This window comes from Paraburkholderia sp. RL18-101-BIB-B (assembly GCF_046026985.1).
Taxonomy (GTDB): Bacteria; Pseudomonadota; Gammaproteobacteria; order Burkholderiales; family Burkholderiaceae; genus Paraburkholderia.
Genome location: NZ_JARESV010000023.1, coordinates 1 through 115343, shown reverse-complemented (window position 1 = coordinate 115343; position 115343 = coordinate 1). Strand labels below are relative to the sequence as shown.

The window sequence follows — 115343 nt, the reverse complement described above, 5'->3', positions numbered from 1 at the left end:
CAGTTGGGCTCAAAGAAATAATACGCGAGTCACTCCAACAGCAGCTAACTGCTGATCTCGTTGGATTGCTTGATAGGGCTGTTGATGAGCGGCGCATTATCTTGCTAGTCGATGGGCTGGACGAATGGGCGAACGAGCAGGCCGCACGGACGACGTTGCAGCACCTTCTTACCTTGTCGATCGCGCATGAAATCCCAACGGTCGTTACCGCTCGACCACGTGGGCTAGCTCGAATCGGAACCATTCCGAAAGATTGGGCTACCAGTTCCATTGCACCGTTGTCCTCAATTCAGCAGCGGGGGATTGTCTCGGCTTGGTTTGGCCGCAGTGCCAATGTCGACGAGGACAAGGCCGCCTCAGAGAGCACAGTCGGATGGAGGACTGAACGCTTCTTCCGTGAACTAAGAAAGGGACGTGGGCTCGAAACACTCGCTGAAACCCCATTGATGTTGTTAGCGTTGATCGCGCTCGCGATTCGTCGACAGGTGCTGCCACTTAACAAGGTCCAGGCGCTGGGGCAACTCACAGACGTCCTCCTCGACATCCATCCGCAAACACGAGCGACTGCAGCGGGCGATATCGAGTCCCGGTTTTCCGCAGCCGCAACGAGCGAAGTTCGGAAGGATTCACTCGGTGCCCTCGCATTCGCGATCCGAAGCGAGGGCGCCGACGCAGGATACTCATTAAAGGCGGCTCGTCAACAGATTAAGAAATTCCTCAGCGATCCAGATGGATATGCATTTTCGGTTGAGCAAGCGCTCTCCGTAACCAATGAGATTCTTGCAGTGAATGCAGAAACCGTCGGCCTCCTTGTAGAGAAAGGTCCCGAAGAAATCGGTTTCGTTCATGCAAGTATTGAAGAGTATCTTGCTTCAGTGCACATTCACTCATGGCCATTGGACTCTATCTTGATTTTTGTGGGGCGAAATGCGGGCTCCATCAGGTGGCGCAGTGTGCTTACTGACTTAATCGTTTCAACGAAACGACGCACGGAAACTGAAGCAATAATTTCGGCCATAGAGGCCGCCACGACAGATACGCTAGGAAGTATCCAGCGCCGTATTCTGCTTTCGGAGGTTGCTTTTGGGCCAGCTGAGATTCATCGAACTACAGCGCAGCGGTTGGCCGACAAGAGCATAGCGATCATCGAGTCTTCAGGGTGGGAAACCGAGAGGCGCGCTCACTTGTCCGCTTTCCTCGAAGGCATACACAATCCCACTTTGAGTCAAGATATCGTCTATAGGATGCAAGAGTGGGGAATGCGGTCTGAAGATTACCTGTCGAGCTTTTACAGGGTAGCCATCCGTTGGCCGAATGAGAGCTACCGGCTGAAGGTCATTCAAAAAGGCTTTGTAGACGAACGGTACCACAATAGGCGCGCAGCAAAAGAAGCCCTTGTCGAGATTTACGCAGGAAGCAAAGAGGTTGAAAATTGGCTGGTTTCGCTGCTTCAAAGCGCAATGGATCTGTCAGTAGTGGCCTTCGCTCTTGAGGCCTTGGTCGAGGGATGGCCGGACAATAGCGAAATCCCTGTCTTCATTGAGCAGGCTATGTCGTGCGCGCACAACGAAGTGCAATTGAGCGCGATGTTCGCCAAGGTCAAGCGCGCGACGGCTGACGACGAAGACTTGTCCAGGATGCTCGCCCTTGCACATTCACACTCAGATCTGGATTACGAATGTAGAGGGATGGCGGCGCACGTTCTGTTGTTGGGTTGGAAGGACCATCCAACTGTGGTCGACAAATGCGTCCGCAGTGCTGACGATCGTCATAATAGACGAGAGGAAGAAATTCAGAACAGTATCGCGTGGTCATATCTTTTGGGTTGCTCGGAAACGAATGAGCGGATAACCGCATTGATACTGAGAAACTTCGAAGAAAAGCGTCCGTTCACATTGGGCCTCCCTGGTGACTGGTCGCCCCTTATGCGCTTCGTCCGAGCAAATTCCGATGTTCGAGAAGGAGTGGTTACTAGCATTCTCCGAGGTGGGGCGGAGCACCAAGAATACAAGATATATCCAATCTTGGTGTCATTGCTCGATGATCGCCTGAAGGCTTACTGTCTGGACAATGCACGGACAGCGCATGACTTCGGTATCTTCTGGTACGTTGCTCCTCTCCTGAACGGTTGGCCCTCGGACGACCCAGATATCTGTTCTCTGAAGCTAGAGATCGACACGTGGACGGCGGAAAGAAAAAATCAACTTATCTCATTGTTCCCGAAGCTTATGTCGTCGGAAAGCTGCCGAGCTGAGCTAATTCGGATAACTCGCGAAGACGGCAAAGCAAGACTTGATTTGTTGGTTAAAGCATTTGCAACGCTGGGACTAACAGATGACGAAGAAGTCGCGGAGTTGTTGCTGACGCGCATAGAACAGTCGAGTGACGGTGTTTTTTCCGCCGCAGGGGAGTTCATTGCCTCTTTTCAGAAGCATCCTAAAGTCCGACAATTTGCGTTGACGATGCTGCGGTCAAAGCGTGAAATTCCCGTCGCGGCGATAGCACATATACAGGACACGAACATACAGCAAGAATTGTGCAGACGGCTTATGCCTCTCGGCCCGTTATCAAGGCAAATGATTCTTGACGCGTCGACCAATGAATTCGACAGGAACGAACAATTGCGCGACCTTCTCTCAAGGTACGATTGGGAGGAAGACTGTGATCTCAAGGTGCAGTACGCTGTACACTATTTTGAAGCGATACGATCTTCGGGAGAAGATATTCGCCCGCATGTGGAGCGGCTTCTAGATGATTCGATTGCCACCGGGCCCGATCATGATAAGCGCCGAGCAGCCGCGTTCGCAGGACTGCTTTCTTTGGGGGCGATTGAGCGATTTGTGCCGCTACAATGGGCAAATAAGCCGCTTGGCGTTGCCTTGGGAGCCTACGGATCAGAGAGCCAAACTCTATTAAAATTAATTGCCAAAAATTGGTCCTATCTAACAGAGGTGTTCGAGGGTAAGCTCATTGACAGAATTGCTGCCGATGGTGTTGGGCGAGATTTTTGGGCAGCGATTTCTGCTTATCTCCCAGACGATGATTTGTTGAGATCAACTTTTGTTCAGCACTGCACCAATGAAGCCGTAGCAGTCGACGCCGGGTTGTTAAGGGCGATTTCAAAGGAAGTGCCAAGAAGTGATCTTTTGCGAGAATATTGCATGCGCGCGATTATGGGAGAGGGGGGAGTCCGTCCAAACCGGAACTGGCATGAGATGCAGCTGTATTTCGAAGCTTCGCAAATTCTGAGAGATCACTTTAAGGGAGATCTGACTATAACTGCTGAGTTGGAGGCACTCGTAAAACGATCCGGTCGCACCTCGGGTGTTGTCCCCCTCGTCTTATTTGATCCTAAGAGTGAGGTTTTGCGCGATCTCGTGGCCTACTTGGAGAAGGCAGGCGACGATTTGGACGCGCACTACTCATCGGTGGTTATCGCTGCAGAATTGTGCGATACCGCGACTTTCATAAGAATAGTACGTGCCATGGTCAATCGCGATTTTCATTCGATGTGGGACTTCCAAGAATGGTGCAATCAAGCGGTGCGTAGCAGACTACTACGCGACGAGGCTGCGGTACAGGAGTTCCGGAAGATCGTATGCGATGGGGCAACGGAAAATGAGCTTGCAACGCTACCGCGTTATCTGGCAGATACCGGAAACCTCGACGAGGAGACTGTTACCGTCTGCCGAAATATTGTGAATGAGCGCATGCGAGGAAAGGGTGTTGCGCCTTCTGGTTACGACGGCGTTGCCGACAGTATTCGCCCAACGATTTACTCGCTACTCGACGTGCTTACGGGACCGGTCGGTTGATCGAATAAAGCTCATGTTCCGTCACGGCTTTGGATCTTTGCTGGAATTCAAAGTACCTTCCGATTGTCGACAATCTCGGTGCAACTGTCGACTGTCTCTTTGTGGCCGGTCGCCGTCTCATGCGATGGGCATATGGGGCACATGATTCGAACTATGGCGAGCGCCGGCACGTGATCGCTCTCAGCCCTTAGGTTCCCCCGGCTCATCGTTGAGCATGCTTTTTTCGAATTCATCGAAACGGCTCGCACCGGTATGCGCGCACCTTTCGGTGCGCAACAGGTTGCGCTACTCCACCGCTGCCTTCCGCTGCCCTGGCCTGTTTCGTTGCGCGGTAGTGATCTGCCGGCTGGCCGCGCGGATCAGCGACGTCTTCACGCTCACGACGTGCTGCCGCATCAGCGCTTCGGCTTCACGCGGCTCGCGCGCGAGGATCGCGTCATAAATACGATGGTGAAAGCGGTGACGTTCGCGAATGTCGTCGATTTCGAACGCGAGAATGTTGTGCGTCGAAGTCTGAGGAATCTGTTGGCACAGACGCAACACATCGGACACCAGCCGCGAACTCGCCGCGTCATGAATGACGGAATGGAAAATCTCATTGATTTCCGCGTATTCCGCGCGCTGGGCATTCGGTTCGATGCCGCTGGCAAGAATCTGATCACCGCGCGTCAGCGCGTTTTCGAGCTCAATGCAGGCATCGGCGGAAAGGCCGCGCTCGGCGGCAAGGCGGGCGGCGAGACCTTCGGCGAGCGCCCGCATTTCATACGCATCGACAATCTCCGATAGCGGAAACGCGCGCACAGTGAAGCCGCGGTTCGGTGTGTAAGTCAACAATCCTTCACCCGCGAGCATCTGCAGCGCGGCCCGTAATGGCGTGCGCGAGACGGCGAGGCCGCGGCTTAGAGAGACTTCGTTGATGCGCGATCCGGATGCAATCACCCCATCGAGCAGATCCTGGCGGATACGTTCGGCGAGTTCGCCGGACAGCGTCGCCGCCCCGGTTTTTTCCATCATTGGCGTCCTTCGACTTAGAGACGTGCCTGATTATAAATCAGAGCTGAGCACAATTATGGCTCGCATGCGGTGAATCGTATGCATCTGGTAAGTGCATGTCACCATCCGTGTGCAGGGGAAGTCCCAATATGCACGGCCAGAAACACTAAATGCATTGATTCTGCGCGCATGCAATCAACGGTTTTTCAATGCGCAAACTGAATACACTTTTGCATTGACATTGCATTATTGTATACACATGATCATTGCAACCCGTCTTCACTGTCCGGAGAATCAAGCTTGACCGTCGATCAGTCTTCTTATGCCGTTGCATTGGCTACACCCGTCCTGTCCGTTGCCGGCAGCGCTTCCCGCTTCCCCGTTCGCCGGGTGTACTGCGTTGGCCGCAACTATGTCGAACACATCCGCGAAATGAAGGAAGGTGACGAACGCGATCCGCCTTTCTTCTTCCAGAAACCGTCGGACTCGATCGTCGCGAACGGCGCCGAACTGAGCTTTCCGCCGTACACCGAAGACTTCCAGCACGAGATCGAACTGGTCGCCGCGATCGGTAAGTGCGGCATGAATATTTCAGTTGAAGACGCGCTCAGCCATGTGTTCGGGTACGCGGTCGGTATCGATATGACGCGCCGCGACCGTCAGCGCGAAGCGCGCGAACGGATGCTACCGTGGGAGATCGGCAAGTCGTTCGACGAATCGGCGCCGTGCGGCCCGCTGCATCCGGTCGAACGCGTCGGCCATATCGGACGCGGCTCGATTTCGCTTTCCGTGAACGGCGAGGCGCGCCAGAAGGGCGACCTCGGCCAGATGATCTGGAATGTGCCGGAGATCATTGCGAACCTGTCGACGCAATACGAACTGAAGGCCGGCGACCTGATCTTCACCGGCACGCCTGCGGGCGTCGGTCCGGTCGTGCCCGGTGACCGCATCGAAGGCGTGATCGAAGGGCTCGACACTATCCACTTCACCATTGGCTCCAGGAAACAATGACTATGCTACCGAACGAACGTCTTGCTTATTCGCCGATCGTCGATCGGCCGAAACTCGCGTTGCCGGGCGACGCGAAACTTGCTGTCTGGGTAATCGTCAATATCGAAGAATGGAATCCGCGCGAAACGATGCCACGCACCGTGCTGACGCCGCCGGCCGGCGGCTCGCCGACACCAGACATCCCGAACTGGGCGTGGCACGAGTACGGCAATCGTGTCGCGTACTGGCGGATGCTCGATGTGCTGGATACGCTCGGCATTCGCGCGGCGCTGGCGATCAACGGTTCCGCGATCCGCGCCTATGAACCGATCTCGCGGGCGGCGCTCGAGCGGGGCTGGGAGTTCATGGGTCACGGCTACAGCCAGAAGAACATGCAGAAGGTGGACGACGAGCGCGCCGACATCCTGAAGACCACCACTGCAATCCGCGATTTCACCGGCCGCGCGCCGCGCGGCTGGCTCGGACCTGGCCTGACGGAGACGTGGGAGACGCCGGATATCCTCGCCGAAGAAGGCTACGACTATGTGTGCGACTGGGTGCTAGACGACCAGCCGCTGTACCTGAAGACGCGCGGCAAACCGATTGTCAGCGTTCCCTATACGCAGGAATGCAACGACGTCGCGATGATGCTGATTCAGCATCATGCGGCCGTCGAATACCGCACCCGCGCGATCGACCAGTTCGAACAGCTGTACGCCGATGCACAGAACGAGCCGCGCGTGATGGCGCTCGTCGTCCATCCGTACATCATGGGCGTGCCGCACCGGCTGCGTTATTTCCGCGAGGCGCTGGCGCATATCCGTGCGCGTCCTGGCGTCGTGTTCACGACCGGCAGCGAGATTTGCGACGCGTTCGTGGCTTCCACTCCGATGTCGGACTGACCCGCAGACGGATACGCGCGTTGGCCGCCAACGGCTGCGCAATTCCAGCAGTAAGCGGCGGCCCGGCGGTCGTCGCCTTCTTCGAGACGCTCATGAAAAGCACCGTTTCGCAGGCCGGGGTCCGGCCTGCAGGTCCCGTTGTTGCCGCCGTCGGCATGTTTGTCGTTTTGCTGGCGTCCTATTCGATCAACGCGATGGACCGGCAGATCTTCCCGCTGCTCGCGGCCGACGTGCGCCACGAGTTAGGCTTTGGCCTTGCGGAAACCGGACTGCTGTCGACCATTTTCACGCTCGGCATGGCGATCGCCGGCGTGCCGACCGGCTTCCTGCTTGCCCGGCTCTCGCGCAAAAGCGCGACCCTCATAGGCATTGCGATCTTTTCGCTCGGCACGGTGCTGACTGCCTGCGCGCACGGCTTTGTCGACATGCTGCTGTATCGCGCCGCGACCGGCATCGGCGAGGCAATGCAACTGACGGTGATCATCGCAATCGGCACCAGCTACTTCACCCGCTTCCGGTCGACTGCGGTGGGCGCGGTGAACTTCTCGTTCGGCGTCGGCGCGATCGTCGGCCCTATCGCAGGCAGCGGCTTGCTGGCGATGCGGCATACGTGGCGGTTTCCGATGGTCGTATTCGGCCTCCTCGGGGTGGTCGCGATCGTACTGCTCGCTGTCGCGGTGCGCCCATGGTTCAGCGAAGTCCGGGCCGCGGAAGCGAGCCGCAATAGCGCGCAGATTTCCGCGGCGCCGACGCTGCTCAACCGCAACACCGTTCTGTTGACGGTGCTCAGCCTGATCGGCGGCCTGATCATCTATGGGTATCTCGGCATGTACCCAACGTTCCTGCGCGAGCATCTGGCCTTCACGCCGGCCGTGACCGGACACGTGATGAGCGCCTACGGAATCGGTGTGTTCGCATCGATTGCGGGCGGCTGGATCGGCGACTGCCTGTCGGCTCGCAAAGTGCTCTCGGTGAGCTTTCTGATTGCCGCCGTGCTCGGCTACGGGTTGTTCTACTCCGCCACCAGCGTGGCTGCACAGGAAGCGTTGTCGTTCGTGTGGGGGCTCGTCGTCAGCGGAACCATTTATGTGAACCTCGCCGGCTATCACATTCGTTCGGTCAGCGGCCATTTGAACAACAAGGCGTCGGGCGTGTTCGTGTCAAGCCTGTACGGTTCGGCATCGATTGCCGGCTACACGATCGGATGGCTTGCCACGTCCGCCGGATGGTCGGCGGCCGGCCTCGAACAGATTTCTTTGCTGGCTTGCGTCGGCGCACTCATTTCGCTCGGATTGCAGCCGTCGAAGATGGCATTGCCGGTAAGCCGAATGATGACGGCAGACGCGAAGTAGATCGTCTGCGGTTTTTTTTAAATATGTTGCATCCTACATTTAGGATTGTTAAGTGAACACACCGATAAAGAAATCATTGGCAAGACTGACGGCTGCGGCATTCATCGCGTGCGCGGTGTCGGCTCTCCCGGTTACGGCGGCACAAGCGCAGCCCGCGCCCAGCTTGGGCGACCTCACCGTCAACGTGTTCCCCGGCGGGTTCAACTGGCCGAGCTATGTCGCCGAGGACAAAGGTTTCTTCCAGCAGCACGGCATCGACGTGATCCTGCAAGCGACGACCGGTTCCGTCGCGCAGATGACCGATCTGTCTCAGGGACACTTTGATATCGCGATGACGGCGATCGACAACATCGTCGCCTATGTCGAAGGCGAAGGCGAAGCGCCGATCGGTCCGCAGCCGGACTTCGTCGCCGTGATGGGGAGCGACAGCAGCTTCCTGAGTCTCGTCGCGGCGCCGGACATCAAAACCTACGACGAACTGCGCGGCAAGACGCTGTCGGTCGATGCGCGCACCACCGGCTACGCATTCGTGCTGTACGACATGCTGGCGCGCAAGGGCCTGAAGCCTGGCGACTACACGGTCGAGACGGCGGGCGGCATGACCCAGCGCTGGACGGCACTGCAGCACCACATGCAGGTCGCCACGCTGCTGTCGACGCCGTTCAACATTCTCGCTCGCAACGAAGGCTTCAATCAGATCGTGGCCGCGACCGACGTCATCGGTCCGTATCAGGGCAACGTCGCGGCGACACGCCGGTCGTGGGCGCGCCAGAACAAGCCGAAGCTGGTGGCGTTCATTCAGGCGTACGTCGAGGCGATCGACTGGCTCTACGACCCGAAAAATCATGACGAGGCGATCCGCATCCTGTTGAAAAACGTGCCGCAGATGTCGCCTGAACTGGCCTCCACGACGTACGGCGAACTGCTCGATCCGAAAGCGGGATTCTTCCGCAAGGGCCGAATCAGCGTGCCGGGCATCAAGACGGTGCTGGCGCTGCGCACCCGCTATGCGATGCCGCACAAAGCGCTGAAAGACCCGATGAAGTACTACGACCCGACCTATTACCGCACCGCCATGCACTGATTCGTTGCGCCCGGCAGGACCGAAATCAGAACCAGAATCAGAGGCGTAAGCTACGGAGAACCAAATATGAACAGGAAATTGCGTCGCGCGCTGCCTGCGGTGGCGTTCGCCGCGATGTGCGGGAGCGGCGTGGCCGCGGCCCAGTCGAGTGTGACTTTGTACGGCGACGTCGATGCGTTCGTCGGAGCGAAAAAGGCGTTGGGTGGGAAGACCGCATTTATGGTCGGCAACGGCGGCGCAACCGCGTCGTTCTGGGGAATTAAAGGCTCTGAAGATTTGGGTGGCGGCTATCAGGCCATATTCGAGCTGGAAAGCTACTTCTCGGTGCAGAACGGTACGTTCGGCCGGTTCGCGGGCGACGGCTTTTTCTCGCGCAATGCGTGGGTCGGCGTGAACGCGCCATGGGGCAAGCTGGTCGCCGGCCAGATCGGACCGCTCTACTGGAATTCGACGATCTTCTTCAATCCGTTCTTCAACTCGTTCGTGTTCTCGCCGGCGGTGATCCATACCTATGTGCCGGTCAACGGCCAGGGCGTGGGCGGCGGCGGTGGCGAGTGGAGCAACGCGGTCACGTATTCGACCGTGCCGTATGGCGGCTGGCAACTCAACGCCCAATACGCGTTTGGCAATGCAGCCGGCGAGCCCGGGCAGAACAAATGGGCTGGACAGGTGATCTACCGTAGCGGCGCGTTGGCGGCCAACGTGGTCTACCAGCAGATCAAGTTCAATACGGTGGCGGGCGACCTCGCGGCGAGCGTACCGGGCCTGTCGACGCAGTCGGCGGTGCAGGCAGGCACCACTTACGATTTCGGCACCGTCAAGCTGTACGGCCAGTATCAGTACGTGTCGAACGCGATCTCCGGCGGCGGGTACCACGTCAATTTCGGCGAGCTTGGGGCATCCATCAAGGTCGGCACGGGCAGCATTCTGATGTCCGACGGGATGTCGAAGAGCGGCGGGCAACGGGACGATTTCCGCAACACGTGGTCGGTCGGCTATGACTATCCGTTGTCCGGCCGCACGATCGTGTACGCTGCGGTCCTCGGCGATCATGCGACGAACTTCTCGTACGGATACACCGTAGGGGGCGGTATCCGGACAATGTTCTGATCGACGTAAAGTCGTCACCCGGCGGTGCCGAGGCGTGAAAGCGCAATGAATCTGTCACCACCCGCGGTACGGCGCGATGCGGTTCAGCGGCGTTGCGGTGACACATTTGCTTCCACGCTCGGACAAATAGAAGTGACAACTCGCCTCAGTCCGAATTAGATCTGTCACTTCGCGTCGCAAGCCCTGGAATTAGCATCCAAGCTCTTGATTAGGCTAGCGAAGTCTCGGCGTTGATGCGGGCCACAGTTGGAGTCCGCATCGGTGCGTGCGGTTTGAATCGCATCGGCGCTGTTACGCGTGGAAAAGGCTTGCGATAAGAAGGGTCTGGTGTCTCCATTTAACCGGAATTGAACGGTTTCAACCCGCTCACGTAGCCGAGTGAGGCTGTTCTACCGGGTCCTGGAGCTTGCTGTCGCCCATGAACCGGTCCGTTTCGGGACCTTGTTATGAACCAGCGCCCAAAGGCTGTTCCTCCAAAGCCGCCGCGGCAACGCGGACGTCCGCCGAGCTTGGCGTAGGCATCTGGGGTCATACGCCGGCCGCAGCGATCACCCGTATAAGCTAGTGTTTTGATACGTCGCTATCTTTCGTCTTTGACGTGCGAACGCGGCCCCGTGCAATATCGGTCTCTCCCAGCGAAGCGCAGTCGGCATCTCCTGCCTTACGCTAACCATGCACCGTTCCTTCCACGTGATTACGAGCAGTCTCGACTACGGCCGAGGGGTCGGTCGCGAGGCGCTCACGAGGCCGTTTGCCGTGAAGCATGCCGTTTGTCGATTCGAACCACGAGGCGATCCTGAATGGCGTGTAATCAGCAAAGAGCTTCAGAATCTCTGCCACCTCGGGGATAGGGTTGCCGAGTTCGTCAAAAATGTATGCCGGGTACAAGGTCTCTCGGGCCAGATCAATGGAAAAAATCTTACCCTCCTGCTTCCAACGGATCGCTACTGCTCGGGGAATTGCGGCGCCAGAATTGTGCTGCTTGCCGACCGCTAGGGCAGTCAACCATGAGGTTCCGTCAAGCACGGCTGCAATCGACTCTGTCTCCATGTCGGCGCGCAAAGATCCTGGTTGCCGGATCGAATCGGCAAGCCGGTCAGCCCCGAGCCATCGACGATCGCTTTCCTGCCGCGAACCGCTCAGCTGCAAAACCGGCCTGGCCACGGCCGCGCGCATGCGATCGAGGATTGATTCAGCAGCCTGCTCGCCTTCTTCGGGCGTCCACCGTACGCAGGCACCGGTGTCGGACCAGCCAAATCCACGATCACTTATGTAGTGCACTTCCCGAAGTTCTCTCCAGATTTCCCCGACCTCGTGATACTCAATCAGCCGGTAATCCCAATGCGATTTAGGTTCGCGGGAAGTCCGGTCTGCATCTGATGATGGATCACCGACCATGGGAGGAGCGACGCCATCGTCGATTGCAGCGTTCACCGCTTCAACAGACACGGCCTCATCAGCGTGCCGGATGCAACCTCGCAGGGCGCTCAAAGGAAATGAGTCTGAAGACGGATTGATGTTGTCGTCGTTGCCTGATTCGACCTTCAACCACGGACCCAGAGTGTCCCATAGGCAGTGCTGACACAAGTCGATGCGGATCGCCTGGCCGTCACCGAAAATCGAATGATCCGCCGCGATACTCGATAGACAGCCGTTCATGCCACTCCGAGTCGGGGTCATCCGGCGTCATGCGCCGTCCGCAGCGATCGCACGTGCACGCGGAGACCTCAGGTACCAATCTCTCCCGGAATTCGAGCATGCCCTACTCCTTCGATCGCGGCCGATCCCTCGTCCACCCATGCGGCACCAGCCCCAGTTGCCGTGCCGTATCCGTCGGCAGACGCAGCACGACAGTGCCAGGGGGACGCCCCCAAACACTGTTGATCATGGTCACATCGGCCTGCACACCTTCGATCTCCAGATAGACAGCGTCGTCCTTCTCGAACATTTCGGTGTAGAGCTCCCAGCCGGGCTGATCGCCAGCCTTTTCCTGAAACCGGATAGTGTCTTTGGTGCCCATGGTTTTCCTTCAAGAAAGTCAGTCGATATGATCGACGGGACATTGCCCCGGTGAGAAGATGATCACGCCACCAGGACGTCACGCCACAAATGTTCCGCGGAACCGGCGCGCGGCTTCAAGGACCCCGAGGCGGTTGTCGAGCGCATTCTTTGGCGCGATCGGACCGGCACCACCATCCTCGACGATCCAGCCGTTGGGAAAGTGAAACCACAGGCGGCAATCTTCCACGGGTCTGTAACGGGGCCGAGTTCCGCGAATCTCTTTGATGACCGGCCGCGGCTGATTGCGCTCATCGAACTGGTATCGGGCAAAGTCAACTGGCTCGCCGCTTCCACGCCAAAGATCCAGCCAAGTTGCTGCCATCCGGCTACGCCCTCGGGAGCAGCGCGTGCGCTGATCCACTCTTCCTCGGCCAGCATCTCGAAAATCGTCTCCGCTCGCTCGGTCGGCGGGTCGAGGTGAGTTGTCACGATCTCCATTCCAGTTCCCTCAAGGCAAACTTCGGGTACAGATGCTTCCGGGAACCCTCGAGTCTCCTCGGGTCGGTTCAGCGTGATGAGCATTCGCAATCCCAGTTCGACAACGTCCCGGAATGTCTCCAGTCCAGTGGCGGCGAGCGCATCCGCCAGTAACACCTCGTCAACTTCGATGTCTGTCTGCATGACTTACGTCCCCTCCCAACGCTGCGCACGCATCGCCCTGTGGCGTATCCGGGCAACGGCTCGAGTTCCATCGCATACAGTCGTTGCGCATGCCGTCGCCCGATTTTCTGATTGTCCATGCGGAGCATGCGTTGGGCTGTCCCGCGCGTCAGACAGCGAGGCATGCTGGGCACGGTCGCTAGCAAAAACCCGCTCTGGGTCAGTCACCCTTATTCATCGGGTCGTCGGCGGGTACGCGATTGTGCCGCGGATCGCCGCACATGCGGGTCTCGCGTCGCTCACGCCTCGGGCTCATCCGTGTCCTGTTCACATGAAGCGACGGGCGCGTCCGACGTCGCGGGCTTTGGGCGCACGCGTCGTCGTAGAGGCCCGGCCAGCACTGTGATGCGGTCGTCTGGGAACGGTATCCTGGCTACCTCGATGAACCACTCGCGGGTGCGAAGCGCGAAGGCCTTCATGCGTGCCTCAATCTGCTCGCTGCTTTCATACGGCGGCATGGACTGTCGCCGTCGCTTGCGGCGGTTTCCTTGGTCATGCGACCTCCTTCGAAGTTGCTTCCCTATATCCGTAGTCTTCTTGCTCAACCAGAACCGTTTCCGGTAGCCCTTCTGGCGACTCATCCTATAAACGTAGTCTTTTGCACACGTATGGTCGGTAGCAACCGGGCGGCATCTCCAGCGGGACCCCGAGCCGCAGAGAATCTATGCGGCCGGCTTGCCTGGAAACACGGACAGCATTTCGCTCAACGCCCGTTGCACGGCCCTGTCACTCGGACCACGCGCAGCAGTACACGCGATAATGTGCGCGCAATCAGAGTTCAAGCAGCAGCGCCGGATCAAACGCTGGGTTTTCCCATTCCAGGTCGACGGGGGCGCCCGCCATCAGACGGTTCGTCGCATAGCCGCGCGGGTTGGCAATCACCCGCGACTGACCGACGCGATAATCGAACGAGTCATGCACGTGCCCGTGGATCCACACGTCGGCCAGCTCGAGCACAGGTCGCAGGTCACTTACGAACGCCGCGTTGACCGGGTCGTTCGCATAGCGCGGATGCACCGACGGCGGCGCAACGCCGTGATGGGTGACCACGACCGTGCGCCCGTCAAAGGGCTTCGCCAGTTCGTTTCGCAGCCAGTTCAGTGACCTTTCGTGCTCGGCGAGCGCATGCTCCGGCCGAAAACGCTTCCCGTCGCCGACGCGGATCACGCGATGGTCATGCAGTATCCGCCCCGCCAGCGCCATGCTCCGGTCGCGCGTGCCATTGAGTGCATAGTCCGTCCACAGGCAACAGCCGAGAAACCGCACATCATCCACGACCAACGCGTCGCGCTCGAGGTAATGCACCGCCGTGCCGCCCGCGCGCGTGCGGATCGTATCGGCGAGCAGCCCGTAATCCGCGCCATACGCTTCATGGTTGCCGTGCACGTAGACAACCGGCACCGGCCAGCGCGCAAAATGCTCGACCGCATCGGCGCCCTTCGCAATGTCGCCCGCGAGCACCAGCATATCCGCATCGGAAGGCGCGACCGGGTTATAGCCCGGAAAACTCTGGTGCACGATCTCCAGATGCAGATCCGAGGCGATCTGGATACGCATTCCGTCAGCTCATCCCTGCGCCATCAACCGTGGATTTCCGGCGGCCAGCCTTTGACGAACGCGCCGGTGTGGACGGGTAGATGCGTTTTCCGGGAGAGTGTTTCTCTGCGACACTGATCGGCATCGAGAATTCCTCGCCCGCTGCTGTCGTGAATCGAGCAAACGACACCAGCGGATGGTTCTCATCATAGGCTGCGGTTGCGCCGACGTGAATCTCGCTCAGCGGCTGGAGGCTCCATTGCGCCGAGTCCTTGTGCGGCTTCGCGCTCAGCACAGCCGCGCCCCGCACGATCTGGCCGTCTGCCGTCAGTTGCAGTAGCGTCTTCGCAGCACCCGACGCGAATTCCACCATGGCAACCCGGGGGAGGTCGCGTTTGCTGGCGGCAAATTGCAGGATGAGCACATCACCACAACCCGCCATCTCGGTAACGGCCGACAACGTCACTCCGGGCCATGCCGGCAAACAGTTCTGGTCAGAAGTCAAAAACATAAATCTAGATTCCTATCTTTACAGGTCACCCACCGTCCTCTACGCAACAGCGCCACGCCTGTGGATTTGCAGAATGCCGCTTTCAATTTCGCCGCTGAGTCGCCGCCTAAGCTGATACCGGCGCCCAAAAAGAGGGCGACCAAGACACGTTAATTCATACTCCAGTATGAAGACAAATTATAGCGGTAAAAGGACAGTGCTCCCATTTCAAGGGAGCAAATTTGGAAGCAGCGGAAGCCTTCGGAACTGTATTGCGTGCACGTCGCCTTGAGGCGAATTTGACCCAGGAGCAACTGGCATTTGAGGCTGAAATTCAACGCGTGTATGTGAGCAAGCTGGAATTGGGACGGGCTCAACCGACGCTTGCAATGCTGCTTACTCTGGCCAGGGCGCTTGAATGCACCGCCAGCGAACTGGTTGCGGCAGTCGAGCAATGTATGGCGAACGCCCCCATGAAAAAGAAATCGGGCTCTGAGCCCGGACGCCTGCGCGCCCGGCCAGGCGCGAAGCGTCCAAAATAGACGTGCGTATGCAATGAGGCGTCCCGGCAAACGGGACACGTAAGCAGCGCGCTACCTCGTTGCGCTTCCAATGATGCGCGGAACTCCCTGTCGGACGCTTGCACGTCGCGATCCTCGCTGTCCGCGCTTTCCAGTTTGACGACGAACAGTTGAGCGTGCATTGCGCAACCCGGTGACGCCCGGCCTTTCCTCATAGCCGGCTGTGGTGTTGCACCCAAGATTGGCCCAACTTCTGGCGCTATGTTTTCCGGCGATAAGGGCGTTTATCACCGGAACCGTCTCCATTCCTATGCTAAAAACGCCCGCCTAACGTTCGGCGCGTGCGTGAACTAGACTCAAGCTGTTGCCGATTCACTGCCGCGCCCCCATCCCGCCGGGGCGCCGGAGTTCCGCCATGGCCCGCCCCGCCGCCATTACCCCCGACCAGATCCGCACCACCGTGCTGGCGATGCTCGCCGAAGCCGGCGACGCGGGAGCCACCGCGTCGGCCTCAGCGCCTTCGCCGCTCTCAGCCGACGCGCCCGTCACCGTTGAACGCTTCCGCCGCGCGGTGTCGGTGCGGCGCCTGCGCGCGCGCTTGGGCGCCGGCGACCCGGCCGTGCTGTCGCGCGCGCTGAACGAGCTCGAGGCCGAACTGGTGCAGGCGGGTATCGCGCACCTCGCGCTGCCCGGCCTGCCGGACGCGATTGCCGAACAGATGCGCGCCCTGTGGGCCGCGGCCGTCGGCGTGCAGCTCGACGACCTCGTCCGGCTGCGCCAGCACGCGCGACAGGCGGCGGCCGAGGCCGACACCGCGCGACACGACGCTGATGTACGCAGCGAAATGCTGCGCCTCGAACTGGGTGAACTGCGTGAGCGGCTCGCCGCCCGCGACACCGAATTGACGGAATTACGCGCCAGCAGCCGCCACGCCGCCGAGCGCGCGCAGACCCTCGCCGCGGACGCGGCGGCGCTGCAGGCGCTGCTCGATACCGCGCGGGACACGCTCGAGGCGCTGCGACATTCCCACACGACGGAACTGGCCGAGGCGCGGAGCCGCTACGACGGCCTGTCGAAGCGCCTGCTGCAGGAGACCGAGCACCAGCGGCATGCGCTCGCCGCCGAACGCGAGCGGCTCACGACGCAGCTCGCCGACGCGCAGACCCGGATCACCGCGCTCGAGGGATTACGCGAGCGGCTGCTCGAAGACGTGGCCAGCGGGCGTGACGCCCACCGGCAGGCGGCGACCGAGGCGGCGGCACTCGCAACCGTCGTGGCCGAACAGCGCCATGCGCTCCAGGCACTGCAGGCCCTTCAGGCACAGCCCGCTCCGCAGGCAACGCAGTGCGCCGCACCAAAACGACCGGCCCGGCACAAGCCCGCGCGAAACGCGAGCCCCGGCCACGCCGGCACGCTCGCCGCCGCACCGGGCCCAAGGTCCCGCTCATCCCGTTCGCGTAAAGGCCCGTCATCATGAACCCCGCCGACTGGGTCGACGGGGGCGTCCTGCCACCGCAGCGGCTGCCGCCCGGCGTCGATGCCGCGCTCGCGTATCTCGAGCAGGCACTCGGTCACGTTCTGTATCGCCGCTGGACCCTCGCCGACCTGAAGCGCGCCGCACCGTCGCTCGCCGATGCGAAGCACGCGCATCCGGCCGTATTCGCGCTGCTGCTCGAGCACGATGCCGCGATCGAGTACTGGGCGCACGGCCGCCTGCATCTCGCGGCTGCCGCCGCAGCGCCCTCACCCGATACCGTGCTCGCCCGCGCGCTGCACGCGCACCGCCGCCGATTCCACTGTCTGCCAGACGGCACCGCGAACAACATAGACGAGACCGGCGTCACTGCGGGCAGTGAGTGTGACGGGGTCTCCCCGTCCGCCGAGGCGCCGGCCCGACCCGCCCCCGTACCTCGGGCGCCGACATGGTGGCACTGGCCGCGCTGGTCCCAACGCCCGGCGGCGATCCGGTAGCGCTGCGCGTTTGGCTGACGCGCGCCGGCCGCTTCATGAACGCGACCACCACCAATTCCCTCGGTGTGACCGACGACGCCCGGGCCCTCGCGCTGTTCCTGCGCGACCGCGCGCAACGCTCACCGCATACCCTGCGTGCGTACCGCACCGAGGTGCGCCGCCTGATCGCCTGGTGCGAGGCGCACCGGCGCGGCCCGTTATCCGACCTGACGCGCGACGACCTGCTCGCCTTCCGGCACACGCTTGGCCCCGCGGGCAGCAGCGGGGGCGCCACATTCGTGGTCCCGTCCCGACCCAACGCCGCGCGTAGTAGCAAACCGTCCCGCAGTGACGCGAGCCGCCGCCGCGCGCTCGCGGTTATCTCGAGCCTGTACCGTTACTGGCAGAAGACGGGCTACCTCGTGATCAACCTGGCCGCCGAGCTGTCGGGTGGTGGAGGCGCCCGCATGACGTGGACGCCGGCGCGGATCCTGCCCGCCCGGGTACTGGCACTGTGCGACACGGTGACGGCCGGCGCACGGCCCCCGGCGCTATCGGTCCTCGTCTGGGCGCGCCGCTGTGCGATCTGGTCGCTGTACCGTTTCGCCGGCGTGCGGCTGGCCGAACTTGAGTGGTCGGCGGAACACGGTCTGCCGCGCCTGAGCGTCGAGCCGGGCGCGACCCCGGCGGTCGGCCCGGCACGCGGATCATCCGGCACGACGGGTGGTCAGTGGACGCTGCACGTGCGCGGCAAGGGCGGCAGGCTCCGCGCGATCCCGTTGCCGTTTCGCTGCGCGCCCGTGCTGCGTGACTATCGCGTCCTGCGCGGTCTGCCTGCCGAGCCCGCGCCATTCGAGTCGGTCCCGCTGGTGCACAGCGAGAAACGCGACGCGCTCGGCCACAGTGGTCTCTACGATGAAGTGAAGGCGGTGTTGCAGGCCGCGGAAGAAACGGTTCCGTCCGGTGACGCGTCGACCCGCGCGCTGCTCCACGCGGCGTCCACGCACTGGTTAAGGCACGGCTACGCGCGCACGCTGGTGGTCGATCACGCGGTGCCGCTCCCCGTTGCGCAGACGTTACTGGGGCACGCGTCGGTGCAGACCACGGCCGCGTATGCGCGCACCGATCTCACGCAGTTGCGCGATTTTGTGGAGGGGAGTTTTCCAGACGTCTGCTCCTCTCGTTCAATGCTACCTGGTGGCTCGAGCGCCTCGTAGATGTCGCTTAACATATTTGCTCGGACCGCTCCGCAACGAGCGAAAAGGTCTGCTCATCGAACTCAACGTTGATTCCACGATAACGGACCGCGTCTCGTGAAATCCTCCGGGCCGGTTTTGGCATAAAGAAGCGGGAGCGCCATCGGGGTATTCGCCACAGCCTTTTAACTCCCACCCAGCGATGTCCCCGAGCGCTTTGCTCACTGTAGATCAGATGCGATTCACCGCGCGTCACGACCTTTGGCAGAACGGCCTCCTGCCGTAAAGCCGCGGGCGGAATTATCTGCCAGTGGGCCTCCACCGTGCGTGCATCAAGAGACTTCGCAAGGCGCGCGCGATCATATCCATGAAGATCTGTCACCTTGACGCGCGAATGCCAAAGGCGCACGAAGCGGACAAACATCACCCAAAAATCACGCATCGTGAGCGTTACGACATCGTCCCCTTGAGGCTTTTGGCTCTCACGTGCATGGAAAATCATCGCGTCGTAGGCGATACCGTACGTCACCAGATCACCTTTCGCCTGCGCGCGCGCGAGGCAAAAAGCCGTGAGGTTTGCCGCTGCCCAGGCTGTAGATGTGCAATGAAAACCAGGCTGGCAAAGCGAAAAATAGAAGCAGGAGGCACTGTATTCATCCGTTGGATCAGCAGGTATTTCGACATCCATTGATTCAACCGTATTCCGCACCGCCTCCAGTTCCCGAAGCGGCCAACAGTCCCGGCTTACGATCTCCCAGATCGGTGCATCAAACAGCGTAGCGACAAGGCTGGTGTGTCGTGAGAGATGTTCAAGGCATATCGAAACGATGCCGTTTTTGCGTTTTTCGGAGCTATCGAAAGATGAGGCATAGTCCCGCAGGCGAGCGTATCGCTTCCTGACGGTCCCAACATCTTCCTCGCCGCAGAATCTGCGCGCGATCCCGGTCGGGCTTGGGCCACCCGCCAGATGGGCGGCCAGACGATACAGGAGCCGCGCCTTGATCTGGTCAAGATGGACAATTCTGCTCTTCTGCCCTAACAGGGGGCCGAGCAACTCAAACAACAGGTAATGACCTTCCTGCGTCGCATCCAAGGCGACCGGCTCGAAGTAAAACGCCATCACGTACTCTCCGGAAGCGGACAAATCCGGAGCCGAATTTGTCCGTGCAGTTTTGCCTCCGCCCTACTAGGCTGACTGAATGGTACTTCAGGCGACAGGCATCGACTTCAATCGCGGAGAGACTGCATCATGGATTCAAGCGAATGCGGAGACCACGATGGTGAACAATTCCTGCGAGCGCACGGCCCTTTAATGAGTGGACGCAGTTTATGGCTCGCCCTCGGTTACCCGACCTCGCAGGCCTTCCGCAAAGCGGTTGAGCGAAATACCGTACCCATCGCGACGTTCCAAATCCCTCACCGCCGTGGCCGTTTCGCGCTGACCCACGCCGTCTTGCACTGGCTGCGCGTCATAACACCAAGCGCTGCAAATGATGACTGACCGTACCACGCGAAGCGACCCACTTACTGAAAGGAGGGGAAAGCCATGCGCTGATCCAGTCGTTGGCTGTGCCTGAAACGAAGGCGCCCGGATGCTTTGCGGACATCCGGGCGCGATCACACTACGTAGTCAGGTTCTTGCGGAACGACTGACTTTAGTGTGGTCCACCTGCCCCCCGGAAGTCAACCGGGTTCTCTGCTCGCGCGCCAGCGCGACCGCGAGGAAGGTGTCTCCCCTGCCTTTCAGGGGAGCGTTCGCGCACGCCTACTCTCCTATTTCCGCAAAGCAACGCGCCTGCATGCTCGCGTCGGTCCGGTTGCCAATGCCGGAAGGGGCACGATACCGCCGCAGCATGCACGGTCCTCTGTGCGTCACCACCGGTGGCCAAGGAGCGAGGCAATGAAAGCAGCCAACAGGCCCTCAGAACGGCAATCATCACGTCCGCCCACGGGCCAATCCAGTCCGGATCGGAAGCGCATCCGGCAAGGTGCCGACCGGCCTGACGACATGACAATCCGGAGCCGTCCACTGCATCTGGTGTCGGTAACGCAACCGATTATGGACACCCCGGACCGTGGCTGGCTCATGAACCGGATCGAGCAGCGTAAGGGCACCGTAGATCCTGCCGGGCCTGTATCAGCAGTGGAGGACGCATACCGCGATTCGACCCGCATCTGCGCCAGGAGGACGAGGTTAATTGATGGCTCCTGCGAGCCCTGCAGGTTCCGTCCCAAACCGCATCAGCGCGCCATGTCCCCAATCCAATGGATCGGAGCGCTGCGTGTACCTCAAAACCTTGCACATTTCCTCGGGCACGCGTCGGTGCAGACCACAGCCGTCTACGCGAAGACCGATCTGGCACAAACGCGTGCGCCCGTCGAGGGACGGTTTCCACCGCGTCTCCCCTTGAGTAATCCGGGAAATCTCGAAAGCCCTGTTGCACCGGATCGGAAGCAGTCCGACATAAAGGGATGGACGCCATGAGCCCTGTACAACGCACGACGCTAGCGTGGGTACCGGTCCTGACTCCTCCTGGCTCGTCGATCCCGCTTCTGTTCTTTCCTCAGGGAAACATCTGCTACGAATTCTATGCATTTCTCACCCGCCCGTCATTTCGAGGGAAATCCGGAGCGTGGCAACGCCTTCATGCGCAGGCAGTGGCACTTCTTTACGAATTCTATGCCACAAACGGCAGTCCACAATCGCTCGCGTCCCAGACTGACGCAGATTCACTGATTGCCGACTTCGTCCAAGCTCTCCTCTTTGGCACCGTACAAGCTGACGGAACGGATCCCAAGGGAATGTACTGGCGAGCAAACAGTGCCGACCATGCAAAACAGATTCTCGATGCGGCGCGAAGGTTTGGCGCATTCCTCGAAGAGGAAGGGTCACTGGTCACGCTTCATCCGACGGTAGCCTATAGAGCCGACTGGTTGAAGCACCAATTCGCCTTCGCGATGCGACGCAACACGTCAATGCTGGCCCACCTGAAAAACGAGCGTGATTATCTCGCCGCGCCTGAATCGACACCGTTCGAACGACAAATCAGACAGGGACGTGGGAAAGGTCGCCCCATAGCCTTCCCCAAGCCGTTGGAAGCCGAATTTTTCTCAACGGGACTATTTGCCCGTCGGCCGCGCAACCGGCTTCAGAGCGTCTGCCCCCACACAGTGCGCGACACGCTCTACTTCCTGTTGCTCATGTACGGAGGACTTCGCAAATCCGAACCTTTACACCTTTTCCTGCAGGATGTCGTAGCCGATCCCGATCAGCAGGGATGCGCACTGGTTTTTCTGTTTCACCCGGAGACCGGCTCCGTACCCGGAGAACGCGCTCGCCGGAATGAGTATCTCCGTGTGCGGTACCAGCGCGTTCCGCGCAACCTACTGGCCATTACGGACCCTCTATTTGCAGGGTGGAAGTCAATGCTGCTTGATGAAACGACGCGGATCACGGGTCCGCGGACCCGTGTCTACTGGCGCAATCTGGAAGCGGGTCGCCTCTTCTGGCAGCTACATAAAGTTTATATAAGCATCGTCCGCCCGAAACGGACGAATCACCCTTACTACTTTGTCAGCCTCTCAGGGACGAGCATAGGACGCCCGATGACGATCGACACAGTCGACGACGCGTTCGAGCGCGCGCTAGCGCGCATGGACCTCTCACCCGATGCCAGCGCCGGTCTGAATCCGCACGGCATGCGACACCTCTACGCACAGGAATTGGTAGACGCCGGCCTCGACCCCGCAGTCATTCAGATATGCCTGCACCACACGAGCGTCGCGTCCCAAATTACATACATACGGCCTACCCCAGGGCGGCTCGTGGACATCCTGAAAAAAGCGGCCGACAAGATTGATCGGGGGCACCTTGATTTCGATCCGTCATCGCTAGGCATCAGGTGGAAGAGCGACCCTCTTGGCATCTTCGCTCCCAAAAAACGTGGAGAAACATAAGACATGAAAGACAGGAAAAGGTTTGGTGTTGGCCCGGGCGTCAACCCTCGAAAGAGAAGCATGGCGAACAAAGCGCGTCTCCGCACGTTTCTTGAGCAATGCGCCCGCGGGGAGGCGGAGTTGCCGACGCGTGGTCTGAAAGTTAACTACGTTGCACTGTCCCACCTACTCTTTTCGACGGCAGGCTCCATCAAGGCAGAAAATCGCCCGCTGCGAGAAATGGTCGAAGAATATGTCGCGAAACATCCCATCACCTATGCTGGCGACAACCGGGAAATTCGGGCAAACGCAGCCGTACTGGGACTGCTCGACACCACAAATCCTCAGCGTCCCTCGGCTTCCAAAGATCCGTGTTCGGACAACGAAGTATTGGAACGGCTGAATCGCTATCTTGATCAATGTCGCAATGGCGAGGTTACTCTCCCACGCACTCGTACCAGGCCCAATTACGCCCTTATCGCGAAAACTCTTTATGACGACCATCCACACCGCCCTCGCCTAGGAATGTCAACGACCTATAAGCCGCTGATCGATGCCTGTTTCGACGACGTTTATGGGGCCAACATCTCGCATGTTACGAGATCAATTTCAGTAATGTTCGAAGGATTGCTGCGCACGGGACCCGTGTTGATCAATCCATCGGCAACGCAGATTGCGATAGTTGACTGGGATATCGCTTCTTTCCAAGCCGAAATGGCCGCCGTCGAAATCTCTGTGGCTGCCGAATTCACCTGCCCCGCTGCATTCAAAAGTACATATGAAAGCTGGCGAGAAATAGCCACACAACAGCAGTTTGCCGACTGGCTCAACCGTATACTCGCAGCCAACATTTTCCGTGGTACGAGCCTCGGCGCACTACCCTGCTTCGTCCTCGCTGAAATGCGAAACCACGGACTCGTTCTCTCTACCATTGGCTACGCGGCTCGAGTCGTCTCCCCTCCGTTCTTGATAGATTCCGCGAAACGTGTCAGCAGCAGGTTCACGCCGTTCGAATTGAAGCTGGTCGAAAGAGAGGGCCACAACAAGATGGCACTACTGGCAATGTTGCTTTGCATGGAGCCGCTTCACAAAATCTCCGATTTTCCCCTTCGCGAATTCAACCAGACACTGCGCGCAATGATGGAGCAGTTTCCGATGATTGACAGAGAGCAAGTCCGATTTCTCGCGTCTCTACGTCGGCTAGCGCGCGCACTTGACCTTATGGCGCTCGAAGACCGCAATTCATTTCAGCCTTTGGCTCGCGTACAGATCGAACAGGTTTCGCTTGACGGGGGATGGCGCAAAAAGGGGGCGACGGCAGATCCGTTGATGCTGTCGGTCAACCCGGTTGTACGCGAATGGGGATGCGCGTTCCGCAAGTACATTGACGCACAGCATTGGAAAACGCCAGGCGCGCGAACCGACAGGTTCCATGCGGTATTGACCTTTCTCGAATGCGAGCCGGCCCCATCCTCATTGCATGCAGAAGATTTGCGCTGCAGGATGTTCGGAGCCGAGCATCGCCTTTATGACTGGCTTTGCGAACATGGCACATTGTCTGGCGCAGGGCAGGCACTACGGGACCTTTTCCATTTTTTCGTCTGGCTCGACGAGCAGGATCCGAACTTCGTCATACCTCTGAAAAGATCGGACCTTATCCCAGGGCGGCGTGGTCCGTCGAAGACGACCAAGGCACTTATTCCACGCACTATCCTCGACGAAGCCAAAAGCATCTGTCGAGAACTCATTGAGGCAGCATTTTCCGGGCAGACGGAGCTGCCAGACACCATTCACTGCGCCAAGGGATTTACGAACGCCTTGGGTTGCACGTTTGCAGAGCCTGGCACTGGATTCGTTGCCAAATTCGTGCCTGTGCTGCCAGTGCTTCTTTACTTGGTATTGACTCTTCCGATCAGGAGTGTCCAGGCACGTCTTCTCGATAGCGGAGAAGCCGACAATGAGTTTCCGATTGCCTCGCCGGGCGACACTCCTATCGGCGAGCGGATCAAGTGGATATCCAATCCCGGCCCGCTCGCAAAAATGGGGCGCGCCGAAGGATGGCTTCGGCGCATCCGCGACACGTCGGTGTGGAAAGAGTACCTCGGTTTCTGGATCAACACGAACAAGACAACGGCCATAGGGCGTGGTGATGCTCAGGATTTCGGGTACGAAATTCCGTGGCAGCACGACGAACTCATTGGCACGCTTATGCGGCTTCGTGACTGGCAGATTGCCAACAACCCGATCGAGAAGCTCAGTTCCCGTGCAGATCTGTTCGAAAGACACCTGCGCCCAACGGCCGCCCTCGCGAAACTGATGCCGGCATACGCCTACCTGTTCCGCCATCCAAAGGAGACTGATCTGACCTGCTGGCACGAACCTGTGCGCTATGAGTCGGTGAATCAATTTTTCCTGACGTTGATGGATGAAATCGAGGCACGCCGCTACAACACACCCAATGAGATCAAACTTGTCCTGACACGCGACAGTGCCGGCCGCCCTGCGTCATCGATTTTCACAGTTCATGGCCTGCGCGTGGCAGGCATTACCGCATTCGCCGAGGCTGGTGTACCCGCGCCGATCATCGCCGAGTTCCTTGCAGGTCACATGACTGTGCTGATGACTGTCTACTACGAGAGGTTCGGGCCGGCCACCGTTACAAGGATGCTTAACGACGCCTTGCAGGCACTCGACAGGGAACGGATTTCGAATTCGCTGTCAGGTGCAAGCGACATTGAGCACCTCAAAAGTAAGTTTGTCTCAGAACGGATCGATGCGTTCAACACTGCAGCAGACATAACCCCTTCTCTTTGGGCGCTCAAGATCGACGGCATCTGTCCCAACGGGCAGACTAGGTGCGCCGAAGGCGGTGCAAAGGAACGCGGTTCAGTGTATGGCCCCGTTCCCGGTGGAGCCCGCAATTGCCCTCTATGCAGATTCTGGCTAACAGGCCCCGCGTTCATGGCGGGACAAGCGATCACGCTCAATGCACAACTTTACCGGCTGCGGGAAAAGAGTGAAGTGCTGGTCAGCCTGCATGCGCGCCTGAGAACACTGGACGCGAGCGATGGCAAGCGCGACGCGATGGAGCATTCCATCGACGCTATCGAAGCCGAGATCGATCTGATGATTGGTACCCTGCAAGCCCGCTATAGGCTTGCAATGGCCTCTCTCCAACTATCCGAACGGGACAGGACCACAGGCGAGAACCCGACCTTCTCCATGGTCTCGCGAGGCGGTCGAGACGATGCAGAGAGGTCACTAACCGAAGTTACCGATTTCAGGATGCTCGATTTCCTTAGTCGCAGCATCGAGATATTCCCTGAGATTGACTGCGGGTCCGCAGTCTTCAAACGCAATCTGTTTCTGGACAACCTCCTCGAGAAGGAAGGATTCGACGCGATGCTGTTCCGACTCCCTACGGAAGCGGCACACCGGGCCGGCAATGCACTTGGCAAGTTTCTTGGGGATCTAGCTGGCGACGAGATACTCGATGACATCGCCGACGGAACACGCACCCTCCAAAGCTTCGGGATTGAGCGCATACAGGAAGGGATGGAAAAGATAATGGGTCACCCTGTACGGTTTGTGTCACACACTTCGCCAGACGCTCCCCGTCCCAGACGTCGCCTTTCTTCCAAGTGACTGAAAGGAAACAGATGGAACGTATGGGAACCAAATTGTGACCACATATCAGAAGCCTGACCTGTCAAAGATTGCCTTTCGCGACGACCCTCGCTGGACTGCAGTTGCTGCATTGTTTGAGCAGCTTTGTGCCGACAAACATACCCCTCAGGCGCAAGCTACGCTAGCGCGTATTGGCTGGGCGATTGTGACCCTTGATGGCGCTAGCGCTACCATCACGGCTGCAGCAGTTGGCAAGCTATGCGTCGATACCTGGGGCGGGCCACGAGCGCAGTCCATCGCAAACGACCAAGCCGGGTATGCGAAGCTCGTAGCTTTTGCCAAAGCAGCACAAGCGGTTCGCACCGAACGCAAACGCCCACCGTCCCGCAAGGACGATCTACTGTCTCGCATTAACGACCCGATGGCGCGTGCGGAGGTGCAGCTACTCGTTGCTGAGTTACAGACGTCGAGAAGTCAGGTCGCAACCTTGCGAGCTGGGTTACGGCGAGTCGAAGCGTTAGGCCCGATCACCGCGGCTCTCGCTCAGTACAGAATTGAAAGCCTAGAGCAACTGGCCGACTTGCTAAGAGAGAGCAAGCGCCCGACCGGGCACACGTTCACTAGCGACGAAAAAGACTCGGTCCACAGGTTTCTTGCGGCGCTTGACGCCGAGGGGTTCACTGTCAATGAGTCGACCGGCGAACTATTCGGTCGTACTGGCCGACGACTGGCGCGCAATGGCTTTGTTCATGTATTGCGGCGGATAGCCGAATCCCTGGACACGAACTCCTGATCAAACGATACTGGTAGGATACTCTTGTATCCCATTGTTTTCATTGACTTAGTACCGGCTTCACCCCCCGTAGTGGGGAATGTCTGAAAACGATCCGCGACTTTGCCGAGGCGGAACAGCCTGACGTGCTCTACATGCCGAGCGTCGGCATGTTCGCGCTCACGGTGTTCATGTCGAATCTGCGTATTGCGCCGCTGCAGATCGTCGGCCTCGGTCACCCCGCCACGACTCACTCCGACAAGATCGACTACGTCAGCGTCGAGGAAGATTATGTCGGCGATCCCGCCTGCTTCAGCGAACGTTTGATGAAGCTGCCGAAAGACGGTCAACCGTACCGGCCCTCGGTAGCGCTGCCGGACATCGTCGCGCAGATTCCGCCGTCACGCGAAACGCTGAAGATCGTCATCACGGCCAGCGCGATGAAGCTCAATCCCGGCTTTCTCGAAGCGTGCCGTGAGATCGGCGCGCGCGCGGCGACGCCGGTCCAGTTTCACTTCATGAGCGGCGTGCCCTTCGGCTTGCCGCTCGAGCGCATGCGCGATGTGATCCGCCAGACACTGCCGAGCGCCGTCGTGCACGGCTTTCACGAATACGCGGGCTATCTGGCGCGCGTCAATCGCTCCGATCTGTTTCTAAGCCCGTTTCCGTTCGGCAATACCAACGGTATCGTCGACGCGCTCACGCTGGGTTTGCCCGGCATCTGCAAACGCGGGCCGGAAGTGTTCGAGCGGATCGACGGCGCGCTGTTCGAGCGTGTGGGCATGCCGTCGTGGACCACGGCGGAGAGCGTCGAGGATTACATCGCCGCCGCCGTGCGGATGATCGACGCGCATAACGAGCGCGCAGCCTTGCGGCAGCGTCTGATCGATACGCGGGCCGTGGAACGTTGCTTTGAAGGGCGGCCGCAGGCGTTCGGTGAATGCGTGCTGGAACGGGTGCGGGGGAAGCAACGCCGGTGCAAGGAAGAAGCGATGGCTTGAGATTCGGCGCCGCTCAGTGCGCTACCCGGTCGCCACCCGGTCGCATGATGCCCGGGGTCACGAGATTATTCGGCGCCGGGCCGCCGTACCCGTGCGCCGATACGCTACTCGGTCGCGTTAGGGCTCGCCGTTACAAGATCAGCCGGCGCCAGCCAGTTGAACACGTCCAGCGTCGGCCCGTGGAAGGTGCACTCCGCGGCTGCTGGCGTGGCGGTCTTCTTAGGTTTGGCGGGCTTGAGCGAAAGCGCTGTTGCCGATGCATCTGAGGCGCCCGCTGCACCTGCTCCACCAGCAGTCACAGCGGAAGCCGCCGGCGCACCCGAAGCTGCAAGCGGCGCACTGGCTGCACCCGCCTCCGCAGTCTCGGACGCCGGAACCGCCACACGTTCGATCGATCCCTCAACCACCACTCGCGAGCCATAGATGCCTGCGCCCGCATGAGTGATCTTCAGCGGATCCGCCGACGTTGCCGCCAGCTTGCTTCGCATCAACTGCTCGCACGCGTCCGTGTTCTTATAGACGGCCGTGCACGCCGCCAGCAGCGCGGCAGCGGTCGTGACGCAGGCGATAGAGAGAATCCGAATCTTCATTGGTGTTCCGTTTTTCAAGCCGTCGGCAATTGTAGCTTACGGCCTGCTTGAGCGGCGCCGGCTTCGAGCGCCGGCAGCGCGCGAGCCGCGTAAGGCGATCGACACTTTCACCGCGCATCCAGCGCGCCCGAAACCCAGTGACTGCTTGACCGCGGCGGCTCGCATCGGCATCGTGTTGACCGGCCGCCATTCGATCGGCGCGCTGCCGACGTTGCGACGGGGCCCTCGCGATGCGCATCGCTTCGCCTTGTCACGCTTTCTCACTGTGTACCGACCGGCTTTCCCGCATGTTCAGCCTTGCCCTGCTCGCCATCGCGGGTTACACCGCTACCAACGTCGACAACCTGTTCGTGCTGCTCGCCTTCCTGGCGGAAGCCGGCGACGAGCGGCGTCGCGTGATCGCCGGGCAGTATGCCGGCTCGCTAATCCTGATCGCGGGGTCGGCGCTGCTCGCCGCATTGCTCAAGCACTTGCCGGCTGGTTACGTCGGTTTGCTCGGCATTTTGCCGATCGGCGTGGGGCTCGGCAAAGCGTGGGAGCGCTTTGGTCCCGGCAGCCCGCAGCAGGAGGAAGCGGCGCGAATCGAAACGGCGCCACCCGCATCATCCGGGCCGGCCGGGTCGGGGTATCCGGCTAGTGCAGAGAATCAGGCAAGCTCGCCCGCTTCAACCATCCCATCCCACGCAAACCGCGCCTCATCCTGGTGGACTGTAGCGTGCGTGGCCGTCGCCAACGGTTCCGACAATCTCGCCGTCTATGTGCCTCTGTACGCCAGTCATTCGCACAACGCGGGCGCATTCATCTCGCTGATCTTTATCGTGATGATCGGGTTCTGGTGCGCCGGCGCGGTGTGGCTGGTGGAGCATCCGTTGCTGGGCGCACCGATCCGGCGCTATGGCACCGCGCTGCTGCCGCTGATCCTGGTGATCATCGGCGTCTCGGTGATCGTGCAGAACGATACGCTGCGGATCATGTTCGGACTCTGACCAGTGCCCGCATGTGGGGAACGCACGGCCCATTACCCGAAAAAGCCCAATTGAACAACACGGTCCGTGCAGGGATGCGCTGCAGTCCAACGCGCGATGCGGCACGACCGTCGTCCACGCGAGCGCTCAATTCGACGGCATTTGCGGTTGCACGTAAGTGCGCACGCCGGCGAGCGGCGAACCGTAACCGCCGGAATTGGTGTGATTCGGCAAGCCGTTGACCAGCTGCGCACGCGGGTCGGTCGGGTTCAGGTTCAATTCGCCTGCCTGCTGGTTGCCGTGCGTCGGATATTCGCTGCCGCGCGCCGCGTTCGGCATCAAACGCGTGCTGTTTTGCGGCGCGTTCATGTCGTCCTGCGGGCTCAAACCTTGCGCTCCCGCCTGCGCCGCAATCGCGCACGCGGCCGCGCACAGCAAAACCCGCCCTACCCGCGACATCGTCGATGTTCGTTTCATACCTGCCTCCGGCAAAATGAAATGAAGGAAATCAAGTCGCGTCCGGCACACAACAAGCCCGCTCGCGACGCCAAACGCTGATCACACCATTTATACGCGCCATGCCGCGCTTCGGATTCGGCGACGTAAGCGCGAGTCGCGGTAAACAGAGAAACTGGCGGGTATGGCCTTTTATTCCGGGCCGCGGCGGCAGACACGCAAATCCAGCGAGCGCCTATCCTTATGCCGATTACCGATTTCCTTCCCGCGCGATCGCGCCCGATAATGGACGTCATGAACCTTCGACCCAATCTCCAGTCTCGTGCGCTGCGCGCCACACTCGCGGCACTGACCGCAACGCTGTTGCTGGCGGCCTGCGCCGGCCCATCGGCCTCGACTTCCGCGTCCGCGTCGTCCAGTCCGGCGCTGCTCGACGCGGCGATTGCCGGACCACAACGCGGCGACAAGGCCCGCGCCCGCGACGTCTACCGTCATCCGCGGGAAACGCTGCAATTCTTCGAACTTACGCCGTCGCAAAGCGTGCTGGAGATCGAGCCGGGCGGCGGCTGGTACACGGAGATCCTGGCGCCGTATCTGCACGACCACGGCAAGCTCTACGAGGCGCAGTACGACGGCCCACAGGGGACGCCGTCGGCGGAAGCGCAGGCCAATCGGGCAGCATTTGCGCGCAAACTGGCGGCCACGCCCGCCGTCTACGGCAACGTCGTGGTCGGCACGCTGCACGCCGGCCAGTTCAGCGGTTTTCCGGCCGATGCCAGCTTCGACGAGGTACTGACCTTCCGCAACATCCATAACTGGATCAAGGACGGCCAGATCGACGCCAACCTGCGCGCCTTCTACGCGGCGCTCAAGCCGGGCGGCGTGCTCGGCGTCGAGGAACACCGCGCGGCGCCGAGCACTTCGCTGCAACAAACCATCGACACCGGCTATGTGACCGAAGACTACGTGATCGAACATGCGCGCGCGGCCGGCTTCGAACTGGCCGGCAAGAGCGAAGTAAACGCCAACCCGCGCGACAGCAAAAATTACCCCAACGGCGTCTGGTCGCTGCCGCCGACCTTCGAGGGCGGCGACGTCGACCGGGCGAAATATGCGGCCATCGGCGAATCGGACCGCATGACCTTGCGCTTCGTGAAGCCGGCGCACTGATCTCGCGCCGCACGGGGGCGGCGCTTGACGCCGTCCCAATAATATGTTCCTATTGCGCACTATGTACCGCGCCCAGACCATCCTATCGCTACTACTAGCCCCCTCTACCGGGCTAGGTCTGCTGCTGCGCGCTTCCATCTGAACCACACGAAGCACCGCTCAATTCCCCAGTAACTGACCCAGCCCCGGTTTCCGACCGGCGGCCCAGTTGTGTCTTTTCGTCGTCCGGTCGACTCCCAGCTACCTGGTCTCACCCACGGATGATGAAAATGTTGAAGAACCCTGCTACCAAATACCGCTCGTTCAAACCGGTCAACTTGACGGATCGCCAGTGGCCGTCGCGCACCATCACGCACCCGCCGATCTGGATGAGCACCGACCTGCGCGACGGCAATCAGTCGCTCTTCGAGCCGATGGACGCGCAGCGGAAGATGCGCATGTTCAAGACGCTGGTGCAGATCGGCTTCAAGGAAATCGAAGTCGCGTTTCCGTCCGCTTCGCAGACCGACTTCAATTTCGTGCGTGAGTTGATCGAAGGCGGCCATATTCCCGACGACGTCACCATCGAAGTCTTGACGCAAGCGCGCGACGACCTGATCGAGCGCACCTTCGAATCCTTGCGTGGCGTGCCGCGCGCCATCGTCCACTTGTACAACGCGACCGCGCCGGAATTCCGCAAGATCGTCTTCAATCTGGACAAGAGCGGCGTGAAGGAACTGGCGCAAAACGCTGCCCGCACGATGAAGCGGATCGCCGAGACCATGCCGGAAACGCACTTCACGTTCCAGTACAGCCCGGAAGTGTTCAGCGGCACCGAAATCGAATTCGCCAAGGAAGTCTGCGACGCCGTGTTCGACATCTGGCAACCGACGCCGCAACACAAGGCCATCGTCAACTTGCCGGCCACCGTCGAAATGTCCACGCCGAACATCTACGCGGACCAGATCGAGTGGATGCACCGCAATCTCAAGCGCCGCGATTCGCTGTTCATCTCCGTGCATCCGCATAACGATCGCGGCACCGCGGTGGCGGCCGCTGAACTCGCCGTGATGGCCGGGGCGGATCGTATCGAAGGCTGCCTGTTCGGCAACGGCGAGCGCACCGGTAACGTGGACCTCGTCACGCTCGCGTTGAACCTCTACACGCAGGGCGTCGATCCGGGGCTCGACTTCTCGAACATCAACGAAGTCGCGCGCACCGCGGAAGAATGCACGCAATTGCCGATCCATCCGCGTCATCCGTATGTCGGCGATCTGGTATTCACGGCCTTCTCGGGCTCGCATCAGGATGCGATCAAGAAGGGCTTCGCGGTGCAGAAACCGGACGCCGTCTGGGAAGTGCCCTACATGCCGATCGATCCGGCCGATCTCGGCCGCACCTACGACTCGGTGATTCGCGTGAACAGCCAGTCGGGCAAAGGCGGCATCGCCTATCTGCTCGAGCAGGGCTACGGCGTCGTGTTGCCGCGCCGCCTGCAAGTGGACTTCAGCTCGGCCGTGCAGCGCTTCACCGACGACAGCGGCCAGGAAGTCACGTCCGCGCAGATCTGGGAATTGTTCCAGCAGGAATATGTGCAGAACACGGCGCCGATCCACTACGTCGGTCACAGCCTGTCCGAGCGTGAAGGACGCGAGCACATCAAACTCACGGTCGACATTAATGGCACGCGGCGCGTGTTGACCGGTGAAGGCAATGGTCCGCTCGACGCGTTGATGCACGCGATCGGCGTGCCGGTGCGGATTCAGCACTATGAAGAACGCGCGTTGACGCAGGGTGCGGATGCCCGCGCGGTGGCAGTCGCCGAAATGGCCGGCGCCGATGTGACCGGCAGCGCGTTCGGCGTCGGCATCGATGCCAATCTGGTGACGGCGTCGATTCGCGCGGTGATCAGCGGCGTGAATCGCGCTTACGCACGGGTCAATGCGCAGGCGAAGGAGAGCTTCTTCGACGCCGCGATGAACGATGCCACGGAGAGCGTGGGGGTCTAAGGTTCTCTGCCGTTGGTGGTCAATTTGTAGCGGTTATATGCGCAGGGGGCGTCTCGACGACGCCCCCTTTTTTTATCCAACCGCATCGCGGGCGTGACTGCCTTTCAGGTCCGGCGTCATTGAGTCCATTCATCCGGCAGACTGTGCGTCAACGTCGACACGAAACGCTCGGTTTCCGGCGCGCGCGGCTGCATGAAGATCTCGCGCGACGGCCCGGCCTCCACCACCACGCCGTTGTTCAGAAACACCACGTCACGCGCGATCGTCGCGGCGAGCCGCAAATCGTGCGTGGCCATCAGCATGGTCATGCCTTCGGTGGCGAGTTGCTTGAGCACCTCCACCACTTCCGCGGCGAGACCGGGGTCGAGCGCCGAGGTCGGCTCGTCGCACAACAACACTTCCGGCGACGGCGCCAACGCCCGCGCAATCGCCACACGCTGTTGTTGCCCGCCGGAGAGCGTCGAAGGCCATGCATCCGCCTTCTGCGCGATGCCGACCTTCTCCAGCAGTTCGTCGGCGCGAGCCCGCGCCTTGTCCTTGTCCCACTTCAGAACGGTCACCAAGCCTTCCATCACGTTCTGCCGCACGGTGAGATGCGGAAAGAGCTGGAAATTCTGAAACACCATGCCGGTGCGGCGGCGAATCGTCAGCACCGCGTCGCGCGAGGGCCGGTGGTCGCGACTGAATTCCAGCCGCTGATCGCCGAGTTCGAGCGAACCGGACTCGGGAATCTCGAGCAGATTCACGCAACGCAAAAGCGTGCTCTTGCCGCTGCCCGATGGACCGATCAACGCGGTGACATTCCCCGAGGCGAGTTGCAGATCGACCGAGTTGAGCACCCGTTGACCACCGAAGTACTTGTCGATTTTTTCCAGTCGGATCATCAGTTGCCTGCCTGGAAAAGTGCGTGACGGCCGAACTTGCGCTCGAGCCTGACTTGCGCCGACGACAACACCGAGCTGAACACCAGATAGACCAGTGCGGCTTCCGTGTACAGAATCAGCGGCTCGTAAGTCACCGACGCGATCCGCTGCGCCGCCTGAAATACCTCGGGCACGGTCAGCACCGCGGCGAGCGAGGTGTCCTTCACCAGCGCGATAAACGAATTGGACAACGGCGGCAACGCGACGCGCGCCGCTTGAGGCAGGATCGCACGACGCAGAGCCTGCTCGCGCGTCATCCCCATCGAATACGCCGCCTCCCACTGCCCTTTTGGAATCGACTCGATCACGCCGCGTATCACTTCGGAGTTGTACGCGCCGACATTCAGCGAAAAGCCGATGATCGCCGCCGTCAACGGATCGAGCACGATGCCCACGTTCGGCAAGCCGTAGAAGATCACGAACAGTTGCACGAGCAACGGCGAGCCGCGAAACAGCCACACGTAGAAGCGCACGATCGCCACGGCCCACTTCGGCCCGAACAGGCGGACCAGCGCGACGAGGAACGCCAGCGCAAGTCCGATCGCAAACGATATCAGCGTAAGCGGCACGGTAAACACGAGCCCCGCATACAGCAGGGGCCACAGCGACTGCGCCATCAGATGCAACCATGCCGGCATGATTCAGACTCGCGGAAGGCGTTTACTGGGAGACGTCTTTGCCGAAATACTTCTGCGAGATCTTCGCGTAGGTGCCGTCTTTCTTCATGTCGGCGAGCGCCTTGTTGATTGCGGCCTGCAATTCGGGGCTGCCTTTGCGGATCAGCACGGCGGACTTGTCGCTGCTGTCGGCCGAGGTATCGAGCGCGGCGATCTTCACCTTCGCGTCCGGCTTGTGCTTCTTGAAGTCGAGGAACGACAGCGAGTCGTTGACGGTGGCGTCGACGCGACCCGAGGTCAGCAGATCGATCGATTCATTGAAGCCCTGCACGGGGATCACTTCCGCGCCGTGCGCCGCCGCGATCTTGCCGAAGTTGCTGGTCAGCGTGTTAGCCGACTTCTTGCCCTTCAGGTCGTCGAAGTTCTTGATCGTGGTGTTGTTCGACTGCACGATCAGCGCCGCGTGCGACGTGATGTACGGGTCGGAGAAGTCGTATTTGACCTTGCGCGCGTCGGTGACGGCCACTTCGTTGATCACCGCGTCGTAGCGGTTCACGTCGAGACCGGCGATCAGACCGTCCCATTTGCCCTCGACGAATTGCGGCTTGACGCCGAGACGCTGCGCGATCGCCGTGCCGATTTCGACGTCGAAACCGGTCAGCTTGCCGGATTCGTCGTGGTACGTGAACGGCGCGTAGGTGCCTTCGGTGCCGATCCTGAACACGCCGGCGGATTTGATCTGCGCGAGTTCGTCGGCGGCGAATGCGGAATTCACGGCCACCGCCTGGAACAACGCGATCAGCAGAATGGAACGAATCGATTTCATCAGGCGGCTCCGTCAAATGTGCCACGTCGGTGGCTGAGTCTTGTGTTGGACAGTCCCCGCCGGCGCTTGCGCCCGCAGAGTGGGCGGACTGTAGCAAACGGCCTGCGTTTTTACAAAGGATCAGGTTTCCGATCGATATGCGCTTGCGTGCTAAGCGAACAGCCGTAGCCTCTGGTGTGACGTGGATTTCAACTCTACAGCAGATAGACAGACGCGGCATGCATCGCAACACGGAACCTATGTTGCGCGCCATCGGGGAAAACGCGAGAGGTCTCGCCGCGGTGAGCGCGCGGCAGGAAAAAACGAGCGGCGCCGCGTTTGAATGCGGCGCCGCCCGTCGTCGGATTGCGAATAGCTTACCGCTCCACCGGATGCGGCTCCTTGCGCTTGTTGGCGACGCGGATCGCGTCGAAGTAAGCGCCGTTCGGCGGACGCTTCAGATAGCGGCCCGCACCGCGCACCGCCCGCAGCTCGCCGTCGGTCCAGGCGAGCGCGCCGCGCGTGAGCGTGTGCATCGCCACGCCTTGCACCGTCATGCCTTCGAACACGTTGAAGTCGACCTTCTGATGATGCGTCTTCACCGAAATCGTTTTGCTCGCGTTCGGGTCCCACACCACGAGGTCGGCATCCGCGCCGACCCGCACCGCGCCTTTGCGCGGATACAGGTTGAAGATCTGCGCGGCATTCGTCGACGTAATCCGCACGAACTCGTTCGGCGTGAGCCGCCCCGAATTCACCCCGTGATGCCAGAGCACCGCCATGCGGTCTTCCACGCCGCCGCAACCATTCGGGATCTTCGTGAAGTCCTCGCGGCCCATCGCCTTCTGCGACGCGCAGAACACGCAGTGGTCGGTGGCCGTAGTGTGCAACTGGCCAGCTTGCAAACCGCGCCATAGCGCCTCGCGATGCTCGGCCGAGCGGAACGGCGGGCTCATCACGTGGGCCGCCGCGCGCGTCCAGTCGGGATCGCGATACACCGCTTCGTCGATCACCAGATGGCCGGGCAACACTTCGCCGAACACGCGCAGACCTTCGCTGCGCGCGCGGGCAATCGCATCGACCGCGTCCTTTGAGGACACGTGCACGATATACACCGGCACGCCCAGCACCTGCGCGATCCGGATCGCGCGATTGGCGGCCTCGCCCTCCACTTCCGGCGGCCGCGACAACGGATGCGCCTCCGGACCGGTAAAGCCTTTCGCCAGCAACTGACGCTGCAACTGGAACACCAGTTCACCGTTTTCCGCATGCACGGTGGGCAGCGCACCGAGTTCGAGCGAACGCGAGAAGCTGTTCACCAGCACTTCGTCGTCGGCCATGATCGCGTTCTTGTAGGCCATGAAGTGCTTGAAGCTCGACACGCCGTGCTCCTGCACCAGCGTGCCCATGTCGCGATAGACCGAATCGTCCCACCACGTCACCGCGACGTGAAAGCCGTAGTCCGCCGACGCCTTCTCGGCCCAGCCGCGCCATTCCTTGAAGGCGTCCATGAGCGGTTGCTTCGGGCTCGGAATCACGAAGTCGATGATGCTCGTGGTGCCGCCCGACAAACCTGCTGCCGTGCCCGTGTAGAAGTCGTCGCTCGCCGTGGTGCCCATGAACGGCAATTCCATATGCGTGTGCGGATCGATGCCGCCGGGCATCACATACTGCCCGCCCGCATCGACGATCGTGGCGCCGGCGGGCGCCTCCAGGTCCGCTCCGATCTGCAGGATCGTGCCGCCGTCCTGCGGGTCCGCACACAACACGTCCGCACGATACGTGTTCTCCGCGTCGATAATCGTGCCGCCGCGAATCAGGGTCGTCATGTTGCCGCCTCCTTATGAACTGCTGGTTTCGGTGCTACGTACTTCGTTTCGTTGATGCTCACGCGCTCGCCACGCGCGCACTCGGTCCCTTGCTCAGTTTCATCCACGCGCTGTATACGATCGACGCCAACGCGAGCCCGACAAACCACGCATACGTATAGAGTGTATTGAAGATCGCCGGTACGTTCGGGAACGAGGCCGGAAACGCGGTGTGCAAAAAGCCGGGCAGATTCGGCAGCACGCCGATCACGAGCGCGACCACCGCGCCGATATTCCAGCCGCCGGTATAGCTGTATTCGCCGTGCTCGTCGAAGAGTTCACGCGTGTCGAGACGCGTGCCGCGAATCAGGAAATAGTCGACCATCAGAATGCCCGCGACCGGACCAAGCAGCGCCGAGTAGCCGACCAGCCACGTAAAGATATAGCCCTGCGTGGTGGCGAGAATCTTCCACGGCATCATCACGATCGCGATGGTCGCGGTAATCATGCCGCCCACGCGATACGAAATGCCCTTCGGCCACAGGCTCGAAAAATCGTACGCCGGGCCGACGAGATTCGCCGCGAGATTGCAGCACATGGTGTCGAGCGTCAGGATGATCAGCGCGACGCCCACGCCGATGCCGGTCATGCGGCTCGTCAGGTCGATCGGATCCCAGATCGCCTTGCCGTAGATCACCACCGTCGCCGACGTGACGACCACCGAGATCACCGAGAGCAAGGCCATCGGCACCGGCAAGCCGACCGACTGGCCGATGATCTGATCGCGCTGCGTTCTGGCAAAGCGCGTGAAGTCGGGGATATTCAGCGCGAGCGTGGCCCAGAAGCCGACCATGGCCGTGAGGCCGGGCCAGAACGTGACCCAGAAGAGGCCTTCTTTCTTGCCGCCCGGCACGAATTGCGACGGCGCCGACAGCATCGAGCCCAGGCCGCCCGCTTTTGAAGTCGCCCACCACACGAGCGCAATGCACATCACGATCTTGATCGGCGCGGACCAGCTTTCGAGCCAGCGGATCGAATCGGTGCCATGCACGATGAAGTAGATCTGCAGTGCCCAGAACACCAGGAAACACGCGAGCTGAGCGAGCGAGATGTCGAGAAACGGCAAAGCCGCGCCGTGCAGCGCGTTGCCGGTGAGAATGTTGAGCAGCGTATAGATCGCGCTGCCGCCGAGCCACGTCTGAATCCCGTACCAGCCGCAGGCGACGATGGCGCGCAGCATCGCCGGCAATTTGGCGCCCTGCGTGCCGAACGACGAGCGCACCAGCACCGCGTACGGAATGCCGTGCTTCGCGCCCGCGTGGCCGATCAGCAGCATCGGCACCAGCACGATCAGGTTGCCGAGCAGCACGGTGATCACGGCTTGCCACGGTGACATGCCTTCTTCCGTCAAACCGGCGGCGAGCATGTACGACGCGATATTCATCACCATGCCCACCCACAGCGCGGCGAAGTGATACCACTTCCAGGTGCGCTGCGCGACGCCGGTCGGCGCAAGATCGTCGTTGTAAAGACTGCTGCCCTGCACGCCGGCCGCGAACTGCGGGTCGGCGGGTTGCGCTGTCTGCTTCATCTAAAGATCTCCACTCGATCGTTGAGGCCCGCGCGGCTTCTGTCGGCGCGTCGGGACCTTTGGGGAATGACAGGTTCAGTGCTAGCGCTGCTTTCTTTCTAACCACATCGTGTTTCAGGCCGCTTTTGCCGCGTGCGCATGCGCGTGCTCCGCGGTTTCGGCCGCGTCCGCCGCTGCGCCCTCCTGTGCGCCCACGCGCGCCGGGTTGTTCGGATGCGTGGTCCAGTTCGCGTACTCGCCGTTGTCCACGCGTTCCATCGTGATGCACTGTTCGACCGGACACACGTGCATGCACAGATTACAGCCGACACATTCGGAGTCCATCACTTCAAAATGACGGACGCCATCTTTTTCTTTCATGATCGCCTGGTGAGCCGTGTCCTCGCAGGCGATATGGCACAGGCCGCACTGAATGCACTTGTCCTGATCGATGCGCGCCTTGATGTCGTATTTGAGGTTCAGGTACTTCCAGTCGGTGACGTTCGGGACGGCGCGACCGCGAATGTCGTCGAGCGTCGCGTAGCCTTTTTCGTCCATCCAGTTGGAGAGGCCATCCGCGAGGTCGGAAACGATACGGAATCCGTAGTGCATCGCCGCCGTGCAGACCTGCACGCTGCCCGCGCCGAGCACCATGAATTCGGCGGCGTCGCGCCATGTGGAAATCCCGCCGATGCCGGAGATCGGCAGATTCGGCGTTTCCACGTCACGCGCGATTTCCGCGACCATGTTCAGCGCGATCGGCTTCACAGCTGGTCCGCAGTAGCCGCCGTGCGTGCCTTTGCCATCGACCATCGGCAACGGCGACATCGCATCGAGATCGACCGCCACGATCGAGTTGATCGTGTTGATCAGCGACACGCCATCCGCGCCGCCCTTGTAGGCCGCACGCGAACCGAGGCGAATGTCGCTGATATTCGGCGTCAGTTTGACAAGGCACGGCAGCTTGGTGCCTTCTTTCACCCAGCGCGTGACCATCTCGACATACTCGGGCACCTGGCCGACCGCCGCGCCCATGCCGCGCTCGCTCATGCCATGCGGACAGCCGAAATTCAATTCGACCGCATCCGCGCCGGTGTCTTCGACGAGCGGTAGAATCCACTTCCAGTCGCGTTCGTTGCACGGCACCATCAGCGAGACGATCATCGCGCGGTCCGGCCAGTCGCGTTTGACTTGCGCGATTTCCTTGAGATTGACGTCGAGCGGACGGTCGGTGATCAGTTCGATGTTGTTCAGGCCCGCCATGCGCTGGCCGTTCCATTGCACCGCGCCGTAGCGCGAGCTGACGTTCACCACATGCGGGTCGAGGCCGAGCGTCTTCCACACCACGCCGCCCCAGCCCGCCTCGAAGGCGCGGTTCACGTTATAGGCTTTGTCGGTCGGCGGCGCGGAGGCGAGCCAGAAAGGATTCGGCGAAGTGATGCCGGCAATCGTACAGCGCAGATCGGCCATGTTCGGCTCCTTGGGGACTGCTGTTCTTTGTCTGAGGTGCTGCTTCGCTTGGTTTGGCTTGGGTCGCTCTAGGCGGCTTTCGCCGCCGTGCGGGCGAACTGCGCGTCGATCGCGGCAGCCGCGATCTTGCCGTCCTGCACCGCTTGCACCGTGAGGTCGATGCCGCCGGTGGCCGCGCAATCGCCGCCGGCCCATACACCCGCCAGCGAGGTCTGGCCGTTCGCATCGACAGCGATACGGCTGTCGTCCAGCGTCAGCAATTCACGCTCGATGCCGACCGGCACCAGCGTTTGACCGATCGCCTTGAGCACCATGTCGGCTTCGACCATGAAGCGCTCCTCTCCACCTTCACGCGATGTGCGCGCGAATTCGACACCCGTGACCACGCCGCCGTCGCCGATCAAATGCATCGGCGTGGCGTGCGTGACGAGCGTGACACCGTTGGTCTGCGCGAAGTCGCGCTCGGCCCAAGTGGCGCTCATTGCTTCGACGCCGCGCCGGTAAACCATCGTCACCGATGTTGCGCCGAGCTTGCGGCTTTGCACGGCCGCGTCGACCGCCGTATTGCCGCCGCCGATCACCACCACGCGCCGGCCCACCGGCACCGTGCCGAAGTCGCTCGCGCTGCGCACCTGTTCGATGAAGTCCACCGCGTTCATCACGCCGCCGAGATCCTCGCCTTCCATGGCAAGCGAGCGCACGCCCGTGAGGCCGATCGCGAGGAACACCGCATCGTGTTGCTTGCGCAGCGTGTCGAGGTCGACATCGCGACCAAGCGCGACGCCGTGTTTGATCTCAATGCCGCCGACGGAGCACAGCCACTCCACTTCACGCTGAGCAAAATCGTCGACGGTTTTATAGGCGGCGATGCCGTATTCATTCAGACCGCCGGCCTTTTCATGCGCGTCGTAGATCGTCACGTCATGACCGGCCAGCGCGAGCCGGTGTGCACAGGCGAGTCCCGCCGGACCCGCGCCGACCACCGCGACGCGTCGTCCGGTTTCAGCCGCGCGCTTGAACAGCACTTCGCCGCGCGCCATCGCCCAATCGGTGGCATGACGTTGCAGCGCGCCGATCGCCACCGGCTTCGCGTCCTGATGGTTACGCACGCATGCGCCTTCGCAAAGAATCTCCGTCGGGCAGACGCGCGAGCACATGCCACCCAACGGGTTGGCCGACAGAATATCCACGGCCGCGCCCTTCAGATTGCCGTTGCTGATCTTGCGGATGAAGCTGGGAATGTCGATCTGCGTCGGGCAGGCGTTCACGCACGGCGCGTCGTAACAGTAGTGGCAGCGGCTCGCCGCCGCGGCCGCGGCGTTTGCGTCGAGCAAGGGCGCGATGTCGGAGAACTCGCACGAGAGCTGCTCGGGCGATAGCCGCTGAGCGGCAATGTCGCCGGTTTGCTTGATGGCCATACTCGTTCCTTCTTCGATGTGAGGACGTAGCCGCTCCTGCCGGCCACGCTTAAAGCGGAGCCGGGACGGCATGTTTTATGGGCACTACGGTGAAGCGGGTAAAGCGACCGCAACCGCCAAAGAGTTATGACAGCGTCATGAAACCGGCTCGCACGCACGCTCCAGCATGGCGTGCAGCAACACGTTGGCGCCGGCCTCGATCCATTCGAAAGTGGCGTCCTCAATCTCGTTGTGACTGATGCCGTCCACGCACGGCACGAACACCATCGAGGTCGGCGCGACTTGCGACAGATAGCAGGCATCGTGTCCCGCACCGGACACCATGTTGCGATGCGGATAACCGAAGCGTTCGGCCGCCGCGCGCACCGACTTCACGCAGGCTTCGTCGAATGCGACTGGCGCGTAGTAAAAGATCTGTTCGAGTTCGGTTTCAAGACCAATGCCGTTGGCGATGTCGGCCACGCCCTTGCGCAAGGCCGCATCCATTTTCGCGAGCACCGCATCGTCCGGATGACGGAAATCGACCGTGAAGAACACGCGGCCCGGAATCACGTTGCGCGAGTTCGGATAGACCTGCATCATGCCGACCGTCGCACAGCCGAATGGCGCATTGTCGAGACCGATGCGATTGACCAGATCGACCACGCGCGCGGCACCGAGCAAGGCATCGCGACGGCGCGGCATGGGCGTCGGACCCGCGTGCGCCTCCTGCCCTGTCAGCGTGATTTCGTACCAGCGCTGACCTTGCGCGTCGGTCACGACGCCGATGGTTTTCTGTTCGGCTTCGAGAATGGGCCCCTGTTCGATATGCAACTCGAACGCCGCGTGCAGCGGCCGTCCGCCGCACGGAATATCGCCCGCATAGCCGATGCGCTTGAGTTCCTCGCCGATGGTCTTGCCGTCCACGTCCTTGCGCGACAGGCCATAGTCGAGCGTGAACACGCCGGCGAACACGCCCGACGCCACCATCGCGGGCGCGAAGCGCGAGCCTTCCTCGTTGGTCCAGATCACCACTTCAACCGGATGCTCCGTCTCGATGCCGTGATCGTTCAAGCTCCGAATCACTTCGAGACCGCCCAGCACGCCGTAGATGCCGTCGAAGCGGCCGCCGGTCGGCTGCGAGTCGGCGTGCGAACCGGTCATGACCGGCAACGCATCGGGATTGCGCCCGGCGCGGCGCATGAATACATTGCCCATCTGGTCGACACTGACCGCGCAGCCGGCTTCCTTCGCCCAACTGACGATCAGGTCGCGTCCTTGCTTGTCGAGGTCGGTGAGCGCCAGGCGGCAGACGCCGCCTTTGGGCGTCGCGCCGATCTTCGCCATCGTCATCAGGCTGTCCCACAGCCGCTTGCCGTCGACCTTGATCGACGTGGTGGGTTCAGCGTGCTTCAGCGCTTCGGATACCGCGTTCATTCGTCTCGCTCCTTTCGGTGAACCGACTTGAAACTGGTGCATTGGTGGCGGGTTTTGGGGCGTGCTCGCACGGGGGCAGTGCACATTCGACACCTTCGATCGCCTCTTATACAGAGGGCAAACCCTGGGGCATCGGCCGCTCTTCCAATCCTGTCCAGTTGGACAGGTTGTAGACGATTAAGCTCGCCAAATCAACACCTTTCGTGCGGTGAGAAACATAGCGAGAAGTGTGCCATTGCACCGCAGCATGACTTCGGCGCGTGCGACGAATGCGCGTGTGGGCAGCGCGCCAAACGACTAGAATGAAGCGCGACGCGGCACCCATGCCGCCGAAGGCGAACATGAGAGACGACGACGTGGCGGCCGACATCACGGAAAACGAGGAAACACGCGCACCTTTGCGGCGGCGCAAGGCGCACATTCGCGAGTCGAATGAAGCCCATCTTCTGGCGTGCGCCGAGGCGGTTTTCGCCGAGCGCGGACTCGACGGCACCAGCACCGCGATGATCGCGGAGCGTGCGGGCTTACCGAAAGCCAACGTGCATTACTACTTCCCGACAAAGCTCGCGCTCTACCGGCGTGTGCTGGAAGACCTGTTCGAAGACTGGCATCGCGCGGCCGATACGTTCGAATGCAGCGACGACCCGGTCGAAGCGATTGGTGGGTACGTGCGCGCGAAAATGGAGTTGTCGCGCCGCCGTCCGCTCGGTTCGAAAGTGTGGGCAAGCGAGATCATTCACGGCGCGGAACACATGGAGGACATACTCACCGAACGCGTGAAGCCGTGGCTCGACAGCCGCGTGAAAGTGATCGACGACTGGATCGCGCGCGGGTTGCTCGCACCGGTGAACGCGCAAACGTTGATGTATATGATCTGGGCGACGACTCAGCATTACGCCGACTTTGATGCGCAGATTCGCGCGCTTAAAGGCAAGCGTGCGTTGACGCAAAAGGCGTTCGATGCGACGACGGAGGAAGTGGTGCAGTTGGTGATTCGGGCGTGCGGGGCGGTGTCACCCGCACAGCATGAGGATGGCGCCGACCCGGCGAGATAGAAGTAACTGAAAGGGCCCCGCTGTCGATGATGAACAGCGGAGCCTTAGAAGGCACGGCACCTTAATACGTCTCCAGGTGCAACCTCCCCTCCTTCTTCAACTTGCCCCACAGCGCTTCCCAGTCCAGCTGATGCTGCTCACCGATCTCCTTGAGCGCCTGCAACACACCATCTTCCATGCCCTTCAACCCGCATACGTAGATATGCGTGTTGTCGTCCTTGAGCATGTGCGCCACATCGACCGCGCGCTCACGCATGGCGTCCTGAACATAGCGCTTCGGTTGACCCGGCGTACGCGAGAACGCCAGATTGGTATCGATGAAGTCTTTCGGCAGATTCGTGAGGGGCCCGAAGTACGGCAACTCTTCTTTGGTCCGCGCACCGAAGAAAAGCATCAGCTTGCCGGTCGCGCCCTTCAAACGGCGCCGGCGGCGATACTCGGTCATCGCGCGCATCGGCGCTGAACCCGTGCCGGTGCAGATCATCAGCAAATGCGAGTTCGGATGGTTCGGCATCAGGAAGGTGCCGCCGAACGGGCCGATCACGTTGACCACGTCCCCCTTCTTCAGATCGCACAGGTAATTCGAACACACGCCATCGGTCGAGTCGCCGTGCTGCTGCGAGACGCGTTTGACAGTGAGCGAGACGTTGTTATAACCGGGCCGCTCGCCATCGCGCGGACTCGCAATCGAATACTGGCGCGCGTGATGCGTACGGCCATCGGCGGTCGCGCCGGGCGGCAGAATGCCGATTGACTGGCCTTCCAGCACCGGAAACGGCATTGACCCGAAATCGAGCACGATGTGATGAATGTCGCTATCGGTCGAGCCATCGGTGAGCCGATAGTTGCCGACCACCGTCGCGCTAGTCGGCTCCTTGTGCGTATAGAGGTTCACATACGGCTTTGCGGCCGACCACGGCGGCACGACGGAGCCGCGCACGGTATCCACTTCGATGCCGCTCGCCTCGGCCGGCGAATCACCCGATGCGCCCGCGCCCGACGATTCGTCCGCGGCGGGCACGGCCATCGTGTTCTGTTCCGGCAGGACGTCCCACGTGAACTGCTCTTCGATCGGATACGCATCGGCCTTCAACACGGTGCGCCAGTTGTCGATCGCGCCGGTCGGACACGGCGGCACGCATGCCATGCAGCCGTTGCAGATATCCGCCTTGACCACGTAGTTGTTGTCGTCGTGCGTGATCGCATCGACCGGGCAAGTCTCTTCGCACGTATTGCAGCGAATGCAGATTTCCGGATCGATCAGATGCTGCCGGAGAACTTCGATCGATACTGGGCCGTTCATGACTTCCTCCACCTTGAGATGCGGCGCCAGCGTGCCACGCGCCGCTCGCGCACTCAGTTGAAGCGCACGTATTCGAAATCGACCGGCTGACGGTTCACGCCCATCGCAGGCGGCGCAATCCAGTTGGCGAATTTGCCCGCGTCCGTAACGCGGCCCATCAACGACGCGACGTAAGCGCGATCATCCGGTGTGGCGAGCCATTTCGCTTCGTTGGCGGCCCATTCGGTTTCGCTGACCACGCGGCCGTCGGGCGACACACGCGTGCCGGCGAACGTGCCGATTTGCCGATTGAACGCTTTATGCGGCACCGTCATGCGGAATTCGATACCGGCCTTTTCGAGCACCTTGTTCCAACGCCCCACGCCCGCCACCGAATCCTTGATGTAGTCGTCGCGCAGCACTTCGTTCATGGCGTTGAGCATCGGCACTTCGCGCTCGACCAGCTTGCCGTCCTGCACGTCGAGCAGCTTGTAGCTCTGCCCGTTCAACTGATGATCGTCGTCGCGCTTGTTTTCTTCGTAGCGGCCCTTGAGGCCCGAGCTATAGAACGTGGCGGCGTTGGACGAATGATCCGCGCCGAACAGGTCGATCGTGACCGAGTAATGAAAGTTCAGATAGCGCTGAATGGTCGGCAGATCGATCACGCCGGCCGCGCGGATCTTCGCGACGTCGTCCGTGCCGAGTTCGTTCATCACCTGGGCCGTACGCTGGATCACACGAGACACACCCGATTCGCCGACGAACATATGATGCGCTTCTTCGGTCAGCATGAACTTGGTGGTGCGCGCGAGCGGATCGAATCCCGACTCCGCAAGCGCCGACAACTGGAATTTGCCGTCGCGATCGGTGAAGTACGTGAACATGAAAAACGCGAGCCAGTCCGGCGTTTTCTCGTTGAATGCGCCGAGAATGCGGGGATTGTCGTCGTCGCCTGAACGGCGGCCGAGCAATGCTTCGGCTTCCTCACGTCCGTCGCGGCCGAAATAGCGATGCAGCAGATACACCATCGCCCACAGATGGCGGCCTTCTTCCACGTTGACCTGGAACAGGTTGCGCAAGTCGTACATAGAGGGCGCCGTCAAACCGAGGTGGCGCTGCTGCTCGACCGACGCCGGTTCGGTATCGCCCTGCGTCACGATGATGCGGCGCAGATTCGCGCGATGCTCGCCCGGCACGTCCTGCCAGGCCGCTTCACCCTTGTGTTCGCCGAAGTGAATCTTGCGGTCCTGCTCGCCGGGCGTGAGGAAAATGCCCCAGCGGTAGTCCGGCATCTTGACGTGATCGAAATGCGCCCAGCCGCCCGCATCGACGCTCACCGCGGTGCGCAGATACACGTCGTAGCCATGCGAGCCTTCCGGGCCCATATCGCCCCACCACGCGAGGAAATTCGGCTGCCATTGTTCGAGCGCGCGCTGTAGCGCCCGGTCGTCGGCGAGGTTGACGTTGTTCGGAATCTTTTCGCTGTAGTTGATCGATGACATGGTCGGTTCCTGGTTCAGAAACTGCAGTGACGGTGAGAGGCGCGTGTCGGGCTGATGGTGGCCCGTTTCGCGCTCGTTGCGTTGATGGCGATCGGTCGCCCATCAAGCGCGCATCAAATGCGTATCAAACACGCGAGACGTCGAATTGCGCCTTGCTGCCCTTGCCGTACACCTTGAGCGCGCCCTTCTCGCCCACCGCGTTCGGCCGGTTGAAGATCCAGTTCTGCCACGCGGTGAGACGGCCGAAAATGCGCGTCTCCATCGTTTCCGGACCGTTGAAGCGCAGATTCGCTTCGAGTCCGGTCAATGCATCCGGCGACATCGCGGCGCGTTCTTCGAGCGCGATGCGAATTTCGTCGGCCCAATCGATGTCATCGGGCGATGCGGTCACGAGGCCGAGGCGTTCGGCTTCGACCGGCTTGATCGGCTGACCGATCAGGGAACGCACGGCGTCGAGCGGCTCGGTTTCTTCATAGAAACGCCGGCCGAGACGCGACTGATGCGTGACCATCGGATAGAGGCCGAAGTTGACTTCCGACAGCGTGATAGCCGGCTCTTCCTCTTCATTGCCCGGCAGCGCCGCCATGTAAGTGCGATCAGCGGCGAACGCGAGTTCCGCGAAGGTGCCGGCAAAGCACGAACCCGGCTCGATCAGCGCGAACAGCGAACGCGACGAAACGTCGATGCGCGCCAGCGTGCGGCGCAACAGGCCGATGGTCTCGCGCACGAACCAGTGGTCCTTGTGCTGCATGAGCGAGGCGTCAGCGGCGAGCAGATTGCGGGCATCGCCTTCGGTCCTGAAGACCCACGTGCCGATCGCGAGCTCGTTGGTGCGCATGCAAAGGATAGCGTCGTCGAGTTCGCGGGCGAATTGCAGCGGCCACCAGTTCACGCCGGCCGCGACGATGGCATCGATACTCGAGGGCGGTTCGGATTGCGGTGCCTTGGCCGTGAACGTCGCAATGCGCTTCGCGCGGTCGATCGTCACGTCGAGCGTTTTATAAGTGAGGCCGTCTTCACGATCCGTGCGTTCGATACGCGTGAGCACAACGCCCTGTGCGTCCGAGGGACGGTCACTTTGTTCGGCGAGTTCGAGCGCGCGCGCCTGGATCGCCTGATCGAACTGGTTCGGCTTCACGACTTCATCCACCAGGCGCCATGCTTTCGCGCGTTCGCCGCGCACGCCTTCCACCACCGTGCAGAAGATGTCGGCGCGATCGTGACGCACCTTGCGTTTGTCCGTGACGCGCGTCAGGCCGCCGGTGCCGGGCAGCACGCCGAGCAGCGGCACTTCCGGCAGCGAGACCGACGACGAACGGTCATCCACCAGATAGATCTCGTCGCACGCCAGAGCGAGTTCGTAGCCGCCGCCCGCGCAGGCGCCGTTCACCGCGGCGAGAAACTTCAGACCCGAATAGCGCGACGAGTCTTCGAGGCCGTTGCGCGTTTCGTTGGTGAACTTGCAGAAGTTGACCTTCCACGCATGCGTGGAGAGACCCAGCATGAAAATGTTGGCGCCCGAGCAGAACACGCGGTCCTTCAGGCTCGTCAGCACCACGGTTTTCACTTCCGGATGCTCGAAGCGGATGCGTTGTATTGCGTCGTGCAATTCGATGTCGACGCCGAGGTCATACGAATTCAGCTTCAGCTTGTAGCCGTCACGGATGCCGCCGTCCTCGGCGATATCAATGCCGAGCGTCGCAACGGGACCGTTGAAGCTCAGCTTCCAATGCTTGTACTGCGAGGGATCGGTGCGGTAGTCGACCGGCGCGACGGCGGTTTCTGCTGTAGACATGGGGCCTCTCCTGGCTGGACGATGCAAAATACTGTTTTTGAACAATAGTGCATCATCAAATCCATGTAAAGCACTTTAGTGCATATTTACACGTAAACCCTGACGCCGAAATGCATGTCAGCTCACGCCCGCCTCGTCCGGTGACTCCGCGGCGAGCCTTGCAGCGAGGCGGTCGCGCAGTTGCAGGTAGGCGTCGGCCAAGGTTTTTTCGCTGGTGTCGAAGGTCATGTCCGCGCGGCCATACAGCTCGCCGCGTCCCGCCAGGATGCGCTTCAGGTCGTCCATTGCCTCCTTGTTGCCCGACATCGGCCGCAGATCGCCCTGCGCGACGACGCGGCGCATATGCTCTTCCGGCGCGGCCTGCAGCCACACCGTATAGCAGTGCGACAGCAACGTATTGAAGGTGCCCGACTCCGACACCACTCCGCCCGGCGACGCGATCACCGCGCGCTCGTGCTCCTGAATCACAGCCTCGAGCGCGCGATGTTCATAACGCCGGTAAGCGGCCGCGCCGTAAAGCGAATGAATCTCCGACGGCGGGCAGCCGGCCAGTTGTTCGATCACGCGCGTGAGTTCGACGAACGGCACCTTACGCTCCTGCGCCAGCATTCGCCCGAGCGTCGATTTACCGGCGCCGCGCAGGCCGATCAACGCAATCCGGTCCTTGCGATGCGGGTCGCGCGGCGCCTGCGCGAACATCTCGGCGAGCGCCACGCGGGCGCGCTGCAAGGCCGCCTGATCGCGCCCCTGCAGCAGTTCGCGGATCAGCAGCCATTCGGCGGAAGCGGTGGTTTCGTCGCCGATCACCTCCGCCAGCGAACAGTTCAGAGTAGCCGCGATCTGCCGCAGCACCAGCACCGACGCATTGCCCACGCCCGATTCCAGATTCGCCAGATGCCGCTCCGACAAGCCGGTTTCCGTTGCCAGTGTTTTGCGCGTCATGCCGCGGCGCGCGCGCAGGAGCCGCACGCGTTCGCCCATCGCCGTCAGAAAGGGATCGCGCTCTGCCGCCCGTTCGGTGCGGCCTGCGGCGTCGTCGGCGGAATCGTCCAGCGGTGCAGGAGAGTAATTTTGATTCATGTTTTGCTGCCTCCGAACTGCTATACATGTACTATAGTGCTTGACAGGCACCGAGTGAACGGTTAATTTTCGCCAAATATTGATCCAATAACAAACGCTGTCGAGATTTTTCGGCAGCGTCACAGAGATGGCGCGGCGGCTCGCATGCATTAACGTGCGTGCGGCGGTCGAATGCGCTGATCTGGAGGCTCGCATGTCCCCACATGAATTCCAGCGCCTGATCGCGGGCGTCACAGAGCAACTCGACGGCCGACCGCTCGACAGCAAACTGGCCGACTGGCTGAACGACGCCTATCCCGCGGACAGCGCCACGTTCCGCGAACTTGCCGAGGCGTGCCGAACCGGTGTCGCCGAAGGCTGGCTGTGCAATCGCGAAGGCGGTGGCATTCGCTACGGCCGCATCTTCAAGGCGCTACCCGAGACCCACGGCTTTTCCGTCGACGTCGTCGATATGAAGGATATTGCCGGTCCGCATCATGTTCACCCGAACGGCGAGATCGATCTGATCATGCCGCTCACCGAAGGCGCGACCTTCGACGGCCACCCGGCCGGCTGGTGCGTGTACGGGCCTGGCACCGCGCATCGTCCGACGGTGGCGAACGGCGAAGCCCTGGTGCTGTATCTCCTGCCGCAAGGCGCAATCGAATTCACTCCCGCCTGAGCGCTGCCATGACCAAACTCTTGAAGAACCATGTCGCCGGCCAGTGGATCGCCGGCGGCGGCGCCGGCGTCACGCTCACCGATCCGGTGACGGGCGAGGCGCTCGTGCGTGTATCGAGCGAAGGCCTCGATCTCACCCGCGCGTTCGGCTTTGCACGCGATAACGGCGGCGCCGCATTGCGCGCTTTGACCTACGCGCAACGCGCCGCCACCCTCGCCGATATCGTCAAGCTGCTGCAAGCGAAGCGCGACGACTACTACGCGATCGCCACCGCGAACTCGGGCACCACGCGCAACGATTCGGCGGTCGATATCGACGGCGGCATTTTCACGCTGTCGTATTACGCGAAACTCGGCGCGTCGCTCGGCGAAGTGCATGCGCTGCGCGACGGCAACAGCGTCTCGCTGAGCAAGGATCAATCGTTCAGCGTGCAGCACGTGCTCACCCCGACACGCGGCGTCGCGCTCTTTATCAACGCGTTCAATTTTCCGTCGTGGGGCTTGTGGGAAAAAGCGGCGCCGGCGTTGCTCTCCGGCGTGCCCGTCATCGTCAAGCCCGCCACGGCAACGGCGTGGCTCACCCAGCGCATGGTCGCCGATGTGATCGACGCCGGCATTCTGCCGCCCGGCGCGCTCTCGGTGATTTGCGGCAGCGCGGCGGGCCTGCTCGATCAGATTCAGTCCTTCGATGTGGTGTCGTTCACGGGCTCGGCCGAAACCGCCGCCACGTTGCGCGCACACCCGGCATTCGTGCAGCGCGGCGCGCGCCTGAACGTCGAAGCCGACAGCCTGAACAGCGCGATCCTGTGCGCCGACGCCACGCCCGACACGCCCGCCTTCGAGCTGTTCATCAAGGAACTGGTACGGGAAATGACCGTGAAATCCGGGCAGAAATGCACGGCGATCCGTCGCGCGTTCGTCCCCGAGGCTGCACTTGAAGCCGTGCTCGAAGCGCTCAAGTCTAAGCTCGCGAAAATCACCGTCGGCGATCCGCGCAACGAGGCGGTACGCATGGGCTCGCTCGTGAGCCGCGAGCAATATGAGAACGTGCTGGCCGGCATCGCGGCGCTGCGCGAAGAAGCGGTGCTCGCCTACGACGGCTCCGCTGTACCGCTCATCGATGCGGACGCGAATATCGCGGCTTGCATCGCGCCGCATCTGTTCGTCGTCAACGATCCGGATAGCGCGACGCTGCTGCACGACGTCGAGGTGTTCGGACCGGTAGCGAGCGTGGCGCCCTATCGCGTCAACGCTGATGCAAACGCACTGCCCGAAGTACACGCGGTCGCTCTCGCGCGACGCGGCCAGGGATCGCTAGTCGCCTCGATCTATTCGAACGACGACGCGCATCTCGGCCGCCTTGCGCTGGAACTCGCGGATTCGCACGGCCGCGTGCATGCCATTTCGCCCTCGGTCCAGCAGAGTCAAACCGGTCACGGCAACGTGATGCCGATGTCCCTGCACGGCGGCCCTGGCCGCGCGGGCGGCGGCGAAGAACTGGGCGGGTTTGCGCGCGCTGGGTTTCTATCACCGGCGCTCGGCCATCCAGGCGGCGAGCGCGGCACTCGACGCGCTGACGCAAGCGACTCATTTTCCGGCGGCCTGACCGCGCACGCGTTCAGCGATAAGGACCGAGCCCACCCATTAGCCTGCAAGCATCGAGCGGATCACGAGCACAGAACAGCCGGACCGCGCCCACCCGATGGAGGAGACACATGGAAGCCCTGTTGGACAAGACGGCGAATCAGCCCGCCGCGACGGTCGAAGCGCCGCCCGCGCTATTCAATTTCGCGGCCTACCTGTTTCGGCTGAACGAAACGCGCGCCGCCAAAACCGCCTATATCGACGACACCGGCAGCGCCACCTACGGTGAACTCGAGGAACGCGCGCGGCGCTTCGCGAGCGCACTGCGCACGCTCGGCGTGCATCCCGAAGAGCGCGTACTGCTCGTCATGCTCGATACCGTTGCGCTGCCGGTTGCCTTCCTCGGCGCGCTCTACGCGGGCGTCGTGCCGGTGGTCGCGAACACGCTGCTCACGCCCGCCGACTATGTGTACATGCTCACGCATAGCCATGCGCGCGCCGTGATCGCCTCGGGTGCGCTGTTGCAGAACGTGACGCAGGCGTTGGAGTCCGCCGAACATGACGGCTGTCAGTTGATCGTTTCGCAGCCGTGTGAAGGCGAGCCGCTCCTCGCGCCCTTGCTCGAAGAACTAATCGACGCCGCTGCGCCTGCCACCAAGGCCGCCGCAACCGGTTGTGACGACATCGCCTTCTGGCTGTATTCGTCGGGCTCGACCGGCAAACCGAAGGGCACCGTCCACACGCATGCGAACCTGTACTGGACCGCCGAGCTGTATGCGAAGCCGATTCTCGGCATCACCGAGAGCGACGTGGTGTTCTCCGCGGCCAAGCTGTTCTTCGCGTACGGTCTCGGCAACGGATTGACGTTCCCGCTGTCGGTCGGCGCCACGGCGATCCTGATGGCGGAGCGCCCCACCGCCGACGCGATTTTCACGCGCCTCGTCAAGCATCGCCCGACAGTGTTTTATGGCGTGCCCACGCTCTACGCGAACATGCTGGTGTCGCCCAACCTGCCCGCGCGCGCCGACGTCGCGATACGGATCTGCACCTCGGCGGGTGAAGCGCTGCCGCGTGAAATCGGCGAGCGCTTTACCGCGCACTTCGGCTGCGAGATTCTCGACGGCATCGGCTCGACAGAAATGCTGCACATCTTCCTGTCCAATCGTGCGGGCGCGGTCGAATACGGCACGACGGGCCGCCCGGTGCCGGGATACGAAGTCGAGTTGCGCGACGATGCCGGTAACGCCGTGGCCGATGGCGAAGTCGGCGACCTGTATATCAAGGGGCCGAGCGCGGCCGTGATGTACTGGAACAACCGCGAGAAGACGCGTGCCACCTTTCTCGGCGAGTGGATTCGCAGCGGCGACAAGTACTGCCGGCTGGCGAACGGCTGCTATGTCTACGCGGGCCGCAGCGACGACATGCTCAAAGTGAGCGGCCAGTATGTTTCTCCTGTCGAAGTGGAAATGGTGCTGGTGCAGCACGACGCGGTGCTCGAAGCGGCGGTGGTCGGTGTCGATCATGGCGGCCTCGTGAAGACTCGCGCGTTCGTGGTGTTAAAGCGTGAATTCGCGGCGTCTGAGATACTCGCGGATGAATTGAAGGCCTTCGTGAAGGACCGGCTCGCGCCGCATAAATATCCGCGCGATGTCGTGTTCGTCGACGATCTGCCGAAGACGGCCACCGGAAAAATTCAACGCTTCAAACTGCGCGAGCAGTCATAAGGTGATTTATGCAGAATCCCGCCATTGGCAACGTTGCAGCAACGACCGCTAGCAATTTCGCTGACTTGCCCGCTACCGCGTCGCATGGACCGTTGCGCATCGAGTATCGCTGGGTGAATGAAGCGGCGGGCAACGCGCCGATCGCCGTCTTCCTGCATGAAGGCCTCGGGTCGATCGCGATGTGGCGCGACTGGCCGCAAGCGCTGTGCGAGCGGCTCGGCATGCGCGGACTCGTTTATTCGCGGCCCGGTTACGGGCTTTCCACGCCGCGTCCGCATGAGGTGAAGTGGCCCGTCGATTTCATGACGGCGCAGGCGCGCGATATCCTGCCCGCGTTGCTCGACGCACTCGATATCGATATGCGCGAACGCCGGCGCATGTGGGTCATCGGCCATAGCGACGGCGGTTCGATCACGCTGTTGTACGCGGCGCTCCATCCCGACGAGTTGGCTGGCGCGGTGGCGATTGCGCCGCATGTCTTCGTCGAAGATATTTCGGTGGAAAGCATCGCGCAAACCAAACAACTCTACGAAACCACCGACCTGCGCAGCAAGCTCAGCCGCTATCACGCGGACGTCGATTCCGCGTTCTATGGCTGGAACGACATCTGGTTGAATCCGGCTTTCAGGCAGTGGTCCATTGCCGGGGAACTGGCGTCTATCCGCAAGCCCTTGCTCGCGGTCCAAGGCCATGGCGACAACTACGGCACGATGGCGCAGATCGATACGATCGCCGCACACGTGCCGCATGCGCAACTGGTCAAGCTCGACGCTTGCGGGCACTCGCCGCATCGCGACGCGCCAGGGCCGTTGAACGAAGCCATTGCGGCATTCGTTCTGACGCAGCGCTAAGCAGCCACCTTCCCGACGCCGAACAGCGCATATCTATTGGCTGGCCTAGATGTAATCGCCCGCCGCCCAATTCTCAACAAATACCCAAATTTCCACATCTTCACAAAAGTTACACAGGTAAGCGACTATTCTTGCGCATCGCTGACCTGGGCACATGGATGCCCTGGCGCAACTTCCCCGTGCCGGAGACATTGCCATGTCTGTTGTGTCGCAGCCGTCTATTGCCTTCCATCGCAAACGTTTGGCGGGCGCACTGGCCGCCGTGTCGCTCTGCATGCTGCTCGGCGCTTGCGGCAACGACGACGACAAAGCCCCCGACACACGCGCCCTTAGTTCTACCGAGAGTTCCGCCGGCGACAGCAGCGCCGCCACGGTTCTGTCGGCGAATCCATCTTCCGCTTCACCCGCGCCCCCAGCACTGACGATTCAAACCCCTGCACTACCCGCATCAAGCGCCGATCCGGCATTGTCCGCCGCCGCGTCGACGCCGCTCGCCACACCTGTGATCCACACCGTCGACTGAGTTTTGCGTGTCACGCGACGCGCGGGCGAGGCTCGCGCGCCACGTGCCTCGTTCCTCCACCGAAGATCAAAAGCCAATACCATGACCTCAAAAAATCGCCGTGATTTTCTGCGCTCCGCCGCGCATGCAGCCGGTTCCGCCACCGCGTTGAGCATGCTGCCGCTGGGCATTCGCAACGCGCTCGCCATTCCTGCCAACAACAAGACCGGCACGATCCGCGACGTCGAACACATCGTCGTGCTGATGCAGGAAAACCGCTCGTTCGACCACTACTTCGGCACGCTCAAGGGCGTCCGCGGTTTCGGCGATACGCGCGCGATCAATTTGCCGAACGGCAAGCCCGTGTGGTATCAGCCGCTCGCGGCGGACGTCGGCTACGTGCTGCCGTTCCGCCCCACCGCGCCCAATCTGGGTCTGCAATTCCTGCAGGATCTCGCGCACGACTGGACCAGCACGCACGCGGCATGGAACGGCGGCCGCTACGATCAATGGGTGCCCGCCAAGAGCGCCACGACAATGGCCTATTTCACGCGCGAGGACATTCCGTTTCACTATCAGCTCGCCGACGCGTTCACGATCTGCGACGCGTACCACTGCTCGCTGATGGGACCGACGGACCCGAACCGCTACTACATGTGGAGCGGCTGGGTGGGCAACGACGGCAGCGGTGGCGGTCCGGTGATCGACAATTCCGAGCTCGGCTACGGCTGGTCCACGTATCCCGAAGTGCTGCAAAACGCCGGCATCTCGTGGAAGATCTATCAGGACATCGGCACCGGTCTCGACGCGAACGGCGCGTGGGGCTGGACGCAGAACCCGTACATCGGCAACTTCGGCGACAACTCGCTGCTCTACTTCAATCAGTACCGCAACGCGCAGCCCGGCAATCCGCTCTACGACAACGCACGCACCGGCACGAACGCCGCAAAGGGCGACGGCTATTTCGATATCCTCAAGCGCGACGTGCAGAATAATGCTTTGCCGCAAGTGTCGTGGATCGTCGCGCCCGAAGCCTATTCCGAGCATCCGAACTGGCCGACGAATTACGGCGCGTGGTACATCGACCAGGTCTTGCAGATTCTCACGTCGAATCCCGAGGTATGGAGCAAGACGGTCTTGCTGATCAATTACGACGAGAACGACGGCTTCTTCGACCACGTGTCGCCGCCGTTCGCACCGTCGTCGAGCGCGAACGGTTTGTCCACCGTCGATACCAGCAACGAAATCTATCCCGGCGATGCGAAGATTCCCGCCGCCCCGTACGGACTCGGACCGCGCGTGCCGATGCTGGTGGTGTCGCCGTGGTCGAAAGGCGGTTACGTGTGCTCGGAACTGTTCGACCACACGTCGGTGATCCGTTTCATCGAAACGCGTTTCGGTCATGAGCGCAATCTCGGCGAATCCAACATCACACCGTGGCGCCGCGCGGTATGCGGCGACCTGCTGTCGGCCTTCAACTTCAGCAATCCGAACGACGCCTTCCCGACGCTGCCGGGCACGAGCGGCTACGTGCCGCCCGATCAGAACCGCCATCCGGATTATGTGCCGCTGCCGCCGGCCATCCAGGCGGTGCCGAAACAGGAACCCGGCGTGCGCCCCGCTCGCGCGGTGCCGTACGAGTTGTTCGTGCGCGTGCATGGCGAAGGCGCGACGAACCAGCTCACGATGCGTTTCGTCAACACGGGCCGCGCCGGCGCGGTGTTTCTCGTCTACGCCGCTCACGGTCTCGACGCGCCGCGCACGTATACGGTCGAAGCCGGCAAGCGTCTGCAGGATCAGCTTCCGTTGAACGCCGACGGCAGCTATGACTTCACCGTGTACGGCCCGAATGGCTTTCTGCGCCGCTTCGCGGGCAAGCCCGTCTCGCGCAGCTGGTGGAACGGCTCCGACATCGCGCGGCCTGAAGTTGAGGAAGGTTATGACGTCGCGAACGGCAATCTGCAATTGCGCCTGGAGAACGTGGGCAGCGCGCCTTCCCAGTTCAAGATCATCAACGCGTACGACCCGAACAACGTGATCAGGCGTACGGTACGCGGCGGCGATACTGACCAGCTCTACCTCGATCTGCGCAACGCCCACGGTTGGTACGACCTGGCCATTACGGTCAATACTGATCCGCTGTTCGCGCGGCGCTTTGCCGGACACGTCGAGACCGGCAAGAGCAGCATGAGCGATCCGGCGCTGGGTAGTTAAGCCTTAGCCGAAAGTTTCGGTGAAATACAACGGCCGCTGCGATGTAGAACGCAGCGGCCGTTTTTTTGCTCCATCCTTGGCACTTGCGCCTGGCAACGTCACGCGGCGACGGCGGCCGATAAGGACGCGCGCTCGCGTGCCTTCTCGCGAATCGCGTGCACGATGAACTCCGCATCGCGCGCGACGCCGGAGAACCGCCCCGAGCCCCACGTATGCAGCCACGGCAAGCCGACGAAATACAAGCCGTCGATCGGCGTGATGCCGCGCGTATGCGCTGGATAACCGCGACCGTTGAACACGGGGGCGTCGAGCCAGCTGAAGTCCGGCGTAAAGCCGATACACCAGATGATCGCGGCAATCCCGCTCGCTTCCACGTCGAGCGTAGTGCGCTCTTGCGCCGGACGCCACACCGGTTCGTATGCGCCACCCTGCGGCGCGTCGATACCGTGCTTCTCGATGAAGCCGTCGATGCTCACGTTGATCCGGTTATACGTATCATCCGCCGCATCGAGATTGGCCGCGAGCGTGGGCGAGAAATGGAATTGCCCGTCGCGCAGATCGTCGAGGCGGCCGTACAACTCCATGCCTTCGGCGGCGAACTTGCGCAGATCGATATCGCGGCCACCGTCGCGGCCCGTCACGTAATGATTGGTGTTGTCGCGCACGCCTTCGCGCAACGGATGCTTTTCGACCGGCATGTCGTAGTACTGCATGTCGGCGAGCCAGTCGACCACGTCGCGGCCTCGATAGAAACGCGCGCAACGCGGCGCCTCGCCGACTGCGAGTACGACCTTGCGGCGGGCCAGATGCAAATCTTCAGCGATCTGCGCGCCGGACTGCCCCGTGCCGACCACCATCACCGCGCCATCAGGCAGAGCCTGCGGATTGCGATACGCCGACGACTGCAGTTGTACGATCCGCGCAGGCAAGCGCTCGGCAAGGCGCGGCACGATCGGCGTGTGATAACCGCCCGAGGCCACCACCACCTGATCCGCGGTGAAATCGCCCTGCGTCGTGGTGATCGAATAGACGCCGTCGTCGCGCTGCTTGACGCGCTTGACTTCAGTGCGCTCCATCAGCGGCGCATCGACGTGTTCAATGAAACCGTCGAGATACGCAACGATCTCATCCTTTTTCATGAAACCGTGTGGATCGTCGCCACGATACGGATAACCGGGCAGCGCGCATTGCCAGTTTGGCGTCACCAGGCAGAACGCGTCCCAGCGCTGCTCACGCCACGTGTGCGTCACGGTGTTCTTCTCCACGACCAGATGGTCGATGCCGGCCTGCTTGAGGTAATAGCTGACCGACAGACCCGCCTGCCCGCCGCCGATGACGAGCACGCTGTAATGGCCCTCGGCGCGTGCGCGATGTGCTGGATTCGACATGATGCGTCCTCTGAAAGAATAAGCGCCTAGCTGAATTCGATGACCTTGACGGTCGCCTCCGGACGATCGCGAAAGCGCGCCGCGTCGCGCTCGATCTGCGCAAGCTGGTCCATCGCCGCCGAGCAGGCAAAGCCGTATTTCTCGCGCACACGCTCGGACGCGATACCCAGCGCCTGCCGCGATCGCGCGACGAAATCTTCCAACGCGTAGGCCTCGCCCGGTGTGAAAAAGTCGCCGATCACGAGCGAAGGCGAATAACAGTTCGCTTCGTCGCCATCTGGCCATTGAATGCGAAAGTGCATGACAGGCATCGCTAATCCTCGAATCAATGAGTAAGCAGAGCGCGCTTCGCGAGGAAACGGCGGTAGGCGTCTACGTGATGCTGCGCGCTCGCGGCCCAGCTAAAGCGCGCGAGCAACGCAGGCACGGCGTGCTCGAAGTCGATACAACTCTCGCTCAACGCTCGCGTTAATGCCACAGCGATCGAGGCCACGTCGAGTGGATCGGCCCAGTAGCAAGTGGTTTCGTCGAGATACTCGGTGAATGGCGCAATCGACGAGGCCACCACCGGCGTGCCGCTCGCGAGCGCCTCCAACACGACGAGACCGAAACCTTCTCGCAACGACACCATTGAGAGAACATCGGCGCATCGAAACAACGCGGGCATGGCAGCGTCTTCGAGCGGACCGGTCACTACGACGCTTTCATGCGGGCCGATGGACAGACCCAACTCGCCTGCGCGTTGCAGCAAGCGGCGGGTATAGGCATCGTGATCAAGCAGACTCGCACCGCCCGCGATAACCAGCTGCGCTTGAGGCACATTGCGGCGCATGGATGCGAACGCTTCGAGCAGCGCCAGTGTGTTCTTGCGTGCTTCGATGCCCCCCACTGCCAGCACGATAGGTCCACCGTCGATGCCGAAACGCTGCCCGATTTGCGCGTCGTGTTGGTCCCGCTGCGAAGAAAAACGCTTCATGTCCACGCCGTTCGGCACAGTGATGGCATTGATGCCATACATGGATTGCATTTCACGCGTCCATGTATCACTCACGCACAACACCTGATCCGCGTCCTGATACGCGCGCCGTTGCCAGGCTGCCAACTTGAGATCGTTGAAATGATCCAGGTGGTGAACCGTACGCATGAAGCCGTGAATGAAGCCCTCCGCTTTCAACTCGGCGAGTGCATTGCCGCTGATGCTGTCCTGCGCGTGCAGCACGTCGAACCCGCTTGCGTCCTGTTCGATGAGTGCTCGCCGGAACGCATCGATCCGCGCTTCGACCATCGCAACGGTATCGGCCTGAGCCAATAAGATAGGTGCATACACCACGCGGCACGCCGGCAGACGAAACAGCGTCTCGCCAGGCGCGGCCGGCACGAACACCGTCACGTCGTGCCCAAGCATCGTCAAAGCCGCCGCCAGTTCCAGCGTATGCACGACGCCGCCGCGCGGATTGACCGAGTGCGTCAGCAAGGCGATACGCAACGCGTTCATTTCGTATCACCCTTCCCGACGATGAACGGTTCGCGCTGAAAGTCCCATAGCGTTGCAACATCGTCCCGCTGATGCATAACAACCTCGCTCGTTGCATCAACGGAACCGATCACCGCACACGCGAGGGCACGCGCGTCGAATTGCCCCTGCACGGCATCGACATGCTCCGGCCGCACGGAAAGCAAATAGCCGAAACTCGGAAAGGCAGTCACCCAGCGCTCCAGCGTCACACCGTCAGGCTTGGGAATGCACGCGAGATCGATCCGCGCTCCCATCTTCGAACATTCGAGCAACATCAGCGCAGTGCCGAGCGTGCCCGCCATGCTGATATCTTTCGCGGCGTCGCACAGACCACTTTCCGCCAGTTGAGGCAGCAGTTCGAGATCGCCGCGCAGACGCTCGGGCGGTGCGTTCACGGAAGCATTCCAGAACGGATACGGTTCTTCGAAACGGCCGCGTAGATCGACTGCCATCATCAGACTGTCGCCCCGTTTCGCGTTGAAGCTCGACAGCAACGCCTTGGCGCGGCCGATAATCGACACCGCCAGTTGCGCCGCGTCGCTGCGCGTATTCGTATGGCCGCCGACAATCGGCACGCCATACGCGACAGAGGCCGCCGCCATGCCCGCCAGCACCTGGTCGGCCGCGCCGATGCCCGGACTCCACAGCGCGTCCACCACCGCCAACGGCCGCCCGCCCATTGCATAGATATCGCTGACGTTGACCATCACGCTGCTGTAGCCGGCGAACCACGGCATGGTGCTCACGAAATCGCTGACCATGCCTTCGATCGCAAAGAGCAGATAGCCGTCGCCATCGGCGAGCGCGGCACAGTCGTCGCCGAGCGCCACGGCTTGCGCGAGATCGTGCGTGCCGCGAGGCAAACGCTTCGCCAGAGAGTCGACCACGTCGACGATATCGGTCTTGTGCCGGAACCCGCGGCTTTCGCGCAAGCCGGCGACGAGATCGGCGACGCTCATGCCCCACTCCGCGCGGGTTCGAGACGACGCGAATACGCTTGCGCTTGCGTGCGCGTGACAAAGCCGCTATTAGGCGTCACGCACGGCGGATAGCGGTCCAATTGCGCCTGCATCAGATGATGCGGTCTGCCGAGCAGGGTTTCCTCCGCGAGCACGTCCCAATACATCGCGCGAAAGAGCGGCACATTCTGGCTCTGCACATGCGCCAGGAACGTCTCACAGCCGAGCGCATGCGCGCTGCTCACGGCGAGACGAATCAGCGTCGCACCGATCTTTCCATGTCGGCGAAACGCCGCATGCACGGCGAGGCGCGAACCGAACCACACGTTGTCGTGATCGCGATGAATGCGTACGGTGCCGACCACCTGCTCCGGCATGCCGCCGAGGCAACTGACGGCGACCAGTTGCTGTGCGTGCTGATCGATATCGTCGCGATCGTCCCCGACGAAAATGCCCTGCTCGACGCAGAACACAGCGCGCCGCAATTTGAACGCCTCTTCGGCTTCCCAATTCAACGTGGTCCACTTGATCCGGAATTCGCCCGGCGCATATGGCGCGAAAACGATGTCACCATCCAGCGCCTCGCCTGCAATCGCTTCACCGAACATGATCACTCCTCGTACGATGACAGCGACGAGCACGCGCCGCATTTGCCACAACCGGCCTTGATATCGCTCGAGCGCATGGCAGCGGCATTGAGCATGCCGCCAAGCGGCTGCAACACCGACTTCATGAATTCAGGCGTGGGCGTCGGATGATCTTCGAGCGGCGTGCCGCTGATCGGCACGAACGGCACGACGAACGGATACACGCCGAGCTCGATTAGTTCGCGCGACATCGTCAGGATGGCTTCCGCGCTATCGCCGAGCCCGGCGAGAATGTAGGTACTGACCTGCCCGCGCCCGAATACGGCCACGGCGGACTCGAACGCTTCCATGTAGCGCGACAGCGGCACGCTCGCCTTGCCCGGCATGATCCATTCGCGCAAAGCGGGCGTCACGACTTCGAGATGCATGCCGAGTGTGTCGATGCCGCTCGCTTTCATGCGCGCGAACCAGCGATCGTCGTCGGGCGGCTCGCATTGCGCCTGGATCGGCAGGTCGACCGCGGCCTTGATCGCGAATGCGCTCTCGCACAGAATCTGCGCGCCACGATCCGGCGTGGGCGGCGTGCCAGTGGTCAACACCATATGCTTCACGCCGTCGAGCAATACGGCCGCGCGCGCCACTTCCGCGAGTTGCTCCGGTGTCTTGCGCGCAATCGTGCGGCCCGCCGCGAGCGACTGCCCGATTGCACAGAACTTGCAACTCTTGCGCCGGCTCTCGTAGCGAATACAGGTTTGCAACACGGTGGTCGCGAGCACGTCCGCACTGTGCAATGCGGCGATATGCGAGTACGGCACGCCGTCTAGCGTCTGCATCGAGTAAAAACGCGGCGCTTTCGGAAAGCTGATGTTGGCGATCGGAATCGTGCCGCGCAGCAGCGCGCTCGAACCACTCGCATCGGGCGTCTGCGCGACGAAGGGCGAGTGCCACGCGGTGCTCGTATGCACGGGCACCATGATCGTCACCCCGTCCACCGTCACCGCCTTGTGGTCAGACGGTCCCGCGCCGCCGCGCCGGCTCGCCGCGCCCGCATCCGGCGAGACGAGCCGCAGACCGGCGGACTGCAATTCAGTCATCAATTGCCGGCTCTGCGCCGACAGCGACTCGCTGGCGCTCATCGCATCCTCCTTCGGTTGAATTGAAATCGGCGCTCGCGGCGGCCGGCCACGCCGGCATCGGCGCCACGGTTTCCGCGGGACGCCGGTTGATCGCGAGGCTCAGCAACTCGGGGCGCGCGTAATGGCCGACCGAATCCATCATGCGTTTGCGCTTGGTGATCAGCGCCATATCGAGGTCGGCGATCACCATGCCTTCGCCTTCGCGCAGCGGCTCGGCAAGATGCTGGCCTTCCGGCGACACGATCGCGGTATTGCAGCCGCCGCGCAGCGCCTTCTGCAAATTCGTATCCGGCGTCACGGACGCAATCTGCGCTTCGGTGAGCCACCCCGTCGCATTCACGACGAAGCAACCCGACTCCAACGCGTGATGCCGGACCGTCACCTCGATCTGATCGGCGAAGATCGGCCCCACCAGCGAACCGGGAAACTGACTGCAATGAATCTCTTCGTGTTGCGTCATCAACGCATAACGCGCGAGCGGGTTGTAGTGCTCCCAGCAGGCAAGCGCACCGACTCGCCCCACCGCCGTATTCGCCACCGTCAAACCCGCTGCGTCGCCCTGCCCCCAGATCATCCGTTCATGAAACGTCGGCGTGATCTTGCGGCGCTTGAGGACGATCCGGCCATCCACGTCGAAGATCAACTGCGTGTTGTAAAGGCTGCCGTGATCGCGCTCGTTGACGCCGAGCACCACCACCATCCGATGCAAACGCGCCTGCTCGGCCACCGCATGCGTCACCGGGCCCGGCACGATCACGGCCTCTTCGTAGAGTTTCATGTGATCGGCGCCGGACGCAACGGGCGGCCGCACGAAAGAGAAGTAGGGGTAATACGGCACGAAGGTTTCGGGAAACACGATCAGTTGCACGCCATCGCGTGCGGCTTTTTCGATTGCCTCGCAGACCTTTTCGAGCGTGCCGCCGCTGCGCTCGAAGTCGGGCGCGATCTGAACCGCTGCGGCGCGCACGACGCGCTTGCCCGTCGATTTTTCGGACATGGTGGTCACTCGCCTTTCGTCAAACCGTCCACGTATGGATGATCAACGCGTTGTCCTTGCGGTGAAGCAACTGGATGTCGAGCACGTCGAGCGGACTGATCGGCCGGATGCCTTCGATCAGCGAGGCTTCCCCGTGGCCATACAGTGCCTGCAGCGCGAAGCGACACGCGTAGACCTTGCCGCCCTCTTCCATGAACTTCATCAGTTGCTTGTTGAAGTTCAGATGGCCGGGAAACGCCTCGTCGCCGAGCGTGGGAAAGCCGCGTTGCAGACCGAGCGTGACGCCCGGTCCATACAGCAGCACCGACGTTTCGAAGCCCTTGCGTTGCAGGCGCGTCGCCTGCAGCAGATTGACGAAGCCGATCGAGCCTTCGAACGCGACCGTGTGAAACGTGACGAGCGCCTTCTCGCCCGGCTCGGCTTTCACGTCTTCGAAGACTTTCTCCTCGTAGTCGACAAGGTAATCGCCTTTCTGATGCAGCGGTTTGTTGACGGCTGGCATGACACTCTCCGATCAGGTTTGCTAAGTAAAAGAGGGCGCGCGTTCAAGCGGTGCGCGCTTCTTCCAATGCAACGGCCGTGCCATTGATCGGCCGCGCGAATGCGATCAATCAGCAATCAATTCCGTCTCGGTTCGAAGTGCGACTCGAAAAAATTTTTGGCGCGAAGGTTGCATACGACTCAGACATACCGCGCTAACACCGTTGGCGCGGCCTTACCGCACCACCCATGTGCGATTCGCGCATAACGACGTGTCGGCATGGTGCAGTCAGTCACCACGGTCGATCAATCCGATCATTGATCGCATGCGAATGCGATCAACTTCTTTCAACGTGAATAGAGACCCGAAGGCAATGAGCAGCCCGACACATCACTGGATCAAGCGTCTCGCCGACATTCGCAAGCCGGCCTATCTGGCGATTCCCGATCTGATCGAAGAAGATCTCGCCACCGGGCGACTGCGTCCGCGCGACCGCTTGCCGGGATTGCGCGATCTCGCCCTGGAACTCGCGCTGAACTACACGACGGTGGCGCGCGCCTACGCCGAAGCACGCAAACGTGGCCTGCTCGATTCGCGCGCCGGCAGCGGTACGTTCGTGCGCGGGCGTACGGCCACCTTGCCGCTCGCAGGCGGCAGCAGCATCGAAATGTCGATGAACACGCCGCCCGAGCCGCCCGATTACGTGATCCGCCTGCGCGAATCCGCCGCGCGACAGATGGCCGATAGCGATCCTTATCAGTTGCTCCGTTATCAGGACTTCGGCGGCTCGGCGACCGACAAGGACGCGGGTGCCGAATGGCTGAGGCGCCGCGTGCCGCATTGCGACGCGCAGAACGTGCTGGTGTGCCCCGGCATCCATAGCGCGCTGGTGGCGCTCGTCTCCCAACTCGCGCGGCCTGGCGGCACCATCTGTCTCGATGCACTTGCCTACCCCGGCATCAAGGCGATCGCCGCGCAACTCGGCGTGCGTCTGCAAGCGTTGCCACGCGACGACGAAGGGCCGCTCGCTCATGCCTTCGAAGCGCTCTGCAAGACGGACAAGCCGAGCGCGTTCTATTGCAATCCGACGCTGCAGAATCCGAGCACGCTGACGCTCACGCACAAACGGCGCGAGGCGCTCGCCGACGTGGCGCTGCGCTACAGCGTGCCGATCATCGAAGACGATGCGTACGCGATGCTGCCGCAGAGCGCGCCCGATGCGCTCGCGAGTTTCGCGCCCGAACTGACGTATTACGTGACCGGTTTGTCGAAGAGCTTCGGCGCCGGTTTGCGCGTCGCGCATCTGCATGCGCCGACGCCGCGGCAAACACAGCGGCTAGCCGGCGCATTGCGCGCCACCACCGTAATGGCGAGTCCGTTCACGGTCACGCTCGCGACGCAGTGGATCGCGGACGGCACCGCCGCGGACATGCTCAACGCGATCCGCAACGAGTCGCGCGCTCGCCAGGCGATTGCCTCCCGCATGCTCGAAGCGTGGCCTTACGAAGCGCATCAGGATGGCTTTCATTTGTGGTTGCCGGTGCCGATGGAAAGCGGCTGGAGCGCGTCCGAACTCGCCTTGCAGTTGCGCAATCAGGGGATCGCCGCCGTGGCGGGCGCCGCATTTTCCACCGATGGCAATCCGCCCAACGCCATGCGCGTCTGTCTCGGCGGATCGAAAACGCGCGACGAATGCGAGGAGGCGTTGCGCATCGTGGCGGAGACACTCGACCATCCGCATCATTTGCATTCTCCAGTCATGTAAGGCGATCGGCGTTATTGTCATACGAATACAGCGCATCACCGGCCGCTTACCAGCGTGCAGCGAAACGCTGTTTCCGCACGCATTGAAAACGCCAACCCGCAAGAAGTATTTCGCCGACAGTCGATACGCCGCCCCGCACGGCTCTCCCGCCGTTGGTGAGCAATTGAAAGCAATCGCCGCTCAAGTCCCACTTGTTGAAGCCGTATACAGCGTGTGAGGCCCCCGCCTCACCGACTCCGGTTCACCGCTCACTCCGAAAGACTCCCGACATGTTCACCTCCATTCGCGCGCGCATCGTCGCCCTGTGCGTCGCTATCGTTGTGGTCGCGCTCGCCGCCAACGCGGTTCTCAACTATGTCGTCGCCAACTCGTACAACGCCGATGCGATCGACAGCAGCCTGACCGCGGTCGAAAGCGGTCACGCGGACGGCATCAGCGACTGGGTCGCCGCCAACAGCCAGATGATCAACTCGTTGCAGGACGCAGTGCTGCAAGCCGATCCGTCCGCCGCGCTGAAGCAGATCGCCGCGGCCGGCAAGTTCACGAACGTGTATGTCGGCTACGCGGACAAGACCGCCAAGTTCTCCGACCCGACCGGCATTCCGCCCGACTACGATCCGACCGGCCGTCCCTGGTACAAGCAGGCCGCCGCGGCGGGCAAGCCGGTGGTGACGCCGCCGTACGTGGACGTGGGCACGGGCAAACTGGTGGTAGCGTTCGCCGCGCCCGTGGTGCGCGACGGCGCGGTGAAAGGCGTAGTCTCCGGCGACGTCGCGATGGACAGCGTGATCGCCAACGTCAAGTCGATTCATCCGACGCCGGCGAGCTTCGGCATGTTGATCGATGCGAGCGGCCATATCGTCGCGCATCCCGACGCGAAACTAACCTTGAAGCCGGTCTCCGACGTGGCGCCGGCCCTGACGAGCGACAAGCTCGCCGCCCTCTTCAGTACCGACCGTCCGCTGGAAATGGACGTGAACGGCAGCACGAAGCTGATGCGTGCCCAAGCGATTCCCGGCACGGATTGGTACGCGGTCGTCGCGCTCGACAAAGCCGAAGCGACGGCCGGCATGCGTTCGCTGCTGACCGCTTCGGTGATCGCGCTGATCGTGATCGCCGGCATCGCCGCCGCGGTCGTGGCGGCGGTCACGGCTGTTTCGTTTCAGCGTCTGTCGAAAGTGCGCGACGCCATGGACGCCATCGGCTCCGGCGAAGGCGATCTCACACAACGCCTGCCGGCCGCCGGCAACGACGAAGTCGCGCAGATCGCGCGTTCGTTCAACACCTTCATCGACAAACTCAGCCACGTGATGCGCCAGATTCGCGACGCCAGCGAATCGGTGCGCGTGGCCGCGAACGAAATCGCGGCGGGCAACGTCGATCTGTCGGGCCGCACGGAATCGGCCGCGGCGAGCTTGCAGCAAACCGCCGCGTCGATGGAGGAAATCACCTCGACCGTCACGCAATCGGCAAGCGCCGCGAAGCAGGCCGACGATACCGCCGTCTCCGCCTCGCAGGTCGCCTCGCGCGGCGGCGTGGTGATCTCCGAAGTGATTGCGACGATGGGCGAGATCCAGCATGCGTCGGTGAAGATCTCCGACATCATCGGCGTGATCGACGGCATTGCGTTCCAGACCAACATCCTCGCGTTGAACGCCGCGGTGGAAGCCGCGCGCGCGGGCGAACAGGGCCGCGGTTTCGCGGTCGTGGCCGGCGAAGTGCGCAGCCTCGCGCAACGCAGCGCGCAGGCGGCGAAGGAAATCAAGGCGCTGATCGAATCGACCGTGGCCAGCGTCACGTCGGGTTCCGGTCAGGTGCGCCAGGCCGGCGAGACGATGACGGAGATCGTCAGCAACGTCGCCAACGTGACGACCATCATTTCCGAAATCACCCAGGCCGCCAACGAGCAGACGCGCGGCATTCAGGAAGTGAACCGCGCGGTCAGCCAGCTCGACGAGATGGTTCAACAGAACGCCGCGCTGGTCGAGGAATCCACAGCGGCCGCCGCCGCGCTGCAAAGCCAGGCCGTGAGCCTCGCAAGCGCGGTGACGCAATTCAAACTCGATTAAACGCCTTACCTGGGACATCGCAGTGACGTTCTATAGAAATCTGAAGATCGCCGTTAAATTGGCGTTGCTCGGCGCGGTGTTGTTAGCCGCGACGATGATCGTGGGTCTGGAAGGCTGGCACGCGTTGTTGAAAACGCATGAGCTGCAAATCCAGTCGGCGCAATCGCTCAGTCAATACGCGCAAGCCGCCGACACGGCGCGCGTCGCGCAGGTCGAGTTCAAGAAGCAGGTGCAGGAATGGAAGGACCTGTTGTTGCGCGGCGCCGATCCGGCTGCGTTCGTCAAGTACCGTGATGCCTTCGGCAAGGAAAGCGGCACGACGCACGCCGCCCTGCTGCGCCTGAAGGATCAGTTGAATGCGTTGGGTGCCAACGTGGACGGTGTCGACAAGGCGCTCGCCACGCATGCCTCGTTGCAGGACAGCTACCTCGATGCACTCAAGCATTACGATGCCGGCGATCCGAACACCGCGCACGTAGTGGACGGTCTCGTGAAGGGCATCGACCGCGCGCCGACGGCCGCGATCGACGACATCGTCGCCACGGTGATGCAGCAGGCGCAAGACTCCAATGTGCGCACGAGCGAAGCGGCGGAACGCTCCTATACGATCGCCACGGTGCTGTTGCTGTCGGTCGTGATCGGTTCGCTCGGCGTCGGTGCATTCGCGGTCTGGTTTCTCAGCCGCAGCATCACGCTGCCGGTCAGGCAGGCCGTGGGCGTCGCGCAGGCGGTCGCAGCAGGCGATTTGCGCGCGGACGTGGCGGTGATGAGCCGCGACGAAACCGGCCAGTTGCTCATCGCGCTCAACGACATGAACCAGCGCTTGCGGCATATCGTCAGCGAGATTCGTGAAGGCGCGACGACGATTTCGTCGGCCACGCAGGAGATCGCGGCGGGCAACCTCGACCTGTCCGCGCGCACCGAACAGCAAGCGGCCTCGCTCGAAGAAACCGCTGCGTCGATGCAGCACTTCACCGACTCGGTTCAGCGCAACGCCGCCAATGCGCGCGAGGCCACGACGCTCGCGCAAACCGCCGCGCAAGCCGCGCGCGAAGGCGGCGCCGTCATGAGCGACGCGGTGCGCACGATGGGCCAGATCGACGCGGCGTCCAAGCGCATCGTCGATATCATCGCGGTGGTGGAAGCGATCGCGGCGCAGACCAATATCCTCGCGCTCAACGCCGCGGTCGAAGCGGCCCGTGCCGGCACGCAAGGGCGCGGCTTCGCGGTGGTGGCGAGCGAAGTACGCAGTCTCGCGCAACGTTCCGCCGATGCCGCGCACGAGATCAAGGCGTTGATTCGCGAGTCGGTCGCCACGATCGACGCTGGCACGCAACTGATCAATCACGCGAGCAATACGATGGACGGTGTGGTGGAAAGCGCCGGCAGCGTGACGCGTATCGTCGAATCGATCGCGACGGCGAGCGTCGATCAGGCAGCGGGTATCGCGGAAGTAAACGATGCCGTCACGCAGATGGACCAGGTGACGCAAAGCAACGCGGCGCTCGTCGAACAGGCAGCCGCCGCGGCCGATGCGGTGCAAAGCAAGGCATCGGGGCTGGTGCAAAGCGTGAGTTTCTTCAGGCTGGGCGCCGCGGCTTGAGGGATCGGCGCCGCGCGGCGCCTGTTGTCGTGTGAGGATGAAGCGGCGCGCAATGCGCCGCTTACGACTCGAAGTCGAGTCCGCCGATCAAAACCAGAGGATCGGCCTGCGTATGCGAGAGAAAATCCAGTTCGCGCGCATGATCCCAGCCTGCAAGCTTGCGCGGCAACGCGGCCAGGTAGCCGGCGAAACGCGACGGCCCTTCCTCGCCCATCAGTCTCTCGATCTCGTCGCTGTCCCAGGTCAGATACAGATTCAACGGATACGGGTAATGTCCCATATCTTCGATGGGCGTTGCATGAATTCGCACGCGTGTGGGACGTCCATGGCCACCGTACGGCAGCACTTCGGTATGCACCGTAGTGGCGAAACAGGCGGCAATCGCCTCGGCGATGCGAGGCGCGAATTGTTCATCGAAACGGGCGGCGCTCTCGGGACGCATCTGTGTCTCCGACTTTTGTGCGTGATGAGCTAGACATCGTAGCACGCGCGGAGGTGCGCGCCGGTTGTGGATCCGCCGCGGCGGCATCAGGGCAATCGCACAAGGCTCATAAGTCGATCAGACTGGCGCGATATCGATCGTCGGTGCAAGCCTTGAGACAGCGGCTCTTCAGTCCTACCCATGAGGACGTATTGCGTTCGAGCAGATTCAGGGCAATACGACGCAGCATCGCGAAGTTCCGAGCCGCGCCCCTTTGAGCAGCAATGCATCGACCAACTCTGGCATCGCCGTGATTGACCGCGCCTATGTCTTCGTCGGCAACCGGACTTCACTATGCCGCATTTCCATTGCATCGCCGGATATTTCAAGTTTTCCATCCGACGCCAGCATCTCGATCCTTCGCGCATAAAAGACATCGGGGACCCCTTTAAGGTGGCCCTTGTTTTGAATCATCGCCATTCCCGCGACCATCGCCACCTTCCGCCAGTCGTGCGTAACATTTTGCAGAATCGCCTCGTCAATCTGAAATAACTGCTTCGAATCCAGGTTGTCCACTAATTGCGCTTGAATCGAAGTTATCGAAGGCGTCTTTTTTTGTTTTCGATCTTTCATTCCAGAAGTCTGCCTTAAAACGGAATAGAGCGTGTTTTTCAAATAGGCGGCCCGGATGATGCAAGAGCCCGCCTGCTCCTAAGTGAACGTTTGCTGCGTCGGTGCGCGGTTGTATTGCCTCAATTACCCCCGCATCGAGCGGGGATGCAACCCATCATACATCTGCGCATTGAGCCGCCCCAGATGTTGCGCATGTCGGGATCATAACGCGCTGTAGAACATAAAGTCCTGCACGCTGCCTTCTCAGCCGCACAGCCGTCAGTGCACTTAGCCGCAGCAAGGATTTTCTTCGGCGTACTGGGCAGATTTGGTCCCGTGTCAAGCGGGTTTGCCCACCGATTGGACTCTCCGTAGTAGAGCCGCTGGGCGACTGGATTGGCCGCTCTCAGATAGCATAGTACACACAAGGGTTCAGTCTGGTTCGCTGCCCCGAGCATACTTTTTGCTGCCCCTACATGATTCGGTGGCGGCCCAGCGGGCGTAATGCCCCTCTCGTAATTGCTGAGCCATGTGTCAATCTCATCACTTGTTATTGCAACGTCAGGCCCTTGGTTGGTTGAAACGGTTGCGGTCCGTGATGACACATCCCCATTCGCTGTGTAGGCGAAATTGACCTTCAATGTGCGCGATACATTTCCGTTGAGCACGCCGGCTTGTTCGCTGTACCAGAAGATAGTCACTCGTCCGCGTGAGTCATAAGCGATACTTGCGGTGAAGCCCGGACCATTGATCTGTGCGGCTCTATGCGCTTGATCCCGAATCGATATTGTTTGAGAGGAAAGATTGATACGATTTGTGCTCTGGCGGAGGCTACCGTACGCGTCCACCACATATGACCATTCTCCCGTTTTGATTCCGTTCTCGTACATCTGAGCGAACAGCAGTAGATTCGTTGGGTCGTAGGCCATCCCATAGGTGCGCGTTTGACCTCCGGCCGTTGACGCATCGAAACCTTTGACACCCGTCGGATCGTCCGTAGACAGTTCGCTAATCCCCGTTGTGTTGCCGTTCGTGTCATAGACGTAAGAACGCATCCATCCAGGGGATGCGATCAACGAGGGCAATAGACTCGTTGCGTCGGCATACCGTATCGAGGTTATGGCAGTGCCAGACGTCGTCGTTCTCACCGATCTTGTCGGACGCCCAGCATCATCGTAAGTATAGGTGGCGCTATCTCCATTGCCCGACGTCTGAGTTAGCAAACGTCGAATTCACTACGGTTGGTCGCTGCATACCAGCGATCAGCGACGACGCGAGAAACGTATATCCTTTGCCGTCTGTAAGTGTGGTCGAACCACCGCCATAGGATAGTTGCACATTCTTTGTCGTGTCGGGATGGCTTACAGCAACAACTCGGCCTTGCTCATCGTATGCCCACGTCGCTGCGCGCGAGCCGCCCTCATCAATGATTCCAGTGAGAACCGCAAGAAATCGCTTATCGTCATAGACGTAGCGGCGTACATTGCCGTCCGGCAACGTAGCGGAAACGAGATTGTTGTGCGTGTCATACCCGTACCGTGTAACAGCACCGGTAGGGTCGGTCATTTGAATGATGCGCTGTTGCGAATCGTAGGCGAGTTGAATCCTCAGATCGATGTTCGGATTGGAACCGGCGGCGTGCTGCCTAATGGATATGAGGAGCCCCGATGCCGGTGCAATGCTCATCGGCGTACTGGAGTCGCTATAGGTGAGACTGGTGGTCATGTTCGTCCGGGTACTGACGGACTGTAGGACGCCCTGAGCCGAATACGTTTCCGTTTCGTCGGTAAGCAGGTCTTTCAGCGTCCACGACGACGACTGCTGCGTTAGGCTCAGCGGCGAACCATCCACGACTCGCCATGCGTCGCCGGACTTCGCAAAGACGACTCGACCTCCCTCCGGTCGGTACGCGCTAACTTGCGGTGGATTTCCGCCCGCATTTGCCAGCCCGAGCTGTCTTTGCCAATTATGGAACCAGCTGACACCAATACCCGCGTCGGTCCTGATAAACGGTGATGACCGATATGAGCGAATGAACTTTAAAGGTGTATCGTCGCCGCTTGCAAAATCAGTTTCCGTTAAGATGGTCACCCCATTTGCCGGAAGGACCGGATCGGCGGCCGCACAATTTTTGTCGGGATCGGCCGGAGAGGGGGTCCCGCACCAGCTCTCAATGAGAGGTCCATTGTTTGGGCAGTTATAGCTACCCATCCCGACTGGGGTATTTGACGTAACGGTTAGAACACACGCAGGCGTACCCGGTGAAGCGCCGGATTTGCCGTAGAGGCCGAGACAAAGCGAGTCGCCACCGTCTGCACTCACATGAGCGCTCATGAGCAAGCAAGCAAGTGCGGTGGCAGTCCGAGCTAGTATTCTTGTTGCCCCGTTAAAACATTCTTCGTAGTTCATCAAGCTCCCAAACCCCAATGCGTGTTAGAAATTGATATTGCCGCCAACACTTCACTAGGTTGAAGCGACCAAGAGAATAGGAGGAATCCTAAATTGCACCTCCGATCAGTTTCCCATTTGCGCACAATCGCATAAGGCGCATAAGCCGAGCAGGCTGGCGCGATATTGACCGACGCCGACTATCCGCTCGCTCGCATGGAAGCCGCGCCTTTGCACCGCTAGCTTGCGCCGGTCCTGCTTCTGAAGAAGGTGGGCGCCGTGGCGCCGATGGGTTCGTACAGCGGCCCGGCCACGGAAATCCTGATACCGGGACGGCAGTCGGTGGGACCGGCGTAATACACTGCGGACGATGGCAAAAGCCGCGCGCCGATGCTCGCCGGAACCGGCGAGGCGGACTGGAAAATTGTGCCCGCGCGTCAAGGCGGCGCCGATGAAATCCGACAGCTATCAGGCGCGCTCGGCCGGGGTAACTACTTCCTAACGCGCTACGCCACTCGCCGCTTTGTCACTGTCAAGCGGCAACTGACGCGACGTCAACGGCCGGGGCGGTGGAAAAGCGAAGGCGACTTCCCGAAACGCAGGCTCCTTCTGTGAAGGCCCCGAAGCACCAATGATGCGTTGATGCGATGCAGAAGAAACCGTAACTGCGGCTTCGCGCTGCCCTCTCGCATCAAACCGTCTTCAGAATCCGCGGCCTCGTTTCGTTCAACACGCTTGCCGGCTCGGGCACCGCATCGGGCGCACTGTCGCCCTTCTCCGTGCGCATCGACAGATAGCGCAAACAGCACACCCGCAAAAACGATGCGAAGTTAGTCGGCATTTCGCCGCGCAGCGCGATCAGTTCGTCGTAGAGCTTCACGGCGAACTGGCTGGTCGTCATGCTCTCGCGCGCGGCGATTTCGTGTAGCACGTCCCAGAACAGATTCTCCAGCCGGACCGTGGTGATCACGCCGTGAATGCGCAACGAGCGCGTGCGCGATTCATACAGGATCGGATCGGCGTTGATGTATATCCCACACATAACGTTCACTCCCGGTTTCCAGGCGCGCGCGCCGTGGCGCTTTTCATGCGGCCACGGCGCGCCGCCCGCCTTCGTCAACATACGCCGGCATCCAGCGCTCGACAATCGCATCGAACCCGAACGCCGCTCCTGCCCCGTCGAACCGCTTTACACCGCGCGTTTGTTCATCTGCCCCGCGATGTGATCCGCCTGGCGAATCGCCAGCGTGACGATCGTCAAGGTCGGATTTTCCGCCGCTCCGGTGGTGAACTGGCTGCCATCCGAAATGAACAGGTTCGACACCTCGTGCGTCTGGCCGAAGCGGTTGCACACGCCGTCTTCTGCGCGCGCGCTCATGCGGGCGGTGCCGAGGTTGTGCGTGGACGGATACGGTGGCACGCGATATACCGTCTTCGCGCCCGCCGCTTCGTACACCGCGGTGCCCTGCTTGTATGCGTGCTCGCGCATCGCTTCGTCGTTCGGATGATCGTCGAAGTGCACGTTGGCGACCGGCTGGCCGTATTGATCCTTCACGTCCGTATTCAAGGTCACGCGATTGCTCTCGCGCGGCATATCCTCACCGACGATCCACATGCCGGCCGTGTACGCGTATTGATCCATCGCCTGGGCAAATGTCGGCCCCCACGCGCCCGGGTTGAGGAAGGCCGCGTAAAACGGCAGGCCGAGCGAAACGGTCTCCATGTGGTAACCGCCCGCGAAGCCGCGCTGCGGATTGAACACCGCTTCGTCCTCGATGATGCCGGCCATCGTGGTGCCCTTGAACATATCCACCTTGTCGTTGAACACCGCATACACCGAGCCCGTGGTGTGACGCATGTAGTTGCGGCCCACCTGCCCCGAGCCGTTCGCTAGCCCCTGCGGGAATTTGCTCGAATGCGAGTTCAACAGAAGCCGCGGTGTCTCGATCGAATTGCCGGCCACCGCGACGATACGCGCCTTCTGCCGCTGCAATTTGCCCTTATCATCGTAGTAGAGCACCTCCTTCGCCTTGCCACGCGCATCGGTTTCAATGCGCACCACGTGGCCCTGCGTGCGCAACTCGAGATGACCAGTCGCCTGCCCGCGCGGCAACTCGGTGTAGAGCGTCGACCACTTCGCGCCCGTGCGGCAGCCCTGAAAACAGAAGCCACGCTGGAAGCAATGCGCGCGGTCGTCGCGCACCACGCTATTGATCGCCATGTGGCCGGTATTGCATTCCTTGTAGCCGACCTTCATCGCGCCGGCCGACATCACCTTGAAGTTGTTGTTGCCCGGCAGGCCCGGCAGACCGTTGGTGCGCGTCACGCCCATTTTCTGCGACGCGCGGTCATAGTACGGATCGAGCTCTTCGCGCGTGAGCGGCCAGTCGAGCAGGTTGGCGTCCTTGATATTGCCGTAGGTCGTCTTCACCTTGAACTCGTACGGCTGGATGCGCAGGCTCGCGCCGGCCCAGTGCGCGGTGGTGCCGCCCACAGTCTTGCAGATCCACGCGGGCAGATTCGGAAAGTCCTTGGCGATGCGCCAGGAGCCCGACGTGGTGCGTTTGTCGAGCCATGACAGCATCTGGAACGCGCCCCATTCGTCAGTCGTGAAATCGGCCTGCGTATGCAGCTTGCCCGCTTCCAGCACCACGACGTTGATGCCCTTCTGTGCCAGTTCGTTGGCGAGCGTGCCGCCGCCCGCACCCGAACCGATGATCACGACGACCTTGTCGTCGTTGTGCGAAAAACGCACCTTGTTGTTGTCCTGATTCATGTCTTGTCTCCGCTGTCGACCAGAGTTGGCGCTTTAGCGCCTTACTCTGGTCCCATGCACTCGCATCGACCAGAGTTGGCACTTCAGCGCCTTACTCTGGTCCCATGCACTATGTTTGCCGTCGTGGCGATTAGCTATCCGTTGGAATCGGGCCGCTGGCGGCGGCCGGCGGATTGGGCAGCCACGAGAGACTGTTGAATCCTTTGTTCAGATAGCCGCCGTCGCCTTCCGACGCACCGTAGCCGAAGTGCGCATACGCCATGGTGTTGGCATACAGCGAGACCACCGCGGTGCTGCGTATCGTGTTGAAGAAGGGCGTGCCCGCGAGCGACGCGACGTCTTTCGCCTGGTCGGAAGGCGTGCGCTTGAGCCAGTCCGAGCCGGCTTGCGCGTCGAGCTGTTTGACGCCGTCCGCGAGTTGCTGGCGCACCGCCGGATCGGCTTTCGCTTTCGCGTCGAGGTCCTTGACCACGAGCGCATAGACCGCGTTGTCGAGCGTGGGGTGCGGATAGAGCTGCCGCGTGAAGGCCAGAATCACTTCGCCCTGGTGCGTGTCCAGCCCTTGCAGCTCGAGCGCCCAGGCGCGGCTCGGTGCGAGCGTCGACAACACCGACGAGAACGCCAGCGTGCCCATCAGCACACCCGTGCCTCTCAATAGCTCGCGCCGCGTGAGCGGAATCCGCAACGCGGCCGCGGCCGCCTTCGCCGCGCGATGTTCGTCGCCGGTTTCATGGGAATGTTCATGGGGATGCGCATGCTCATGACCAAGCGCATGACGTGCGTGATCGGACGTGACGATCGGGATGATCGCTGTCTTCATGTCTGTCTCCTTTGTCGACCCGAGTTGGCGCTTTAGTGCCTACTCGGGTCCCATGCAAGGTTGCTTGTGGGGTATTGCAACTATGCGCGGCGGCCGCCTGGATTGCTTTTACTATTGATAGTGGCCGTAGCGTTCCAGCACTTCGATCTTGTAACCGTCCGGGTCCTGAATGAAAAAGTAACGCGCCAGCAACTCGCCGTTGTCGTTGTGAAACTCGCGCAGATCGTTGGGCGTCATGCCGAGATCGAGCAGACGCTGCCGTTCGCTTTTCGCATCGTCCACGCAAAACGCGACGTGACCGTAGCCGTCGCCATGCGAATACGGTTCCTCGCGGCCTTTGTTCCAGGTGAGTTCTATTTCGGCGTCCGCTTCCGCGTTGCGCAAATAGACGAGCGCGAAGTCCGGAAAGTCGAGCCGGTGCGATACGTCGAAGTTGAAAGCCTTTTGATAGAACTGCAGCGAGCGCGGCAGATCGTGTACACGGATCATCGTGTGAATGAGTTTGGCCATCGGTGTCTCCTCCTGTTTGAATCAAGTTTAGGAGGCCGCCCACGCGAGTGGTAATGCACGGCTAAATCGCGCCAGGGACTTGCCCTATGTTGCGAGAGCGTCGTTTGCGGGGTTTTCGTTCGCGCGTCGACGGCGCAAACAGCGACGGACAGGGCGCCGCGTCAGGTTGCATTGCAGCACACCTAGCGGTTCGAGCGAGCACGCGCCGAATGGCATTAGGCAAAACCCGACCTCGACGTTGTGCTAACGCGTATCCGGTGAAGCCCATTCGTTTTTGCCTCGTGGCCATGCACACGCGCCTCGAGTTTCCCTAAGATTCGGTTGGTGTCTTCTTGAATGCTGTGGAGCGTAGTGCGTTATGGAATTCGATACGAAAGTCGCGATCATCGTGCTGGACGATCTCGCTGTCTGGCAAAAGCTCAATGTGACCGCGTTTCTCGCGACGGGCATCGCCGGCGCCGCACCGGAGGCGATGGGCGAGCCGTACGAGGACGCGGCGGGCCGCCGGCACGCGCGTCTGCTCGGCCAGCCGATGATGGTGTATCAGGCGGACAACGCGGGTTTGCTGCGCGCGTTTCGCCAGGGCATCGAACGCGAATTGACGCGCGCCGTGTATGTGCGCGCGATGTTTGCGACCGGCCACGATCAGGCGAACCGCGAGGTGTTCCGCGCCGAACCCGCCGATGCGCCCGACCTCGTCGGCATTGCCGTGCGCGGGCCGAAGAAGGCGGTCGATAAAGCCGTAAAAGGTCTCTCACTGCATGCGTGACACGCCGTGCCGCTGTCGCGTTCAGAGTTCAGGACTCGGGCCGCGCTCCAGATAGGTGGTCAGCGCGATGTAGCTGCGCGTGCCGGTAAAGCCTTCGATCGCATGAATGCGCGCGAGCAGTTGTTCGAGCGATTGCGTATCGCGCGTGCGGACCTTGAGCAGCATGGCGCTCTCGCCTGTCACGGTGTGAATCTCCTCGACGTCCGATAGCTCCTGCAGTGCCAGCAGTTGCCGCGTCACCGCCCAGCTCGTGGTATCGACATGCACGAACGCGAGCAATGGACGGTTGAGCCTCGCGGCGTCGAGCGCGGCGACGGTGGCCTTGATCACGCCATCCTTCTTCAACCGCCGGGCGCGTTCGTGGACCGCGGGCGCCGACAGAAACAGCAGCTTGCCCAGTTCGGCGTAAGTCCGCGTGGCGTCTTCGGCGAGCAGCGCGAGCAGCTTGCGGTCGGTGTCGTCGAGCGAGGCCGGGCCTGGTTGGGTGCCCGGCGTCCGGAGCGCCTTGCCGCTGCGAGTCGAGGGTGGACGTGGGCCGGTGCTCATCGTTTTGCGGTGGGATTGTCCCCGTCTTCTCCGAGTCCCTCGCGCAACGCTTTGCGGATCACCTTGCCGGTCGCCGTCAACGGCAGGCTGTCGACAAAGCGGATCTCGCGCGGATATTCATGCGCGGCGAGACGCGTTTTGACATGCTGCTGGATCTCGCGCACGAGCGCCTCGTCGCCGACAAAGCCGGCGTTCAGCACCACGAACGCCATCACGATCTCCGTGCGTTCGCGATCCGGCGCGCCGATCACGGCCGCCATCGAAACAGCCGGATGACGCAGCAACGAATCTTCGATCGAAGCCGGCCCGATTCGATAACCGGCGCTCGTGATCACGTCGTCGCCACGACCGACGAAGCGGATGAAGCCGTCCGCGTCGCGCGTGCCGAGGTCGCCGGTCACCAGAAACTTGCCGCGGAATTTCTCGCGGGTCGCCGCCTCGTTGCCCCAGTAGCCGAGGAACATGACCGGATCGGGCGCGGCCACCGCGATATCGCCGATTGCGCCCGGCGGCAGTTCGTTGCCGTCCATATCGACGATGGCGACATGATGCCCCGGCACCGCGCGGCCAATCGCGCCGAAGCACGGCTCGAACAGCGCCGCGCACGACGACAGCACGACGTTGCATTCCGTCTGCCCATAGAACTCGTTGATCGTCACGCCCAGCGCCGCGCGGCCCCAGCCGATCAACTCCTCGCCGAGCGATTCGCCGCCGCTTGCCACCGAGCGCAACGCGAGGTTCCAGCGTTCGGGATGTTCGACGCCGCGCATCATCTTCAGCGCGGTCGGCGGCAAGAACCTGTGCGAGACCGCATGACGCGCCATCAGATCGAACGCGGACTGACCGTCGAATTTCGCAAAGCGGCGCGCCAACACCGCGACGCCGTGATGCCATGAAGGCAGCAGCACGTCGAACAGGCCGCCGATCCACGCCCAGTCAGCCGGCGTCCACATCAGCGTGGCGTGCGCGGGAAAGCCCTGCTGCGACATCTCGACACCCGGCAGATGACCCAGCAACACGCGATGCCCGTGCAGCGCGCCCTTCGGTTTGCCGGTCGTACCCGATGTATAGATGATGACCGCCGGATCGTCGGCGCCGGTGTCGGCGGGCGTGAAGCTGGCCGATGCGCTGTTCAGCGCCTGCCAGAATGAACGCAAGGGTACTTGCGGATCGGCGCTGTCCTGATCGATATCCACGCTGAAGACACTGCGCAATGCCGGCAACGCCGCGCGGATTTCATCGACCTTCTGCACGCCGCCTCGATCGGTAATCAACGCTACAGCACCGCTATCGCCTAGCCGGTGTTCGATCGCGTCGACGCCGAATAGCGCGAAGAGCGGCACGGCCACCATGCCGGCCTTGTAGGCGGCGAGATGCGCGATCGCCGTTTCGATCGATTGCGAGAGGAAGATGCCGACGCGGTCGCCGCGTTGCGCGCCCGCTGCGAGCAACGCATTGGCGAAGCGGTCGGACAGCGCCTTCAACTGGTCGAACGTATAGCGTGTGGCGTTGCCCTCGGCGTCTTCGTAGATCAGCGCGAGGCGGCCCGAACCGTCGGCCCATTTGTCGCATACGTCGACGCCGATGTTGTAGCGCGCCGGGATGTGCCACGCGAAGTTTGCCGCGAGCGTTTCGTAGGTCTGGCCGTCGAGATTCATCGTGTCTGCTCCTGCAAGCCCGTCGGCGGTTGATAGCGCGGGAAGCCGTTATATTCGATCGTACGCTGCGCTTCAGCGAGCGGCCATGAATGGCGCGCGTTCGGCACACCGCCGTCGACACGGATCACCGTGCCGTTGATGAACGCGGACGCCTCGGACAACAGAAAGACCGCCGCGCTGGCGAGTTCGGATTCGGTGCCGAAGCGCTGCAGCGGAACCTTGTGTTTCAGCGTGCGCAGCAACGCCTGATACTCGTCGTTGTAGCTGTCCATGCCCGCGGACGCAATCCAGCCGGGCGCGACCGCGTTGACTCTGACGCCCGCGTGGCCCCATTCGCATGCGGCCGTTTCCGTGAAGTTCCATACACCGGCGCGCGCCGCGCCTGAATGCCCCATGCCGGGCATGCCGCCCCAGATGTCGGCCAGCATGTTGACGATCGCGCCGCCGTGGTTTTGCATCCATTGGGTATAGCACTCGCGGGACATCAAAAACGTGCCGTGCAGATTGTTGCGCACGACCGCGTCCCAGCCGTTCAAGGAGATCTTTTCGAGCTTGGCGGGGAATTGGCCGCCTGCGCAGTTGAAGAGACCATCCACGCGGCTTAAATCCGTGATGATCGAAGCGATCGTTTCACGGACCTGTTGCTCGTTGCGGATGTCGCAGGAGTAAAGCTTGTGGCCGTTGGCGGAGGACGGATGATCCTCGGCCAGTTCGGCTTGCACTGCTTTCAGCTTGTCCTCGCTTCGGCCGACCAGCGCCAGGGTCGCCCCTAAGGACGCGAGTTCGTGAGCCGTGCATCGGCCGAGCCCGCTGCCTGCGCCGGTGACGATGATCACCTTGCCGGCGAAAAGACCTTCGCGGAAAACTGAACGGTAGCCGTTTGACGGCGGTGAGGTACTCGACGAAGCTGCGGGCATTCGGGTGTCTCCTCCATGTGCTGCGCTTTCGATGTTTTCTGAGTTTAGCTCAAGTTTCATCCGCGCGTTGCGCACGCCTGCAATTTTTGTTTCCTCTACCACGCCATTAGCATTGAAACAATCTTTGAGCCAGACTCAATTCGCGCTCACTCAACGGCCCGCCTATCCCTTTCGATGAACGTCTCCTCCCTCTCCCGTCGCGTGCCCGTGCAGACGCGTTCCGAACAACAACTCAAGGCGATTCTGGAGGCGGCCTGGCTCGTGTTTTCCGAAGTCGGCTTTGCATCGGCCACCTTGACGGAGACTGCCGGGGACGTCGGCGTGTCGCAGGCGACGATCTTCACGTACTTCGCCAGTACGCGCGATCTCTGCGTTCGCGTGCTCGGCAATCGATACGACGAGATCATCAGTCAGGTTGAAAACAAATTGCCGCTGATCGCGGGCACGTGCAACAGGTTCGCGCATTTGGTGCGGATGCACCTCTACCGGCTGACCGTCGACGGCACCGGTTTATGCGCGCTCATTCTTTGCGAAGGGCGCGAGAAGCGCAGGAGGCCGCGTTGCGGCAGTTTCGCAACGAGGTCATCGGGGCGGTGAAGCGGTTCGAGGCGGCGGGTTGGAAGTGAGCGGGCGGCGCTTACGGGTCGACATGATGAATGCACGAGCGGCTAGGACTGCAGAAAGGGAAAGACGCGTTCGAGCAGCAACTCGGGCGCTTCCTCGGGAATGTAGTGACCGCACGGCAGCGCTGCGCCGCTCACATGGTCCGCCCATTGCCGCCATTCGGCGAGCGGCTCGAAGCATTGCTCGATCACGCCTTGCGCGCCCCACAACGCCAGGAATTCGCATTCTATCTTCCGCCCTTCAGCGAGCGACGCGCGGTCATGATCGAGGTCGATTGTGATGCTCGCGCGGTAGTCCTCGCAGATGCCATGCGCGGTGCCGGGGTCGCTCAGACAGCGCAGATACTCGGCGTAGGCCGCGTCGGTGAACGGCGCGAGGCCGGCGCTGCGCGCGCCGATGGTCTGCTTCAGATAGAGATCGGGGTCCGCGCGAATCAGGGTCTCGGGAAACGGCGCGGGACGCACGAGAAAGAACCAGTGCCAGTAAGCGCGCGCGAAGTCGAACGAGGTTTGTTCGTACATCGCGAGTGTCGGCGCGACGTCGAGCGTCACGAGTCGCGTCACCGTCTGCGGATGATCGAGCGCCATGCGAGCGGCCACGCGCCCTCCGCGATCGTGACCGATCACGGCGAAACGGTCGAAACCTTGCGCGCGCATCAGCGCGACCTGATCGGCGGCCATGCGGCGCTTCGAATAGTTGCCGTGATCGTGCGTGCCCTGCGGTTTGCCGCTGTCGCCGTAGCCGCGCAAATCCGCGGCGATCACTGTGAAGTGCTGCGCCAGCGTCGGCGCGACCTTGTGCCAGATCGCGTGGGTCTGCGGATGACCATGCAACAGCAGCAAAGCCGGCCCGTTGCCGCCGCGAATCGCGTTGATGTGGATGCCGTCGACCTCCGCCGACGCGTCTGTGAAATCTGTAAACATCGTTGCCTCCCATGTTTGGATGAAGTCTAATTGATGCCTGCAGCGATATGGTTTCGCCTAAGGCAATCCGGAATTAACTTTTTGGAACGAATCGATGGACGGCTTTTCCGACCTGAATCTGTTCGCGCTGGTGGCTCGCCACCGCAACCTCGCCGCGGCCGCGCGCGAACTCGGCGTCACGCCGCCGTCCATCAGCAAGCGGCTCGCGCAGATCGAACAGCGCCTTGGCGTGCGGCTCGTGAACCGCACCACGCGGCGCGTGAGTCTGACGGCGGAGGGTGAAATTTATCTGACGAATGGCTCGCGCATCCTCGACGACCTCGCCGAACTCGAACAACTGGTCACGCAAAGCCGCGCCGAACCGGCCGGTCTATTGCGCGTGAATGCGTCGTTTGGCTTCGGACGCGCGCATATCGCCCCGGCGATTTCGCGTTTCAGCGAGCGTTTCCCGTCGATGAAGGTTCAATTGCATCTGACGGACCGGCCGATCAGTTTGCAGGAAGAAGGCTTCGATCTCGGGATTCGTTTCGGCGAAGTGCCGGATGCGCGCATCAACGCGCGCTTGCTGCTGAAGAATCAGCGTGTCGTGTGCGCGTCGCCGGCTTATGTGAAACGGCACGGCGCACCGCTGATGCCGCACGATCTCACGCGCCATGCCTGCCTCGTCTTACGCGAAAACGAATCGGCGTACGGCACGTGGCATCTTTCGCGCGGCAAGAAATCGGAGACGGTGAAGGTGGATGGTCCGTTGAGCAGCAACGACGGCAGCGCGGTGCTGAAGTGGGCGCTCGACGGCCGCGGCGTCGCCGTGCGTTCGGCGTGGGAAATCGCCGGACATCTACGGCGCGGCGAACTGGTACCGCTCTTGACCGAGTGGACGCTGCCGAACGCGGATATTCACGCCGTCTATCTGGAGCGGCACCGTCTGTCGGCCAAACTGAGAACGTTTATCGACTTTCTCGGTGACGAGTTGCGCGAGAGTGTTCAGGCCATGTAGCGTGACGTGGCTTGAAATGACACGTTCGACTCACCCTGCCCGTTTGCTCCGCTGTTGCGCCCGGCTGGCCCGCCAGCGCAAGAGAACGCTGATGAGTGCGGCAAAGGCGGCAGTCGCCGCGTAACCGGCGAGGCGAATCATGTCTTCACTCGGCAAGCGGGAGATCAACAGAACGACTACGGCGAGTGCCAGCACGGCTAGAAGTCCGATGATCCATTTCATCTCTTGTCTCCGCGACCACGGTTGTGAAGTGACGCGCCGCTGTTTTGCGTAGCGTACCTGCGCGAAACACAAGATGAACGTCGTCGTTTACGTGGGCAAACCTCTCCCCGTGCCGTGCGCCTGCTGCAAAATGAAATCGATGAATGTCGATGCTGCGCGCGTGTGATGCCGGTTCGGCATATACAGCATGTACATATGCGTGCCGAAGATGCTCAAGCGCCATTCATCGAGCGCGGTCACCACGTCGCCACGGCGCAGATCGTCCTGCACCACATAGTCCGGCACGAGGCCCACGCCGAGGCCGGCGAGCACCGCCTGGCGCAAGAACAGAAAGTTCTCGGAGATGAGGCTCGGCTCCAGCAGCACTTCATGCCGTTCGTCGCGCAAATAAGCGGCCACGCGTAGCTGCCTGCCGACCACCGCCGCTGTGATCAGTGGCGCCGTGCCGAGGTCGTCGAGGCGCTGCGGCATGCCGTGCCTTTGCGCAAAGTCCGGTGACGCGCACGCCACATACCGCACCGGACCCATGTCTCGCGCGACCAGGTTTTGCGGCGGCTCGGACATCACGCGCACGGCGATATCGACTTCATCGCGCATCAGGTCTTCGACGCGGTTCTCGAACATCACATCCAGCACGATGCCCGGATACAGCCGCTTGAACGCGATCAACCAGTCCGACATGACGAGTTGCCCGTAACCGCTCGGCACGCTCAGCCGCACGCGCCCTTGCAGGCTTTGCCCGAGCGTGGTGACGGATTCACGCGCGGCAAGCAGCGCGTTCTGGATCGTGCGGCCATGCTCGTAGAGCTGCAGGCCGATCTCGGTCGGTTCGACGCGGCGCGTGGTGCGCCTCACCAGTTGCAGCCCGATGGAGCGCTCCAGCTGGTTCAGGTGGTAGCTCACGTTCGCGCGGCTCATTTTCAGCCGGCGCGCGGCTTCGCTGAGATTGCCCGCGTCGAGAATGTCCACCAGCAAGGTCAGGGAATTGACGTCCATGGCGGCACCTTTGTCAAAGAAATTTTGACAGTCTGTCAACCGTCCATGTAATTGTCAATAAACCTTGACCGACCCACAATCGGGACATTCGCCAGACCCGGCATGCTTTGCCACGCAGCCGATCACAATCAGGAGACAACACATGACCCCCACCCCTTCGGCCGATGTTGTGACGCGCGAATTGCGCGGCAGGGTGCTGCTCGTAACGATCGACCACGCGCCGGTGAACGCGCTTTCAGCCGACGTGCGGCGCGGCCTGCTCGCCGCCGTCGAGGCCGCGGACGCCGACAAGGCCGTGGAAGCCGTGCTGATCGTCGGCGCGGGACGCAATTTCATCGCCGGCGCGGACATTCGCGAGTTCGGCAAGCCGCCGGTGCCACCCTCACTGCCGGACGTGTGCAATCGCATTGAAGCGTGCACGAAGCCGGTGGTCGCCGCGATTCACGGCGCGGCGCTCGGCGGCGGCCTGGAAGTGGCGCTCGCGGCGCATTACCGGATTGCCGTCGACGGCGCGAAGCTCGGCTTGCCCGAAGTGCAACTCGGCCTGTTGCCGGGCGCGGGCGGCACGCAGCGCACGCCGCGTTTGATCGGCGCGCAGGCCGCGCTCGATCTGATCCTGAGCGGCCGTCATGCTAGCGCGAAGGAAGCCCTGACGATCGGTCTGATCGACCGCGTCGGCAGCAGCGACGACATCCTCGCCGAAGGTCTCGCCTACGTGCACGAGTTGCTGGCCGCCCACGCGCCAGCGCGCCGCACGCGTGATGCCGCGGCACTCGGCGATCACGCCGCGAGCCTCGCCGCCGTCGCCACGGCGCGTGCGGAAACCGTGAAGAAATCGCGCGGTCTGTTCTCGCCGCTGAAAATCGTCGACGCCGTCGAGGCCGCCATCGAACAGCCTTTCGACGAGGGTCTGCGGCTTGAACGCAAGCTGTTCCTCGAATGCATCGACAGCCCGCAGCGGGCCGGCCTAATTCACGCGTTCTTTGCCGAGCGCGAAGTGCTCAAGGCGCCGGAAACGCGTGATGCCAAATCGCGCGCGCTGAACACGATCGGCGTGGTGGGCGGCGGCACGATGGGCGCGGGCATCGCCGTCGCGGCGCTCGACGCCGGCCTGCCGGTGACGATGATCGAACGCGACGACGCGTCGCTCGCGCGCGGCCGCGCGCACATCGAGAAAGTCTATGACGGGCTGATCGCCAAAGGCCGCATGAGCGCGGAGAAGAAGGCCGCGCTCATGGCGCGCTGGAGCGGCAGCACGTCGTACGATGCGCTCGCCGACGCCGACCTCGTAATCGAAGCCGTGTTCGAAGACCTCGGGGTCAAACAGGCTGTGTTCGCTGAACTCGATCGCGTCTCCAAAGCGGGCGCGGTGCTCGCGACCAACACGTCGTATCTCGACATCGACGCGATTGCGGCGAGCATTTCGCGTCCCGCCGACGTGATCGGCCTGCACTTCTTCTCGCCCGCCAACATCATGAAGCTGCTGGAAGTGGTGGTGCCGAAACAGGTCAGCGCCGACGTGGTCGCCACTGCGTTCGAGCTGGCCAAGAAGCTGCGCAAGACGCCGGTGCGCGCGGGCGTGTGCGACGGCTTCATCGGCAACCGTGTGCTGGCCGTGTATCGCAGCGCCGCGGACGCCATGATGGAAGACGGCGCCTCGCCCTATCAGATCGACGCGGCCGTGCGCGCCTTCGGCTTTCCGATGGGCCCGTTCCAGGTGGTGGATCTGGCAGGCGGCGACATCGGCTGGGCGGCACGCAAACGGCGCGCGGCCACGCGCAATCCCGCGGCACGTTATGTGCAAATCTCCGATCGTTTGTGCGAGCGCGGCTGGTTCGGCCAGAAGACCGGGCGCGGGTTCTATCTGTATCCCGAAGGATCGCGCAGCGGCACGCCCGATCCGGAAGTCGAGTCGATCATCGACGCCGAGCGCGCACGCGCCGGCGTCACGCCGCGCAGCTTCACCGATGAAGAGATCATGCGCCGCTACATGGCCGCGATGATCAACGAGGGCGCCAACGTCGTGCATGAGCGGATCGCGCTGCGGCCGTTGGACGTCGACGTGACGTTCCTGTACGGCTACGGCTTTCCGCGCTATCGCGGCGGTCCGATGAAGTACGCGGACATGGTCGGCCTGCCGAAAATCCTCGCCGACATCCATGAGTTCGCCAAGGAAGATCCGCTCTTCTGGCAGCCTTCGCCGCTGCTCGTCGAACTGGTGGAACGCGGCGCCGATTTCGCGAGCCTGAACCAGAGCGTCTGAAACGGCGCATCATCATCGACGTGCATCATGATGACCGGCCGCCCCGCGCGCCGGTCGCTCTACCCTATCCGGACGAACCCGCCATGGATCTGAACTTCACTCCCGAGGAAGAAGCCTTCCGCGCCGACGTGCAGGCCTTTCTGCGCGACAAACTCCCGCAGCGTCTCGCCGACAAGGTGCACGGCGGGCGCCGTCTCACGCGCGACGACATGGCCGAGTGGCACGCGATTCTCAACGCGCAAGGCTGGCTCGCCAATCACTGGCCAAAAGAGTATGGCGGCCCGGGTTGGAACTCGGTGCAGAAATTCATCTTCGAAAACGAATGCGCGCTGGCCGGCGCGCCGCGCGTGGTGCCGTTCGGCGTCAACATGCTCGGCCCGGTGCTGATCAAATACGGCAGCGAAGCGCAAAAGCGCCATTGGCTGCCGCGAATTCTCGATGGCTCTGACTGGTGGTGCCAGGGCTATTCGGAACCGGGCGCCGGCTCGGATCTCGCCTCGGTCAAAACCACCGCCGTGCGCGGCATGGATGCGCAAGGCGAGCACTACATCGTCAATGGACAGAAGACGTGGACCACGCTCGGCCACTTCGCGAACATGATCTTCTGCCTCGTGCGCAGCGCCACGGACGTGCGCAAGCAGGAAGGCATCAGCTTCCTGCTGATCGACATGAAGACGCCGGGTGTCGAAGTGCGCCCGATCATCACGCTCGACGGCGAGCACGAAGTCAATGAAGTGTTCCTCACCGACGTGCGCGTGCCGGTCGAAAACCTGGTCGGTGAAGAGAACAAGGGCTGGACCTACGCCAAGTATCTGCTCACGTACGAGCGCACCAATATCGCGGGCGTCGGCTTCTCGGTGGCCGCGTTCAACCGCCTGCGCAAGATCGCCGCGAAACAGCGGCGCAACGGCCGGCCGCTCGCGGAAGATCCCGCGTTCGCGGCGCGCATGGCGCGTGTCGAGATCGATCTGGAGAACATGAAGACCACCAACCTGCGCGTGATCGCGGCGGTGGCGGGCGGCGGCGTGCCCGGCGCCGAGAGTTCGATGCTGAAGATTCGCGGCACCGAGATCCGTCAGGAAATCTCGTCGCTCACGCGTCGCGCGATGGGTCCGTACGCGCAGCCGTTCGTCGAGGAAGCCTTGCACGACGGCTTCGAAGGCACGCAGGTCGGCCCCGACGAAGCGGCGAGCGCCGCCTCGCTGTACTTCAACAATCGCAAGCTGTCGATCTTCGGCGGTTCGAACGAAATCCAGAAGAACATCATTTCCAAAATGATCCTTGGACTGTAAGAGGCGCACGTCATGAATTTCCAGCACACCGAAGACCGCCGCATGCTGGCGGATACGCTCAACCGTTTTGTCAGCGAGCAATACGGCTTCGCGACGCGCGACCGGGTCGCGCAGTCGGCGGAAGGTTTCAGCCGCGAGTTGTGGAGCCGCTTTGCGGAGCTCGGCACTATCGGCGCACTGTTCGATGAAGCGGACGGCGGTTACGGTGGCGGCGGCTTCGATATCGCCGTGGTGTTCGAGAGCCTCGGACGCGGGCTCGTGGTCGAACCGTTTCTGGATACGCTGATTGTCGGCCGCGCCGTTGCGCGGAGCGGCAGCGAGGCGCAAAAGGCCGCGCTTGGGGAATTGATCGACGGCTCGCGCATCGTCGCACTCGCGCACGGCGAGCCGGACAGTCACTATGAACTGTCCCGCGTGACGACGCGCGCGCAGCGCAGCGGCGATACGTGGCAACTGAATGGCGCGAAAGCGGTGGTTCAGCACGGCGAACACGCTTCGCTCTTTCTGGTCTCGGCGCGCACGCGCGGTGACGACGATAGCGAAGCAGGCGTGACGCTCTTTCTCGTGCCGCGCGAGGCGGCCGGTGTCAGCGTGCGCGGCTATCGCAAGATCGACGGCGGACGCGCGGCCGAAGTGACATTCGACAACGTCACGCTCGGCGACGACGCGTTGCTCGGCACGGCAGACGCGGGCTTCGCGACGCTCGAATACGCGATTGGCTGCGGCGTATTGGCTCTGTGTTCCGAAGCCGTCGGCGCGATGGATGTCGCCAAGGACTACACGCTCGACTATCTGCGCACGCGCAAGCAGTTCGGCGTGCCGATCGGCAGCTTCCAGGCGTTGCAGCATCGCATGGCCGACTTGCTGCTGGAGATCGAGCAGGCCCGCTCGGCGGTGATCAACGCGGCGGCGGCGCTCGGCGCCGAACGCAAGGTGCGGGAGCGCGCCGTGTCGGCGGCCAAGTACAGCATCGGGCGGATCGGCGCGCTAGTGGCGGAGGAATGCATTCAGCTGCATGGCGGGATCGGCATGACGTGGGAACTGCCGCTCGCCCATTACGCGAAGCGCCTCGTGATGATCGATCATCAGCTCGGCGACGAGGACCATCATCTCGAGCGGTTCGTCGCGCTGGGGCGCGAATGAGCGGGAAGCGCGAGGTAGTGAAACGCCATCAATGAATCGGGTAGATGTTTGCTGGAGTATGTCGATCGCGTCGGCCTGTTTCTGTGCAACCAGGCCTGCGACCGTCCGTGATGATCACGGGTACAGGGCGCGCACACTCTGTTGCGCGTCGAGTAGGACGGCAGACATCGACCAACCCCTTTTGTATCGAACGTCTTACATACCAAGCATTCGCATCTAAAACTCGATCGGCTTCTTCCCGCCACGAAATAAGGCGCATAGAGTGTCTACGGCGTTGACGGCGGCCCGAGAAGGCCGCGTTTGATGATTCTCAGGCGATCGCGGAAGTGGAAGCAACAACACGCAAACCTGGCCGATGCCGCCGGGCGCCCAATAATGGGCGCCTCACGCTCGGGCCAGCGCGCCGGCGTTCAGGTCATCCGTAGGCCGCTTGCTAAAGCGACCTCACTCCGGCGAATCCATTCCTGACTGCAGATAGTTCTGGATGCCGACCTTGTCGATCAACTCCAGATTGGTCTCGAGCCAATCGATATGTTCTTCGGTGTCGTCGAGGATATGGGTCAGTATCTCGCGCGAGATGAAGTCGCGAACCGATTCGCAATAAACGATAGCCTCCTTGCAGGTGGCCTGCGACATCTGTTCCAGCTTCAGATCGCACTCCATGATCTCTTTGGTTTCCTCGCCGATCAGCAGTTTGTGGAGGTCTTGCAGATTAGGCAGGCCGTTCAGCATGAAAATGCGCTCGATCAGCAGATCGGCGTGCTTCATCTCGCCGATGGATTCGTCATATTCATGCTTGCCGAGCTTGTCGAGCCCCCAGTGGCCGTACATGCGCGCGTGCAGGAAATACTGATTGATCGCGGTGAGTTCGTTTTTCAGTTGCGAGTTCAGGTATTCCAGGACCTTTGGGTCGCCTTGCATATTACCTCCCTGTTTCGTGTGCGAAGACCCCGGTGCCGGCGAAGGACGATTGGTCGGGCAGGTCCTTCGGTGGCGTTGCACCAACACGGAACCGGCCTCACGTCTTATGTTTGCTGCCGTCTATCCCAGCATAGCGCATCGAAACGGCAAGGCAAAAAATGAGAATCGTTATCAACGACTTAGGGTAAAGGTTACGTCAGCGCTGAGAACGCGCCGCCGGCTTGCTTCCGCAAGCGGCATGCCACCTGGGGCGCTGGCTTTAACAACAGCGACAGCAGTTGAGATTCGCGCACTGCGGAACCGACGCGCCGGCATCGTTCTACTTAGTACCGACGAGCCCAAATGAAAAGGCGGCACGACACTAGATAGCGTGCTTGGCTCCATTCGACAAATGACTAGTATGGTCTGGTGACCAATCGCCTCCGACGCTGTGGCGCACAACATGGATTGCGACTTACCTGTTGCTTAGGCGGCGGATGAAACGATGCCTGTCTGACGAAGGAGCGACAAAATGAACGCGAGTCTTCAGGCGATGCGACCGCGCTCTCCAGACACGGTCGTGATTGCTCGCACGAAAGAACTCAAAGACAGTCGCGTCAAGGCGGTGAACATCGACGGAATCGATTTGATCGTACTCAGGCACGCCAACGCCATTTCGATTTTTCAGGGTCGCTGTCCGCATGAAGGCACCCTCCTTTCCGAAGGAACGATAAAAGACGGCCTTTTAACTTGCCGGGCGCACGATTGGCAGTTCAATTGCTCGTCAGGCTGCAAACAAGGACTGGGTGTATCGGATCTGAAGAGATTCGACGCGATCATCGAAGACGGCGACGTGAAAGTCGATCGCAACGAAGTGCAGGCATGGAATGCAAAGCGCTCTGCCCCGGACCATAAGACGCCGCACCGCGCCTCTCCCGTAAGATCGCTTTCCCAGCTTCCTGGCCCAAAGCGAATTCCGTTTCGTGGCACTACATTGCATCTACAACCCGAGAGGCTGCATCTCGTACTCGAACAGTGGTCCCGCGAATTCGGCCCTGTGTACACGTTCAGGTTGATCGGCCGCCCCTTCGTCGCGATCGCCGATCCGATTCTCATCCATCAGGTCTTGCGCGATCGACCCGGCGCTTATCGCCGCTGGAACACGATCGAAACGGTCGCGCGGGAACTGGGTATCAACGGCGTCTTCTCCACGGAAGGCGACACCTGGCGAAGGCAGCGCCAACTCGTCGCAAAAGCACTGGATCCGCTGCATCTGCGGGCTCTCTTCCCGTCGCTGTGCGAGATGACAAGGCGATTGCTGCAGCGATGGGAGAGCGCGACTCTCGCTCAGCAAGCCATCGATATTCAGAACGACTTGATGCGTTATACGCTGGACGTCACGACGAATCTTGCCCTTGGATATGACATGGGCACCATCGACGGCCAAGGCCAGGGCGACGTGATCCAGCGGCATCTCGAAGTCATGTTCCCGGCGATCAACCGGCGAATCAATGCGCCCTTCCCCGTTTGGCGTGACACGAGGCGACCCGCCGACAAAGCGCTGGATCGCGCCTTGATCGCCGTTCAGGCGCTCACGAAGGAACTCCATCGCCGCCAACCGTGCGCGGCTCGCGCAACGCTCGGCAGCAGACACGATTCCCGCGAACCTGCTCGAGGCACTGCTCATGGCGCAACAGGAGGGGGAGGCGCCGCTGACAGACGACGAAGTGCTGGCCAACGTGTTCACCATCCTGCTAGCCGGGCAGGACACAACGGCGAGCACCATCGCCTGGGTTGCGTATTTCATGGCCTCTCACCCAGAGGTCCAGCGCAAAATGCAGGAAGAAATCGACACTGTCATCGCACCTGCGGCCATGCTCGAAGATTTCGACGCGGGCGACGCCCTCACCTATCTGAACGCCGTAATCAACGAAACCATGCGGCTCAAATCGGTCACGCCCGTTCTCGCAGTTGAGCCGAATTACGACGTCCAGGTCGGCGACATCGCGATTCCAAAGGGGGTAGTACTGTCGTTATTGACGCGCGAGGCAGGACTGCAGCAAGGCGGCAACTCGGCGGTCGACGTTTTCGATCCGGACCGCTGGCTCACTGGCGCGAGCGCCGCCAGTCATCATCGAGCGGGCTTCATGCCGTTCGGCTCAGGACCGCGGCTGTGCCCGGGACGCAGCCTCGCTTTGATGGAAGTGAGATCGGCAGTGGCCATGCTGTGCCGCAACTTCGACCTGTTGCAGGTCAAAGACGCGCCCGAGGTAGAGGAAGTGTTTGCGTTTTCGATGGTGCCGCGGAACCTGCGCGTCGAACTGCGTCGGCGGGGCTAGTCGATCCATCGACACAAGTCAGGCTCCCTTCTGTGCGCGACAATCGTGCCGACGCGAAGCTGCACGGCGCACTCACGAAAGCGCGTCGAGCAACGCATACCATGCCACTCCCGCGCTGATATAAAACCGCTGCAACGCATGCAACGGTATCGGTTCGATCGAAGTCGGCGGAAACGGCAAGCCTCTCGTCGTCCCGGCGATAAATGCGGCCAGATGCTTTCCCAACGTAGTCGCCATTGCGATGCCACGTCCGTTGTAGCCGAGCGCGATCGTCACGCCTTCCGCCGGCACATGCACGTGCGGCAAGAAGTTACGCGTAATGGCGATGCGGCCCGCCCAGCGGAATTCGTACTCGGTGCCCTTCAGCTGTGGAAACATCAACTGCGCGGCACGCTCGAGATGCGCCCAATCCCCTGCGTTGCGAGGTTCGCGAAATGGTCCTCGACCGCCCATCAGCAAGCGTCCATCCGCGTCCTTGCGAAAGTACAGCAGCAGGCGCCGCGAATCGGAAGCCACTTCGCCGCCCGGCAGAATCGTTGCGCCGACTTCGCCCGGCAACGGCTTCGTCGCGACAATGCAGCTGTTGGCCGCGATTACCGATTGCGCAAGACCTGGCCAAAGCCCGTCGGTATAGCCGTTGGTGGCGAGCAGCACCTGTTTCGCCTCGATGACCGGACCATGCGCCGTGCGAATCCGCCATCCGTTCACGCCACGCTCGACACTCGCGGCTCGGGTTCCGCCGTGAATCGCCGCGCCCGCCGCTTGCGCCGCGCGCGCTAGGCCGCGCGCGTAGCTCAGCGGTTGCACGCTGCCCGCGCGCCGATCGACCCAGCCGCCGACGAACGCATCCGTGCCGAGCCGCTCCGATACCTGCGCGCGGTCGAGCAGTTCGACCGGCGCGCCGCGCAATTCCCATTGCCGCGCCCGCGCGTGCAGCGTGTCCAGCAGCTTGTGCGAATGGGTCGGCTGAATCCAGCCCGCGCGTGTGGCATTGCAGCGAATACCGTGGCGCGCAATCAGATCGAAGACCGTATCCGCGGCGCCGCCCGCCATTTGCACGAGCGCGTCGCCGTCGCGCGGACCGTAGCGCCGGATGAGCTCATTGGGATCGTATTTCAGGCCGGGAATGACCTGGCCGCCATTGCGGCCGGATGCCCCCCAACCGGGTTCGTTGGCGTCGATCACGCAGACGCGCACGCCCTGCTCCGCCAGATGCAACGCCGTCGACAAACCGGTATAGCCGGCGCCGACGATCGCCACGTCGACCGTAATCGAATCGTCGAGCGGAGGCGTCTCGATTGCGGGTTCCGCCGTCGCTGCCCAGAGAGACGGGGGCAACGGTTTTGCAACTTCAACCTGACTCATGATGGTATTCAAATCCGATGGGCTTCGGTCGGCGCCGGCATCTTGCCGAGAAACTCGCGCGTGCGCGCATGGCGCGGATGGTCGAACAACTCCCGCGCGCTGCCTTCTTCATGGATCGCACCGTCATGAAGAAAACACACACGGTCGGCCACTTCGCGCGCAAAGGCCATTTCGTGCGTGACGACGATCATCGTCATGCCGTCGTCGGCAAGCTGGCGCATCACACCGAGCACTTCGCCGACCAGTTCCGGATCGAGCGCCGAGGTGGGTTCGTCGAAGAGAATCGCTTTCGGCTCCATGGCCAGCGCGCGTGCAATCGCCACACGCTGCTGCTGACCGCCCGACATTTCCGCGGGATAAGCATTCATCCGATGCGCGAGACCGACCTTGTCGAGCAGATGCCGCGCCCGCTCGCGTGCCTGAGCGCGCACTTCTTTCTTGACGAACACCGGCCCCTCGGCCACGTTTTCCAGCGCCGTGCGATGGGGAAACAGATTGAAGCGCTGGAACACCATGCCGACCTGCGCACGCAGTTCGTGAATCTGCTTCGATTTCGCATCGACGGCGCAACCTTCGACAGTAATCGCGCCGGCGTCATGCCGCTCCAGTCCGTTGATGCAGCGTAACAGCGTGGATTTGCCCGAGCCCGACGGACCGATCAGACACACGACCTGGCCGCGTTCGACACTCAGACTGACGCCCTTCAGAACGTGCTGATCGTGAAAGCGCTTGTGAATCGAGTCGACCTTGATCATCGTTTTCCCTTCAGGCCAAGGCGGCGTTCGAGCCGCCGCAGTCCATAGACGAGCGGCAGGCTGAGTCCGAGATAAAGCAGCGCGACCAGCGTGAATACCGTCATGTTCTGAAACGTCGACGATGCAATGAGCTGCCCTGCACGCGTCATTTCGGCGACCGTGATCGTCGAGGCGAGCGACGAATCCTTGAGCATCATCACGAGCGTATTGCCGTACGGCGGCAGTGCGATCCTGAACGCCTGGGGAAGCACCACGCGCCGCATGATCATCGCGCCGCGCATGCCGATGGACTGCGCCGCTTCGATCTGCCCGTGATCGATCGCCTGAATGCCCGCGCGGAAGTTCTCCGCCTGATACACCGAGTACGCGATACCGAGCCCGATGAAGCCGGCCTGGAAGGCCGACAACTGCACGCCGAGATCGGGCAGCACGAAGTAGATATAAAAGAGCTGAACGATGATCGGCAGTCCGCGAATCACGTTGATAAACGTGGCGGCTGCGTTCGACACGATGCGGTTGTCGGACACGCGCATCAGCGCGAGCACCAGACCGAGCACGGTGCTCAGAATGAACGAGCAGAAGGTGATCTCGATCGTGACGACCGCGCCTTTCAGCAGGATCGGCAGGAATTCGACGGCGTTCTGGAAGAACATGGCGGGCAGTCCTTATTCTGAAGACGGCGTCATTCCACCTGCCACTTCTTGACGATCTGCGTCAGCGTGCCGTCAGCCTTGATCTTCTTGATGCCGGCGTTCAACTGCTCCAGCGTGGCCGTGTCGCCCTTGCGCACGACGAAACACAATTGACCTTTTACCGACGGCTGATATCCGCTGACGAGGCGCAGTTGCGGATTCGGATTGTGCTGAAGCTGATACGCAATGATCGGATGGTCACCGAAGCCCGCCTTGATGCGGCCCAACGCGACGTCGCGCATGATGTCGGCGACCGAATCGTAGGTGCGCACTTCCTTGAAGATGCCCTTCTTGTTCAAGGCGTCGACGAAAGCGGTGCCGACCTGCGCGCCGACGATCTCGCCCTTGAGATCGTCCATTGACGTGTACTGGCCTTTGTCGTCGGCGCGTACGATCAGGCCTTCGCCATACGAATAGACCGTGTCGGAGAAATCGACGACCTGCTCGCGCGCCGGCGTCTTCAGCATGGCCGCCGAAATGATGTCGATCTTTTTGGTGGTCAGCGACGGAATCAGCGACGAAAACGTGGTCTGCTCGATCTTCACATCGAAGCCTGCCGCCTTGCCGGTCGCGGTGATCGCATCGACGAGCAGCCCCTGGATCGAATTGCTCTTCACGTCGAGAAAGGTAAAGGGCACCCCGGTGGCCGTCGAGCCGACCTCGTAGGTGGTGGCGGCCGCCGACCAGGCCGGCGCACCGGCGAGCAGCAATCCTGTTGCAAAGACACTAGCGAAGCGTTTGGCAAACTGGAACATGAGTCTCTCCACGGGGTTGGTGAGGGCCGATGGAAATATCGGCAGCCATCGGTTAGAGCATGATATTCGAATCAAAAATATCGACAATCGTAAATTGCGTATCGATATTCGATATGCTAGTCTCGATCACGCACCTAAACAATTGGGTAATTCCATGACACGCAAGACGCCCGACGCGCAGCGGCAAGCGCCTCCGGAGCCGGATGAGACGCCGGACGCACTGTTCAATCAGTCGCTGGAGAAGGGAATCGCGGTGCTACGCGCGTTCAGTGCGCAGCGCAGGTCGATGACGCTGCCGGAAGTCGCGGAGGCGACGTCCATCACCAAGAGTTCTGCGCAGCGCATGATCTACACGCTGGAGAAGCTCGGCTATGTGAGAAAGCATCCGCGTACGAAGCGGTATCAGCTCGCGCCGCGCGTGATGCAAATCGGTTTCAACTATCTTGCGGCCGACACGCTGATCGACGTCGCCAACCCGTTTCTCTCTGAGCTCACCAACGTCACTGGGGAGACGACCAATCTGACCGAGCCGGACGGTGTCGACATGGTCTACGTCGCGCGCTTCGTCTGCATGAAGTTCGTGCCGATTCATATGCCGATCGGCAGCCGTATTCCGATGTACTGCACGGCGTCGGGGCGTGCGTATCTCGCTGCGCTGCCGGAAGACGAGTCACGCGCGCTGCTGGTGGCCAGCGATCGTGTAACGCACACGCAGTACACCGTCACGGATCTCGAGGAGATCGGGACGCGTCTCGCGCTTGGGCGGCGCAATGGCTACGCGTCGAACCGCGAGGAGTTGTTCATCGGCGATATGACGATTGCGGCGGCCGTGCTCGACGGAGAGCGCCGGCCTGTCGGTGCGGTTCATGTCGTCGCGCCGACGAGCCGCTGGACGCTCGCGGAAGCGGAAGCGCGGCTGGCGCCGGCGGTGATCGATTGCGCGCGTGGTATCAGCAGTTCGATTAGGACGCTGGTCTGAAATGGCGTTTCGTGCGGGCTCGTAGGACCGCGCAACAGACTGCTTACCGTCGTGTGACGGTCTTCGTCTCCGGGCTCGAAGTAGAAGGAGACGGAAACGCCATCCCGCCTTCGGCCTCGCTCCAGCGCGCGACCCATTCGGGCAGCGCCGGCGATGGTTGCGTCACGCCGGACAGTTGCAGTAACTCGGCCGTCGTGACGACACCGCCGCTTCGCTTCAGGAAGCGCGCTCGCACGACGGCCAACGCGACTTGCGCATCGTCGCGCACGAACCCTTGCTCGATGAAGATGTGCTTGTCATCCCAGCCGATCACACGGGTCCGGACGTCATAACGGTTACCGAGTTCGAGCGAGCGGTGAAAACGCATCGTTTCCAGCGTGACGACCGGATACCAGCGTTGAGCCTTCAATTGGCGCCACAAGCCGCTGCGCATCATCAGATCGACTCGCGCCAGATCGAGGATCGTGAAATAACGGCCGTTGTTCATGTGGAGCAAGACGTCGAGGTCATTCAACCAGACGCGAAAAGGCGTGACGCACGTATCGAGCACATGCAGCCGGCTGCGGCGCCGGCTGGTGAGTATCAGAAGCAACAAACGAAGTAGCAGACTCATGCGGACACCTGGTGGTAGCGACGCGCCGGACGCGGCAGCGAAACGTGCATGGTAGTCGCGTGGAGATGATCCGGGATTGAGGTGACGGGCAAATCCGTAGAGCGCTTGCTCGAAAACGAGTGACGTGGTCGATATTGGCAGGACTGTGCCGTTGAGGTTTAAATATTATTATGGATTCTTAAGCGCTTTTTTTCGAGGCGCATACATGTCTGGAAAACGTGCGGAGAATCACGCCGCCGTTTGCTTCGCATTCGTTCTTGCACTGTCCGCCGCTGTCGAAAACAGTACGCGATCTTCGAGAATTGATAGGCGCTCGAGCTATTGATCGGGTTGTGTAGCCCGCCTTGCCGCCGAAGTTGGGTTGCCTTGAGCACGTGCCCAGCGCGGAAAGCGTCGGCGAATAGTTGAGCGGACTGACCAAATAGCCACCCGTTGTCGGCGACAGATTGAGGCGGACGATCCAGTAACCAGATGGTAATCAACGGCAGAATAGAAAAAGGCCTTACAAGCATTGCTTGTAAGGCCTTGATTTCTTTGGTCGGGGCGAGAGGATTTGAACCTCCGACCACCTGCACCCCATGCAGGTACGCTACCAGGCTGCGCTACGCCCCGAACAGCACAAAATTATAACAGACACTTCATTCGATTAGAACCGCCTTCTGCTAACAAAGGCGACTAGTGCCCCAACAAATCGATCACGTGCAGCAATTCCTTGCGCAACTGCTCGACGTCCACCGTGACAGCGGCCGTGGTCGCAGCCGGCATTGCTGCGCCCTCGCCTTCCTCGACCATATCGCCCGCCGCACCGTGCGCCCCGCCGCCATGTGAATCGAGCCGGTTGCGCGCGCCGTTGATCGTGAAGCCCTGCTCATACAATAGTTCGCGAATCCGCCGGATCAACAGCACCTCGTGATGCTGGTAATACCGGCGATTGCCACGTCGCTTAACCGGCCTCAACTGCGTGAACTCCTGTTCCCAGTAGCGCAAGACATGCGGTTTCACGCCGCATAGTTCGCTGACCTCACCAATCGTGAAGTAGCGCTTCGCCGGAATCGGAGGCAAGACGACTTTTTCGATCGTCGCTGTCATCGTCAGTTAGCCGTCGTGGTGGGTTGCGCAGGAACGCGCCAGTCGATCAGCGCGTGAAGCTTGCTTCAGCGCCGTTCTCGACCAGCGCCTTCAGCTTTTGACTTGCATGGAACGTCACAACGCGGCGCGCGGCGATCGGAATCGCCTCGCCCGTCTTTGGGTTTCTACCGGGACGCTGGGGTTTGTCGCGCAACTGGAAGTTGCCGAACCCCGACAGCTTCACGCTGTCGCCACTCTCCAGCGCGTCGCGGATCACCTCGAAAAAAGCTTCGACCATGTCTTTCGCTTCCCGCTTGTTGAGCCCGACATTGTCGAACAGCAACTCAGCAAGTTCCGCCTTGGTAAGCGTCGGCGTTTCAGTGGAAACGACGGCGGGTGATGTCGGAATTTCGCGAATCATGGCGCTGCGTTGCGCCGTAAGAAGGGCTTCGAAATCACTCGAGTTCATTTCATTCATATCTATCAAATGGCGCGCCAAGCAGAAAACAATGGATGCGGAAACAGCCGTGCAATTGTTAAATGCGGGTTATCCGCGCAACCGTGCGCCATATACTCGAGCCAGACGTTCCACCAGAGTTTGAATGGCCAGATCGACCGTTTCATCCTGAAGGGTTCCGCCAGTATCTTGCAAGGTCACACGGAACGCAAGGCTTTTCTCGTGAGCGGCCAGACCACCGGAAGTGTTTGATTTTGGACGGAATTCGTCGAAAAGCGCAACCTTCTGAACAGTCTTGCAGGCGGGTTCGGACTGGGCCTTCTGAAGCTCGTCCAGCAGTGCCTGAACCTCGATTTTCTGATCGACGACCACGGCAATATCACGACGCACCGGCTGGAATTTAGACACTTCCGACGGAGTGGGCAATACGCGCTGCATTAATGCTTCCGCTTCGATTTCAAACAGAATCGGCGCATGCGGTAAATCATATTTTTGCATCCAGCGCGGATGCAATTCGCCAATCCAGCCGACTGCGCGGCCATTCAGTTCGATACGCGCGCTGCGTCCCGGATGCAGCGCCGGATGTTCCGCTTTCACGAAGCGCGCGACCGCCGGTGCCAGCACGGCTTCCAGATCGCCCTTCACGTCGAAGTAGTCGACCGTGCGCGTCGCCGCGCCCCACTGCTCTTCGAGCGCGGGACCGTACGCGAGGCCGCCGATCATCTTCGGCTGCGCGAATCCTTCGACCGTCAGTTCACCGGCCTTGATCGACGGATCGTGCAGGAACACGCGGCCGGCTTCGAACACGCGTACGCGATCCGCCGCGCGGCGGTTCAGATTCGTACGCAGCACGTGGATCAGGCTGCCGAACAGCGTGGTGCGCATCACCGACAGCTGGCTTGCAATCGGATTCAGCAGACGTACCGGCTTGTCGTTGCCGGCGAAGTCCTGTTCCCACTCGGCATCGACGAAACTGAAGTTCACCGTTTCCGCGAAGTCGCGCGCCGCGAGCGCGTGACGGATCACGTGGATCGAACGCTGCGTTTCGTTGGTCGCTCGCATCTCGCTGGTCGCGACCGGCGGACGTGCGGGAATTTTCTCGAAGCCGTAAATACGCGCGACTTCTTCGATCAGGTCTTCTTCGATTTCGATATCGAAGCGATACGACGGCGGTATCACCGAGAACGTATCTTCATCACGCTCGAACGACAGGCCGAGGCGCGTGAAAATCTGCGCGATTTCCTCCGCGTCGATCTTGATGCCGATGATGCGATTCGCGCGCGAGACACGCATCTTCACGGGCTCGCGCTTCGGCACGTTGACGACCTGATCGTCGACCGGGCCGGCTTCGCCGCCGCAGACGTCGAGGATCAGTTGCGTGATGCGTTCGATATGATCGACGGTGGTCGCGTAGTCGACGCCGCGCTCGAAGCGATGGCCGGCGTCGGTCGAGAAGTTGTATTTGCGCGAGCGGCCGCGAATGCTGTCGGGCCACCAGAACGCGGCTTCGAGATAGATGTTGGTGGTGTCGAGCGTGACCGCTGTGCTGTCGCCGCCCATGATGCCCGCGAGGCTTTCGATGTGCTGCTCGTCGGCGATCACGCCAACGGTTTCATCGAGCTCGACCGTGTTGCCGTTCAGCAGCTTGAGCGTCTCGCCCTTGCGGCCCCAGCGCACGTCCATGCCGCCATGGATCTTGTCGAGATCGAACACGTGCGACGGACGACCCAATTCGAGCATCACATAGTTCGAGATATCGACGAGCGCGGAGATACTGCGCTGGCCCGAACGCTCCAGACGCTCGACCATCCAGTGCGGCGACTTGGCGCGCGCATTCACGCCGCGAATCACACGGCCCGAGAAACGGCCGCACAAATCAGGCGCCGAGATTTTGACGGGCAGCGTCTCGTTGAGCTTCACTTCGACCGGCTTGATCTCGAGCGGGCGCAGCGGCGCGCCGGTGATCGCCGAAGTCTCGCGCGCCACGCCGAACACCGACAGGCAGTCCGCCTTGTTCGGCGTCAGCTTGATCTCGAAAACGGTGTCGTCGAGATTGAGCGTTTCGCGGATGTCCTGGCCGATCGGTGTATCGTCCGGCAGGATCATCAGGCCGCTATGATCTTCGGAGAGCTTCAGTTCACGTGCCGAGCACAGCATGCCCTGGCTTTCCACGCCGCGCAGCTTGGAGAGCTTGATCGCGAACGGCGTACCGCCTTCTTCGGCCGGCGGCAGTTGCGCGCCAACCAGCGCGACCGGCACCTTGATGCCGGGCGCCACGTTCGGCGCACCGCACACGATGTTCAGCGTCGCGCCCGTGCCGGCGTCGACCTGACACACGTTGAGCTTGTCCGCGTCCGGGTGCTTGACGACTTCCAGCACCTGGCCGACGACGATCTTCGAAGTCGGCGGCGCGGCCGGCCGCAGGTCTTCGACTTCGAGACCCGCCATCGTCAACGCGTGCGACAGTTCATCGGTCGTCAGTTGCGGATCGACAAAAGTTCTCAGCCAAGATTCCGGGAATTGCATGGTTCTGTGTACGTTCTGATCAGGTTAGGTCCACGTCCGGCAGTGCCTGGCGTGACTCGGTGTTCGTGAGAATCGCCGGTCACTGCCGGGGACGCTGTGGCGGCATGCACTGCGTGCCTTGCCGCGCTCAATGCTTGACGCGTTCGTACGCGCCGGTTCAGGCGAATTGACGCAGGAACCGCAGGTCGTTTTCGAAGAACAGACGCAGGTCTTGCACGCCGTAACGCAACATGGTGAGCCGCTCGAGGCCGCTGCCGAAAGCAAAACCGATGTAACGCTCCGGGTCGAGGCCCATGTTGCGGATCACCGTGGGGTGAACCTGGCCCGAGCCCGAAATTTCGAGCCACTTGCCGGCGTTCTTGCCCGTTTCGAACAACATGTCGATCTCGGCCGACGGTTCGGTGAACGGAAAGTACGACGGACGGAAGCGCACGAGAATGTCGTCGCGCTCGAAGAATTTCTTGAGGAAGTCGGTGTAGACGCCCTTCAGATCCGCGAAGCTGATGTTCTCGTCGATCCACAGGCCTTCGACCTGGTTGAACATCGGCGAATGCGTCGCGTCGCTGTCCACACGGTAGGTGCGGCCCGGCACGATCACCTTGATAGGCGGCGTGTTGGTGCGCGCGTAGCGAACCTGCATCGGGCTGGTGTGCGTGCGCAACAGCAGTTGGCGGCCGTCGGCATCTTTGCCGTCGACGTAGAAGGTGTCCTGCATGGAACGCGCCGGATGATTTTCCGGGCTGTTCAGCGAGGTGAAGTTGTACCAGTCGGTTTCGATTTCGGGGCCGTCGGCCACGTCGAATCCGATCGTGCGGAAAATCTGTTCGACGCGCTCCCACGTGCGCATCACCGGGTGCAGACTGCCTGCGCCGGTGCCGCGACCCGGCAGCGTGACGTCGATGGCTTCAGCGGCGAGGCGTTGATTCAGCAGCGCGTCGGCGAGCGCCTGACGGCGGGCCGTCAATGCGGCTTCCACTTGTTGCTTGACGAGGTTGATCCGTGCGCCTTCGGTCTTGCGCGTTTCGGGATCGAGTTTGCCAAGGCCCTTCAATAGCTCGGTCAGCGCACCCGATTTGCCGAGAAAGCGCGCTTTCTCGTTCTCGAGGGTGGTGACGTCGGAGGCTTCTGCGAAGGCTTTTTGCGCGTCGGCGACAATCTGGTCCAGATCCATTGATCCCATCATTTCAACGTCAGTGTTCAATCGAAGCAAAACTGGTTCCACCAACAAAAACGGGGCTCGGTGAGGAGCCCCGTTTTTGCTGCAACGTCACCGAGACTACCGGATCTTCGCTGCAACGAACCACGCAGTGTTAATTGCCAAAAGCGCAATCAGGCTGCAACGGCGGCTTTCACCTGCTGAACGATCGCAGCAAAAGCAGCCTTGTCGAACACAGCCATGTCGGCCAGCACCTTGCGGTCGAGTTCGATCGAAGCCTTCTTCAGGCCGTTGATGAACACGCTGTACGTCATGTCGTGCTGACGCACCGCCGCGTTGATACGCGTGATCCACAATGCACGGAACACACGCTTCTTGTTGCGGCGATCGCGGTAGGCGTATTGGCCTGCGCGCATGACCGCCTGCTTGGCGATGCGATAGACGTTATTGCGACGGCCGCGGTAACCCTTGGCCAGCTTGATGATCTTCTTGTGACGGGCCCGTGCGGTAACCCCACGTTTTACTCGAGGCATGTTTCGCTCCTATGAGTTTCGGTTAAGGGTTAAGCGAACGGCAGCATTGCGCGCACGGAGTTCATATCTGCTTCATGAACTGCCGTCGAACCGCGCAAATGGCGTTTGTTCTTGGTGGTCTTCTTGGTAAGAATGTGGCGCTTGAAGGCTTGACCGCGCTTGACGGTACCGCCCGGACGCACCACGAAGCGCTTTGCAGCACTCTTCTTGGTCTTCATCTTCGGCATGACAACTCCATTATTTGATGGATATGGGTGTGCGGTCGGCCAGTTGGCCATTACCCGCCCTTCGAAACCCACTCCACTTGGTATGCAGACCGCCTGAACCGCCGGCAGCCGCTTTTCGGGAAACGACGCGCATTGTACACACGTCGTTCCGAAACCTGCTGACACCGCACCGGACACCCGGCGCCGCATCATTTCAATCTTTCACAACCGGAGCGCGCACCACATGGCGCGCCACCGCTCCAGCCAGTTACTTCTTTTTCTTCGGAGCGAGCACCATGATCATCTGGCGCCCTTCCATTTTCGGCATCTGCTCGACCTGACCGACTTCGTCGAGATCCGTGCGCAGGCGCTCGAGCATGCGCATACCGATTTCCTGGTGAGCCATTTCGCGGCCGCGGAAACGCAACGTGATTTTCGTCTTGTCGCCGTCGTCGAGGAAGCGGATGAGGTTGCGCAGCTTGACGTTGTAGTCGCCGTCGTCCGTGCCCGGGCGGAATTTGACTTCCTTGACCTGAACGATCTTCTGCTTCAGCTTGGCCTCGTGTTGCTTCTTCGCTTCCGAGTACTTGAACTTGCCGTAGTCCATCAAGCGGCAAACCGGCGGAACCGCTTGCGGAGCGATTTCGACCAGATCCACGTCTTGCTGTTCCGACATGCGGAACGCATCAGCGAGTTTCACGATGCCGAGTGGTTCGTTCTCGACGCCGACCAGACGCACCTCGGGTGCCGTAATTTCACCGTTGATGCGGTGCGCAGACTTATCAGTAGCGATGTTACGTTTCCTCTAAAAATTAAAAAACGAGCCGGGCTGCCAAGTGGCTCAATTGAACGACTGCACGTCCTGGCGCAGACGCTCAATGAAAGTGTCGGGAGGCATTACACCCAGATCGACACCACCACGGGCACGCACGGCTACCGTTTGGGCTTCACGCTCTTTGTCGCCGACCACAAGCAGGTACGGCACCTTTTCCAGCGTGTGCTCGCGTATTTTATAGCTAATCTTCTCGTTGCGCAAATCGGCCTCTACTCTAACCCCTTGTTTTTGCAACGATTGGGCTAAAGATTTCGCATATTCGGCCTGACTTTCCGCGATATTCATCACGACGACCTGCATCGGCGCAAGCCATGCGGGCATTGCACCGGCGTGGTGCTCGATCAGAATGCCGAGGAATCGCTCCATTGATCCGACGATTGCCCGATGCAGCATGATCGGACGGCGGCGGCTGTTGTCTTCGGCGACGTATTCGGCGCCCAGACGCTCCGGCAGCACCATATCAAGCTGCAACGTGCCGCATTGCCACGAGCGGCCAAGCGCGTCCTTGATGTGGTATTCGACCTTCGGGCCATAGAATGCCCCCTCGCCCGCCAACTCTTCCCACGTCACGCCGCAGGCCGTCAGCGCCTCGCGCAGACCCTGCTCCGCGCGATCCCACGTCTCGTCCGTACCGGCGCGCGCGTCCGGGCGCAGCGACAGCTTGATCTCGACATTGTCGAAGCCGAAGTCCTTGTAGACGCTCATCGCCAGCGTATTGAACGCGATCGATTCGCTGATGAACTGGTCTTCGGTACAGAAAATGTGCGCGTCGTCCTGCACGAAACCGCGCACGCGCATCAGCCCATGCAACGCACCCGACGATTCATTGCGGTGGCACGAGCCGAATTCAGCGTAGCGCAGCGGCAGATCGCGATACGAGCGCAGACCGTGGTTGAACACCTGCACGTGACCCGGGCAGTTCATCGGCTTGATCGCGTAGTCGCGCTTTTCCGATTCCGTCGTGAACATGTTTTCACGATAGTTCTGCCAGTGGCCCGACGCTTCCCAGAGCGAACGGTCCATGATCATCGGCGTCTTGATTTCGAGGTAGCCCGCGTCGTTCACGCGACGGCGCATGTATTGCTCGACCTGCTGCCACAGCGTCCAGCCGCGCGGATGCCAGAACACCATGCCCGGCGACTCGTCCTGCATGTGGAACAGATCGAGTTGCTTGCCGAGCTTGCGGTGGTCGCGCTTCTCCGCCTCTTCGAGCATGTGCAGATACGCTTCCTGGTCTTCCTTCTTCGTCCAGGCCGTACCGTAGATGCGCTGCAATTGTTCGTTCTTCGAATCGCCGCGCCAGTACGCGCCCGCGACCTTCATCAGCTTGAAGACCTTCAGCTTGCCGGTGGACGGCACGTGCGGGCCGCGGCACAGATCCGTGAAGCCGCCGTGCGAGTACAGCTTGATTTCGTCGGTGGCGGGAATCGATTCGATGATCTCGGCCTTGTACTTTTCGCCGATGCTCTTGAAGTAGTCCACCGCTTCGTCGCGCGACACCACGCGGCGCGAAACCGGCTCGTCTTTCTTCGCGAGTTCCTGCATGCGCTTTTCGATCTTCTCGAGATCTTCCGGCGTGAAGGGACGGTTATACGCGAAGTCGTAGTAAAAACCGTTGTCGATGACCGGGCCGATCGTGACCTGCGCTTCCGGATACAGATCCTTCACCGCGTACGCGAGCAAGTGAGCCGTGGAGTGGCGGATGATATCGAGGCCGTCTGCATCTTTCTCGGTGACGATGGCGAGCGCCACGTCGCGGTCGATCAGCGCGGACGTATCGACCAGCTCACCATCGATCTTGCCGCCGAGCGCGGCTTTCGCGAGGCCGGGGCCGATCGAGGCGGCCACTTCGGCGACCGTCACCGGATGCTCGTACTGTCGAACAGAACCGTCAGGCAGACGTATCGAAACCATTGCGTTCTCCGTGGTGCCGACCGGCGGCGGCACATACAACCATCAAATAAGCCAAAAAAAATGCGGCCCCACTTTCGAGGGGCCGCATTCACATTTCCTGCAAACTACATTGGCGAAAGTGGTCCTCGACTAGCGTCGCTCCGAAGTGGTTTCGGTCAACGTTCGCGGTGTCATAACCGTATTCGCCTTTTGCGCCAAAGGCGCTTGCTGCAGCTTGCGAAACCCCGGTAAAACCGGAATTTCTCTTTCGTTGGTAGGCTCGATTGGACTCGAACCAACGACCCCCACCATGTCAAGGTGGTGCTCTAACCAGCTGAGCTACGAGCCTGAAGAAACGAGATTATATGGAGCCCCACACTGCTTGGCAAGTACTTTTATGCACCGACTTTAAATTTCTACTCACGTCCAGCGGATACGTCGACGGGCCATGCGCGCGTCGCACACGCATCAACTCTTGCGTGAAGCGCGCACCACCCCTGTGACCTCGCCGAGCAACGTGCACGCGCGCTGAATCTGCGCCGCACTCCACACCTCGACGGTAAATTGCATGAACGCAGCGTTACGGCGCGTCTGCGTCTTCACGCCGATCACATTCATCTTTTCGCGCGCGAACACTTCGGAAATATCGCGCAGCAAACCCTGCCGATCCGTTGCGTCGATCGAAAGATCGACGGGATAAACCGACTGGCCGCGGCCGCTCATCACCTCCGCCGACCAAGCCGTTTGCAACACGCGCTCCGGCGCCCGGTCGGCCATGCGCAGGAACGTCGGGCAATCGCTGCGGTGAATCGACATGCCCTTGCCGCGCGTGACAAAGCCGCAGATATCGTCGGGCGGCGCAGGCCGGCAACAGCGCGCGAGTTGCGTGAGCAACGCATCGACACCGACCACCAGTACGCCCGTGGACGCGCCGCGCGCCACGCTCGCGCCGCTGCTGCGCTTCTCGAATTGCTCCGGCGCTTCGACCACGGGTTCCGGCGGCGGCGCATCGTGCAGCGCCTGCTCGACGAGCCGCAAACTGAATTCTTCCTTGCCCACTACCGAGAAAAGATCGTCGGTAGTCTTGAAGCCGAGCTTGGCCGCAAGCTGATCGAGATTGACCGAGGTCTTGCCTTCGCGCTGCAAGGTCTTTTCGACCATCGCGCGGCCGCTCGCGATATGTTCCTGCACTTCGACCGCGTTGAACCACGCGCGCACCTTCTGCCGCGCGCGCGGACTTTGCAGATAGCCGAGTTGCGGGTTGAGCCAGTCGCGCGACGGCCCACCCTCCTTCACCGCGACGATCTCGACTGTCTGACCGTTTTGCAAAGGCGTGTTGAGCGGCACCATCGCGCCATCGACGCGCGCGCCACGGCAACGGTGTCCCAACTCGCTGTGCAAGTGATAAGCAAAATCCACGGGCGTCGCGCCATGCGGCAACGGAATCACCCGCGCCTGCGGCGTCAGCACATAGATGTGGTCGTCGTCGAGTGTGGCCTGGCGCAGTTGCTCCCACGGCTGCGCCGCGCGCTTCTCGCCATGCTCGCCCTCGGAGACTTCGTCTTTCCACGCGAGCAGTTGACGCAGCCACGCGATTTTCTCGTCGTACTTCTCGTTGGCGGCGAACTGGCCGCCGTAACCACGCGTGCCGGCTTCCTTGTAGCGCCAATGCGCAGCCACGCCGTATTCGGCGAACTGATGCATTTCCTGCGTACGGATCTGCACTTCGAACGCGCGGCCGTCGTCGCCGATCACCACCGTGTGCAGCGACTTGTAGCCATTCGGCTTCGGCCGCGAGATGTAATCGTCGAACTCTTTCGGCACCGGCTGCCACAGGTTGTGCACGATGCCAAGCACCGTGTAGCAATCCTTGATGTCCGGCACGATCACCCGAAATGCACGCACGTCATAGAGCTCGGCGAAGTCCAGCTCCTTGCCGCGCATCTTGCGCCAGATGCTGTAGATGTGTTTCGGCCGGCCGCTCACTTCAGCGCGAATATGCGCCGCGGCCAATTCCTTTTGCAAGCGTTCGATAGCCTGCGCGACATAGCTCTCGCGCTCGACGCGTTTCTCGTCGAGCAGCTTGGCAATGCGCTTATAAGTAACCGGCTCTTCGAAGCGCAGCGCGAGATCCTCGAGCTCCCACTTCAACTGCCAGATGCCCAGACGGTTGGCGAGCGGCGCATAGATATCGAGCGTCTCGCGCGCCACGTCCGGTGAAGGCGTGATTTTCGCCGCCGCGTAGTAACGCAGCGATTGCAGGCGCGACGCAAGCCGGATCAGCACCACCCGAATATCCTGAGCGAAGGCGAGCAGCATCTTGCGCAACGCCTCGACCTGCGCGCGGCGCGCAGCTTGCGCATCGCGGCCGGCTTCGGGCATGGCGTTCTGCGCGGCACGCAAGCTCACGGTGCCGAGACGCAACAACTTGCGCACGTCGCCGACCAGTTGCGCGACTTCTTCGCCGAAGTTGTCGGCGATCACGCGCTCCGGGTCTTGCAGATGCGGCGTCAACGCAAACAACGCCGCCGCCAGTACCGCTGGCGGATCGACGTTGAGCGTGCGCATGATCGACGCCGTACCCGCCGCGTGATCCGCCAGCATTTCGCCCGACGACAGCCGCACCTCGCCCGCATGTTCGCGCACGAACGCCATCGCTTCATCGAAAGAAGGAAGGGGGTTCGGCGTGCTCGTAACAGTTTCGGTATTCATGGTGCGACGGCCCACCGGGCCAGACGATTCAACGGAATTTCAACAACACGTGCCCGCTTAGCTGCGCTGTGCAGCGACCACGCAGATTTCGACCAGGCACTTCGGATTGGCGAGCTTCGCTTCGACGGTAGCGCGCGGCGGCGTGGCGCCTTGCGCGACCCACTCGTCCCACACGGCGTTCATGTCGGCGAAATGCACCATGTCCGCGATGTAGATCTGCACCGACAGCAAATGCGACTTGTCGCTGTTCACTTCGCCCAGCAGACGGTCGATGTGGCCGAGCACTTCGCGCGTCTGACCCGTGATGTCCTGATCCGCGTCTTCGGCGATCTGGCCCGCGAGGTACACGGTGCCGTTGTGCACGGCGATTTCCGAGAGGCGCTTGCCGACGTGGTGACGAATGACTGCCATGACGAATCCTGAGTTGGTTTGAAAATTGATCGGAGATGCGTTCCGCATCGGGCCCCGTCAAGAACGCGGCGCGGAACTGCATATTATGACGCGTCGGCGGCAGGTCCGATAAAGAACTGCCTGGCGATGTCGATCTGATCGGCCGACAAAAACGCCGGCGCATGCCCAACGCCTGGGATTTCCGCACTCGACATCGCGCGCCCGGTCTCGACCATCTTCGCGACGGTTTCACGCGAGAGCAGATCGGATAGCTCGCCGCGCACCACCAGCACCGGCCCCTGGAACGACGCCAGCGAATGCCACAACGCGGCCTCGCCGAGTTTGGACGCTTCCTCGGTGGTCGCGGTAAAGGGCTGCGCGATACGCGGGTCGTAACGGAACAGCCACTTGCCGCCCTGCTCGTGCAGAAGCGGTGTGTTGATCTCGCGCCACTCGTCCGGCGTGAGCGGGCCGAAAGTCTGCGCGAGCAAGGCCGCGTAGTCGATGCCTTGCTGCAGTGTTTCAAACTGCACCGGCTTGCCGAGATAGTCGCCGATGCGCTGCACCGCGGCCGGCTCCAGATGCGGACCGACATCGTTCAACAACATCTTGCGGATCGGCGTTTCCGGCAGACCGGCGAGCCCAAGCCCAATCAGGCCGCCCATCGACGTGCCGAACCAGTCGACTGTTTCGACATTCAGCCGCGCGATCAGCGTGACCATGTCGGCGACGTATTGCGGCACCGTATACAAGTTGGGGTTGGCCAGCCACGATGACAAGCCCCGCCCCGCGACATCCGGACACACCACGCGGTAAGTCCCGGCAAATTCCTCCGCGACGCGGTCGAAATCGCGCCCTGAGCGAGTCAAGCCGTGCACGCACAGCAGCACGCGCGGATTGGCCGGGTCGCCCCACTCGGTGTAGGCGATGCGGTGCAAGCCACCGGCGCTCGCGCACTGCACGTAGCGTTGACGCGGCGCGAGCCGCCCGGCGGTGGAAGCCGACGTGATTTCGGTCATCTGGGTTCCTTGCAAAAGCGCTGCGGATTTGGCTTGGGCACAGCAGGGATCGATATGCGTCCAATCTTCAAACGATTGTAAACCGCTTTGCCGCGCGGCAAGAGTCGGCCGAAAGGCATAGGACGCCTCTGAACGAAGTGCTCCGCAGAAAACAAAGCGGGCGAGACTCACGCCTCGCCCGCCTCGGAACCGCCTTGCGGCCGCCTGCCGCTCACACCAGCCGGATCGGCCACACATCGGCCTCAACCAGCCTCAAACCGCTTCTGACGGCCTCACTGCACGCCATTTAACTCACTGCGCTCACATCGAGCGGCGCGCCCGTCTTCGCCTTGATTTCGTCGACGCTCACGCCCGGCGCCAATTCGGTCACCTTCAGCCCGTCGTCCGTGACGTCGATCACGCCGAGATCGGTAATGATCTGATCGACCACGCCCACGCCCGTAAGCGGCAGCGTGCATTCTTCGAGGATCTTGTGCTGGTCGCCCTTCGCGACGTGCTCCATCAGCACGACCACGCGCTTGACGCCCGCGACCAGATCCATCGCGCCGCCCATGCCCTTGATCATCTTGCCCGGGATCATCCAGTTGGCCAGATCGCCCTTCTTGCTGATCTGCATCGCGCCGAGAATCGCCAGATTGATGTGGCCGCCGCGAATCATCGCGAACGAATCCGCCGACGAAAAAATCGACGAGCCCGGCAGCGTGGTCACCGTCTGCTTGCCGGCGTTGATGAGGTCGGCGTCCACTTCCTCTTCGGTCGGCGACGGGCCGATGCCGAGCAAGCCGTTTTCCGACTGGAGCCACACTTCGACGCCCGGCGGCACGTGATTGGCCACCAGCGTCGGCAGGCCGATGCCGAGGTTCACATAAAAGCCGTCCTGCAATTCCTTCGCCGCGCGCGCGGCCATTTCGTCACGAGTCCATGCCATGATCAGTCTCCTTTCGCGCGGACGACGCGTTGTTCGATGCGTTTTTCCGGATGCGCATTCAACACGATGCGCTGCACGAAGATGCCAGGCGTATGGATCGCGTCCGGATCGAGTTCGCCCACTTCGACAATTTCCTCGACCTCGGCCACGGTGATCTTGCCGGCCATCGCGCACATCGGATTGAAGTTGCGCGCGGTGCGGCGATAGATCAGGTTGCCCGATTTGTCGGCCTTCCACGCCTTCACCAACGCGACGTCGGCCGTCAGCGAGTGTTCGAGCACGTAGTGGTTTTCGCCGAACTGGCGGGTTTCCTTACCTTCGGCAATCAGCGTGCCGTAGCCGGTATTGGTGAAGAACGCCGGAATGCCCGAACCGCCCGCGCGCAGCTTCTCGGCGAGCGTGCCTTGCGGCGTGAATTCGAGTTCGAGTTCGCCGGCCAGATACTGGCGCTCGAACTCCTTGTTCTCGCCGACATACGACGAGATCATCTTCTTGACCTGGCGTGTTTCGAGCAGCAGACCAAGGCCGAAGCCGTCGACGCCGGCATTGTTGCTGATGCAGGTGATGCCCTGCACCTTCGAATCGCGCAGTGCGCCGATCAGCGCCTCCGGAATGCCGCACAGCCCGAAGCCGCCGACGGCAAACGTCTGCCCGTCCTTGACGATGTCTTTCAGCGCCTCGGCGGCGCCTGGATAGACCTTGTTCATCAGTATGTCCCTTCCTTTATGGAAACCCGAATTCGGATCGTTGCGGCTGGTACGACGTTGCGCGGGCCTGAGCCCGACACGTCATTCTAGTCATCCCCGGCGGGCTGTGCGCCCAGGTTTCCCTGCGCATCGTGCAAATGCCCGCCGCGGACAGCTTCGCCGCGTTGTCATGTGCTCGAAAGAGTACGCTGGGCGCGCCATGCGGCACAATACGCAAAAATACATAAGTACTTGCCGCCAGCCCATGCCCGCACTGGATTACCAAACCGCGTTCCACCTCGCTCCGATCGGACTCGTGCTGTCGCGCGAACGGATTATCGAAGACTGTAATGACGAGCTCGCGTCGATTTTCGGCTGCACGCGCGAATCGCTGCTCGGCCAGTCGTTCCAGGTGCTGTATCCGTCAACGGACGAATTCGAGCGGATCGGCGCGCGGATTCCGCCGATCATGACGGCGCAAGGCAGCTACGCGGACGACCGCATCATGAAGCGGGCCAACGGGGAATTGTTCTGGTGCCACGTGACGGGCCGCGCGCAGGAACGCGCCGACCCGCACGCCGCGGGCGTCTGGACCTTCGAGGACTTGAGCGCGACGCGCCGCGTGGCGGTCGAACTGACGCCGCGCGAACGCGAAATCGCCGCGCAACTGGTGACGGGGAAAACCAGCAAGCAGATTGGCCGCGTGCTGGATATCAGCCCGCGTACGGTCGATGTCTACCGGGCGCGGCTGATGCGCAAATACGATACGGGGAACGCGACGGAGCTATTGCAGCGCCTGCTCGGGCATTGAAGCCGCCGCCAGGCAAGCGCGCGGGACTCGTCTATCTATCGCCGCTCAGGCCGCCTTGACCAGCGCGGCACGCTCGATGGTTTCGCGCAGCATGTCCGGCACGGGGACCGACTTGCCGGCCGCGTAATCGATCCATACGCAGCGCGCGGCGCCGCGTGCATACACGGTGTTCGGATCGTCGGCGCGCACCAGCTCGAAACCCGTGTCGAAGCTGCTGCGGCCGGGCGTGGCCACCGTCATCCGGCCGATCACGTCGCCGGGATAATGCAGTTGCTTGAGAAACTCCATCGACGCATTGACGATCACCGGCCCTTGCCCGTCGGCGTTGCTGCCGGCCAGGCCCAGCTGTTCGAACCAGGAAATCCGCACCTGCTCCATGTAGCGGAAATAGACCGTGTTGTTCACATGGCCGAAGGCGTCCATGTCGCCCCAGCGGATCGGCATCGACATCTCGAAAACTGCGTGAAAATCGCTCATCGTACTTCTTTATCGGATTGAAACCAGGTTGAAGCCGGCGCGTGACCCGGCGTAGAGACAAACATCAACATAGCGCGCGCCTTCAGGCGCAGGAAAGGCCGGAGCGCGTAAAACAGTTTCTTCGAACGGACGCTAATCCGGCGGGCACGACCTGAAAACGCGAGCGCCGGCTGCGCCGTCTTGCGCTCAGGAGAGCCCGAATCCGTCGTCGGCGGCAATCACCGAGCCGTTGATGAACTGCGATTCGTCGGCGGCCAGCAGCAGCAGGAGTCCGTCCAGATCTTCCGGTTTGCCGACTCGGTGACGCGGCAGCATCGACACGAGCTTCTGCCCTTGCTCCGTCGACCAATGGTGGTGGTTGATCTCCGTGTCGATATAGCCCGGGCAGATCGCGTTCACGTTGATGCCGTGCTTGCCCCACTCGAGCGCCATGGCTTTCGTCATATGCACGACAGCCGCCTTGCTGATCGAATACAGGCCGATCTGCGGCAGCACGCGCAAGCCGGCCATCGACGCGATATTGATGATCCGGTACGACGGTTTCTGCGCGTTGTTGCCGCGCATGATCATGCGTTTGGCGACTTCCTGGGCGACGAAGAACGCGCCGCGCGTGTTGGTATCGAACACGTATTCGAAGTCGGCGGGGGTGACCTCCGAGAGCTTCTGCGTGGTCGACACGCCCGAATTGTTCACAAGGATGTCGATCGTGCCGGCCTCGGTTTCCGCATGGGCGACGGCCGACTTGATGCTCTGGTAGTCGGTCACGTCGAGCGAAACGACGTGCGCCGCGCCGCCGGACGCCTCGATCTCGGCGCGCAATTCCTTCAGACGCTCGGTCCGCCGGCTCGCCAGCACGACCTTGGCGCCCGCCTGCGACAACACTTGAGCAAAGCGCTTTCCCAACCCGCTCGAGGCGCCGGTGATCAGCGCAACCTTGCCTTCCAGATTGATCGAACGGCCCATTGTCGTTCCTTGTTCGGTTGTTGTTACAGATGCGGTTGACGGGTGCGGTAAGACCGTCACTACGGGTCATACCGTATCATAAAAATAGAACGATCGTGCTAATCTGTGCTCATCTGGTTGCAGTGCGGGTGTGCATCGCCCACAATACGAACCCGAAAAAAGCATTCTAACGGTAAGAGGAGCATCAATGACCCCCGCAAGTCTCATTGAGCAATACGGTCCACGCGAGTCGATGGAATACGACGTCGTGATCGTCGGCGGCGGCCCGGCTGGCCTGTCCGCGGCGATCCGCCTGAAGCAGCTGGCGGCGGAAAAAGGCGTCGAGCTGGGCGTGTGCGTACTGGAAAAAGGCTCGGAGATCGGGGCGCATATCCTGTCGGGCGCGGTGATGGATCCGCGCGCGATCAACGAACTCATTCCGGACTGGAAGGAAAAAGGCGCGCCGCTGACGGTGGACGTGACCGAA

The 115343-nt window shown here is 61.6% G+C and carries 99 protein-coding genes, 2 tRNA genes and 3 pseudogenes (1 of these 104 running past the window's edge); 38 read left to right on the top strand and 66 right to left on the bottom strand.

All coding sequences use genetic code 11. The annotated features are described in order from the left end of the window. Positions 1–3815, top strand: partial view of an NACHT domain-containing protein gene (locus P0D73_RS27990; RefSeq protein ID WP_408433665.1) — the 3' portion only. 1087 nt of this gene lie to the left of the window's left edge; the window shows 3815 of its 4902 coding nt (coding positions 1088–4902); its start codon lies off the left edge, out of view; the stop codon is at positions 3813–3815. Positions 3816–4100: 285 nt separating this feature from the next. On the opposite strand, the gene P0D73_RS27985 is transcribed toward P0D73_RS27990, so the two are convergent. Then, positions 4101–4829 carry a GntR family transcriptional regulator gene (locus P0D73_RS27985; protein WP_408433662.1) on the bottom strand — a complete coding sequence of 243 codons (729 nt, stop codon included), beginning with the start codon at positions 4827–4829 and terminating at the stop codon, positions 4101–4103. Between the two features lie 279 nt (positions 4830–5108). On the opposite strand from P0D73_RS27985, the gene P0D73_RS27980 reads away from it, so the two are divergent. The 5 genes from P0D73_RS27980 to P0D73_RS27960 all read left to right on the top strand — a co-directional run bounded on the left by P0D73_RS27980 (position 5109) and on the right by P0D73_RS27960 (position 10246). Further along, positions 5109–5819 (top strand): fumarylacetoacetate hydrolase family protein, encoded by a 711-nt coding sequence (locus P0D73_RS27980; RefSeq protein WP_408433659.1) that lies wholly within the window; start codon positions 5109–5111, stop codon positions 5817–5819. Further along, positions 5816–6700, top strand: a complete 885-nt coding sequence (locus tag P0D73_RS27975) for a polysaccharide deacetylase family protein (RefSeq protein ID WP_408433656.1) — start codon at positions 5816–5818, stop codon at positions 6698–6700. The genes P0D73_RS27980 and P0D73_RS27975 overlap by 4 nt, the downstream gene beginning before the upstream one ends. 92 nt (positions 6701–6792) lie before the next feature. Further along, positions 6793–8052, top strand: a complete 1260-nt coding sequence (locus P0D73_RS27970; RefSeq protein WP_408433653.1) for an MFS transporter — start codon at positions 6793–6795, stop codon at positions 8050–8052. 52 nt (positions 8053–8104) lie between these two features. Further along, the gene (locus P0D73_RS27965; protein WP_408433650.1) at positions 8105–9136 is read left to right on the top strand and encodes an ABC transporter substrate-binding protein; all 1032 of its coding nucleotides are present in this window, start codon (positions 8105–8107) and stop codon (positions 9134–9136) included. 66 nt (positions 9137–9202) lie between these two features. Beyond that, positions 9203–10246 (top strand): porin, encoded by a 1044-nt coding sequence (locus P0D73_RS27960; protein ID WP_408433647.1) that lies wholly within the window; start codon positions 9203–9205, stop codon positions 10244–10246. A 666-nt stretch (positions 10247–10912) separates the two neighbouring features. Here the strand turns inward: P0D73_RS27960 and P0D73_RS27955 are convergent. The 6 genes from P0D73_RS27955 to P0D73_RS27930 form a co-directional block, all read right to left on the bottom strand. Beyond that, entirely contained in the window at positions 10913–11905 is a 993-nt protein-coding gene (locus P0D73_RS27955) for a hypothetical protein (protein ID WP_408433644.1), read from the bottom strand. 103 nt (positions 11906–12008) lie between these two features. Then, positions 12009–12266 carry a hypothetical protein gene (locus P0D73_RS27950; RefSeq protein ID WP_408433641.1) on the bottom strand — a complete coding sequence of 86 codons (258 nt, stop codon included), beginning with the start codon at positions 12264–12266 and terminating at the stop codon, positions 12009–12011. Between the two features lie 62 nt (positions 12267–12328). Further along, positions 12329–12928, bottom strand: a complete 600-nt coding sequence (locus tag P0D73_RS27945; RefSeq protein ID WP_408433638.1) for a type II toxin-antitoxin system VapB family antitoxin — start codon at positions 12926–12928, stop codon at positions 12329–12331. Between the two features lie 278 nt (positions 12929–13206). Further along, positions 13207–13425 carry a hypothetical protein gene (locus P0D73_RS27940; protein WP_408433636.1) on the bottom strand — a complete coding sequence of 73 codons (219 nt, stop codon included), beginning with the start codon at positions 13423–13425 and terminating at the stop codon, positions 13207–13209. Positions 13426–13738: 313 nt separating this feature from the next. Next, positions 13739–14524, bottom strand: coding sequence for a metallophosphoesterase (locus P0D73_RS27935; protein ID WP_408433633.1), 786 nt, complete (start codon positions 14522–14524; stop codon positions 13739–13741). A 4-nt stretch (positions 14525–14528) separates the two neighbouring features. Beyond that, positions 14529–15014 carry a hypothetical protein gene (locus P0D73_RS27930; RefSeq protein WP_408433631.1) on the bottom strand — a complete coding sequence of 162 codons (486 nt, stop codon included), beginning with the start codon at positions 15012–15014 and terminating at the stop codon, positions 14529–14531. A gap of 221 nt (positions 15015–15235) precedes the next feature. Here P0D73_RS27930 and P0D73_RS27925 point away from each other — a divergent pair, with 221 nt between their 5' ends. The 4 genes from P0D73_RS27925 to P0D73_RS27910 all read left to right on the top strand — a co-directional run bounded on the left by P0D73_RS27925 (position 15236) and on the right by P0D73_RS27910 (position 18681). After that, positions 15236–15535, top strand: coding sequence for a helix-turn-helix domain-containing protein (locus P0D73_RS27925; protein ID WP_408433629.1), 300 nt, complete (start codon positions 15236–15238; stop codon positions 15533–15535). A gap of 394 nt (positions 15536–15929) precedes the next feature. Then, a complete protein-coding gene (locus P0D73_RS27920; protein WP_408433626.1) occupies positions 15930–16991 on the top strand; it encodes a DNA-binding protein in 1062 nt (353 codons plus the stop codon). Continuing rightward, positions 16988–17485 carry a hypothetical protein gene (locus P0D73_RS27915; protein ID WP_408433623.1) on the top strand — a complete coding sequence of 166 codons (498 nt, stop codon included), beginning with the start codon at positions 16988–16990 and terminating at the stop codon, positions 17483–17485. The genes P0D73_RS27920 and P0D73_RS27915 overlap by 4 nt, the downstream gene beginning before the upstream one ends. After that, a complete protein-coding gene (locus tag P0D73_RS27910; protein ID WP_408433621.1) occupies positions 17437–18681 on the top strand; it encodes a tyrosine-type recombinase/integrase in 1245 nt (414 codons plus the stop codon). The genes P0D73_RS27915 and P0D73_RS27910 overlap by 49 nt, the downstream gene beginning before the upstream one ends. 7 nt (positions 18682–18688) lie before the next feature. Here P0D73_RS27910 and P0D73_RS27905 read toward each other — a convergent pair whose 3' ends face one another. Further along, complete coding sequence (locus P0D73_RS27905) at positions 18689–19780, bottom strand: hypothetical protein (protein WP_408433618.1); 1092 nt, start codon at positions 19778–19780, stop codon at positions 18689–18691. Between the two features lie 1352 nt (positions 19781–21132). Here P0D73_RS27905 and P0D73_RS27900 point away from each other — a divergent pair. The 4 genes and pseudogenes from P0D73_RS27900 to P0D73_RS27885 all read left to right on the top strand — a co-directional run. After that, the gene (locus P0D73_RS27900; RefSeq protein ID WP_408433616.1) at positions 21133–22617 is read left to right on the top strand and encodes a tyrosine-type recombinase/integrase; all 1485 of its coding nucleotides are present in this window, start codon (positions 21133–21135) and stop codon (positions 22615–22617) included. 3 nt (positions 22618–22620) lie between these two features. Next, on the top strand, positions 22621–26241 hold the full coding sequence (locus tag P0D73_RS27895; RefSeq protein ID WP_408433613.1) for a VPA1269 family protein: 3621 nt from the start codon (positions 22621–22623) through the stop codon (positions 26239–26241). A 37-nt stretch (positions 26242–26278) separates the two neighbouring features. Further along, complete coding sequence (gene gmtX, locus P0D73_RS27890) at positions 26279–27016, top strand: gamma-mobile-trio protein GmtX (protein ID WP_408433611.1); 738 nt, start codon at positions 26279–26281, stop codon at positions 27014–27016. 74 nt (positions 27017–27090) lie between these two features. Further along, a pseudogene (locus tag P0D73_RS27885) lies at positions 27091–27996 on the top strand (glycosyl transferase family 1); the annotation flags it as partial. Between the two features lie 104 nt (positions 27997–28100). On the opposite strand, the gene P0D73_RS27880 reads toward P0D73_RS27885, so the two are convergent. After that, positions 28101–28586: a hypothetical protein gene (locus P0D73_RS27880; protein ID WP_408433608.1), complete on the bottom strand. Its 486-nt coding sequence runs from the start codon at positions 28584–28586 to the stop codon at positions 28101–28103. A 287-nt stretch (positions 28587–28873) separates the two neighbouring features. On the opposite strand from P0D73_RS27880, the gene P0D73_RS27875 reads away from it, so the two are divergent. Next, entirely contained in the window at positions 28874–29572 is a 699-nt protein-coding gene (locus tag P0D73_RS27875; protein WP_408433606.1) for a cadmium resistance transporter, read from the top strand. A gap of 126 nt (positions 29573–29698) precedes the next feature. Here the strand turns inward: P0D73_RS27875 and P0D73_RS27870 are convergent, their stop codons facing one another. Next, positions 29699–30028: a hypothetical protein gene (locus P0D73_RS27870; protein ID WP_132373752.1), complete on the bottom strand. Its 330-nt coding sequence runs from the start codon at positions 30026–30028 to the stop codon at positions 29699–29701. Positions 30029–30292: 264 nt separating this feature from the next. Here P0D73_RS27870 and P0D73_RS27865 point away from each other — a divergent pair, with 264 nt between their 5' ends. Continuing rightward, a complete protein-coding gene (locus P0D73_RS27865) occupies positions 30293–31177 on the top strand; it encodes a class I SAM-dependent methyltransferase (protein WP_408433603.1) in 885 nt (294 codons plus the stop codon). A 269-nt stretch (positions 31178–31446) separates the two neighbouring features. Further along, positions 31447–33165: a 2-isopropylmalate synthase gene (gene leuA, locus P0D73_RS27860; RefSeq protein ID WP_408433601.1), complete on the top strand. Its 1719-nt coding sequence runs from the start codon at positions 31447–31449 to the stop codon at positions 33163–33165. A gap of 116 nt (positions 33166–33281) precedes the next feature. On the opposite strand, the gene P0D73_RS27855 is transcribed toward leuA, so the two are convergent. The 8 genes from P0D73_RS27855 to P0D73_RS27820 form a co-directional block, all read right to left on the bottom strand. Further along, positions 33282–34049, bottom strand: a complete 768-nt coding sequence (locus P0D73_RS27855) for an amino acid ABC transporter ATP-binding protein (protein WP_132373749.1) — start codon at positions 34047–34049, stop codon at positions 33282–33284. Then, on the bottom strand, positions 34049–34726 hold the full coding sequence (locus P0D73_RS27850; protein WP_012433671.1) for an amino acid ABC transporter permease: 678 nt from the start codon (positions 34724–34726) through the stop codon (positions 34049–34051). The genes P0D73_RS27855 and P0D73_RS27850 overlap by 1 nt, the downstream gene beginning before the upstream one ends. 22 nt (positions 34727–34748) lie before the next feature. Continuing rightward, positions 34749–35531 carry an amino acid ABC transporter substrate-binding protein gene (locus P0D73_RS27845; RefSeq protein ID WP_132373748.1) on the bottom strand — a complete coding sequence of 261 codons (783 nt, stop codon included), beginning with the start codon at positions 35529–35531 and terminating at the stop codon, positions 34749–34751. A 356-nt stretch (positions 35532–35887) separates the two neighbouring features. After that, a complete protein-coding gene (gene hydA, locus P0D73_RS27840; protein ID WP_408180097.1) occupies positions 35888–37339 on the bottom strand; it encodes a dihydropyrimidinase in 1452 nt (483 codons plus the stop codon). 58 nt (positions 37340–37397) lie between these two features. Next, positions 37398–38909, bottom strand: a complete 1512-nt coding sequence (locus P0D73_RS27835; protein ID WP_408433598.1) for an NCS1 family nucleobase:cation symporter-1 — start codon at positions 38907–38909, stop codon at positions 37398–37400. 114 nt (positions 38910–39023) lie between these two features. Further along, complete coding sequence (preA, locus tag P0D73_RS27830; RefSeq protein ID WP_132373745.1) at positions 39024–40358, bottom strand: NAD-dependent dihydropyrimidine dehydrogenase subunit PreA; 1335 nt, start codon at positions 40356–40358, stop codon at positions 39024–39026. 68 nt (positions 40359–40426) lie between these two features. Next, complete coding sequence (locus tag P0D73_RS27825) at positions 40427–41776, bottom strand: NAD(P)-dependent oxidoreductase (protein ID WP_408433596.1); 1350 nt, start codon at positions 41774–41776, stop codon at positions 40427–40429. Positions 41777–41911: 135 nt separating this feature from the next. Beyond that, positions 41912–43192, bottom strand: a complete 1281-nt coding sequence (locus P0D73_RS27820) for a Zn-dependent hydrolase (protein WP_408433593.1) — start codon at positions 43190–43192, stop codon at positions 41912–41914. A gap of 302 nt (positions 43193–43494) precedes the next feature. Between P0D73_RS27820 and P0D73_RS27815 the strand changes: the two genes are divergently transcribed. Continuing rightward, on the top strand, positions 43495–44247 hold the full coding sequence (locus P0D73_RS27815; RefSeq protein WP_408180093.1) for a TetR/AcrR family transcriptional regulator: 753 nt from the start codon (positions 43495–43497) through the stop codon (positions 44245–44247). Between the two features lie 61 nt (positions 44248–44308). Here P0D73_RS27815 and boxA read toward each other — a convergent pair whose 3' ends face one another. From boxA to P0D73_RS27795, 4 genes are all read right to left on the bottom strand, one after another. Next, a complete protein-coding gene (gene boxA, locus P0D73_RS27810) occupies positions 44309–45550 on the bottom strand; it encodes a benzoyl-CoA 2,3-epoxidase subunit BoxA (protein ID WP_408290273.1) in 1242 nt (413 codons plus the stop codon). 53 nt (positions 45551–45603) lie between these two features. Continuing rightward, positions 45604–47031, bottom strand: a complete 1428-nt coding sequence (gene boxB / locus P0D73_RS27805) for a benzoyl-CoA 2,3-epoxidase subunit BoxB (protein ID WP_408433590.1) — start codon at positions 47029–47031, stop codon at positions 45604–45606. A gap of 124 nt (positions 47032–47155) precedes the next feature. Beyond that, complete coding sequence (boxC, locus tag P0D73_RS27800) at positions 47156–48826, bottom strand: 2,3-epoxybenzoyl-CoA dihydrolase (RefSeq protein ID WP_408433587.1); 1671 nt, start codon at positions 48824–48826, stop codon at positions 47156–47158. Positions 48827–48943: 117 nt separating this feature from the next. Beyond that, positions 48944–49906 carry a helix-turn-helix transcriptional regulator gene (locus P0D73_RS27795; protein WP_408433584.1) on the bottom strand — a complete coding sequence of 321 codons (963 nt, stop codon included), beginning with the start codon at positions 49904–49906 and terminating at the stop codon, positions 48944–48946. A 193-nt stretch (positions 49907–50099) separates the two neighbouring features. Between P0D73_RS27795 and P0D73_RS27790 the strand changes: the two genes are divergently transcribed. From P0D73_RS27790 to P0D73_RS27765, 6 genes and pseudogenes are all read left to right on the top strand, one after another. Beyond that, positions 50100–50567, top strand: a complete 468-nt coding sequence (locus tag P0D73_RS27790) for a DUF4863 family protein (RefSeq protein WP_408290266.1) — start codon at positions 50100–50102, stop codon at positions 50565–50567. 8 nt (positions 50568–50575) lie between these two features. Continuing rightward, positions 50576–52172: pseudogene (locus tag P0D73_RS27785) on the top strand (3,4-dehydroadipyl-CoA semialdehyde dehydrogenase). Between the two features lie 109 nt (positions 52173–52281). Continuing rightward, positions 52282–53874, top strand: coding sequence for a benzoate-CoA ligase family protein (locus P0D73_RS27780; protein ID WP_408180086.1), 1593 nt, complete (start codon positions 52282–52284; stop codon positions 53872–53874). An 8-nt stretch (positions 53875–53882) separates the two neighbouring features. Next, positions 53883–54725: an alpha/beta fold hydrolase gene (locus P0D73_RS27775; RefSeq protein ID WP_408180085.1), complete on the top strand. Its 843-nt coding sequence runs from the start codon at positions 53883–53885 to the stop codon at positions 54723–54725. A gap of 196 nt (positions 54726–54921) precedes the next feature. Continuing rightward, positions 54922–55248, top strand: a complete 327-nt coding sequence (locus P0D73_RS27770) for a hypothetical protein (RefSeq protein WP_408433579.1) — start codon at positions 54922–54924, stop codon at positions 55246–55248. An 81-nt stretch (positions 55249–55329) separates the two neighbouring features. Then, positions 55330–57441, top strand: coding sequence for a phosphocholine-specific phospholipase C (locus P0D73_RS27765; protein ID WP_408433577.1), 2112 nt, complete (start codon positions 55330–55332; stop codon positions 57439–57441). 98 nt (positions 57442–57539) lie between these two features. Here the strand turns inward: P0D73_RS27765 and P0D73_RS27760 are convergent, their stop codons facing one another. From P0D73_RS27760 to P0D73_RS27725, 8 genes are read right to left on the bottom strand one after another with little or no spacing between them, the layout of a single operon-like run. Continuing rightward, a complete protein-coding gene (locus tag P0D73_RS27760) occupies positions 57540–58829 on the bottom strand; it encodes an MSMEG_0569 family flavin-dependent oxidoreductase (RefSeq protein ID WP_408433574.1) in 1290 nt (429 codons plus the stop codon). 26 nt (positions 58830–58855) lie between these two features. Further along, a complete protein-coding gene (locus P0D73_RS27755) occupies positions 58856–59140 on the bottom strand; it encodes an MSMEG_0570 family nitrogen starvation response protein (RefSeq protein ID WP_408218291.1) in 285 nt (94 codons plus the stop codon). 14 nt (positions 59141–59154) lie between these two features. Beyond that, positions 59155–60324 carry an MSMEG_0565 family glycosyltransferase gene (locus P0D73_RS27750; protein WP_408433571.1) on the bottom strand — a complete coding sequence of 390 codons (1170 nt, stop codon included), beginning with the start codon at positions 60322–60324 and terminating at the stop codon, positions 59155–59157. Beyond that, positions 60321–61304: a sll0787 family AIR synthase-like protein gene (locus tag P0D73_RS27745; RefSeq protein ID WP_408433568.1), complete on the bottom strand. Its 984-nt coding sequence runs from the start codon at positions 61302–61304 to the stop codon at positions 60321–60323. The genes P0D73_RS27750 and P0D73_RS27745 overlap by 4 nt, the downstream gene beginning before the upstream one ends. After that, entirely contained in the window at positions 61301–61912 is a 612-nt protein-coding gene (locus tag P0D73_RS27740; RefSeq protein ID WP_132373727.1) for an MSMEG_0567/Sll0786 family nitrogen starvation N-acetyltransferase, read from the bottom strand. The genes P0D73_RS27745 and P0D73_RS27740 overlap by 4 nt, the downstream gene beginning before the upstream one ends. Positions 61913–61914: 2 nt before the next feature. Next, entirely contained in the window at positions 61915–62985 is a 1071-nt protein-coding gene (locus P0D73_RS27735) for an MSMEG_0568 family radical SAM protein (RefSeq protein WP_408433668.1), read from the bottom strand. Then, positions 62978–64024, bottom strand: coding sequence for a Nit6803 family nitrilase (locus tag P0D73_RS27730; protein WP_408180077.1), 1047 nt, complete (start codon positions 64022–64024; stop codon positions 62978–62980). Before P0D73_RS27730 ends, P0D73_RS27735 begins: the two co-directional genes overlap by 8 nt. A gap of 19 nt (positions 64025–64043) precedes the next feature. Next, on the bottom strand, positions 64044–64526 hold the full coding sequence (locus P0D73_RS27725) for an MSMEG_0572/Sll0783 family nitrogen starvation response protein (RefSeq protein WP_054040483.1): 483 nt from the start codon (positions 64524–64526) through the stop codon (positions 64044–64046). A 352-nt stretch (positions 64527–64878) separates the two neighbouring features. Between P0D73_RS27725 and P0D73_RS27720 the strand changes: the two genes are divergently transcribed. From P0D73_RS27720 to P0D73_RS27710, 3 genes are all read left to right on the top strand, one after another. Next, positions 64879–66270 carry an aminotransferase-like domain-containing protein gene (locus P0D73_RS27720; RefSeq protein ID WP_408433565.1) on the top strand — a complete coding sequence of 464 codons (1392 nt, stop codon included), beginning with the start codon at positions 64879–64881 and terminating at the stop codon, positions 66268–66270. A 269-nt stretch (positions 66271–66539) separates the two neighbouring features. Next, on the top strand, positions 66540–68339 hold the full coding sequence (locus P0D73_RS27715) for a methyl-accepting chemotaxis protein (RefSeq protein WP_408290243.1): 1800 nt from the start codon (positions 66540–66542) through the stop codon (positions 68337–68339). 22 nt (positions 68340–68361) lie between these two features. After that, complete coding sequence (locus tag P0D73_RS27710) at positions 68362–69942, top strand: methyl-accepting chemotaxis protein (RefSeq protein WP_408433562.1); 1581 nt, start codon at positions 68362–68364, stop codon at positions 69940–69942. Between the two features lie 61 nt (positions 69943–70003). Here the strand turns inward: P0D73_RS27710 and P0D73_RS27705 are convergent, their stop codons facing one another. The 7 genes from P0D73_RS27705 to P0D73_RS27675 form a co-directional block, all read right to left on the bottom strand. Next, positions 70004–70384: a DUF5594 family protein gene (locus tag P0D73_RS27705; protein WP_132373722.1), complete on the bottom strand. Its 381-nt coding sequence runs from the start codon at positions 70382–70384 to the stop codon at positions 70004–70006. Between the two features lie 303 nt (positions 70385–70687). After that, positions 70688–70996 (bottom strand): DUF3658 domain-containing protein, encoded by a 309-nt coding sequence (locus tag P0D73_RS27700; RefSeq protein WP_408257936.1) that lies wholly within the window; start codon positions 70994–70996, stop codon positions 70688–70690. A 1170-nt stretch (positions 70997–72166) separates the two neighbouring features. Beyond that, complete coding sequence (locus tag P0D73_RS27695; protein WP_408180072.1) at positions 72167–73186, bottom strand: RHS repeat domain-containing protein; 1020 nt, start codon at positions 73184–73186, stop codon at positions 72167–72169. A gap of 868 nt (positions 73187–74054) precedes the next feature. Continuing rightward, entirely contained in the window at positions 74055–74405 is a 351-nt protein-coding gene (locus P0D73_RS27690) for a ribbon-helix-helix domain-containing protein (RefSeq protein ID WP_132376834.1), read from the bottom strand. Positions 74406–74552: 147 nt separating this feature from the next. Beyond that, positions 74553–76139 carry a GMC family oxidoreductase gene (locus P0D73_RS27685; RefSeq protein WP_408433558.1) on the bottom strand — a complete coding sequence of 529 codons (1587 nt, stop codon included), beginning with the start codon at positions 76137–76139 and terminating at the stop codon, positions 74553–74555. Positions 76140–76269: 130 nt separating this feature from the next. Further along, entirely contained in the window at positions 76270–76959 is a 690-nt protein-coding gene (locus P0D73_RS27680) for a tat (twin-arginine translocation) pathway signal sequence (protein ID WP_408433555.1), read from the bottom strand. Positions 76960–77070: 111 nt separating this feature from the next. After that, a complete protein-coding gene (locus tag P0D73_RS27675) occupies positions 77071–77469 on the bottom strand; it encodes a VOC family protein (protein WP_132373719.1) in 399 nt (132 codons plus the stop codon). 358 nt (positions 77470–77827) lie between these two features. Here P0D73_RS27675 and P0D73_RS27670 point away from each other — a divergent pair, with 358 nt between their 5' ends. Then, a complete protein-coding gene (locus tag P0D73_RS27670) occupies positions 77828–78238 on the top strand; it encodes a DUF2000 domain-containing protein (protein WP_132373718.1) in 411 nt (136 codons plus the stop codon). 21 nt (positions 78239–78259) lie between these two features. Here the strand turns inward: P0D73_RS27670 and P0D73_RS27665 are convergent, their stop codons facing one another. From P0D73_RS27665 to P0D73_RS27655, 3 genes are read right to left on the bottom strand one after another with little or no spacing between them, the layout of a single operon-like run. After that, positions 78260–78784, bottom strand: coding sequence for an Lrp/AsnC family transcriptional regulator (locus P0D73_RS27665; protein WP_132373717.1), 525 nt, complete (start codon positions 78782–78784; stop codon positions 78260–78262). Continuing rightward, entirely contained in the window at positions 78781–80442 is a 1662-nt protein-coding gene (locus P0D73_RS27660) for an acyl-CoA synthetase (RefSeq protein ID WP_408433550.1), read from the bottom strand. Before P0D73_RS27660 ends, P0D73_RS27665 begins: the two co-directional genes overlap by 4 nt. Beyond that, positions 80439–81359, bottom strand: coding sequence for an SDR family oxidoreductase (locus P0D73_RS27655; RefSeq protein ID WP_408316722.1), 921 nt, complete (start codon positions 81357–81359; stop codon positions 80439–80441). Before P0D73_RS27655 ends, P0D73_RS27660 begins: the two co-directional genes overlap by 4 nt. Before the next feature lie 207 nt (positions 81360–81566). On the opposite strand from P0D73_RS27655, the gene P0D73_RS27650 reads away from it, so the two are divergent. Beyond that, complete coding sequence (locus P0D73_RS27650) at positions 81567–81956, top strand: TetR/AcrR family transcriptional regulator (protein ID WP_408316720.1); 390 nt, start codon at positions 81567–81569, stop codon at positions 81954–81956. Positions 81957–82027: 71 nt separating this feature from the next. Here the strand turns inward: P0D73_RS27650 and P0D73_RS27645 are convergent, their stop codons facing one another. Next, positions 82028–82906, bottom strand: a complete 879-nt coding sequence (locus P0D73_RS27645; RefSeq protein WP_408433547.1) for an alpha/beta fold hydrolase — start codon at positions 82904–82906, stop codon at positions 82028–82030. A 94-nt stretch (positions 82907–83000) separates the two neighbouring features. On the opposite strand from P0D73_RS27645, the gene P0D73_RS27640 reads away from it, so the two are divergent. Beyond that, on the top strand, positions 83001–83903 hold the full coding sequence (locus P0D73_RS27640; protein ID WP_408433544.1) for a LysR family transcriptional regulator: 903 nt from the start codon (positions 83001–83003) through the stop codon (positions 83901–83903). A gap of 30 nt (positions 83904–83933) precedes the next feature. Here P0D73_RS27640 and P0D73_RS27635 read toward each other — a convergent pair whose 3' ends face one another. Beyond that, the gene (locus P0D73_RS27635; RefSeq protein ID WP_408180063.1) at positions 83934–84125 is read right to left on the bottom strand and encodes a hypothetical protein; all 192 of its coding nucleotides are present in this window, start codon (positions 84123–84125) and stop codon (positions 83934–83936) included. Between the two features lie 87 nt (positions 84126–84212). Beyond that, a complete protein-coding gene (locus P0D73_RS27630; protein ID WP_408180062.1) occupies positions 84213–85121 on the bottom strand; it encodes a LysR family transcriptional regulator in 909 nt (302 codons plus the stop codon). A gap of 142 nt (positions 85122–85263) precedes the next feature. Here P0D73_RS27630 and P0D73_RS27625 point away from each other — a divergent pair, with 142 nt between their 5' ends. The 3 genes from P0D73_RS27625 to P0D73_RS27615 all read left to right on the top strand — a co-directional run bounded on the left by P0D73_RS27625 (position 85264) and on the right by P0D73_RS27615 (position 89819). Beyond that, the gene (locus P0D73_RS27625) at positions 85264–87384 is read left to right on the top strand and encodes a 3-hydroxyacyl-CoA dehydrogenase NAD-binding domain-containing protein (RefSeq protein WP_408433541.1); all 2121 of its coding nucleotides are present in this window, start codon (positions 85264–85266) and stop codon (positions 87382–87384) included. Positions 87385–87467: 83 nt separating this feature from the next. Continuing rightward, positions 87468–88676, top strand: a complete 1209-nt coding sequence (locus tag P0D73_RS27620; RefSeq protein ID WP_408433538.1) for an acyl-CoA dehydrogenase family protein — start codon at positions 87468–87470, stop codon at positions 88674–88676. A 12-nt stretch (positions 88677–88688) separates the two neighbouring features. Then, complete coding sequence (locus tag P0D73_RS27615) at positions 88689–89819, top strand: acyl-CoA dehydrogenase family protein (RefSeq protein WP_408433535.1); 1131 nt, start codon at positions 88689–88691, stop codon at positions 89817–89819. Between the two features lie 444 nt (positions 89820–90263). On the opposite strand, the gene bfr is transcribed toward P0D73_RS27615, so the two are convergent. Continuing rightward, positions 90264–90740, bottom strand: coding sequence for a bacterioferritin (gene bfr, locus P0D73_RS27610; RefSeq protein WP_132373708.1), 477 nt, complete (start codon positions 90738–90740; stop codon positions 90264–90266). 511 nt (positions 90741–91251) lie between these two features. Between bfr and P0D73_RS27605 the strand changes: the two are divergent. Together P0D73_RS27605 and P0D73_RS27600 are read left to right on the top strand one after the other, a co-directional pair. After that, positions 91252–92262, top strand: a pseudogene (locus P0D73_RS27605) (cytochrome P450); the annotation flags it as partial. A 142-nt stretch (positions 92263–92404) separates the two neighbouring features. After that, positions 92405–93058 (top strand): cytochrome P450, encoded by a 654-nt coding sequence (locus P0D73_RS27600; RefSeq protein ID WP_408433532.1) that lies wholly within the window; start codon positions 92405–92407, stop codon positions 93056–93058. A gap of 72 nt (positions 93059–93130) precedes the next feature. On the opposite strand, the gene P0D73_RS27595 is transcribed toward P0D73_RS27600, so the two are convergent. Genes P0D73_RS27595 through P0D73_RS27580 form a run of 4 tightly spaced genes read right to left on the bottom strand, consistent with a single transcriptional unit; the run spans position 93131 to position 96625 of the window. Then, the gene (locus P0D73_RS27595) at positions 93131–94423 is read right to left on the bottom strand and encodes an NAD(P)/FAD-dependent oxidoreductase (RefSeq protein WP_408433529.1); all 1293 of its coding nucleotides are present in this window, start codon (positions 94421–94423) and stop codon (positions 93131–93133) included. An 8-nt stretch (positions 94424–94431) separates the two neighbouring features. Next, positions 94432–95178 (bottom strand): amino acid ABC transporter ATP-binding protein, encoded by a 747-nt coding sequence (locus P0D73_RS27590; protein ID WP_408316708.1) that lies wholly within the window; start codon positions 95176–95178, stop codon positions 94432–94434. Next, positions 95175–95831, bottom strand: a complete 657-nt coding sequence (locus tag P0D73_RS27585; protein ID WP_132373704.1) for an amino acid ABC transporter permease — start codon at positions 95829–95831, stop codon at positions 95175–95177. The genes P0D73_RS27590 and P0D73_RS27585 overlap by 4 nt, the downstream gene beginning before the upstream one ends. A gap of 29 nt (positions 95832–95860) precedes the next feature. Continuing rightward, positions 95861–96625, bottom strand: coding sequence for a substrate-binding periplasmic protein (locus tag P0D73_RS27580; protein WP_408180055.1), 765 nt, complete (start codon positions 96623–96625; stop codon positions 95861–95863). A 154-nt stretch (positions 96626–96779) separates the two neighbouring features. Between P0D73_RS27580 and P0D73_RS27575 the strand changes: the two genes are divergently transcribed. Beyond that, positions 96780–97604 carry an IclR family transcriptional regulator gene (locus tag P0D73_RS27575; RefSeq protein WP_132373702.1) on the top strand — a complete coding sequence of 275 codons (825 nt, stop codon included), beginning with the start codon at positions 96780–96782 and terminating at the stop codon, positions 97602–97604. 43 nt (positions 97605–97647) lie between these two features. Here P0D73_RS27575 and P0D73_RS27570 read toward each other — a convergent pair whose 3' ends face one another. The 16 genes from P0D73_RS27570 to P0D73_RS27495 form a co-directional block, all read right to left on the bottom strand. Beyond that, positions 97648–98217 (bottom strand): thioesterase family protein, encoded by a 570-nt coding sequence (locus P0D73_RS27570; RefSeq protein WP_408433524.1) that lies wholly within the window; start codon positions 98215–98217, stop codon positions 97648–97650. A 535-nt stretch (positions 98218–98752) separates the two neighbouring features. Continuing rightward, positions 98753–98829, bottom strand: a tRNA-Pro gene (locus P0D73_RS27565). A 63-nt stretch (positions 98830–98892) separates the two neighbouring features. Next, positions 98893–99306, bottom strand: a complete 414-nt coding sequence (locus tag P0D73_RS27560) for a MerR family transcriptional regulator (RefSeq protein WP_408291479.1) — start codon at positions 99304–99306, stop codon at positions 98893–98895. A gap of 46 nt (positions 99307–99352) precedes the next feature. Continuing rightward, positions 99353–99763 (bottom strand): integration host factor subunit alpha, encoded by a 411-nt coding sequence (locus tag P0D73_RS27555; RefSeq protein WP_012433735.1) that lies wholly within the window; start codon positions 99761–99763, stop codon positions 99353–99355. 69 nt (positions 99764–99832) lie between these two features. Further along, positions 99833–102268 carry a phenylalanine--tRNA ligase subunit beta gene (gene pheT, locus P0D73_RS27550; RefSeq protein WP_408291477.1) on the bottom strand — a complete coding sequence of 812 codons (2436 nt, stop codon included), beginning with the start codon at positions 102266–102268 and terminating at the stop codon, positions 99833–99835. Positions 102269–102425: 157 nt separating this feature from the next. After that, positions 102426–103439, bottom strand: coding sequence for a phenylalanine--tRNA ligase subunit alpha (gene pheS / locus P0D73_RS27545; RefSeq protein WP_007181117.1), 1014 nt, complete (start codon positions 103437–103439; stop codon positions 102426–102428). 158 nt (positions 103440–103597) lie between these two features. Continuing rightward, a complete protein-coding gene (rplT, locus tag P0D73_RS27540) occupies positions 103598–103957 on the bottom strand; it encodes a 50S ribosomal protein L20 (protein WP_006052502.1) in 360 nt (119 codons plus the stop codon). Between the two features lie 29 nt (positions 103958–103986). Further along, positions 103987–104184 carry a 50S ribosomal protein L35 gene (gene rpmI, locus P0D73_RS27535; protein ID WP_028200199.1) on the bottom strand — a complete coding sequence of 66 codons (198 nt, stop codon included), beginning with the start codon at positions 104182–104184 and terminating at the stop codon, positions 103987–103989. A 247-nt stretch (positions 104185–104431) separates the two neighbouring features. Further along, positions 104432–104956: a translation initiation factor IF-3 gene (infC, locus tag P0D73_RS27530; RefSeq protein ID WP_074263967.1), complete on the bottom strand. Its 525-nt coding sequence runs from the start codon at positions 104954–104956 to the stop codon at positions 104432–104434. A gap of 48 nt (positions 104957–105004) precedes the next feature. Next, positions 105005–106912 carry a threonine--tRNA ligase gene (gene thrS / locus P0D73_RS27525; RefSeq protein ID WP_408258855.1) on the bottom strand — a complete coding sequence of 636 codons (1908 nt, stop codon included), beginning with the start codon at positions 106910–106912 and terminating at the stop codon, positions 105005–105007. A 251-nt stretch (positions 106913–107163) separates the two neighbouring features. After that, a tRNA-Val gene (locus P0D73_RS27520) sits at positions 107164–107240 on the bottom strand. A gap of 119 nt (positions 107241–107359) precedes the next feature. Then, positions 107360–109603: a RelA/SpoT family protein gene (locus P0D73_RS27515; protein ID WP_408433521.1), complete on the bottom strand. Its 2244-nt coding sequence runs from the start codon at positions 109601–109603 to the stop codon at positions 107360–107362. Positions 109604–109660: 57 nt separating this feature from the next. Beyond that, positions 109661–110014, bottom strand: a complete 354-nt coding sequence (locus P0D73_RS27510; protein WP_132373696.1) for a RidA family protein — start codon at positions 110012–110014, stop codon at positions 109661–109663. Positions 110015–110097: 83 nt separating this feature from the next. Beyond that, positions 110098–111012: an alpha/beta fold hydrolase gene (locus P0D73_RS27505; RefSeq protein WP_408433518.1), complete on the bottom strand. Its 915-nt coding sequence runs from the start codon at positions 111010–111012 to the stop codon at positions 110098–110100. Positions 111013–111298: 286 nt separating this feature from the next. After that, complete coding sequence (locus P0D73_RS27500; RefSeq protein WP_132373694.1) at positions 111299–111940, bottom strand: CoA transferase subunit B; 642 nt, start codon at positions 111938–111940, stop codon at positions 111299–111301. 2 nt (positions 111941–111942) lie between these two features. Beyond that, entirely contained in the window at positions 111943–112647 is a 705-nt protein-coding gene (locus P0D73_RS27495) for a CoA transferase subunit A (protein WP_028200192.1), read from the bottom strand. A 244-nt stretch (positions 112648–112891) separates the two neighbouring features. Between P0D73_RS27495 and P0D73_RS27490 the strand changes: the two genes are divergently transcribed. Then, a complete protein-coding gene (locus P0D73_RS27490) occupies positions 112892–113437 on the top strand; it encodes a LuxR C-terminal-related transcriptional regulator (RefSeq protein WP_132373693.1) in 546 nt (181 codons plus the stop codon). A gap of 45 nt (positions 113438–113482) precedes the next feature. Here P0D73_RS27490 and P0D73_RS27485 read toward each other — a convergent pair whose 3' ends face one another. Beyond that, positions 113483–113914 carry an acyl-CoA thioesterase gene (locus P0D73_RS27485; protein WP_132373692.1) on the bottom strand — a complete coding sequence of 144 codons (432 nt, stop codon included), beginning with the start codon at positions 113912–113914 and terminating at the stop codon, positions 113483–113485. Between the two features lie 186 nt (positions 113915–114100). Further along, complete coding sequence (locus P0D73_RS27480) at positions 114101–114877, bottom strand: SDR family oxidoreductase (RefSeq protein ID WP_132373691.1); 777 nt, start codon at positions 114875–114877, stop codon at positions 114101–114103. A gap of 187 nt (positions 114878–115064) precedes the next feature. Between P0D73_RS27480 and P0D73_RS27475 the strand changes: the two genes are divergently transcribed. After that, positions 115065–115343, top strand: a 279-nt coding sequence (locus tag P0D73_RS27475; protein ID WP_408433515.1) for an NAD(P)/FAD-dependent oxidoreductase, incomplete at its 3' end; no start/stop codon positions are given.

Coding starts and splice junctions, on each gene's coding strand:
- P0D73_RS27985 (WP_408433662.1), bottom strand. CDS start 4,829: ATGATGGAAAAAACCGGGGCGGCGACGCTGTCCGGCGAACTCGCCGAA.
- P0D73_RS27975 (WP_408433656.1), top strand. CDS start 5,816: ATGACTATGCTACCGAACGAACGTCTTGCTTATTCGCCGATCGTCGAT.
- P0D73_RS27970 (WP_408433653.1), top strand. CDS start 6,793: ATGAAAAGCACCGTTTCGCAGGCCGGGGTCCGGCCTGCAGGTCCCGTT.
- P0D73_RS27960 (WP_408433647.1), top strand. CDS start 9,203: ATGAACAGGAAATTGCGTCGCGCGCTGCCTGCGGTGGCGTTCGCCGCG.
- P0D73_RS27955 (WP_408433644.1), bottom strand. CDS start 11,905: ATGAACGGCTGTCTATCGAGTATCGCGGCGGATCATTCGATTTTCGGT.
- P0D73_RS27950 (WP_408433641.1), bottom strand. CDS start 12,266: ATGGGCACCAAAGACACTATCCGGTTTCAGGAAAAGGCTGGCGATCAG.
- P0D73_RS27945 (WP_408433638.1), bottom strand. CDS start 12,928: ATGCAGACAGACATCGAAGTTGACGAGGTGTTACTGGCGGATGCGCTC.
- P0D73_RS27940 (WP_408433636.1), bottom strand. CDS start 13,425: ATGCCGCCGTATGAAAGCAGCGAGCAGATTGAGGCACGCATGAAGGCC.
- P0D73_RS27935 (WP_408433633.1), bottom strand. CDS start 14,524: ATGCGTATCCAGATCGCCTCGGATCTGCATCTGGAGATCGTGCACCAG.
- P0D73_RS27930 (WP_408433631.1), bottom strand. CDS start 15,014: ATGTTTTTGACTTCTGACCAGAACTGTTTGCCGGCATGGCCCGGAGTG.
- P0D73_RS27920 (WP_408433626.1), top strand. CDS start 15,930: ATGGCCCGCCCCGCCGCCATTACCCCCGACCAGATCCGCACCACCGTG.
- P0D73_RS27915 (WP_408433623.1), top strand. CDS start 16,988: ATGAACCCCGCCGACTGGGTCGACGGGGGCGTCCTGCCACCGCAGCGG.
- P0D73_RS27910 (WP_408433621.1), top strand. CDS start 17,437: ATGGTGGCACTGGCCGCGCTGGTCCCAACGCCCGGCGGCGATCCGGTA.
- P0D73_RS27905 (WP_408433618.1), bottom strand. CDS start 19,780: ATGGCGTTTTACTTCGAGCCGGTCGCCTTGGATGCGACGCAGGAAGGT.
- P0D73_RS27900 (WP_408433616.1), top strand. CDS start 21,133: ATGGACGCCATGAGCCCTGTACAACGCACGACGCTAGCGTGGGTACCG.
- P0D73_RS27895 (WP_408433613.1), top strand. CDS start 22,621: ATGAAAGACAGGAAAAGGTTTGGTGTTGGCCCGGGCGTCAACCCTCGA.
- P0D73_RS27880 (WP_408433608.1), bottom strand. CDS start 28,586: ATGAAGATTCGGATTCTCTCTATCGCCTGCGTCACGACCGCTGCCGCG.
- P0D73_RS27875 (WP_408433606.1), top strand. CDS start 28,874: ATGTTCAGCCTTGCCCTGCTCGCCATCGCGGGTTACACCGCTACCAAC.
- P0D73_RS27870 (WP_132373752.1), bottom strand. CDS start 30,028: ATGAAACGAACATCGACGATGTCGCGGGTAGGGCGGGTTTTGCTGTGC.
- P0D73_RS27865 (WP_408433603.1), top strand. CDS start 30,293: ATGGACGTCATGAACCTTCGACCCAATCTCCAGTCTCGTGCGCTGCGC.
- leuA (WP_408433601.1), top strand. CDS start 31,447: ATGTTGAAGAACCCTGCTACCAAATACCGCTCGTTCAAACCGGTCAAC.
- P0D73_RS27855 (WP_132373749.1), bottom strand. CDS start 34,049: ATGATCCGACTGGAAAAAATCGACAAGTACTTCGGTGGTCAACGGGTG.
- P0D73_RS27850 (WP_012433671.1), bottom strand. CDS start 34,726: ATGCCGGCATGGTTGCATCTGATGGCGCAGTCGCTGTGGCCCCTGCTG.
- P0D73_RS27845 (WP_132373748.1), bottom strand. CDS start 35,531: ATGAAATCGATTCGTTCCATTCTGCTGATCGCGTTGTTCCAGGCGGTG.
- hydA (WP_408180097.1), bottom strand. CDS start 37,339: ATGACGACCCTGATTCGCGGCGGCACGATTATCGACGCGGAGAACACG.
- P0D73_RS27835 (WP_408433598.1), bottom strand. CDS start 38,909: ATGAAGCAGACAGCGCAACCCGCCGACCCGCAGTTCGCGGCCGGCGTG.
- preA (WP_132373745.1), bottom strand. CDS start 40,358: ATGGCCGATCTGCGCTGTACGATTGCCGGCATCACTTCGCCGAATCCT.
- P0D73_RS27825 (WP_408433596.1), bottom strand. CDS start 41,776: ATGGCCATCAAGCAAACCGGCGACATTGCCGCTCAGCGGCTATCGCCC.
- P0D73_RS27820 (WP_408433593.1), bottom strand. CDS start 43,192: ATGAACGCGGTATCCGAAGCGCTGAAGCACGCTGAACCCACCACGTCG.
- P0D73_RS27815 (WP_408180093.1), top strand. CDS start 43,495: ATGAAGCGCGACGCGGCACCCATGCCGCCGAAGGCGAACATGAGAGAC.
- boxA (WP_408290273.1), bottom strand. CDS start 45,550: ATGAACGGCCCAGTATCGATCGAAGTTCTCCGGCAGCATCTGATCGAT.
- boxB (WP_408433590.1), bottom strand. CDS start 47,031: ATGTCATCGATCAACTACAGCGAAAAGATTCCGAACAACGTCAACCTC.
- boxC (WP_408433587.1), bottom strand. CDS start 48,826: ATGTCTACAGCAGAAACCGCCGTCGCGCCGGTCGACTACCGCACCGAT.
- P0D73_RS27795 (WP_408433584.1), bottom strand. CDS start 49,906: ATGAATCAAAATTACTCTCCTGCACCGCTGGACGATTCCGCCGACGAC.
- P0D73_RS27790 (WP_408290266.1), top strand. CDS start 50,100: ATGTCCCCACATGAATTCCAGCGCCTGATCGCGGGCGTCACAGAGCAA.
- P0D73_RS27780 (WP_408180086.1), top strand. CDS start 52,282: ATGGAAGCCCTGTTGGACAAGACGGCGAATCAGCCCGCCGCGACGGTC.
- P0D73_RS27775 (WP_408180085.1), top strand. CDS start 53,883: ATGCAGAATCCCGCCATTGGCAACGTTGCAGCAACGACCGCTAGCAAT.
- P0D73_RS27770 (WP_408433579.1), top strand. CDS start 54,922: ATGTCTGTTGTGTCGCAGCCGTCTATTGCCTTCCATCGCAAACGTTTG.
- P0D73_RS27765 (WP_408433577.1), top strand. CDS start 55,330: ATGACCTCAAAAAATCGCCGTGATTTTCTGCGCTCCGCCGCGCATGCA.
- P0D73_RS27760 (WP_408433574.1), bottom strand. CDS start 58,829: ATGTCGAATCCAGCACATCGCGCACGCGCCGAGGGCCATTACAGCGTG.
- P0D73_RS27755 (WP_408218291.1), bottom strand. CDS start 59,140: ATGCCTGTCATGCACTTTCGCATTCAATGGCCAGATGGCGACGAAGCG.
- P0D73_RS27750 (WP_408433571.1), bottom strand. CDS start 60,324: ATGAACGCGTTGCGTATCGCCTTGCTGACGCACTCGGTCAATCCGCGC.
- P0D73_RS27745 (WP_408433568.1), bottom strand. CDS start 61,304: ATGAGCGTCGCCGATCTCGTCGCCGGCTTGCGCGAAAGCCGCGGGTTC.
- P0D73_RS27740 (WP_132373727.1), bottom strand. CDS start 61,912: ATGTTCGGTGAAGCGATTGCAGGCGAGGCGCTGGATGGTGACATCGTT.
- P0D73_RS27735 (WP_408433668.1), bottom strand. CDS start 62,985: ATGACTGAATTGCAGTCCGCCGGTCTGCGGCTCGTCTCGCCGGATGCG.
- P0D73_RS27730 (WP_408180077.1), bottom strand. CDS start 64,024: ATGTCCGAAAAATCGACGGGCAAGCGCGTCGTGCGCGCCGCAGCGGTT.
- P0D73_RS27725 (WP_054040483.1), bottom strand. CDS start 64,526: ATGCCAGCCGTCAACAAACCGCTGCATCAGAAAGGCGATTACCTTGTC.
- P0D73_RS27720 (WP_408433565.1), top strand. CDS start 64,879: ATGAGCAGCCCGACACATCACTGGATCAAGCGTCTCGCCGACATTCGC.
- P0D73_RS27715 (WP_408290243.1), top strand. CDS start 66,540: ATGTTCACCTCCATTCGCGCGCGCATCGTCGCCCTGTGCGTCGCTATC.
- P0D73_RS27705 (WP_132373722.1), bottom strand. CDS start 70,384: ATGCGTCCCGAGAGCGCCGCCCGTTTCGATGAACAATTCGCGCCTCGC.
- P0D73_RS27700 (WP_408257936.1), bottom strand. CDS start 70,996: ATGAAAGATCGAAAACAAAAAAAGACGCCTTCGATAACTTCGATTCAA.
- P0D73_RS27695 (WP_408180072.1), bottom strand. CDS start 73,186: ATGGGTAGCTATAACTGCCCAAACAATGGACCTCTCATTGAGAGCTGG.
- P0D73_RS27690 (WP_132376834.1), bottom strand. CDS start 74,405: ATGTGTGGGATATACATCAACGCCGATCCGATCCTGTATGAATCGCGC.
- P0D73_RS27685 (WP_408433558.1), bottom strand. CDS start 76,139: ATGAATCAGGACAACAACAAGGTGCGTTTTTCGCACAACGACGACAAG.
- P0D73_RS27680 (WP_408433555.1), bottom strand. CDS start 76,959: ATGAAGACAGCGATCATCCCGATCGTCACGTCCGATCACGCACGTCAT.
- P0D73_RS27675 (WP_132373719.1), bottom strand. CDS start 77,469: ATGGCCAAACTCATTCACACGATGATCCGTGTACACGATCTGCCGCGC.
- P0D73_RS27670 (WP_132373718.1), top strand. CDS start 77,828: ATGGAATTCGATACGAAAGTCGCGATCATCGTGCTGGACGATCTCGCT.
- P0D73_RS27665 (WP_132373717.1), bottom strand. CDS start 78,784: ATGAGCACCGGCCCACGTCCACCCTCGACTCGCAGCGGCAAGGCGCTC.
- P0D73_RS27660 (WP_408433550.1), bottom strand. CDS start 80,442: ATGAATCTCGACGGCCAGACCTACGAAACGCTCGCGGCAAACTTCGCG.
- P0D73_RS27655 (WP_408316722.1), bottom strand. CDS start 81,359: ATGCCCGCAGCTTCGTCGAGTACCTCACCGCCGTCAAACGGCTACCGT.
- P0D73_RS27645 (WP_408433547.1), bottom strand. CDS start 82,906: ATGTTTACAGATTTCACAGACGCGTCGGCGGAGGTCGACGGCATCCAC.
- P0D73_RS27640 (WP_408433544.1), top strand. CDS start 83,001: ATGGACGGCTTTTCCGACCTGAATCTGTTCGCGCTGGTGGCTCGCCAC.
- P0D73_RS27635 (WP_408180063.1), bottom strand. CDS start 84,125: ATGAAATGGATCATCGGACTTCTAGCCGTGCTGGCACTCGCCGTAGTC.
- P0D73_RS27630 (WP_408180062.1), bottom strand. CDS start 85,121: ATGGACGTCAATTCCCTGACCTTGCTGGTGGACATTCTCGACGCGGGC.
- P0D73_RS27625 (WP_408433541.1), top strand. CDS start 85,264: ATGACCCCCACCCCTTCGGCCGATGTTGTGACGCGCGAATTGCGCGGC.
- P0D73_RS27620 (WP_408433538.1), top strand. CDS start 87,468: ATGGATCTGAACTTCACTCCCGAGGAAGAAGCCTTCCGCGCCGACGTG.
- P0D73_RS27615 (WP_408433535.1), top strand. CDS start 88,689: ATGAATTTCCAGCACACCGAAGACCGCCGCATGCTGGCGGATACGCTC.
- bfr (WP_132373708.1), bottom strand. CDS start 90,740: ATGCAAGGCGACCCAAAGGTCCTGGAATACCTGAACTCGCAACTGAAA.
- P0D73_RS27600 (WP_408433532.1), top strand. CDS start 92,405: ATGGCGCAACAGGAGGGGGAGGCGCCGCTGACAGACGACGAAGTGCTG.
- P0D73_RS27595 (WP_408433529.1), bottom strand. CDS start 94,423: ATGAGTCAGGTTGAAGTTGCAAAACCGTTGCCCCCGTCTCTCTGGGCA.
- P0D73_RS27590 (WP_408316708.1), bottom strand. CDS start 95,178: ATGATCAAGGTCGACTCGATTCACAAGCGCTTTCACGATCAGCACGTT.
- P0D73_RS27585 (WP_132373704.1), bottom strand. CDS start 95,831: ATGTTCTTCCAGAACGCCGTCGAATTCCTGCCGATCCTGCTGAAAGGC.
- P0D73_RS27580 (WP_408180055.1), bottom strand. CDS start 96,625: ATGTTCCAGTTTGCCAAACGCTTCGCTAGTGTCTTTGCAACAGGATTG.
- P0D73_RS27575 (WP_132373702.1), top strand. CDS start 96,780: ATGACACGCAAGACGCCCGACGCGCAGCGGCAAGCGCCTCCGGAGCCG.
- P0D73_RS27570 (WP_408433524.1), bottom strand. CDS start 98,217: ATGAGTCTGCTACTTCGTTTGTTGCTTCTGATACTCACCAGCCGGCGC.
- P0D73_RS27560 (WP_408291479.1), bottom strand. CDS start 99,306: ATGACAGCGACGATCGAAAAAGTCGTCTTGCCTCCGATTCCGGCGAAG.
- P0D73_RS27555 (WP_012433735.1), bottom strand. CDS start 99,763: ATGAATGAAATGAACTCGAGTGATTTCGAAGCCCTTCTTACGGCGCAA.
- pheT (WP_408291477.1), bottom strand. CDS start 102,268: ATGCAATTCCCGGAATCTTGGCTGAGAACTTTTGTCGATCCGCAACTG.
- pheS (WP_007181117.1), bottom strand. CDS start 103,439: ATGGATCTGGACCAGATTGTCGCCGACGCGCAAAAAGCCTTCGCAGAA.
- rplT (WP_006052502.1), bottom strand. CDS start 103,957: ATGCCTCGAGTAAAACGTGGGGTTACCGCACGGGCCCGTCACAAGAAG.
- rpmI (WP_028200199.1), bottom strand. CDS start 104,184: ATGCCGAAGATGAAGACCAAGAAGAGTGCTGCAAAGCGCTTCGTGGTG.
- thrS (WP_408258855.1), bottom strand. CDS start 106,912: ATGGTTTCGATACGTCTGCCTGACGGTTCTGTTCGACAGTACGAGCAT.
- P0D73_RS27515 (WP_408433521.1), bottom strand. CDS start 109,603: ATGAATACCGAAACTGTTACGAGCACGCCGAACCCCCTTCCTTCTTTC.
- P0D73_RS27510 (WP_132373696.1), bottom strand. CDS start 110,014: ATGGCAGTCATTCGTCACCACGTCGGCAAGCGCCTCTCGGAAATCGCC.
- P0D73_RS27505 (WP_408433518.1), bottom strand. CDS start 111,012: ATGACCGAAATCACGTCGGCTTCCACCGCCGGGCGGCTCGCGCCGCGT.
- P0D73_RS27500 (WP_132373694.1), bottom strand. CDS start 111,940: ATGGCATGGACTCGTGACGAAATGGCCGCGCGCGCGGCGAAGGAATTG.
- P0D73_RS27495 (WP_028200192.1), bottom strand. CDS start 112,647: ATGAACAAGGTCTATCCAGGCGCCGCCGAGGCGCTGAAAGACATCGTC.
- P0D73_RS27490 (WP_132373693.1), top strand. CDS start 112,892: ATGCCCGCACTGGATTACCAAACCGCGTTCCACCTCGCTCCGATCGGA.
- P0D73_RS27485 (WP_132373692.1), bottom strand. CDS start 113,914: ATGAGCGATTTTCACGCAGTTTTCGAGATGTCGATGCCGATCCGCTGG.
- P0D73_RS27480 (WP_132373691.1), bottom strand. CDS start 114,877: ATGGGCCGTTCGATCAATCTGGAAGGCAAGGTTGCGCTGATCACCGGC.